This window comes from Vibrio sp. 10N.222.55.B11, assembly GCF_041473705.1.
In the GTDB taxonomy this organism is placed as follows: domain Bacteria; phylum Pseudomonadota; class Gammaproteobacteria; order Enterobacterales; family Vibrionaceae; genus Vibrio; species Vibrio crassostreae_C.
Genome location: NZ_JBFRST010000044.1, coordinates 85,401 through 193,246, shown reverse-complemented (window position 1 = coordinate 193,246; position 107,846 = coordinate 85,401). Strand labels below are relative to the sequence as shown.

Genomic DNA, 107,846 nt, shown 5'->3' with positions numbered 1-107,846 from the left:
GAATCCAGGTAGCCCAGCCATTACAACGTTACTTAGACAAACCATAAGTCTTCTTAACTATACTCTTCGCTAGAGTAAAAGCTTTGCTGCGGTCGTGGCGGAATTGGTAGACGCACCAGATTTAGGTTCTGGCGCCGAGAGGTGTGAGAGTTCAAGTCTCTCCGACCGCACCATTATTTCTCTTTCATTAGAGAACAAATAGTGAATCTATTAGATTTATTATGGCTACTTAGCTCAGTTGGTTAGAGCACATCACTCATAATGATGGGGTCGCAGGTTCAAATCCCGCAGTAGCCACCACTTATACAACGTCTTATTGAAGCACCAATATTCGATATGACTATAAAGATTTGCTGCGGTCGTGGCGGAATTGGTAGACGCACCAGATTTAGGTTCTGGCGCCGAGAGGTGTGAGAGTTCAAGTCTCTCCGACCGCACCATCATTAAATAGAACCCAGCTTTTTAGCTGGGTTTTGTTTTATCTGGAATATGCAAATCTGCTAGCCAAGTCACCAAGTATTCTCTTCTATAACCTCACTTTTAATACGATTTTATAAGACAATGTCAGCTCCATTTTCTAATTGAGTATGACTAGCCTATGAAACCCCTCCCCTTAACGATCGGTTGCTACACAGATACACCAAGTAAAAGCCGAGGTGTTTATCAAACTCAGTTAGATCTAGAAACAGGAAAACTATTACCTCTAGAGCTGATCATCAAATGTACTAACCCCTCTTTTATTACTGTAACAAAGACTGGGATCTATACTGCATCGGAAGTGGACCAGCAAAAACAGCCCCAGCTCATTCATATACCTAATGTTGATTCACAGCTAACACACAATACAAGCCTCATCTCGGGAGATCACCCTTGTCACGTCGCGATAGATCCACACAATAAGTTTGCTATCACGTCGCAATACTCATCAGGCACATTCGATATTTTTAGCTTAAGTATCAACGGCAGCATCGATAAACGACTCAAAACAATCCAGATGGTTGGTTCCGGGCCAAACAAAGAGAGACAAACTAGCCCACACGCCCATCAATGCCTGTTCTTACAAAACTCACCACAGTTTGTGACTGTCGATCTCGGCACCGATCGCATCAACTTCTATTGCTTTGATGAAGAGCAAGAAGAGTTCCTTGATGAGCCAATGCAGTCTATTAAGGTGCCCGCCGGCAATGGACCTCGCCATTTAATCTTTAACAAAGCTGAAGACAGAGCCTATGTGGTCTGTGAACTCTCTGAAACGTTGCTGACTTTGAAAAAGGTTTTAGGCATTTGGAATGTAGTGGAAGAGATTAATGCATTGCCTAATATGGCGAAGGGAGAAGCCGCAGCTGCGATTAAGCTATCGCCTGATGAGCAATTCCTTTATGTGTCATGTCGACACCAATCAAGAATCAGTAGCTTCAAAATCGACTCTGAGACTCAAAGGCTGACTTTCATTGATAGCTACGACACTGAAGGCAAATTCCCAAGAGACTTCCATATAACGAACGATGGGAAATGGCTTATCGCCGCCAACCAGCACTCCAACAACATCACCTCATTCAAGCGAGATAATGAAGATGGGTCTTTGGTTTATACAGGGTACTCTTTAGAGATCGATGCACCGGTTTGTGTGACGCAACAGCGATAGTAGTCATCTGATACAAAAAAGGAGAGCATTCGCTCTCCTTCTTTTCATAAGCAGTCTTAAACGCTCAATTAGAGACCCAAAGCGTATTTCAATACTTGAGCTTTAATCGGGCCTGAATTTTCAGCTAGTTTTAGAGCAGCATTACGTACAAATTTCAGTGGGCCAATGTCGTTGCTGAATGTCTTGTAGAAGAAATCCATGCCACTTTGCATCATTAGATTGTCGCCTCTTCTTATCACTTCATAGCGTCTTGCTACAGACTGGTTCAATTCACCCTTTTCTTTGGTGACATCCAGCAGTACTGATACATCTTTGAAGCCTAAGTTAACACCCTGCCCAGCCAAAGGGTTGATGGTATGCGCAGAGTCTCCGACCAAAATACAGTTATTCTTCGAGTATGATTGAGCATGACGTCGTGTCAGAGGAAAAGAACCCGAATTCAAGACTTTGATATCACCTAACTCTTTAGGAAAGTGAGTAAGTACTTCGTTACGTAGTTTTTCAGGGGCCATTGCTGACAGTTGCTTAATACGCAGTGGAGAATCATACCAAACTAACGAGCCCAGCCCGACTTCTTGACCGTCAGAGGTTAGAGAACACAAAGGCAAAAATGAACGAGGGCCACTTGGTAGAAATTGCTGCCAAGTAATATCTTGCTGAGGTTGTTCTGTTTCTACATTGATAAGCATACAGTGTTGTCGATAATCCCAAGCCGTGATGCCAATTCCAGCTTGTTGGCGAACGGCTGAATTCGCACCATCAGCACCAACCACCCACTTCGCAGACAACTCAGCCCCTGATTGAAGCTTTACGATATTGATTTCACCAAACTCAATCACATCGAGCTTTTCTGGGCATAACAGTTCGAGATTGTCGTAGGCATCAAATTGAGACCATAAACCTAATTGAATGAGTCTGTTCTCAACGATATAGCCCAAACGAGGAAGGTCTAGTGAGGCAGCATCAAATCGAGTACGACACTCTGGGTGCTCCCACGTCTCTAAACGTTTATAAGAACACACTCGCATTGCTGCAATACTTTGCCATGCACCAAGATCTTCAAGCAAATCGACCGATGCTTGAGAAATCGCTGACACACGAATGTCCATCGCTTGCGATTCATCAAAAGCTTGTGGGGCAAAACCTTCGATCACCGCAACACTCAGACCTTGCTTTGCAAAACCGATTGCTGTTGCTGCGCCAACCATGCCGCCACCGACTACTACAATATCGTAACTGTTCATATTTCGTACTTATCAGTTTGATTCTTTGACTGTTTTTGATTGTACTTTTTCATAACTAACTTGTAACCAAAAACCTTATTCGAAAAAAGGGTTATCCCTTATGGCATATGGCATATGGCGTTAACGATAATAAAAACCACTACATAAGAGATTTGTTCAGACTACTAGTCAGTCGGTTTTGAAACCAGTACAATACGCCGCTTGCCGCTAGAGCCTGTCATAAAATTGAATACCGAATTATGACAAACGGGGCTAGCGGATGAATAATGGGCGATTTGCTCCCTTAAATTAAACTAACGATCGAGCGAACATATAATGAGTAAGAAACTGCTAATTAAAACTTGGGGCTGTCAGATGAATGAATATGATTCATCAAAAATGGCCGACCTGCTTAACGCTGCAAATGGCTATGAGCTAACTGAAGTACCTGAGGAAGCAGACGTACTACTATTGAATACTTGTTCTATCCGCGAAAAAGCGCAAGAAAAAGTATTCCACCAGCTTGGTCGTTGGAAAACGCTTAAAGATAAAAAAGAAGGTGTGGTGATCGGTGTGGGTGGCTGTGTAGCGACTCAAGAAGGTGATCACATTCGTCAACGTGCACCTTACGTAGACGTTATCTTTGGCCCACAAACATTACACCGTTTGCCAGAGATGATTAAATCATCACTGTCTAACGAAAAGCCAGTAATGGATATCTCTTTCCCAGAGATCGAAAAGTTCGATAACCTGCCAGAGCCAAAAGCTGAAGGCGCGACGGCGTTCGTTTCTATCATGGAAGGTTGTTCTAAATACTGTACTTACTGCGTTGTACCATACACACGTGGCGAAGAAGTTAGCCGTCCAATGGATGATGTACTTTTCGAAGTTGCTCAACTTGCAGAGCAAGGCGTACGTGAAGTTAACCTGCTAGGTCAAAACGTAAACGCATACCGCGGTCCAACACACGAAGGCGATATCTGTTCATTCGCAGAACTGCTTCGTCTTGTTGCTTCTATCGACGGTATCGACCGTATTCGTTTCACAACAAGCCACCCGCTTGAGTTTGGTGACGACATCATTGAAGTTTACAAAGACACACCAGAGCTAGTGAGCTTCCTTCACCTACCAGTACAAAGTGGTAGTGACCGTATTCTTACGATGATGAAGCGCCCACATACGGCTATCGAGTACAAATCTATTATCCGTAAACTGCGTAAAGCTCGCCCTGACATTCAAATCAGCTCTGACTTTATTGTTGGTTTCCCTGGTGAGTCTAAGCAAGACTTCCAAGATACAATGAAGCTAATTAAAGACGTTGATTTCGATATGAGCTTCAGCTTTGTTTTCTCTCCACGTCCAGGTACGCCAGCGGCAGATTACCCATGTGATGTACCAGCACAAGAGAAGAAAGATCGTCTGTACGAACTGCAGCAAACGGTAAACACACAAGCTATGCGTTTCTCTCGTCTAATGTTAGGCACAGAGCAACGTATCCTTGTTGAAGGCCCATCAAGAAAGAACCTAATGGAACTTCGCGGCCGTACAGAAAACAGCCGTGTTGTGAACTTCGAAGGTTCTGCAGACCTAATCGGTCAATTCGTAGATGTGAAGATCACTGAGGTTTACACCAACTCACTACGTGGTGAGCTAGTTCGCACAGAAAAAGACATGGGTCTACGCGTTGTTATGACTCCAGCAGAAATGATGGAAAAAACAAAACGTGAAGACGAGCTAGGTGTAGCGACATTTACGCCATAGGCAATACAACTGTTTGAACACAAAGCGCAAACACAAAGCTTGAAATTACCTAACTAAGTGACCATCTTAGAAATAGGGATATCACCATCAGAAGCCCGGTCTAAATCGGGCTTTTTGCTCTTTGTTTTATTTAAGAGTGAGTGGCACAAAATGAGAGGCTAATTTGAGCAATAAAATCGTTACCTTAGAGATAAATCTAGAACCAGCAGACAACAAGCGCTTGGCAAGTTTATGCGGACCATTTGACGACAACATCAAGCATCTTGAGCGTCGTCTGGGCGTTGAGATTAATTACCGTAGCAACTTTTTCACCATTGTCGGTAAGCCTCACACTACAGCCGCAGCTTTAGACATCATCAAACACCTCTATGTTGAAACGGCTCCAGTTAAAGGCAACATAATCGATATCGAACCAGAGCAAATACATCTGGCGATCACCGAGTCAGGCATTTTGGAGCAACACGTCGAGTCTGAAATTGACTACGGCAAAGAAGTGACCATTAAGACTAAAAAAGGCGTCATCAAACCTCGAACGCCAAACCAAGCACAGTACCTAATGAACATGGTGACTCATGACATCACCTTTGGTATTGGGCCAGCAGGTACAGGTAAAACCTACTTAGCCGTTGCTGCAGCAGTTGATGCACTTGAACGCCAAGAGGTTCGCCGAATCCTACTGACTCGTCCTGCTGTTGAAGCCGGTGAGAAGCTTGGTTTCCTACCGGGTGATTTAAGCCAAAAAGTAGACCCATATTTACGTCCACTTTACGATGCGCTGTTTGAGATGCTTGGCTTTGAGCGAGTTGAGAAGCTGATTGAACGTAACGTAATTGAAGTTGCGCCACTGGCTTACATGCGTGGTCGTACATTGAATGATGCGTTTATCATTCTTGATGAGAGCCAAAACACCACGGTAGAACAGATGAAGATGTTCTTAACCCGTATCGGTTTTAACTCACGCGCTGTGATCACAGGTGATATTACGCAAATCGATTTACCTCGTGGTGCAAAATCAGGCTTACGCCATGCGACTGAAGTGCTCAATGAAGTCGACGACATTAGCTTTAACTTCTTCATGTCTGAAGACGTCGTTCGTCACCCTGTAGTTGCTCGTATCGTCAACGCATACGAGAAGTGGGAAGCAAAAGACCAGAAAGAGCGCAAAGAGTTTGAAAAGCGTAAACGTGAAGAGCGTGAAGCCAAACTTCTTGAGGCTCAGCAGGTAGTTACGACACAATTAGCAACACAAAATAGCTCTGTAATTGCAGAACAAGGTGATAAATAGATGTCTATTGAACTAGACCTGCAATTAGCGGTCGAAAATGAGCAAGGTCTTCCAACTGAGCAAGATATTCAGCTTTGGTTGGACAAGACAATTCCTCAGTTTCAAGAGAACGCTGAGTTGACGGTTCGTATCGTTGATACACAAGAAAGCCACCAGCTCAATCATGAATATCGTGGCAAAGATAAGCCAACTAACGTGTTGTCTTTTCCATTCGAGGCTCCTCCAGGGATCGAGTTAGATCTACTGGGCGACCTCATTATCTGCCGCCAAGTTGTCGAAAAAGAAGCAGAAGAGCAAAGTAAGCCTCTGCTAGCACACTGGGCTCATATGGTTGTACATGGCAGTCTGCATCTGCTAGGTTATGATCATATCGAAGATGATGAAGCTGAAGAGATGGAGTCACTCGAGACAGAAATCATGCAATCTATGGGGTTTGAAGACCCTTACATTCTAGAAAAGTAAATTGATTCTAGTAAAGTAGGTTGCAGAGAAACAATAACTCATCGAACCTGTGATTTTCACAGGAATCTGAGTTGTAACGTGTGCTATCACACTTCTGATAGCGTTATTTTTTGAGAAATCATGAACGAAGGTAACCCCCCCACTTCTGAGGGAAGTAAAAAATCTGAAGGTCCGAGTAGAAAGTCCTTCTTTGAACGCCTAGGCCAACTATTTCAAGGTGAAGTAAAAGATCGCCAAGAGCTCGTAGATGTAATCCGCGACTCAGAAATTAATGACCTAATTGACCACGACACACGCGACATGCTCGAGGGTGTTATGGAAATTTCAGAGATGCGAGTACGCGATATCATGCTGCCTCGCTCTCAAATGGTTACAGTTGAACGCACAGATGATCTAGATACATTGATTGCGCTCATTACTGATGCTCAACACTCTCGCTACCCAGTGATCAGTGAAGATAAAGACCATGTTGAAGGCATTCTATTAGCGAAGGACCTACTTAAGTATTTGGGTTCAGAAAGTGCTCCATTTGATATCGAACAAGTGATTCGCCCTGTCGTGGTTGTTCCTGAAAGTAAGCGAGTTGATCGCCTGCTTAAGGAGTTCCAAGAAGAGCGTTACCACATGTCTATCGTTGTCGATGAGTTTGGTGGAGTTTCTGGCCTGGTAACCATTGAAGATATCCTCGAAGAAATCGTTGGTGAAATTGAAGACGAGTTCGACGATGAAGAAGAGCTAGATATTCGTAAGCTGAGTAAGCATACCTTCTCTGTAAAAGCTTTAACCACTATTGAAGAGTTCAACGATACGTTTAACACTGCCTTTAGTGACGACGAAGTGGATACGGTAGGCGGCATGGTTATGACAGCACTCGGCCACCTGCCGGTTCGTGGCGAAATTGTAGAAATCGAAAACTACCATTTCAAAATAACATCAGCAGATAACCGTCGTGTGATTCAGCTACAGGTAACCATTCCTGACGAACAGCCTCTTCCGACTATCGAAGAATAACAACTTCTCTCTAAAGAGATGACAGAAATTAGATGACTAATACCTTTATTCATCGCCTATTACGGCCGCTTGCGGCCGTTTTTGTTGGCGCTATAACCACCCTTTCATTCGCTCCATACTCTATATGGCCTCTTGCTATTCTCAGCCCAGCTTTGTTGCTGTTACTGATCCACAACCGCTCTCCTAAAAGTGCGCTTTGGATTGGCTACGCATGGGGTTTAGGTCAATTCACCACAGGTATCAGCTGGGTATACGTCAGCATTGATGGTTTTGGCGGCATGCCACTGGCAGCCAACCTATTTTTGATGGCATTGCTTGTTGGCTACCTAGCCGTTTATTCAGGGCTATTTACCTGGGGTTTGAATAAATTCTTCCCTGCCAATAACCTAAGCCGCTTTTTCCTTGCAGCTCCTGCATTCTGGCTAGTCTGTGATTGGCTGCGTGGCTGGGTAATGACGGGCTTCCCTTGGCTTTGGTTAGGCTACAGCCAAATCGATTCGCCATTGGGTTCATTTGCACCGATTGGCGGCGTAGAGCTAGTAACTTTAGCGATCATTGTTTCAGCCTCTGCATTCACTTATGCGATTGTTAACCGGGCTTGGAGCATCGCTCTCATTCCCGCCGTCGTATTTAGTGCAGGCTTTGGTATTCGCAACATCGACTGGGTCACGCCGAACCCTGAAAAAACCACGTCAGTCGTCTTGATACAAGGCAACGTCGATCAAGACAGTAAATGGCTACCGAGTCATCGCTGGCCAACCATGATGAAGTACACCGACCTAAGCAGAGAAAACTGGGGAGCGGATATCATCATCTGGCCTGAAGCGGCTATTCCAGCATTCGAAGTTGAGATCCCATCTTTCCTACGTAACTTGGATAGCGCAGCGAAGATGAACAACAGTTCGATCATTACCGGTGTGCTGAATCAGTCTGAAGATAAGAAATACTACAACAGTGTTCTTTCTCTCGGTGTGAATCCATACGGTGAGTACAGCTACGATCCAGACGAACGCTACCATAAACACCACCTGTTACCATTTGGTGAGTTTGTGCCGTTTGAAGATATCTTGCGTCCATTAGCACCTTTCTTTAACTTGCCAATGTCATCATTTAGCCGTGGCGACTTTGTTCAACCAAACATAGTGGCAAATGGTCGTCACTTAGCGCCGGCACTGTGTTATGAGATCATCTTTAATGATCAAGTTAGACAGAACGTAACCGACGAGACTGACTTTATTTTAACGCTCTCTAACGATGCGTGGTTTGGTCGTTCGATTGGCCCTCTGCAACATATGGAAATTGCACAGATGCGTGCTCTGGAGCTTGGTAAGCCGGTTATTCGCTCGACCAACAACGGTGTGACGGCAGTTACTGATTACAAAGGCAATATAATCAAGCAAGTGCCTCAGTTTGAAACGGCAGTGTTAAAAGCTGAACTCATTTCAACGGATGGTCAAACGCCTTATCACACAGTAGGTACTTGGCCACTGTATATCTGGGCGATGCTCAGCTTGGTGATTGGTTGGGTAATTAGAAAGCCAAAAAGCTAGATTCGACGAAAAGTGATTTGAGGGTTGACTGATCGGGTCAACCCTTTTTCATTGCTGTGGTTTTGCGTTGATACGCTATGGTTCAGAAGCTTACGGTTTAAGGGCTTTACGACTAAACCCTTTAGAACCACATTTAATGCAGGGAATGATATTGGTTGGGTGGTTATATTCGGTTTGGTGACCACACTCGTCACATACTAAGGTTCCCAAGCCAATGACTTCACCCGCTTGATACAAGCCTTGGTGTTCTAAGTCTTGGAACAGTTCAACCCATTCCACCTTAGTACGATCAGTAATATCCAACAGCCCTTGCCAAATAGAGTCCGCAATCATCAAATAGAATGGACCGCTTTTACTCTCTTCATAGCTTTCGGAAAACTCTTTTAAGTCCGACTTCACGTAGGCAGAGATCAATGAAAGCTCATCTTTAGTCATATCATTAGCTGCTTTCGCAAACTTGCCCGACGTTTCGATTTTGTTGTTGAGCTCTTCAGGGCTATGCTTCAGCGTTTCAATCACCTCTTCGACGACTTCTTCATAGAGCGCTTTTTTCTTCGGCATAACAACCTCCTTAAGATAACCAACTTTTACGCGTGCAAACGGATGTGTCGCAATGCACTCCCGCTCACAAACAAATGCAATTCATACTCTTAAGTATAGTTGCCCAGCGAAATTCAGTGAAAATTACGCCATCTACTAGGCAGCAACTGCAAGTATGAAGGGTATAACTATTGTTGTACTAGGCTCCTTTAGGTATTCTATGACGATCTGTAAGATTCTGTTCTAACCGAACTCACAAATTCCAAGATAACCGGATACCATCGATGCAAGAACAATATAACCCGCAAGAGATTGAACAAAAGGTTCAACAACACTGGGATAACAGCGAGACTTTCGTTGTAAGTGAAGACCCAAACAAAGAAAAATTCTACTGTCTTTCTATGTTCCCTTACCCAAGTGGCCGACTGCACATGGGTCACGTGCGTAACTACACCATCGGTGATGTGGTATCTCGTTTCCAACGCCTACAAGGTAAAAACGTAATGCAGCCAATTGGTTGGGATGCATTCGGCCTACCAGCAGAAAACGCAGCGGTTAAAAACAACACAGCGCCTGCACCTTGGACTTACGAAAACATTGAGTACATGAAAAACCAGCTGAAGCTTTTAGGCTTTGGTTACGACTGGAACCGTGAATTCGCAACGTGTACACCTGAGTACTACCGTTGGGAGCAAGAGTTCTTCACTAAGCTTTACGAAAAAGGCCTAGTGTACAAGAAGACGTCTTCTGTGAACTGGTGTCCAAACGACCAAACGGTACTGGCAAACGAGCAAGTAGAAGATGGTTGCTGCTGGCGTTGTGACACTCCAGTAGAGCAAAAGAAAATTCCACAGTGGTTTATTAAAATCACTGAGTACGCTCAAGAGCTACTAGACGATCTAGACAACCTTGAAGGTTGGCCTGAAATGGTTAAGACCATGCAGCGCAACTGGATCGGCCGCTCTGAAGGTGTTGAGCTATCTTTCGCTGTTAACGGCGAAGAAGCACCATTAGAAGTGTACACAACACGTCCAGATACACTAATGGGTGTTTCTTACGTTGGTATCGCTGCAGGTCACCCTCTTGCAGAGAAAGCATCGAAGAACAACCCAGAGCTTGCTGCATTCGTTGAAGAGTGTCGTAACACTAAAGTTGCTGAAGCTGAACTCGCAACGATGGAAAAGAAAGGTATGGATACTGGCCTAACGGCTATCCACCCTCTTAACGGTCGTGTTGTTCCTGTATACGTAGCAAACTTCGTACTTATGGATTACGGCACAGGTGCGGTAATGGCGGTTCCTGCTCACGATCAACGTGACTACGAGTTCGCAACTAAGTACGGCATCGATATCATCCCAGTAATCAAACCTGAAGATGGTTCTGAACTAGACGTGTCTGAAGCGGCTTACACTGAAAAAGGTGTACTGTTTGATTCTGGTGAATTCGATGGTCTTGCGTTCCAAGAAGCATTCGATGCAATTGCTGCGAAGCTTGAAGCTGAAGGCAAAGGTAAGAAGACAGTAAACTTCCGTCTACGTGACTGGGGTGTATCTCGTCAACGTTACTGGGGCGCTCCAATCCCAATGGTAACCACTGAAGACGGTGAAGTTCACCCAGTACCAGCAGACCAACTGCCAGTCATTCTTCCTGAAGATGTAGTAATGGATGGCGTAACGAGCCCAATCAAGGCTGACAAGTCTTGGGCTGAAACAACATTCAACGGCGAACCTGCGCTGCGTGAAACTGATACGTTTGATACTTTCATGGAATCTTCATGGTACTACGCACGTTACTGTTCACCACAAGCTGACGACATTCTAGATCCAGAAAAAGCAAACTACTGGCTACCGGTTGACCAATACGTTGGTGGTATCGAGCATGCTTGTATGCACCTGCTTTACTCTCGTTTCTTCCACAAGCTTCTACGTGATGCTGGTTACGTGACATCTGATGAACCGTTCAAGCAACTTCTATGTCAAGGCATGGTTCTGGCTGACGCGTTCTATCACGAAAACGAAAAAGGCACCAAAGAGTGGATTGCACCGACTGACGTAACGGTTGAACGTGACGGTAAAGGTCGCATCGAAAAAGCAGTCGACGATCAAGGTCGTGAAGTTGAACACTCAGGCATGATCAAAATGTCTAAGTCTAAGAACAACGGTATCGACCCACAAGAGATGGTAGACAAGTACGGCGCTGATACAGTACGTCTATTCATGATGTTTGCATCACCTGCAGACATGACGCTTGAGTGGCAAGAGTCTGGCGTTGAAGGGGCTAACCGCTTCCTTAAACGTGTTTGGAAATTGGTTCACGCTCACTCTTCTAAGGGTGCTGCTGAATCTGTTGATGCTTCTGCGCTATCTGGCGACCAAAAAGCACTTCGTCGTGATATCCATAAAACTATCGCGAAAGTAACGGACGATATTGGCCGTCGCCAAACGTTCAACACGGCAATCGCTGCAATCATGGAACTGATGAACAAGCTGGCGAAAGCACCTCAAGAATCTGCACAAGACCGTGCAATCCTTGACGAAGCGCTAAAAGCGGTAGTACGCATGCTTTACCCAATGACTCCACACATCTCTTACGAAATGTGGATTGCACTTGGTGAATCAAACGTAGACTCAGCAACATGGCCAACTTTCGATGAGAAAGCGCTAGTTGAAGACGAGAAAACTATCGTTGTTATGATCAACGGTAAGCTACGTGCGAAACTAACCGTTGCTGCTGATGCAACAGAAGAGCAAGTTCGTGAGCTTGGTCTAAACGATGAGAACGCTAAGAAGTTCCTAGATGGCTTAACTATCCGTAAAGTTATCTTCGTACCAGGTAAGCTTCTAAACATCGTTGCTAACTAATTTCGTTAGCACAATGCAATTGCTAAAGAATTAACGAACTTAATTCATCAAAAGCAGTCTGTAGACAGGGTAGCTAATTGCCCTGTCTACTTATTTAAGCGCTTTAGACTTGAGCCTAACCACTCAAATGAACTAAAGCCTTTAAATAAGTATTCTACCTTCATGAGAGCCATCAAATAATGCGCCTGATTTCACTATCTTCATTGAAAGTTACTGTTGTTGTTTTAACCGTCAGCCTATTAAGTGCGTGTGGTTTCCACCTACGTGGTGATTACTCCGTACCAGAAGAACTCAACAAGATCTCCGTAACCAGTTACGACCAATACAGTACGTTTACACGTATGATGAAAGGTCAACTGCGTATGAATGATGTAGAAATTGTGCCACCGGCTGAGAATACACCTAACCTGCATATTATTAGTGAGAGCGTAGGTGAGCGAACTCTGTCTCTATACCAAAACACTCGTGCAGCAGAGAAAGAACTGACATTCCGCGCTTCATACCGCGTAACTGTCCCGGATCTAGGCTCAAAGACGTTCTCAACCAGCGTAACCCGTAGTTACCTAGATAACCCGCTAACTGCACTTGCGAAGTCGGTTGAACGAGACATGATCGAAGATGAGATGCGTAAGTTGGCAACAAGCCAAATCCTTCGTCAGATGGCTCGACTAAAAGCGAACATTGCAGCTGATAGCATGGACCTAGATGCACTAGAGCACGTTCAAGTGAAAGAACTCGAAAAGCAATACAACATCAAGAATGTTGAGATCGTACCAGCTTCAGAAGAACAACCAACACTTAGCGATTCGGCTGAGTAATAGGTTTATTTGATGCGTATTTTTGCTGACCGCTTATCAGAGCAACTTATTAAACAGTTGAGTAATGTTTACCTAATTTTTGGTAACGAACCGCTACTGTTGCAAGAGAGCCGAGAAGCGATTCAAAAGGCTGCAAAACAGCAAGGCTTTGAAGAACGTCACCGCTTTGCGATTGATAGCAGTCTCGACTGGAATCAAGTCTACGACTGCACTCAAGCACTGAGCCTATTCTCTAGCCGTCAGGTCATCGAGCTTGAACTGCCAGAGTCAGGCGTCAATGCCGCAATAGCGAAAGAGCTACTCGCAATCTCCGAGCATATCCACAGTGATATCTTGTTAATCTTGGTGGGCACTAAGCTCACCAAAGCTCAAGAAAGCGCTAAGTGGTTTAAGGCTCTTTCGAATCAGGGTCACTGGGTCAGTTGCCTAACGCCAGATGTCAGTCGGTTACCTCAGTTTGTCCAAGCGCGTTGCCGTCAAATCGGTTTAACGCCAGACCCTGAAGCGATTCAAATGCTGGCGCAATGGCATGAGGGTAATCTATTTGCTCTCACCCAAAGCCTAGAAAAACTGGCTCTCCAATACCCAGATGGAAAACTCACGTTAGTACGCTTAGAAGAATCGCTGAGTCGACACAACCACTTCACTCCATTCCATTGGAGTGATGCCCTATTGGCAGGGAAAGGAAATCGAGCACAACGAATCCTGCGTCAGCTAGAAGCTGAAGGTGTCGAACCCGTCATTTTATTACGTAGCATACAACGAGAGCTTGCTCTGCTATTACAAATGCAGCAACAAATGAAACAGATGCCGATTGGTCAGGTCTTCGAAAAACACCGTATCTGGCAATCTAAAAAGCCTCTTTATAACGCCGCGCTAACAAGAGTTTCGATTTCTCAATTACACTCTTTGTTCGCGTTGCTCACTCAAGCTGAATTGATGACAAAAACTCAATATGAGCAGTCGCCTTGGCCACTAATTCATCAGTTAAGCGTAGAGTTTTGTATCCCTTCAGCTTCAATACCATTCCACGCATAAAAGCGTGGTATATTCTAGGGTCGACAGCCCCTAAAAAGCTAAATTCAGATTAAAGGAACACCCCGTGTTACGTGAAGAACTAAAAGATTTTCTTGCAGACAAAGCCGACGACATGAAAGCAGAATCGATTGTGACTATCGATGTAGAAGGCAAATCAAGCGTTACTGATTACATGATTGTTTGTACAGGTACCTCTAAGCGCCATGTTGCTTCTATTGCACAGCATGTTGCTGATGAAGTACGTAAAGCAGGTATGCAGCCACTAGGCATGGACGGCCAGCAAGAAGGTGAATGGGTTGTTCTAGATATGGGGACAAGCATGCTTCACGTTATGCAAGAAGAACACCGTGAACTGTACCAACTAGAAAAACTTTGGGGCTAAGCTTTGAAGATCCAGTTAATCGCAGTTGGCACAAAAATGCCAAAGTGGGTTGAAGAAGGCTTTAAAGAATATAAACGCCGCTTCCCTCATGATATGCCATTAGAGCTCATTGAAATTACTGCGGGAAAGCGCGGTAAAAATGCGGATATTGCACGCATTCTTCAAAAAGAAGGCGAAGCGATGTTGGCAGCAGTTCCAAAAGGCAACCGCATTGTCACGCTTGATATCCCAGGTAAAAAGTGGGACACATCACAACTGGCAGAGCAATTGGAAAGTTGGAAGTTGGATGGACGCGACGTTTCTATCCTTATCGGCGGGCCTGAAGGATTAGCACCTGCATGTAAAGCGGCTGCAGACCAAAGTTGGTCTCTGTCTGCGCTTACTCTCCCTCACCCATTAGTACGCGTTATCATGGCTGAAAGCTTGTATCGAGCTTGGAGCATCACTGCTAACCACCCTTATCATCGAGAATAAGCGTTAATGTTACGTAAACGTAGCCAAATCCGTGATTACAAAGCAGAAGCACGACTATTTACTAATCGTGCTTTTGTTGCGTTTGCGGGGATCATAGTCATGATATCGATGTTGGTTGTTAATCTGTACAACATTCAGGTCAATCAATATCAAGACTATAAAACCCGCTCTAACGATAACCGTATCAAGGTCGTTCCAATCGCCCCTAACCGTGGTTTGATTTACGATCGTAATGGTGTACTTCTTGCCGAAAATCGCCCGGTTTTCAACCTAGAAATCACGCCAGAAAAAATCAAAGATATGGATGACACGCTCGTCCGTCTACAAGAATTAATCGAGATCCCGCCAGAGCGCATTAAACTATTTGATCGTGATCGTCGCAATTCACGACGCTTCAAGTCAGTACCTATTCTGAATCAGCTTACCGAAGAACAAGTTGCGATCTTCTCTGTAAATCAACATAAGTTCCCAGGCGTTGAAGTTACAGGTACGCTAAAACGTTTCTACCCTTATGGTGATGTGTTAACTCACGTGATTGGCTACGTATCGCGCATCAATGACCGTGATATGCAGCGCCTGGTTCGCGAAGAGAAAGACGCCAATTACCAAGCCACTCGCGACATCGGTAAACTTGGTATTGAGCGCTACTACGAAGACATGCTTCACGGTACCGCTGGCTATCAAGAAGTCGAAGTTAACAGCCGTGGACGAGTGATCCGTACTCTAAAATTTGTACCGTCGGTTCCGGGTAAAGATATCGTGCTCAACTTGGATATCAAGCTACAACTATACGTACATAAGTTACTGGATGGCCGCCGTGGCTCAGCTATCGTTCTCGACCCGAAAGACAATGGCGTGTTAGCCATGGTATCTAGCCCAAGCTACGACCCAAATGCATTCGTACATGGTATTTCGTCTAAAGGTTATAACGCCCTGCTTCAAGACAAAGACCGCCCTTTGGTTAACCGTGCCACGCTAGGTATTTACCCACCAGCATCGACGATCAAGCCATTCATTGCTGTTGCGGCTCTGCAAGAAGGTGTGATTACACCTAATACAACGCGTAATGACCCAGGTTATTGGAAGATCCCTAATTCAAAAACAAGACCATTCCGTGACTGGTTGCGTTGGGGACACGGGGTCGTTGATATAGAGAAAGCGATTGAAGAGTCAGTGGATACTTTCTTTTACCAAATTGCTTATGATCTCGGCATTGATCGCATATCCAAATGGATGATGATGTTCGGCTTTGGTGATTATACTGGCATCGATATTTATGAAGAAAGCAAAGCCAATATGCCAACTCGTGATTGGAAGATGGCAAGACACCGTGTGCCTTGGTACCAAGGTGACACCATCCCAGTTGGTATTGGCCAAGGCTACTGGACTGCAACACCCATGCAGATTGCAAAAGCCACATCAGTTTTGGTCAATGAAGGTGAAGTAACCGCACCTCACCTACTTCGTTCAACCATTGATAACGGTCGTCCATTCGATGAACAAATCATGTCGGACATTGAAACTTACCCACCGCTAACCGGGGTTAAGAAGAAGTATTGGGATATCGCTCAGGAAGGTATGAGGCTGGCTAACCACGGTAAGAAAGGTACGGCAAGACGTTCATTCCAGAAGATGTCTTACCAAACCGCTGGTAAATCGGGTACCGCACAGGTATTCGGCTTAAAAGAAGATGAAGAGTACAACGCGGATGAAATCGCAGAGCACTTACGCGATCACGCCCTCTTTACGGGTTACGCGCCTTTTGAAGATCCTGAAGCCGTCGTGACTATCGTTCTAGAGAACGCAGGTGGCGGTTCTTCTAACGGCGGCCCAGTAGTAAGAAGGATTTTAGACCACATTATCCTTGCAGAAGATTATCAAAGTGAGCCAATTAAATAATGAAACTTGATCCTTCAACTGGACGAAATAGAGCCCTATTCGAAAGGCTGCATATCGACCTGCCGCTTTTGCTTGGCATTCTGGTTTTAATGGGCTTTGCCCTGCTGATCATGTACAGCGCAAGCGGACAAAGCCTTGCGATGATGGACCGCCAGGCGATGCGCATGGCTCTATCTTTAGGTGTGATGATCTTCCTAGCGCAAATCTCACCTCGTACTTATGAAACCTTGGCACCACTGCTATTTGTAGGTGGTGTCATCTTGCTATTGGGCGTGTTGTTCTTTGGTGAAGCCTCTAAAGGCGCCCAGCGTTGGTTAAACTTCGGCTTTGTTCGATTCCAGCCCTCAGAGCTATTAAAGCTTGCAGTGCCTTTGATGCTGGCACGATTTATCGGTAAGCGTTCACTTCCACCCACCTTCCAAACATTAGCGATCTCGCTAGTGATGGTATTTGTACCGACGATTCTAATCGCAAAGCAACCCGACTTAGGTACATCTATCCTTATCGCCGCATCCGGTATCTTCGTGATATTCCTGGCAGGTATCAGTTGGAAAATCATTGCTAGTGCGGCAATCGCGTTGGGGGCGTTTATCCCAATCTTATGGTTCTTCTTGATGCGTGAATATCAAAAAGTACGTGTAAGAACCCTTTTTGACCCTGAATCAGATCCATTAGGTGCGGGTTACCACATCATTCAAAGTAAGATTGCGATAGGTTCTGGTGGTATATCAGGAAAAGGTTGGCTGCAAGGTACTCAATCTCAACTAGAGTTCATCCCAGAGCGCCACACCGACTTCATTTTTGCGGTAATTGCCGAAGAGTGGGGCATGATTGGTATCTTGTTCTTGCTTGCTATCTATTTGTTTATTATTGGACGTGGCTTAGTGCTTGCTAGCCAAGCTCAAACCGCATTCGGTCGAATGATGGGCGGCAGTATTGTACTGAGCTTCTTCGTTTATATTTTTGTAAACATTGGCATGGTAAGTGGCATTCTACCTGTGGTTGGTGTTCCTCTTCCTTTAGTCAGTTATGGTGGTACTTCAATGGTTACCCTTATGGCTGGTTTTGGTATTTTAATGTCGATCCATACACACAGAAAAGCATTCTCAAAGGCGACCTAATCGATGTCTATTACAACGTTTCCAAAAAAAGCATCCTTGGTTGATGAGCTGCCAATCAAAAAAATAGCCTCTATCTTAGGGCTAGCGATTTTAATCAATGGTTGTTCTTCAAAGCAGCCAACAGGCCGCTACGATATTGATTCAGATATTGCACCAGACGCACCTATCTCAGTAGAGCATCTCGAGGATGCTCACCCTCAGTATGAACCTTATAGTTTAGGTGGTAACACGGATTACACTTTACGTGGCGAAGACTACAAGATCGTAAAGAAGACCGAAGGGTTTACTGAGAAAGGCAAAGCCTCTTGGTACGGTAAGAAATTTCATGGTCACTTAACGTCTAACGGCGAGATCTATGACATGTATTCGATGTCTGCGGCGCACAAAACATTGCCAATTCCAAGCTATGTAAAAGTGACGAATACCGACAATAACAAAACCACGATTGTTCGTATCAATGATCGTGGTCCATTCCATGAAGGCCGAATCATTGACCTTAGTTATGCGGCCGCTTACAAGCTCGATGTATTAAGAACCGGCACTGCAAATGTTGAGATAGAAGTCATTACTGTAGCTATGCCAACCGACGCTAAGAAAAAGGCCGCTTTGCCACAATTTATTATTCAAGTTGCCACATCTCCACATGAAGATAGAACAGAGAAGTTAGCTAAAGATCTAGCCGAAAAGCTAGAAGTAGCAACGTTCTTGCAGTCAAATGATGACAACTACCGTCTGATGATTGGGCCATTTCATGACTATGCTCTGACTCAAGAAAAATTAGAACAAGTTAAGCTAATGGGTTACCCGTCAGCTTATATAAAAAAACACACCCTAACTCGCTAATTAATCTAACAGTTACTTCTGGTAATCAGCGCTCTGGTGTGACAGAGTGATTCTGTTAATATATGAATAGTTCACCAAATAATTGCATTCAAAATGATTAAATCTAATAAACTTGTTAAATCGATTTTTGCTACTTCTGTTGCTCTTTCTGCAACGATAGCTACATCGTCATTCGCCGCTCCTATTGTTGTTCCTGATGCACCTCAAATCGCCGCTAAAGGTTTTGTTCTGATGGATTACCATTCAGGCAAAGTACTAGCAGAGAAAGAGATGAATACTCAACTTTCTCCAGCAAGTTTAACCAAGATGATGACGAGCTACGTAATTGGCCAAGAGCTAGAGCGTGGCAACATCAACTTAAACGACGATGTTGTAATCAGTGAAAATGCTTGGGCTAAAAACTTCCCAGATTCATCTAAGATGTTCGTTGAAGTAGGTACAACGGTTAAAGTTGAAGAACTGAACCGCGGTATCATTGTTCAGTCAGGTAACGATGCTTGTGTTGCCATGGCTGAACACATCGCCGGCTCTGAAGATGCATTCGTTGACCTAATGAACGCATGGGCAAGCTCTATCGGTATGAAAGACACGCACTTCGCTAACGTGCACGGTCTAGACAACCCGAACCTCTACTCAACGCCTTACGATATGGCGCTACTTGGTCAGGCGCTGATTCGTGACGTTCCTGATGAGTACCGTATCTACTCGCAGAAAAAATTCACTTACAACGGCATCACCCAATACAACCGTAACGGTCTGTTATGGGATAAGAGCATGAACGTTGATGGCATCAAAACGGGCCACACAAGCAATGCAGGTTACAGCCTAGTAAGCTCAGCGACCGAAGGCAAAATGCGCCTAGTTGCTGTAGTTATGGGCACCAAGAATGCTAATGCTCGTAAAACAGAAAGCAAAAAACTGCTTAGCTACGGCTTCCGTTTCTTCGAAACAGTGGCGCCACATACAGCGGGTGAAACCTTCGTAGAAGAGAAGATCTGGATGGGTAGCAAGGACACAGTTGCACTGGGTGTCGATGAAGATACTTTCGTAACTCTACCTCGTGGCCAAGCTAAGAACCTAAAAGCAAGCTTCGTACTTGAGAAAGAGCTAGAAGCGCCAATCAGCAAAGGCGATGTAGTTGGTAAACTATTCTACCAAGTCGACGGTGAAGACGTTGCTGAATACCCACTACTAGCACTTGAAGATGTAGACCAAGGCAGCCTATTCAGCCGCCTATGGGACTACCTAGTTCTTCTGTTCAAGGGGTTATTCTAAACCAGCCAAAGGTTTGTTCTAAGTAAAACCTAAGCTTGTTGTATAGCTAACCTAATGAGTAAGTTCATGATTTACTCATTAGTGAACCAAAAGCCGCCATGTGCGGCTTTTGTTGATCTTGAGTTCGGTGATATTTACACGTAATATTCCGCCTTATTACTCGTGTCTGTTGACCGAACACGCTTTTTATCGACATTTCGCCAATTTGCGAGAGTCTAGCCTTTTGGAGCTAATCATGAACATCAATTCTGATGCAAAACTAAAAGACCTCTTAGAGTTCCCTTGTTCATTCACTTACAAAGTAATGGGCCACGCTAAGCCAGAACTGACTGAGCTAGTACTAGAAGTGATCCAGCGTCATGCTCCTGGTGACTACAGCCCAACGCTAAAACCAAGTGCGAAAGGTAACTACCACTCTGTTTCTATCAATATTACTGCGACTTCAATTGAGCAAGTAGAAACTCTTTATAAAGAACTGGGCGAGATCGAAATCGTTCGTATGGTTCTGTAATCTCCGATTACACATGAAAAACAGCGGCTTATTGCCGCTGTTTTTGTTTAAAGCACCCTATCTAGCTCAAATTCATTCAACTTAATTTTCAATAAATACAAAGAAAGTTGAAAAACCTTGCAGTCCGTCTGTAGTTAGAATCATGTTTCGCGTTTATAATGCGTTCACTTTATTAATCCTTGAGGGAGTGCAGCTTTGCAAAATAAGCTAATCGTAAAAAAATTAGGCCGTCAGGATTACGAACCTGTATGGAAAGCCATGCATAAGTTCACAGACGAACGCACGGAAGAAGACGTAGACCAAGTTTGGTTGGTTGAACACAACCCTGTCTTCACTCAAGGACAAGCAGGCAAAGCTGAGCATGTATTAAATGCTGGTGATATCCCTGTAATACAAAGCGATCGCGGTGGCCAAGTGACTTATCACGGCCCAGGCCAATTAGTGGCTTACTTTCTGATTAACATCCGCCGCAAGAAATTCGGAGTACGTGATTTGGTTACTCATATCGAGAACCTCGTAATCAATACTCTGAAAGCTTACAATATAGATTCAGCTGCCCGACCTGACGCTCCTGGTGTTTATGTCGATGGCAAGAAAATCTGTTCACTCGGATTACGTATTCGACGTGGCTGCTCGTTCCACGGGTTAGCACTCAACGTCGATATGGACCTGTCTCCATTCCTACGTATTAACCCATGTGGTTACCAAGGTATGGAAATGGCGCAGGTAAGCCAACTCGGCGGACCAAGTGAACTAGAAAACGTTGAGCAACAGTTAATACAAGAGCTCGTAGAGCTACTCGGCTATGACCAAGTAGACATTCAAGCCACCAGTAACATTACAGCAGAAGCATAAAATCATGAGCAAACCAATCCAAATGGAAAAAGGCGTTAAATATCGTGACGCTGACAAAATGGCATTAATTCCCGTAAAGAATATGCCTGCTGAACAGAAAGAAGTTCTACGTAAGCCTGAATGGATGAAGATTAAACTTCCTTCAGACAGCCATCGTATTCAAGAAATCAAATCAGCAATGCGTAAAAACAACCTGCACTCAGTTTGTGAAGAAGCGTCTTGCCCTAACCTAGCCGAGTGTTTCAACCACGGTACGGCAACGTTTATGATTCTTGGCGCTATCTGTACTCGTCGCTGCCCGTTCTGTGATGTTGCCCATGGTCGTCCTGTTGCTCCTGAAGCTGAAGAGCCGAAGAAACTGGCTAAAACAATTCAAGACATGAAACTGAAGTACGTTGTAATCACTTCAGTTGACCGTGATGACTTGCGTGACGGCGGTGCTCAGCACTTTGCTGACTGTAACCGTGAGATTCGCGAACTCAACCCAAATATTCGTATCGAAACACTGGTTCCAGACTTCCGCGGTCGTATGGACGTTGCGCTTGACCTAATGAAAGACAACCCGCCAGATGTTTTCAACCACAACCTAGAGACAGCGCCACGTCTATACCGTAAAGCGCGTCCAGGTGCGAACTACAAGTGGTCTCTTGATCTACTGAAGAAATTCAAAGAGCAGCACCCTGATATCCCAACAAAATCAGGTGTGATGATGGGTCTTGGCGAGACAAAAGAAGAGATCGTTCAAGTACTGAAAGACCTTCGCGAACATGGTGTGACTATGCTGACACTAGGTCAATACCTAGCACCAAGCCGTCACCACTTACCAGTAGAACGCTACGTGCCGCCTTCTGAGTTCGATGAGCTGAAAGAGATTGCTCTAGAGCTAGGCTTTACTCACGCAGCGTGTGGCCCGTTTGTACGTTCTTCTTACCATGCGGACTTGCAAGCTCAAGGTATGGAAATTAAGTAATCACGATTGCTTAACGAACAATGCAAAGGCGCTGAATATTATGTTCAGCGCCTTTTTTCTATCTTGTTCGTGCCGCTATAGCTTTATATTTCGTGCCACTAAGCTTTATATAAAAACAACAAAGCCACTCTTTATGAGTGGCTTTGTGCTTAATATTTCAAGTTCAGAGGAGGTAATTTCAAAAAGCCCAGATAGGGTTCTGCATTAACCGAAAGAAGCCCAGATAACCGTTGCAACCAAGATTGGGCACACAAACTTCACATACATTGGCCAAACCTTACCAAACCAACCCAATTGGAAATCAGGACAACCTTGTTCAAGCTCTTTCACTTTTGAAGCTCGGCTCCATACCCAACCACCAAACACACAGAACATCAATGCAGCGACCGGTTGAAGGTACTGAGTTGCAATCATCGCTACCATGCCAAACATCGCAGCAAAGTTGTAAACAATCACCACACTAAACAGCGCGATAGCACCACCAATTACCCAGCTTGTTGGCGTTCGTCTGGTATTGAAACGCTCACTCACTAGCGCAACCGGGCCTTCAAGCATCGAAATCGAAGAAGTCAGTGCTGCAATCGTTAGTAGTAAGAAGAACACAATCGCAAAGATCTGACCAAGCACACCTAAACTATCAAACATCAACGGCAAAACCGTGAATACTAGCGTGTCAGAGCTTAATAGTGAGCCGTCTTCCGCATAGATTTGTACGCCTTTTTGCATCGCAACAAACATGGCTGGCATCACCACTAGGCCAGCAATAAAAGCGACAGCAGTATCCACCAAAGTTACGTTCATCGCCATTTTGGGTAGGTTCTCTTTCTTGCTTAAGTAAGAGCCATAAACCAACATCGAGCAACCGCCAATAGTGAGCGAGAAGAAGCCCTGTCCCATTGCCGCCAGAATCAATTTTCTATCCCACACTTTCTCAAAGTCTGGAACAAGGTAATGTTTTAAGCCTTCCATCGCGCCAGATTGCGTCATGATGTAAACAAACAATAAGCCAAATAAAACAAACAGCGCAGGCATCAAACGAGTCGACCACTTCTCGATGCCTTGCTTAACACCGCCCTGCACAATCAAGATAGTCAGTACATAGAACGCGACGGTACCAAATACGTTGCGCTCAACACTGAAGCCTTTAAACCAATCAGCAATCGCTTCTAGGCCGATAAGATCCGCGACCGCACCAATTAGGAAACAGATCAACCAGCCACCAACAATACTGTAAAACGCCAACACTGCGCTTGGTACACTCAGTCCAACCCAACCGACAAACTCACCGACTTTCTTACCCAAAGGGTTTGTCGTCAAAGATCGCATGCTATCAACTGGGTTTGCTTGGCCGTGACGGCCTATAGCCATCTCAACCACCAGCATAGGGAAAGCAACCACGAAGATCATGATCAAATAGACCAAAAGGAAAGCACCGCCACCGTTGCTGGCAACTTGAGTCGGGAAACCCCAAATATTACCCAAGCCAACCGCTGCACCAGCCGCTGCTAAAATAAAACCTAAACGAGAGCTAAAGTGCTCTCTTGAAGAGGAAGATTGTTGGTCCATATCGCCCGCATTAAAAATCAGTGAACTAGTTGAGAAGTACAGTAATAAAAAGCAATGATAGGCACAACCAATAAATGAACAATTCTCTGATTTTTACAATCAATGCGCTATTTAGAACAACAAAATTAACAAAAAACCAGTCTTATCGTTCAATTATAAGCAACAAAGCGAAGCGGTAGGCTTAAGAAGGAAATGGATTGAATTGAGATAAATACTCGCCGTGTGGTTCCATTTATACAAACAAAAAGAGCACCGACCGGTGCTCTTACTATTCATCACTAGACTCGAATTAAATTGTGAAGACTTGGTAATCTTTTAAGTTCGGAATGATTTCATGCAGTTCTTGCTCTTGTTCTGCCATCTCATCAAGTGAATCACAGAACTCATTCGCTTCCTCCTGTACTTGTTGAGAGTGTTCTTTCATTCGCTCTTCAACTTTCAGCTTTAATTCAGCCATACTGTCAGCCAGTTCAGTCAGGTTTAGGCCACCGTCTTGTTTCATTTTTTCTGACATCGCATTAAAAGCGCTAGAGATAAATTCTTGGTTAAAGATTTCTTTCGCCTTCTCGAAATCTTCAGACCAACCATTGGCCATCGACTCAAAGCTGTCTGCAGGCAAAACCAGCTCGCCATCTTTGTAGTAACGGGCTTCTAGGTCTGCGAAAAACGTTTTCATCGACTCTTTTACGTTATCAAACGATTCTGGAGAGTCTAAACTAACAGCAATATCATCAATCACATCATTGGCTAATGCGAGACTTTCGCTTGCCATCTGCTTAGCTCGTGGTATGTACTCACTCATACTCTCACGATATTTTTCAATCGCCGCTTGTTGGTCAGCATCAAGCTCAACTTTCTCGCCATGAATATAGAGATCGTTATTATCATCGAACACGGCGGTATCACCATTTACCTGATGAATTTCGACTTTTTGGTCATCGATTCGCAACTCATTCTTCAAATCAACTCGACATTGAGCCGCAAATGTTGGCAGGCTCACAACAGAGATCGCCGCTGTTAACGATGCAATTAATACACTGTTTTTCATAAATACATTGCTTTTCATAACATCCTCTCATCAATCTGACAGATTACTATACCCTTGGTATATGCTCCTTTGTCAGAGAAACGTTTTATTTCTATTAGTCAGTTAGTTAGTCGATAGAGATAACTTCGTAGCAAAACTGTTTATCTGCGACCTTAAACTCAATCTCATCACCAACTTCTTTACCCATTAGAGCCTGGCCAAAAGGTGCATTTGCCGTCACGATGGCAATCTCATTCTCATTCCACGTGACAGAAAGTCCGCCGACTCTCGGCCCCATAAAAAAGTGTTTATATTGATCATGCTCGTCAATGACCACAACGTAACTGCTCACCGTAACCTTCTCACTATCACGCAACACTAAGTTACGATAACACTGAATATCGTCTTCACACTCTTGTACCCTCACCGCTTGACCATGGGCGAGATACGAAGCTTCTAATGCCAATGTATCGTACTTATGTTCAGGCACTGTCTCTTCATCTGTCGCAGCATCAATAGCGCGTTGAGTAGCAGATTGTGCGATACGTAATCGGGATTCAAGTTGCTCTATGATTATTTGGCGAAGCTCAGACTTATTCATACTATTGGGGTGCTTTTCTATAGGAGCTACAGAATAGAATTAGGTACAATCAGGTGCAAGACATTTGATTCATCAAGCGACGCTATCATGAATGGGCGCCCGCTTTAGCATCAATACGACACTTAATAACTCAGGTAGAACATAAATGATTGAGCAGAAGCTAAAACAAGTATTCGGATTCGACTCACTGCGCAATGGGCAAAAGCAAGTCATTGATAACGTTCTATCTGGTCACTCGACTGCCGCGATATTCCCGACAGGCTCAGGTAAATCGCTGTGCTATCAATTACCAGCATTAGAGTTACCGCACTTAACCTTGGTGATATCGCCACTGTTAGCCTTGATGAAAGACCAACTCGCTTTCCTGCACAGTAAAGGCATTAGCGCAGCGGCAATCGAATCAAGCCAAGACCGACAAACCACACAACAGGTTATGCAGTCAGTGCGTAACTGTGACACCAAGATCCTCATGATCTCCGTCGAGCGCTTGAAGAACGAACGCTTTCGTCAGTTTATCTCCCAAGTGTCGATCTCACTGCTTGTGGTCGATGAAGCGCACTGTATTTCAGAATGGGGACACAACTTCAGACCCGACTACCTGAAGCTTCCTCAATACCAAAAACAGCTCAATATTCCTCAGGTTCTACTACTGACAGCCACTGCGACTACAGCGGTTATCCAAGATATGAAGTCAAAGTTTGAAATTGATGAGGAGCGCGTTGTGGTTACGGGTTTCTATCGTCAAAATCTCGATCTGTCGATTCAACCTTGTGAACAAACCAGTAAGCTAGAAACCTTGTGCAATGTGGTTAACCAAGCTTCTCTCGCTCCGACTATTGTTTATGTCACCCTTCAACAAACGGCAGAGATGGTGGCTCAGCAGCTTCGCAATGCTGGCGTTAATGCAGTGGCTTACCATGCGGGTCTTAAACCTGAAAATAGAGATGCTATTCAACACCAATTCATGAATGATGACGTGAGCTGTATCGTCGCAACTATCGCGTTTGGTATGGGCGTGGATAAGTCCAACATTCGCCGAGTGATTCACTTTGACTTACCAAAATCGATCGAAAACTACTCACAAGAGATCGGCAGAGCTGGTCGAGATGGGCAAGCGTCTGAATGTATTTTACTGGCTAACAAACACGGTTTAAGCACACTCGAGAACTTCGTTTTTGGTGATACGCCAGACAACATATCGATCCAAGCGGTATTAAAAGAGATCTACGAAAATCAAAACATTGGCGCTTCTGGCTCGAATCAATGGGAGATCATGCTTAATCAACTATCACGTGAATCCAACATTCGTCAGTTACCGCTAAAAACACTACTGGTGTATCTCGAAATTGAAGGTGTGATTGAGCCCAAGTACAGCTACTTCGCAGACTACAAATTTAAGTTCATTCGTCCGAAACAGCAGATCACAGAGCAATTTCAAAGTGAACGTCGTCAATTTGTCGAAGCGATTTTCCAATGCTCTCCTCAAGCAAGAGTGTGGTGCCAAGTCGACTTCGATGCGCTTTGGACACACTTCCAAGCCGATCGTCAGCGTGTGATTGCGGCTATCGACTACTTCAATGAACAAGGTTGGATTGAACTAGAAAGCAAGCAGATCACCGATGTCTACGCGATCCACAATACTTCTGAAGATATGATGCAACTGTCAGAGCGTCTAACTGAGTTGTTTAAAGCAAAAGAAAACAGCGAGATAAACCGCCTTAACCAAATGCTGAATTTCTTTGAGGCGGATACTTGCCTAAGCTCACGCCTTGCGAGTTATTTTGCCGATGATAAAGCACCAACAAACTGCGGTCACTGCTCTGTATGTCGAGGAGAAGTAGCAATCTTACCAACCGTTGATGTTGAACCTATCGATGATGAGACGGTGATGACATGGATACATGAGTTTATTTCGGCTAGCCAACAACTGATTACCGACGAGGCAATTACTCGCTTCTTATGTGGAATCGCCACCCCGCTTTCAACCAAACTCAAAGCCAGTAAAATGGTCGGTTACGGCAAGCTAGAGCAGCAACCATTCAGTGATACCTTAGCGCGAGTAAAGCAACTTCCTAGGTAAGCTAGTTTCCATACTTAGGTAAAAACCGGCTAGGTTATCAAACCTAGTCGGTATTCAAACACCAACATTTCCAGTAACACCTCTAAGACTAACTCTCAGTGCCTTTCCCTAAAAGAAACTCAACTGACGCATTTGGTCTTTGGGTTGCAGCATTACGCTTAAACCAAGCAGGCGTATTTCTCGCCCCTGTTGTCTTTTCAGTATTTCACTTAGCAGTTCTTTGAAGTGTTCACGATCGAGAGAGGCGTGGATGTGCTCAATCGTGGTTTGTTGAAAGTCAGCGAACTTGAGCTTAATGCCCTGCTTGATGATCGCTTTACTTGGGCTGGCTTTTTCTAAGCGAGTTTCGAGTTCAGGAAACAACTTGTCTTCGATTACCTGCCAGCATTCGGCGTAGGTTGAAATATTTTGAGTGAAGGTGCGCTCTACGCCTACCGATTTTCGCTCTCGCTCGATGATAACTTCTCGGTCATCAATGCCATGACTGCGCTTCCAGAGTGATGCGCCTTGACGGCCAAACTTGAGTAGCAGGTCTCGATAGTCAGACTCTTTGATATCCTTACAAGTAAAGAAACCCGCTTGATGCAGCTTTTCAATGCTCACCTTGCCGACACCAGGAATCTTTTCAAGTGGCAGCTCATCAATCACTGATTGAACGTCCTGTGGAGGTATAACAAACTGACCATTGGGCTTATTCAGATCCGAGGCCACTTTCGCCAAGAATTTAATCGGTGCAATACCAGCAGAAGCTGTCAGGTTCAGTTCGTTCCAAATATCACGGCGAATAGACTCGGCAATAAGTGTTGCTGAACCGTGACACCGCTTAGAATCGGTGACATCAAGGAAAGCTTCATCCAAGGAAAGTGGTTCAATGATTGATGTGTATCGAGAGAAGATTTCACGGATCTTTTTAGATATCTCGACATAGACCGACATTCTTCCCGGCACAACCAATAGATTAGGACAAAGCTGTAGGGCCTTTCCGGTAGGCATTGCAGAGCGAACACCAAACTTGCGGGCTTCATAATTACAGGTGCTCAAAACGCCGCGTTGCTTTTCATGCCCACCAACAGCTAACGGGCGATTTCGGTAAGCAGGGTTATCACGCATTTCTACAGCCGCGTAAAAACAATCCATATCGACATGGATTATTTTTCTGACTTTCTCTTGGTCCGAACTGCACATTTGGAAATAACTCAACCTTACAACTGTATCTATGAACAGTATAATCAATTATTCTCAGATTTAAAATGATCTGGAGTCCAGCTCAACAGGTTTCACTTCATTCGCCGCCCACTATTCTGATAGTATTGTTAGGAGTATTTAGTCTATAAGTAGGGATAGCTTTTGAGTGAAAAAATACTAGTGGTAGAGGATAGTCGCGCATTCAGAAACTATCTTTACCAACAATTTAAGAACGATGGCTATGAAGTTGCGTTGGCGGAATCTGTAGAAGAAGCCAAAGCGATCTTAGAGCAAGAAACGGATTTCTTGTGTGCAGTCCTCGACTACTGTTTACCTGACGGCCAAGACGGCGAGATCATTGATCTCGTCTTAGGCTATCAACAGAAAATCATTGTCCTGACCGGGATGTTCGACAATCAACTGCGAGAGCAAGTCCTAGCCAAAGGCGTTATCGATTACATACTTAAAGACAGTATGTCATCAGTAAGCTACCTACTTCCCCTGGTTCAAAGAATTTCGAATAATCGCCATCACAAAGCATTGGTTGTCGATGATTCAGCGGTCGTTCGCCGTTACATAGCTCAACTTCTAGAACACCAATATATCCAAACTATCCAAGCCGAAGATGGCGAACAAGCATTAAAGCTCCTTCATAACGATCCCGATATTACGTTCGTTGTTACAGACCATGATATGCCGAAGAAAGACGGTATAACGATGATCCGTGAGATACGACGCGATCACGACAGAAACCAGTTGGCTATTCTAGGGTTATCAGGCAGCGATGATCGCACCATGACAGCTCGATTCCTTAAAGCGGGGGCTAACGACTTCCTTTACAAGCCTTTTAACCAAGAAGAATTTTTTTGCCGTATCCATCAACTGCTTGATATGAAAGAAGCGGCCAACGATCTATTTCGACATGCCAACGAGGATGCTCTTACTGGCTTATGGAACCGTCGTTACCTGTTCAATCAAACATGTAAAGGTTGTGAGCAGCGCAGTATAGCCATGATGGATATCGACTTCTTCAAGAAAGTGAACGACACCTACGGTCACGATGGTGGTGATGCAGTCCTCGTGGAAGTCGGCAAGATCATCAAAGACCATTTTAAAGATGATGTTGCTGTACGCTTCGGTGGCGAAGAATTTTGTATTCAGTCGTGTGGTTCGTTTGAGAGCTTTGTTGACAACTTAGAGTCCATGAGAGAAGCCATTGAAAGCCATGTTGTTGAGCATGACTCTCAAAGAATCAAGGTCAGTATCAGTATCGGCGTAACCGATTTAGACGCGAAGCTAGATGAGCAGATCAAAGCCGCTGATGAGCTTCTTTATACGGCAAAAGAGCAAGGTAGAAACCAACTAGTGTTTGCGCGTAACAGCATGCAAATCGAACAATAGTCATTCGCCTCTGTTTCCATTTTTGGTATTCCAAGATTAATTGCTAGACCTCAAAACTAAAAAAGCTCAAGACGATAATCTTGAGCTTTTCAATTTGAGGGCATAGATAGCTCTATCCCCTATGACTGTCACCAATTAAGCGATACGGTCTTTACTCCAAGCCGCTTCTTTTTGTTGACGCTCAGCCAGCTTCTCTTCACGGTAAGCTTCACGTGCTTCACGCTTCTTACGCGCGTCACAAGGTTCAGGGCAGTTACATACTTTATCAATACCAACAGCACCCAAACCGCCACAGCTACCTTTCACAACTTTCTTTTGGATAATGTAGCCAATTGACATCGCTGCGATTACTGCAAGAAAAACACCAAATGTAATCAGAAATGTATTCATAATTATCTCGCTTACCTTATTTACCTAAGTATGGCTTAAATGCTTCAGAAGCAATTTCTTTAAAGCCATCTGCTGTTTTTACCACCATGAACACTGGGATGTTATGTTGGTTTGCGACTTCCATTCCTTTTTCCTCACCTAAGACCATAAGGCCCGTAGATAAGCCGTCTGCAGTCATTGAAGACGGGTTTAAAACAGTCACAGAAACCACTTTATGGTGAAGAGGCTTTCCTGTTTCAGGGTTGATGATGTGTGAGTAACGAACACCATCACGTTCAAAATAGTTACGGTAATCACCAGAGGTTGCGATAGCCATATCACCCGGCTCGATGATCTCTTGGATATTACGCTCATCAACGCTTGGTTTCTCAATCGCGATACGCCAGCCCACGTTCTCACGGTTTAAACCTTTCAGACGAATTTCGCCACCGACTTCAACCATGTAGTTGTGAATACCGATAGAATCAAGGTAGTCAGCGACGACGTCAACACCCCAACCTTTTGCAATCGTGGATAGATCGACATACAGGTTAGGTAGGTCTTTCTTCAACATGTTGCCTTCAACACTAAGATGATGGATACCAATCTTAGCCTTGCGAGCCGCCAGCTCTTTATCTGATGGCACAACTTCAGGACGAGCTTCAGGACCAAAACCCCATAAGTTAACTAACGGACCAACCGTTACATCCAGAGCTCCTTCAGTAAGACCGTTCAAACGAATCGCTTCTTTCACAACCGTCGCTGTTTGCTCAGATACTTCGAACGCATCCGCACCTTTATGCTGGTTGAAACGGCTTAATTCGGAATCTTCACGGTAAGTCGACATCTGGTCGTTTACTTCTTCAAGTAGACGATCGATCTCTGTATGAACTTCATTAGACTCAGGAAATTCATCACCATTGATGTATTTAATATTGTAACTCGTGCCCATCGTTGGGCCACTCAAATGCACTTGCTCTCTTGACTGCTCACAGCCCGCAAGAAAAATCAAAGAAGTTAATGCAACAAGCCAAATTCTCACTTGCTTACTCCTGTCTAATGTTGAGGATTTATATAAGGAAAAATAAGAGTAAAAAATAGGTATTTTGAATGCCTTACTCTTTCTTATATAAGCCAGTATGTTGTCAAAAGCTGTCTTAGAAAAACAAATGGCTGACTCGTAGGAGTCAGCCATAATATCAATCACTTAAGTGGATTAACCACCGAAGTCATCTAGTAGGATGTTTTCATCTTCTACACCAAGATCTTTCAGCATGCCGATAACAGCAGCGTTCATCATCGGTGGACCACACATGTAGTACTCACAATCTTCAGGAGCTTCGTGATCCTTCAGGTAGTTTTCGTACAGTACATTGTGGATGAAACCAGTGTAACCGTCCCAGTTGTCCTCTGGTTGAGGATCAGACAGTGCACAGTGCCACACGAAGTTTTCGTTTGCAGCCGCTAGGCCATCGAAATCTTCAATGTAGAACATCTCACGCTTAGAACGTGCGCCATACCAGTAAGACATCTTACGAGTAGACTTAAGACGCTTAAGTTGGTCGAAGATATGAGAACGCATAGGCGCCATACCTGCACCACCACCGATGAATACCATTTCATTGTCTGTGTCTTTAGCAAAGAACTCACCAAATGGACCAGAAATAGTACATTTGTCGCCTTCTTTAAGAGACCAGATGTATGAAGACATAACACCAGGAGCTACGTCAGGGTTGTTTGGCGGCGGAGTTGCGATACGCACGTTAAGCTTGATGATGCCTTTCTCTTCTGGGTATGAAGCCATAGAGTAAGCACGGATCGAATGCTCTTTAACGATAGACTCATAACGGAACAAGTTGAACTTATCCCAGTCACCACGGTATTCCTCAGGAATATCGTAATCTGCGTATTTCACGTGATGTGGTTCAGCTTCAATCTGAATGTAACCACCCGCGCGGAACGGAACTTCTTCACCTTCAGGGATCGCTAGAGCAAGTTCTTTGATGAAAGTAGCTTCGTTGTTATTCGAGATAACAGTACATTCCCACTTTTTAACACCAAAGATATCTTCGTCTAGTTCAATCTCCATGTCAGTTTTCATAGCAACTTGACATGCAAGACGTTCGCCTTCGCGAGCTTCACCTTTTGTGATGTGATCAAGTTCAGTTGGAAGGATGTCGCCACCACCAGACTTAACTTTTACACGACACTGACCACAAGAGCCACCGCCACCACAAGCAGAAGATACGAAGATACCAGCGCCAGCCAGGGCACCAAGTAGCTTGCTACCAGGTTGAGTAACGATCGCCTTTTCAGGGTCGCCGTTTACTGAAATAGTGATGTCACCTGATGGTACTAACTTAGACTTAGCGAAAAGAATCACTAGTACTAGAGCCAGTACAATAATGGTAAACATCGCTACGCCAAGAATAATACTAAACATTTGTTATTCCTTATTACTGGGTGCTTACCCTACAGTTGAACACCAGAGAAAGACATAAAGCCTAACGCCATCAGACCAACAGTAATGAACGTGATACCAAGGCCACGAAGACCTGGAGGTACGTCAGAGTACTTCATCTTCTCACGGATACCCGCAAGAGCAACGATAGCTAACATCCAACCCACACCAGAACCGAAGCCGTAAACAACAGATTCAGCAAAGTTGTAGTCACGAGTTACCATGAAAGATACACCACCAAAGATTGCACAGTTAACTGTGATCAGTGGAAGGAAGATACCTAGTGCGTTGTACAAAGGTGGGAAGAAACGGTCTAAAACCATCTCTAGGATTTGTACAAGTGCCGCGATAACACCGATGAATGCGATGAAGTTAAGGAAACTTAAATCGACACCTTCAACAAGCGCGTTTTCTTTTAGGATGTGTGTGTAAACAAGGTTGTTTACAGGAACAGCGATTGTAAGTACTACAACTACCGCAACACCAAGACCAAAAGAAGTTTTAACTTTCTTAGATACCGCTAGGAATGTACACATACCTAGGAAGAAAGAAAGCGCCATGTTTTCGATGAAAATCGATTTAACTAGCAGACTAATATAATGTTCCATGACTACCTTACCCCTTCGCTTCTACTTGTTCTGGTTTGAACACACGAATTGCCCAAATCAAGAAACCAATTAGGAAGAATGCAGAAGGTGCTAGAAGCATCAAGCCGTTTGGCTGATACCAACCACCGTTGCTCACTAGAGGTAGTACTTCCATACCAAATAGTTTGCCAGAGCCTAGAAGCTCACGGAAGAAACCAACAGTGATAAGAACGAAACCGTAACCAAGACCGTTACCAAGACCATCGATTAGAGATGGGATTGGCGCAGACTTCATTGCGAATGCTTCAGCACGACCCATTACAATACAGTTAGTAATGATTAGGCCTACGAATACAGATAGCTGCTTAGAGATATCGTATAGGTATGCTTTAAGCACTTGGTCTACCACGATTACTAGTGATGCGATAATTGCCATCTGAACGATGATACGCACACTGTTAGGAATGTGGTTACGGATCAAAGAAACGAAGAAGTTAGACAGAGCAGTAACGAACATTACCGCGATAGTCATAACAAATGCTGTTTCTAGCTTAGTGGTTACCGCAAGAGCAGAACACACACCAAGAACCTGTAGCGCGATTGGGTTGTTGTCCAACACCGGCGCTAAGATGCTCTTTTTAATTTCTTTTGCACTAGACATTAGTTCAGACCTCCGTCACGAACTTTTGCTAGGAACGGACCAAAGCCCATATCACCTAACCAGAAGTCAAATGTATGTTGAACACCAACGCTAGTCAGTGTTGCACCAGAAAGGCCATCTACACCGTGCTCAGAACCTTGAGGAGCGCCACCTTTAACAACCTGAATAGCAGGTTTGTGGTTTTCGTCGAATAATTTCTTACCAACGAATTGAGCGCGCCAAGATGGGTTCTCAACTTCACCACCAAGTCCAGGAGTTTCACCTTGCTCGTAGTAAGTGATACCAGAAACTGTGTTGCCATCAGTTTCTACCGCAACGAATGCGTACATCATTGACCATAGACCGTTACCGTGAACAGGGATGATAACTTTAGAAGTTTCAGCGCCATCTTTCACAAGGTATACAGTACCCGTGTTAGCACGACGAAGGATCTTAGCGATGTCATCTTCAGCTGAAAGCTTGATTGACTGAGCTGGATCTTTTGCCGCTTTACGTTGGTCGTATGCAGCAGCATCGCCGTCAACGAAATCGCCAGTAGCGAAATCAACTAGACGAGGTTCAATGTTCTCTGCGTACAGTTCAGGGATATTACCCGCAAGTTCAATGCCCGCAACTTCAAGGATCTTAGTTTGCTGATCTAGAACCGCGTTAGCTTGTTGCTTAGGTTTAAGAACAACTGCAGCTGTTGAAACGATGATTGAGCACACTAGGCTCAATGCGATAACAACAAACAGCGTCTTTTTAATGCTATCGTTATTACTTGCCATAGCGCGCTAGTCTCCGCTTAATGTTCTTCTCGATTACAACGTGGTCAAACAGAGGAGCAAATAGGTTTGCGAATAGAATCGCAAGCATCATGCCTTCTGGGTATGCAGGGTTAACTACACGAATCATTACACACATTGCGCCGATTAGGATGCCGTACCACCACTTACCTTTGTTGGTAAATGAAGCTGATACTGGGTCAGTCGCCATGAAGAACATACCGAATGCGAAGCCACCTAGAACTAGGTGCCAGTGCCAAGGCATGCTGAACATTGCGTTAGTATCAGAACCGATCACGTTAAACAGCGTAGACACAGCAATCATACCGATCATTACACCAGCAATGATTCGCCATGAAGCGATACGCATGTAAACGATCATCGCAGCACCGATCATAAGTGCTAGAGTCGATACTTCACCGATAGAACCTGGGATGTTACCAATGAATGCGTCCATCCAAGTGATTGCTTCACCAGATGTTACGTTCATTAGTGCGCTACCGCCGCCTTGAGCCCATTGGCTAAGAGCAGTTGCACCAGAGAAACCATCTGCAGCAGTCCAAACTACGTCACCTGAAATCTGTGCAGGGTATGCAAAGAATAGGAACGCACGGCCAGCAAGTGCAGGGTTCAGGAAGTTACGACCCGTACCACCGAAGATCTCTTTAGCGACTACAACACCGAAGGTAATACCTAGTGCTGCTTGCCATAGAGGAAGTGTTGGCGGAACGATAAGCGCGAATAAGATAGAAGTAACAAAGAAACCTTCGTTTACTTCGTGCTTACGCACCATACAGAACAGAACTTCCCAGAAACCACCAACGATGAATACCGTTGCGTAGATAGGTAGGAAGTAAGTCGCACCAAGTAGCATCTTGCTGCCAACACCTGCATCGGCTCCTAAGGAGGCTCCAAGCATTTCGGTTAGCCAGTAGTGCCAGTTACCACTGATAACAGATGCTAGTTCAGCACCTGCATACATATGGTTAAGTGCTGCGATAGCTTGGCCACCCGCGTTGTACATACCCCAGAACATTGCTGGGAATACCGCGAACCAAACCATGATCATGATACGTTTTAAATCAACGCTATCACGAACGTGCGAGCTTTTCTTTGTAATAAGACCTGGCGTGTAGAACACTGTCGCTGCTGCTTCGTAAAGCGCAAACCACTTCTCGTGTTTACCACCTGGCTCAAAATGATGCTCGATGTCTTCAAGAAACTTTTTAAGGCCCATGAAAATTACCCTTCCTTCTCAATCGTATCTAGGCATTCACGAAGTAGTTGACCGTACTCGTACTTACCTGGACATACAAAGGTACACAATGCTACATCTTCTTCGTCTAGCTCTAGCGCACCTAGTGCTTGAGCACTATCAATGTCGCCTGCACATAGATCACGAAGCAGCAATGTAGGTTCCATATCTAGAGGCATTACGCGCTCGTAGTTACCAATTGGAACCATTGAGCGGTCACTACCGTTTGTTGTCGTTGTCATGTTGAACAACTGACCTTTAAACAGGTGACCAAGGAATGAACGAGTAACAGAGAACTTGTTCTTACCAGGCATAGCCCAGCCGAATAGCTCTTTATCACGACCTTCACGTAGAACAGAAACTTGCTGATGGTAACGACCAAGGAAAGCATGTGGACCTGTTGCTTCAGTACCCGTAAGTACAGAACCAGAAATCACACGAACTTCGCCTGGCATTAACTCGCTGTCTGTCAACTCTTCAAGGCTAGCACCAATTTGAGTACGAACTAGACGTGGGTTGTTCACCACTGGACCAGCCAGAGAAACAACACGCTCAGAGTAAATCTCACCAGTAAGGAAAAGCTTACCGAATGCGATAACATCTTGGTAGTTAATGCTCCACGCTACATTTTGTGCATTTACCGGATATAGGTAATGCATATGCGTGCCTGCAAGACCTGCAGGGTGTGGGCCATCAAAAACATGTTCTTCAACGTTAGACTGAGCTGAACGAGGTAAGCTAGTACCTTTTTTACAAACGTACACTTTACCGTTAGTCAGAGTTGAAAGAAGATCTAAACCAGCAACGAAAGCATCAGACTGCTCGTTAATGATTAATTCTGGCTCAGCTGCTAGCGGATTAGTATCCATAGCAGTAACGAAAATAGCCTGAGTTTCAGAATCAACTGCTGGAACCTTGCTGAACGGACGAGTTCGCAAAGCGGTCCATGCGCCAGACTCAACTAACTGAGCTTTAACCGTTTCACGGTCAAGGCCTACTAGTTGGTTAGCTTCATAGCTATTGAACGTGATTTGCTCATTGCCTGCTACTTCAATCACTACTGATTGAAGAACACGCTTAGCACCACGGTTCACTTCAATAACTTTACCGCTTGCTGGAGAAGTAAATACAACACCTGGGTTCTTTTTATCTGCAAAAAGAACTTGGCCTTTCTTCACTTCATCACCAACGCGAGCATGCATCGTAGGACGCATACCAACGTACTCTTCGCCAAGCAAGGCGACTTTAGTGATGGACTTACCATCATTAATCACCTGGGATGGAGTTCCTGCGATAGGAAGATCCAAACCCTTCTTTATTGTAATCATACGCACTTGCACTACTTTATCGGGAAAAAGATTCTTTTAATTGCGTAAATTCGGGACGTTTTAAAATCGCCCTTAGACACGACATTACAGTGTCCGGTTTTGGTAAATTTGAGATACCAAAATCGCAACATTACATTAATAAACTCATCACAAATATTATGTGAGATTTATCAGGTGCCGTATTCTAGCATTTTTTGACAACTTGATGCCATGACCAATAACTTGAATACGGCCTTTATTTGGTGAGATTTGAAGCATATGGACTCTCAAATATGTATAAATTTGACGAGCCGCACAGATAGATTGGCTTTTGAATCGTGTTTTAAACAAGAGATTAATACTCTGTCACAAACTAATATTTTACGAGTTATGTTGAAACACTGTTAATAAAAACATTACTCATTGTAGGTATTTTTAGTCGTTCAAATTGCCATCAGTTTGAGTGATATAACAACGAAAAACACATAGGTTTGGCGACAAAAAAGGCGGCATCACCACCTTTTGTCAATATGCTCGCTGTGTTACTTGCCACCACCCATACACATAGGGCTGTCTGGCACGTTATCGAGCTGCTTCATCCATTCATCTTTTGTATAAGTGTGAATGGACAGTGCGTGAATATTATTCGCTAGCTCTTCTGAAAGAGCTTTATTTACCGCTCGATGACGAGCAATAAGACGCAATCCTTCAAACACATCACTGACAACAATCACTTTAAAATGACTCTCAGAACCGGCCGGAACATTGTGCATATAGCTCTCATTAACCACGTTTAAATGACTTGGTGAAAACTCATTGTGCAATTTTGTTTCGATAACTTCTTGGATCATTGTGATTCCTTAATAACGTATTGGCATTATCCGTGGGATGAGTATAAACCCTAAGCGGTCGACTGTCTGAGTATTTGATAGCGAATGGCGTAGGTTTGGTTGAGTTTTTTCTATCTTGTTCAGCCTGCATTTGAGACAATATCTTTGTTATTTCTTACATAAGTATCTCAAGCAATGAAAACCGAACTTACCCTTCACGATAGAACTTTAACCTTACATCGTTTCCCGAAACGTTCAAATGAAACCCTTCAAGCTTGGGATGCGGGCGACGAATACCTGATCAGTCATGTTGAAGAGATGAACCTCGAACCTGGCAAACACATCCTGATCATGAACGACAGCTTCGGTGCCCTATCCGCTTGGTTCTCGAAAGATCATGATGTCACTATGATGAGCGACTCATTTATCTCTCACCGTGGTGCCCTGAAAAACTTGCAGCGCAATCAAAGTAACCGAGTGAACTTCTTGAACACGATGGATGATATCCCACACGGTATCGATCTTGTGATCATGCAGCTGCCAAAAACAAATCGTCACCTAATCTGGCAATTGAGTCAGCTACGCCAAGCATTGCCTGAAGGCTGCCAAGTGATCGGCGTCAACAAGGTAAAAGAGATTCACACCTCTACGCTTAACCTGTTCGAAAAATACCTAGGCGAAACCAAAACATCACTAGCGAAGAAAAAACACCGCTTAGTCTTCTCATCTCCAAACTGCCAGCCAATTCAAGCGGTAGAGCCTTTTGTTGAATGGGATGTAGACGGTGAAGATATCCGCCTGAAAAATTTACCAAATGTTTACTCAGGGGAAGCACTCGATCAAGGCGCTCGCTATATGCTAGAGCACATCCCTCAAGATCCTGAGCTACGTCATATCATCGATCTTGGTTGTGGCAACGGTGTATTGAGTGTAAAAGCAGGGCAATTGAACCCACAAGCCCGTATCACCTGTGTGGATGAAAGCTTTATGGCGGTGGAATCGGCGCGCCAAAACGTCAAAGATAACCTTGGTGAAGAAGGCAACTTCCAGTTCATCGCCAACAACTGTTTAGATGGCTTCAAGAAAAACAGCACCTACTTAGTGATGTGTAATCCTCCATTCCATCAGCAACAAGCGATTACGGATCACATTGCGTGGCAAATGTTCTGTGATGCAAAGCATGTTCTAAGCAATGGAGGCAAATTAATTGTTATTGGCAACCGACACCTCGGATACGATGTCAAACTAGCAAGACTATTTGGTGAAGCTAACGTTGAAACGCTTGAACTAAACCAAAAATTTGAGATATTACAAGCAACAAGAGAACCTGCGAATTTTAATAAATAAGCAGAAACGACTTCACAAGAATTTAAGATACCGAGCTTCTGGTGTGAATTTAGAAAGGATAAAGGAATGAAAAAACTGATTTTGGCTGCTTCTATTATGGCTTTGACAGCATGTTCAGCCCCTCAGCAAGAACAGATCAATGTAATGCCAGAAGCTTCACTAAGCTCAAGCAACCTTGTACAAGGCAAAACATACACACTAACCAGTAAAGATGTTCGTGCCGCTCAATATGTTGCATTGGTTGATAGTGGCCGTTCAAACATTCAGCCAATTCACGCTAAGCAAAACATGCGTATTTCTCTAGAAAATGCTGTTGCACAGCAGTTAGAGTCTCAAGGTTTTCGTGCGAGCGTAAACAGTGAAAACTCGATTGTTTTAGAGATTCAAGAAGCACTCGTTACCGTAGAGCACACCATTATGGAAAACAAAATGGACGGTAAAGTAACGCTTGAAGTTACCGCTGAAACGCCTGAAGGCAAACTAGTTAAAACATTCAACGGCACTGCAACACGCACTAGTGCATTGAGTGCATCTAACGACGACATCTCTATGGTTCTTAATGACGTGATCAACTTGGTTCTTACTGAGATCGCTAACGACCAAGAGCTACAAACTTACATGAAGGAACGTTTCTAATGGGTCGTATTTTATCTTCTATCGCATTAATGCTAGTGAGCGTGAGCGTTTGGGCTGGTCCTAAAGTAAACGTGGAAACAACATTAGGCGACTTCACTATTGAGCTTAACCAAGAACAAGCACCGGTTAGTGCGGAGAACTTCCTAAAATACGTTGCTGACGGCAGCTACGAAGGCACTATCTTCCACCGTGTTATTCCTGGCTTTATGGCTCAAGGTGGCGGCTTCGATCAAGAGATGAATCAACAAGCAACTTACGCTCCTATCAAGAATGAAGGCAGCAATGGCTTGAAGAACGATACAGCAACAATCGCGATGGCTCGTACTAATGCGCCAGATTCTGCAACTCGTCAGTTCTTCATTAACTTCTCTGATAATGACTTCTTGAACGCAAAAGGTGGTAACCCAGGCTACGCTGTATTTGGCAAAGTAACTGAAGGTTTTGATGTTGTTCAAAAGATGGCAACGATTCCAACCAAGCGAATGGGCCGCATGTCAGACATCCCAGTCGACCCAATCGTCATCACTAAAGTGACCCTTCTTAAGTAATCCAATGTAACGCCCTTATTTCTTAAGGGCGTTTTTCTATACAAGGACGCCCTATGTCATCAGGCACTCCCTCTCTTTCTTGGATGCAGACTTTTCGCAGCTACCTAGATAAACGTCTACTTTGGGTGTTTATGCTCGGCTGTTCGAGTGGCTTCCCATGGGTTCTTATTGGATCCAACATGTCTGGCTGGCTAAAAGATGCAGGTTTAACGCGTGCTGCCATTGGCTACTTTGGTAGTGTGTTTGCCGTGTATGCGATTAACTTTTTATGGGCACCATTGGTAGACCGAGTAAAACTGCCGGTGCTTCACGCAATACTCGGCCAGCGCCGCAGTTGGATCTTTTTCTGCCAAACCATTGTTTTAATCGGCACCTTATTCATCGCAGGCGTCAATCCCGCAGAGAATTTGGCGTTTACCTCAATGTTGGCGCTCGCTATTGCCATGGCCTCAGCCACGCAAGACATCGCGATTGATGCATTTCGTATTGATACCTTCCCAAAATCCGAAGCATCAAAACTGCCGCAAGCTTCCGCAATGGCCGTAATTGGGTGGTGGACGGGGTATTCACTACCAGGCTACCTTGCCTTTATTAATGCAGACTCAATCGGTTGGAATGGCGTGTATTACGGAATGGCAGGTGTCGTTGTTGTATTAATGCTGTTTACTCTTTTTGTCGGAGAGCCAAATACACAACGTGAAGCCCTACAAGAACAAGCACAACAGCGACACAATAAAGTGGTCGGCTCAAAGCTTGTCGCTTGGTTCAGTGTGACGGTAATTGAACCATTTTATGATTTCTTCAAAAGAAACGGAGTTCAAGTTGCCATTACTCTATTGCTGTTTGTGTTCCTATTTAAGATAGGTGAAGCCTTCCTAGGTCGCATGTCGATCACCTTCTATAAAGAGATAGGTTTCAGTAATGAACAGATCGGTCATTACTCCAAGTTAATTGGCTGGGGCGCGACGATATTCTTCACTTTGGTAGGCAGTGTCTTCAATGTGAAATTCGGTATTGTACGCGGACTGATGATCGGCGGTGTGGCAATGGCGGCCAGTAATCTAATGTTTGCGTGGATCGCTCACACTGGCCCGAGTGAAACCTTGTTCTTGGCAACCATCATTGTCGATAACTTTACAACTGCGTTTTCAACCGTAGCGTTTGTCTCTTTCTTAACACTATTAACCGGGCAGGCCTTCTCTGCAACCCAATATGCATTACTCGCATCCTTGGGTAACTTCGGTCGAACAACACTGGCTTCATTTAGTGGTGAATTGGTCGATTACCTCAATGATTGGTCAACCTTCTTTATACTGACCGCACTTATGGTGATTCCAAGTTTGATCATGCTCTACTCGTTACGCCACTTTTTCACGGATTTATTAGAGAAAGCCAAAACTAACCAAGAATAGAGTCAAAGAAAACAAATAAGAAGAGGGTAGCATTGATCTACCCTCTTCTACGTTCTGTCTTCAGATCTAGTCTGTTGTTTCACTGACAATTAGGTTAAAACCCGTACCCATCGAATCATCAATCGCCACGACTTGATACACCACACCATCAGCTAAGGTTGCGGGCGCAGAGTCGATAGCCACAACTGACGGCTGACCCGCTACAGTAATCGTCACAAAGTAAGACCCCGCCGCAACATAAATGCCATTCGCATAATCTCTGAATTTCACATCACTTAGCGCCGGAGTGCTACCAGAGATCCCCGCGTTTTCTGTTAAGTAGATATCCACCGATGCCGCAATTGGGTTAGCAGCGGCGTGGGTAATGTTTAACACCGCACTGGTCGCAACCGGACGACGGTTTTCAGGAACAACCAAAGGTTCCAAATTCAGTGGACTTACTGTCCCTACCGCATAGATGCTGTAATCCATGCCAGCAAATACCGCGACTCCATCTGCATCAATCAGTGCATTGGTTGTAGTGCCATCAGCAAAGATGTCAATGTCATAACTTCCTGCGGCTAAATCGATAAAACCGCGGATCTCTTTAAACATCAAATCAGCAAGAGGTGCAAATGCAGCTCCGTTGACAAAAACATCTACATCTGGGGCGCCATCAACGAGATGACCGACTCTTACTTCTGCAGTTTCTGCCATGTCGTAGATTAAAGATGAGCCCGAACCGTCCATTACCATCAATTTTACTGGGGAAGTGCTATTGGAGTCAGCTCTTGGCACAGCCGCGATCGTTAGCTCGCTACCGCCAGACAGAGTTATTTCTCCGGAGTCAAAAGCAATAGCATTGCCGCTCACGGTTTCTAATCTCACTCGGTATTGCCCTGCTGGAATATTGAGTACGTCAGTAAAGTCTTTATAACCGAGAGTGCCAAGCGGAGCACCCAATGGATCATTCGGCGCCGTTACGTATAAGTTCACATCTCCAACCCCTGTTGCCGCGTGAACAACTTGCACATCTAAACTTGAACTCGTTGCCGTTCCCTCAGAAGGTCGCGTCACAACTAAAGCCTCAACCGGGTTATTAGAACCGTCAGCGTCACCGACCACCATCACGGTGTAATCTAATTCACCGCTCAAATCGAATTGGCTTGGCGAAATTACAGTGGCAACTGCGTCACCTGGGAGTTGGACATCGACTTGAAGAGTTGTCTGGCCTTGATTTACTGAAGCGTACCCGGATGCCTGAGCATAATCGACACCGCTCCAACGAGCCTGGCTATTGACTAAAACGTTAGCTAAAGGCGCATCTGGCGATGCATGTACAGCTTGTAGTTGAGTTGTTGGTTCATCGTCATCATCACACCCAACAATGAAAAGGGCTGATATCGCTACAGCGAGTATAGGTGAATATTTCATCGGTCTTCTCTCCAAAAAAGTTAGACCAGTTCGTCACACAAATGATTAGTCCAATAACTAATCTTTAAAAAGTATTTCAAAATCTAGTGCAGTGAACTGTCTTTAATTCTCCGTGATTCAAAAAGTAGCTAGGTTCAAATCCCTAGGCAGTCATCACATGAGTTGTCCATCAATTGATTCCAACTCCACTACGCTGTTGGTCAAAAATAGATCAAAGACGAGATTAAGAGGTGGTTTGAATGAGTCATTTTTTAAGAGAAAACGCTTAGAAAAGAATACTGTTGATTTTGATATGCATATCACTCTAATTAGTAGAATCGTTTGCTTAGCGCAGTATTTCACCTATTTATCCACAAAATAATCGAATTTCACAAAATCAATAGAATTAGAGGTGCATCAGGATGCATTACCACCGTAAAGTTCCATTATTTAGATCATTAGTGTGATCGATCTCACTTTAATAATTGCAATTTTCACTCTGTCTCACTTTTATTTGAGAACAAAATCGCTATGATGCTCGGCATTCGGACACACAAACACGCACGGATTAGCGGGTTACTTATTTTAAACATAGAGAGTTCCATTATGCGTAAATCACTTTTAACTCTTGGCCTACTTGCAGCGACTTCTGCTCCAGTAATGGCAGCAGATTATTCTGACGGCGACATCCACAAAAACGATTACAAGTGGATGCAGTTCAACATCATGGGTGCAATCAACGAGAAAGGTCCTTACGAATCTACTCATGATTACCTAGAGATGGAATTTGGTGGTCGCTCTGGAATCTTCGACCTTTACGGCTATGTTGATGTATTTAACCTAACATCAGACTCAAGCAGCGACAAAGCAGACAAAGATGGCAAAATCTTCATGAAGTTTGCTCCTCGTATGTCTCTTGACGGCCTAACTGGTAAAGACCTTTCTTTCGGTCCAGTTGAAGAACTATACCTTTCAACTCTTTTCGAGTGGGATGGTAACAACGGTGGTGTTAACACTCAGAAAGTTGGTCTAGGTTCTGACGTAATGGTTCCATGGTTCGGTAAAATGGGTCTAAACCTTTACGGTACATACGACTCAAACCAAAAAGATTGGAACGGTTTCCAAATCTCGACTAACTGGTTCAAGCCATTCTACTTCTTCGAGAACGGTTCATTCATCTCTTACCAAGGTTACATTGATTACCAATTCGGTATGAAAGATGAGTACGCTCAAGTAAGCAACGGCGGCGCAATGTTCAACGGTATCTACTGGCACTCAGATCGTTTTGCAGTTGGTTACGGCCTGAAACTATACAGCGATGTATACGGCTTTAAAGATGGTGCAGACCTACCATGGGACGCTTCTTCACAAGCTGATTCTTCTGGCGTAGGTCACTACGTTGCAGTAACTTACAAGTTCTAATCGAACTTCTAAGAAAAGTTTCCAAAATGGCACCCTAGGGTGCCATTTTTTATTGCTTTCATTTAATGCCTAGCTATCCTTGCAGCATCACTTTCTTATCTCGGTATTGCTGTGAACATCACTATTGTTGGACCTGGAGCTATCGGCTCTTTATGGGCGATAAAACTACTTCAAGCTGGTCATAATGTCTCTTTGTTGAGTCGCTCCCCTGAAACCTCAATTGACCTAACACTTGATGAGCAAACTTCACTTTCCTTCAGCAATAACAATATCGACAAGCTATCAACGAGTGATTTGGTTATCTTCACAGTCAAGGCTTGGCAAGTAGAAGAAGCCACCACTCCGTTACTTCAATATCTCGACTCTGACACCATTCTCATGTTCATGCATAACGGAATGGGCGCGGTCGACAACATTGCCACTCAAATTAATGCTCACCCGATAGTATTGGCAACCACGACCCAAGCAGCATTCAAACCTGATCGTAATAGTGTATCTCATACAGGAATAGGACAAACCCAATTGGGTGCTTTTAACCAAACGGGTCAACAGTGCACGTTTTTGGTTGATGTATTGGATGATGCTCTCCCCACTGTGAGTTGGAACCCACAAATAGAAACCGCGCTTTGGGCTAAACTCGCCATCAATTGTGCTATCAATCCACTTACTGGGTTGGAACAAATCAAGAATGGTGAACTTGCAGACCAAAGGTTTGAGGGTATTTTAAGTTCTATCGTTGAAGAGCTCACACAAGCTATGCAGGCCGAAGAGATCGCTTGTTCATTCGACGGATTAGAAGCAAGTGTCAAGCAGGTCATCCAAGCCACGGCGCAGAACAACTCATCCATGAAGCAGGATATGTTTTACCAACGCAAGACAGAGATCGACTTCATCACTGGACACCTAATAAAAACAGCGCTTAAACATCAGATAGAAGTTCCTGTTAACCAAAAGCTGTTCAATCAGGTCAAAGAGCAAGAAAATAGCTGGAATCATCAAGATTAGTCAGCAACGGTCAACAAGTCGCGATAAAATAACAATACCGCTAAGCATAACGCTGGCACCAATTTCCAAGATTTTAGGTAAGAATAGATGCTTGATATCAATCACATCCGAGAGCAGTTTCCTGCGCTATCACAAACCATCAATCAACAACCATTGATTTACTTAGACAGCGCGGCAACGACACAAAAACCTCAGGTGGTTATTGATGCCATTAGTCAATATTACTCTAAGCAGAATGCCAATGTTCACCGCGGTAGCCACAGCTTGACCGCGCAAGCCACCAGTCAATTTGAAGCAGCAAGAGACAAAGTCGCTCAGTTTATTGGCGCTACGTCTCCAAAGGAAATTATCTGGACTCGCGGTGCCACTGAAGCACTTAACCTCATTGCTCAAACCTACGCAAGAAGTACCCTCCAACCGGGCGATGAAATCCTGGTGAGCGAAATGGAGCACCACGCCAACATTGTCCCTTGGCAAATTGTGGCAGAACAAACCGGTGCTAAGATCATCAAAATCCCAATGACATCTGACTGCGAATTCGACCTTGCTGCTTTTGATGCACTGTTGACTGAACGAACCAAGATCGTAGCTCTGGCTCAGATAACCAATGTGACGGGTTCTCGCCAACCGATTGAGCAAGTTATCGAAAAGGCACATGAGATGAATGCCGTGGTTGTCGTCGATGGCGCACAAGGCATTGTCCATGAACCAGTCGATGTTGCCACTTTGGGCGCAGATTTCTACGTATTCTCAGGACACAAACTCTACGCCCCTGCAGGGATTGGTGTACTTTACGGCAAACTAGAATTGCTTGAAGCGATGCCACCATGGCATGGCGGTGGCAAAATGGTCGAGCGCGTCTCTTTCTCTGGCACTACTTTTTCAGAACTGCCTGGCAAATTCGAAGCGGGCACGCCAAATGTGGCAGGAGCCATAGCACTAAGCACCGCAATAGAATGGTTAAGTGGTTTTGTACAACAAGATGTCGAAAATCATATCCACCAACTACAACACGAGACTTATCTTGCTCTCAGTAAACTGGATGACATTCAGATTTTAGGGTATCAACCTAACGCAAGTGTGATTACTTTTGTGATGGATGGTGTTCACCATCAAGATATAGCGACTCTACTGGATCAGCAAGGTATCGCAGTACGTGCAGGACATCATTGTGCTCACCCATTAATGGATGCACTTAATGTGAAAGGAACGGTTCGAATTTCATTTGGTATTTACAACAACATGGATGATGTTGAAAAGCTCGTAGCGGCGATAGAAAAAGCCGTTGATATGCTTTAGGGAGTAGCGAAATTACTTAGGGTTGGCGTTTAACGTCAACCCTTTTTGCTTCTGTGTATCAAGGAGATATTAAGCACTTAGCTCTTGGATTTGAGCAACAATCGCTTTTAATCCATTACCGCGAGATGGGCTAAGGTGGGTAATTAGACCGATTTGTTCAAAGTAACCATCAATATCGAACGCTTGAACCTGCTCTGATGTTTTTCCATCATACGCAGCCATCACTAATGCAATCAGACCGCGCACAATACGAGCATCAGAATCAGCACAAAAGTGCCAAACACCGTCGATATTTTGAGAAACCAACCACACTTGGCTTTCACAGCCAGAGACAATCACCTGCTCACTTTTCAGTTCATCAGGCATCGTTGGCAGTTTCTTACCCCATTGAATCACTTGGCGATAACGGTCTTCCCAGCCGCTGAATGTCTGCATCTTCGCGACGATATCATCACTGGTAATTTCAGTGCCGAATGGAGAGCTTGGGAATGTGGTCATTTTAATATCCAGTCGATTGTTAATTGAGTAAAAGACGTTACTTAGCGTGCTTTTGAATCAGCTTTTCAACGATACGCGAAACAGCTACAAAACCAAACGTCGCCGTTACAACTGTTGCCGCACCAAAACCCGTCGCACAATCCATACGTTTTGGACCTTCTGCTGTCGCTTTCGCAGCACAGACACTGCCGTCAGCTTGAGGGTATTTCAGCTGTTCAGTTGAGAACACACAATCGATACCAAACTTACGTGCTGGATTCTTAGGGAAATTATGATGACGACGAAGGGTATCTTTTAGCTTCTTCGCGAGCGGATCTTGAATCGTCTTCGTCAGATCAGCCACTTTGATTTGAGTCGGATCGATTTGACCACCCGCACCACCAGTGGTGATCACCTTAATTTTGTTGCTACGACAATATGCCAACAGTGAAGCCTTAGCTTTCATGCTGTCAATCGCATCTAATACAAAGTCGAACTCTTTCGACAGGTATTCAGCCTGATTGTCTGGGCCGATGAAGTCGTCAATCAGGTTAACTTTACACTCAGGGTTAATCAGCTTAACGCGCTCTGCCATCACTTCAATTTTGCTTTTACCAACGGTACCCGACATTGCGTGGATCTGACGGTTGATGTTGGTCACACACACATCATCCATATCGATCAAAGTCAGCTCACCTAAACCAGTACGAGCAAGCGCTTCAACCGCCCATGAACCTACACCGCCAATACCGATCACACACACGTGTGCTGCTCTAAGTATGTCGACTTCACTATTACCATATAGGCGACGGGTGCCACCAAATCGTTGGTCATAGTTTTCTGAAGCTGGAGTGGTCAATTCACGCATTGTTGCCGCCAATTTATTTCTGAGAAAAAGAAAAGAGTGCGTTTTATACGCACTCTTGAATAAAAAGTCTAGGGGATTAGCGATTCGCTTTCAATGCCCTATTTTATTGTAGCTTACTCAACCTTTTCAGGAGGCAAAGCCCAAGGCGCTTCAGTTGCGCTGCCATCTAAACCGAGCTTCCACACACGACCAAAATGCTTGTAATGGCCCGCTTCTGTACCCGCTCGAGGGCCCATGCCGTGGTAAAGGTCCAAATGGTTTTGCTTAACCGCGCCGCCCGTATCCAAAACCAATAGCAGTCTTAGTTGATGAGCGCCGCTCCAAGTACCATCAGCATTCAGTAGTGGAACCTCAGCAAGAATCGGTGTTCCCATAGGTAAGATAGAGCGATCGCCCGCTACCGCCGCCATCGGTAATAGAGGAATGCCCGCGCTGCCCATTACCGATAGGTCGTCTCTCGCTTCAAAGAAAACGAAAGAAGGGTTTTGCTCAAGCAGCTCTTTCACTACTTCAGGATCGTTTGCCAATACCCACTCTTTGATTGCTTTTAGCGACATTTTTTCGCGTGGAACTAAGCCTCGTTCAATCAGAACACGGCCAATGCTCACATAAGCTTTATTGTTCTTACCCGCGTAGGCGAAATACTGCAGCGTGTCATCATCACCGAAGTGTACAAATCCACTGCCCTGTACTTCCATCATAAATGGGTCGATACGGTTTGCTGAGTAACCTAACTCAAGGCCCTGACCTTCTAGTGCGCCGTTGTAAATCTCTTGGCGTGTTGGACACTCTTTACCACACTCAGGAAGCCCGTAAACAGGGTAACGATATTCTTCATTCGCTTCGTGGCGTAGCTCCATTACAGGAGAAAAGTACCCAGTGAACAAAACGTTGCCTTGCTTATCACCACCACCCAATTGAGCAGTTTGAACGCCAAAGTTAGCGAGCTCGCTTGGATCTCCACTTTGCATCGCCCACTCATTGAGTTGCTGATAAAGCGGCTCATAGATTTTAGCCATCGAAGGGGATTTAGAAACCACCATCTCAGCTTGTTCTGCAAATGCGGTGTAGTCTCTTGGTTTATTGGATTCAACCTGATCGACCTTATTCAAGGTGCGAGGAAATTCGTCATCAAGGTGTTGCTGAGCAAGATCAGTGGGTTGAGCACAGCCAAATAACAAAGAGGCAGCGACAAGGGGAAGCCATTTTTTAATCACAAGAGTCATCCTAAAAATTCTATGCATCGAGGATGACAAAAACAGTCAGATAACACAATCTTAGATTGTAAGAGTTTACAAGAAGATAACCTATCGGACGGAGTTATCGATATGGCCCTTAAGGCGGAAGATGGGATTGTAGTGACTGTCAGAATCGAGCACCATTTCTGTATTGTCAGAATTGGTCATGCGGAAGCGATAGGTTTTATCACCCGCCTTGTATTCAAAGTAGTTTCCATCAAAGTCAAAGCTCGTCGAAACAACAGACCCACGAACTGACACACCATTAGCATTCAGAACAAACTCATCGGTCGCATAATGTGCAACATCTTGCTCTATCCAAGTGCCGTATATCAGATTGTCGGGCGTCGCCGCATTTTGCACTCGGGAAAGCACATCGCCGAACAAAGAAACCACCGCAAACGAACCCACTAAGGCTAGAACCATTAAACAACGTTCAATGATCTTACGCTTCAACTTAGATTGATTGCGCTGATCAGCTTCGCTGTAGAGACCTTTGGTTATCTCATCGATTTTGTTCTTTGTTGCTGGAGCTTGTTGCATTCGGTGACTACTCATAAGGATGCTATGCGCATTCTACACTGAGACAGTTTATATATTGAAGCCTAGATAAGATTAGTTTGCGCTTTATTCCAAAAAGGTGTTGTTTACATTTGAATTTAAATGCTAAATTATCGAATGAATAAACAAAATGGACTTGTTCTGTGAAATTAAGAAGTACAGCGCTAGTAAAAGGTTTCAGACAATCAACCCCTTACGTAAATGCTCACCGTGGCAAAACCATGGTCATTATGCTGGGAGGCGAAGCCGTTGCCGACAGGAACTTTGGTAACATTATTAGTGATATAGCCTTGCTCCACAGCCTTGGAGTAAAGATTGTTCTCGTTCACGGGGCAAGACCGCAGATCAACCAATTGCTCGCCAAGCAAGATTGCCATACGCCTTATCACAAGAATATTAGGGTCACTGATGAATATTCTTTGGGCGTCGCTATGCAGGCTGCTGGACAGCTTCAACTTGCCATCACCGCACGCCTCTCAATGAGCTTAAACAACACGCCGATGGCAGGCACTCAACTCAATGTTATGAGTGGTAACTTCATTACGGCTCAACCGCTTGGCGTGGATGACGGTACGGATTATTGCCATAGCGGGCGTATTCGTCGAATCGATATCGAAGGGATCAATCGCACGCTTGACCAAGGTTCAATTGTACTGCTTGGCCCTATTGCCAGCTCCGTGACAGGCGAAAGCTTTAACCTACTTTCTGAAGAGGTCGCTACCCAAGTTGCTATTCGTCTAAAGGCCGACAAGCTGATTGGCTTCTGCTCCGAACAAGGGGTAACAGATGAACGCGGTAACGTGCTCGCCGAACTCTTCCCTAAAGATGCCAAGCAAATTCTAGAACGATTAACGGAATCTCAAAATCCTGCCGAAGACATGAGCACAGGAACACTGCGCTTCTTGAAAGGAGCGATCTCCGCTTGTCGAGCTGGTGTGCCTCGTTGTCATCTAATCAGCTACAAGGTAGATGGCGCATTAATCCAAGAGTTGTTCTCTTTTGACGGTATTGGAACCCAAGTGGTCATGGCTAGTGCCGAGCAAGTAAGACAAGCTCAGATCGACGATATTGGTGGCATATTTGACCTTATTCGTCCTTTGGAAGAACAAGGCATTCTCGTTCGTCGCTCAAGAGAACAATTGGAACAAGAGATTCACCGCTTTACGATTATCGAAAAAGACGGACTGATTATTGGTTGCGCTGCACTATATGCGTATCCGGAAGATCACATGGCAGAGATGGCGTGTGTGGCGATTCACCCTGACTATCGCGATGGAAACCGTGGGCAATTGTTGCTGGATTACATGCGTCACCAATCAAAATCTCGTGATATCGACCAGATTTTTGTCCTTACTACGCACAGCCTTCACTGGTTCCGTGAACAGGGTTTTTACGAGATAGCGGTTGATGAATTACCGATGGAAAAACAAGGGTTATACAACTATCAGAGAAACTCAAAGATCTTGGCGCTCAACGTATAAATAAAGTTTTGGAGCACAATCTCACTTCGACAGAAAAATAATTGCAAATGTAATCGTTTTCTATATGAGATTTATTAACTATGCACTTTCACTCACACGTATAATTGTATAGAATTTAGACGTTTTAATAATCTTAACAAATGTTTTTATTGGAATTGCCATCTCGATAGTCATGTCGAACTCATTGAGGTGGTCACTGCACGGATTGCTATACCCGTTGACGGCCAGCACGCTAACATTAGCTCTGCTCGTTAATATAAACAGCAAAAAGAGCAATATTGATATGAGAACCATTGTTTGTAACTCGCTGCAAAGTTTTTGGGATATGGCTGATAACCAATTCTTAGAAGGGCTAGACGTACACTGCGTGTTCCCTGTTAGCGAGAATCTAAAAGAGTTTATTTTGAATTGCCAAGCAAAGTACAAGATAAACCACATATCGTTTACTCGAGCGTTTTTAGGCTCTGATTCCTAATAACGCTCAAAGCAACCAAGGATGGTTGCTTTGTGTTTATCTAGCCCTAAGTTCAAAACCTTCTCTAGCCGTCCATAACGACTAATTCGTTAAGCGACTGCCTAAACCACTCACTCGCTCTGTTTTCACCTTAATCCCACGCTTCAACACATTTGTATCGCTGAACATCATCAGTCGTTTCTTCGCACGTGTAATACCTGTATAGATAAGCTCCCGCGTTAAAATAGGGCTGAAATCTGGCGGCAAGATCATTAAGGTCAGATCAAATTCACTACCCTGAGATTTGTGTATTGTCATTGCATAAGCCGTTTCATGATCGGGCACTCGGCTTGGTAGCACAGCTTTTACGCTGCCATCGGGCAACTCAAAATAGACCTTCAAACGAGGGGTTAAGTCAGGTTGACTAGAACCCGCCTCAAGCATACAGATACCAATATCACCATTGTACAAACCCAAGCCATGATCATTTCGCGTCACCATAACAGGACGTCCGTGATACCACAGCTCATCATTATGAGGGCTCACCAAACGCCTTGCGGCCAGTGCTCTTTCAATTCTGTGGTTGAGGCCTTTAACACCAAAATCCCCTTCACGAATGGAACACAACAGTCGGCATTGGCTGAACAAATCGAGTACCGATTTCGCTCTCGCTTCTTGAGTTTCTAACTCTTCCAACGGCACATTCATTCTATTGAGGTACGCACCATACTCGTTAACCAAAGTACGCAGCATCAGGTTATAGCTGTCACTCGACAGAGGGTGGTTTTCGATATCGCCAAAACCTTTGGCAAACACTTGGTCTACTTGATTCGCAGAACCATTATTGATTGCTTTTGCCAGCTGACCGATACCGGAGCGCGCATCGAAACGATAACTCTTCTGCAGCATACACAAGCTATCCGCAATCGCAGGCGGATTCACCGCTCCAGCTTTGTCTTGTCTTGGTTTAGCTATCGCATCAAAACCTGTCATCTCTGCAATCAAATTGCCTTGCGCTGTGCTGTACCCTGCAGAGTTGAATGAACAGATATCACCGAGCACAGCACCTGCCTCTACTGAAGCGAGTTGGTCTTTATCACCCAATAAGATGAGCCTTGCGTGCTCAGGAAGTGCATCCACCAGCTTATACATCATCGACAGATCAACCATTGAAGCTTCATCCACTACCAAGATATCAAGGTGGAGTGGATTGCGTCGGTTATGTCTAAACTCAGCACGGTTAGGAATCGCGCCGAGTAATCGATGTAACGTGCTCGATTCAGTTGGTATGTTGGCCTTCACTTCAGGCGCTAATGGCAGCTGCTCAATCGCTTTACCAATCGACTCGGTTAAACGCGCCGCCGCTTTACCTGTCGGTGCCACCAGCTTAATCGTTGGCGTTTTACCTTGGCTGAGCGATTGCTCGATCATCGCCGACAGTAATTTGGTTACTGTGGTCGTTTTACCGGTACCCGGCCCACCGGAAATCACCGCAAAGCGACGACTCAGCGCCACCGCGGCTGCCACTTTTTGCCAGTTCAAACATGCCGATAACGGCACCAAGTCGTCCAACACATCTAAGCCCGTTACCTGCTTAGCTTGTACAATCGCTTGGTCGATTGATCCCCAATCTAAAGCCTGCTCATTCACAATATCAAGATGGTCACACACCAATTGTTGGCGTAATACCTGAGACGTTTGTTGGCTTGCTTCAGCCTTGGCTAAGGCGTTAAACAGAAAATGATAGCTACGTGCAAAAAGCAGATTGAGCGTTTCAGTCAGCGCTTTTTTCTGCTCAGTATTGAACTCTACCGGCTTACTTAAACGGTTTAAGGTCTCAGCCAACACAACTTCGTAGTTCCAATAACGCTGTAAATAGACACGCTGCCCATCGAACATTAGAGGCTTAACACAATCGTTGGTCGTTCCCACTAAGTTTGATGATTGAAGCACAGCCACCCAATCAATACCCAACAGTTTTTGGTTCAATTGCAGTGCAGTTTCACCGTATAACCCAAGTAACTGAGCAAGATCTGCCGCTAGTTCAGGGCCTGTCGTATGCTGCTGTATAAGCTGAGTACAAATGTGTCCTTTGCCTAATTCATGGCTCACTACCCCCGCGAGAAAGCCGATCTCTTGAGGGTAGCTCGTGGCTTGCTGAGCAAGAAAACGGGCAAATTGATGATCCAACTGACGAATAGAACCCTTATCCGCAAGAAACTGGAGTACATCCATCAGTTGCTCAGGAATAAGTGAAACTGGCTTTGCTGTATTCGCAGTATCTATGCCGGTATTAGTTGTCGTTGTTGTCATTATAAAAGCCCCATCTGTCCAGTTTCATCGTCATTCAATTGTGCCGAACGTCTGTCTATCACTTTACCGTCAATCAATTGATCCATTTCATCAAGTAAAGCCAGTGTTGGTTTGGCCGAGAAAATACCTTGCTGAGATTGGCCGTCCATTCCTCGTAAGAACAAGTAGTACACGCCACCAAAATGTTGTTCGTAGCTGTAATTGGCAACGCGGCTGCGTAAGAAACGGTGCAACGCCAATGCATAGATTTGATATTGCAAATCATAGCGATGGTCGGCCATCGCCGATTTCAATGCCTCGCCATGGTAGACAGCAACATCATCTCCTAAGTGATTCGATTTCCAGTCGAGTACATAGTATTTACCTTGGTGCTCAAACACCAAATCGATGAAGCCTTTCAACATACCTTGCACGGTTTGGAAACCTAGATCGCCCGCTTTGGCTGACAATGGATCGTGATATTGAATGGTTTGATTCAGTTCAGATGCAGCCAATACTTCGATCGGCAGTAAGAATTCCATCTCAACTAAACGTTGCGTCGAGTCTTTCTCGCTTAGCTTTAAGTTCTTGCCGTCTAATGCGGTGTTCAGCACTGTATCGACCAGTTGCTGAAGCACAGGTAGCCACTCTAATTCATATTGCTCTGATTCTAATAAGTGAGTGATTACTTGCGTGTTATGTTCACTGGTTGCTGGCTCGGTAAATTCAACCTCCTCAAACAAGGTGTGTAAGAAAGTACCTGGGCGAGCACCACGAGGGAACGTAAAGATAGAGCGTTCAGGCTCAATCAACTCAGACTCATCCTGCTCATCAGCCGAGTCAATATCAAAACCAGACACCTCAATGGTCGCGTCATGGCTCGCGCCGTGACTGCCTTGCTTTACAAGCCCCGAGTAACTGGTGATACGCCAAGCTCGGTCGATTGAAGCCTTGAGTTCATTAGCATGTAAGTCGTCACTCACTTGCTCTGTTTGTACAAATACCTGTTCATGAGCGGTTGGTGTTTCGGCTAACAGCACACTTGAATTTTTGCCTTCAATTGCCGTTAGAGCTTGATGCAATTCGGCAATACCCTGCTCTTGTCCGTTTTGAACCAAGTAGCCCATCGCACTCAAATGCACGCCTGTCGGTTCTTTGGTTGAACGCCCTTTACGCAGTGGCGCTATACCAATAAAACAGCCATAAACCGCACGAGTCAGCGCTACATAAACCAGGCGCAAATCTTCCGCTAGTCGTTCTTTATCGGCTTGCGCTAAGGCACTGTCGCTGCCAGTAATATCGAGTACTGTGGTGTCTGAATCATGGTCGTAGAATTTGCCTTCGCTCGCTTCTCGGTAACTCGCGACAAATGGGAGGAATACAAGGTCATATTCCAAACCTTTCGATTTGTGAATAGTAACGATTTGAACCAAGTTTCTCTCTGACTCAAGACGTTGAATGTCATCTTCACTGCCGCCTAAACCATTTTGTGCATCTGATATCGCTTCTGCCAACCAACGCAACAAGCCATAGTCACTGTCGAGCTCCTGCCTAGCTTGTTGCAACAATTCGCCAATGTGCATTAAATCAGTGAGTGAGCGCTCACCATTTTCTTCTTCCAGTAAGCGTTCCGCGAGATGTCGTTTACTGATCACGCTGCGAAGCATTGGCAACACGCCGCGCTGAAGCCACAACTTACGATATTCTCTAAACTCGTTAACGACGTTTTCCCACACCACTTCATCGTTGTTGAGTTCATCCAATGATGCGGCATCCAGAGCAAACAACTCCGACGCTAAACTGGCGCGTAATGCTCGGTCATTTTCAGGTGTCAGCACCGCCTGCAACAAACGTTGAATATCTTGTGCGACCAAGCTGGTGAACACACTGTCTCGGTTGGATAAATACACGCTCGCAATGCCTTGTTCCGACAACGCGTTCTTAATCAGGCGACCTTCACTGCCGGTTCGAACCAAGACAGCAATATCACCCGCATTCACGGCATGTTGTTTTTTGCCGTTATCAAAATAGGCTTGCTGGTTTTGAGAAGCGGTCAGAATGGTTTGAATTTGACTCGCCGTCGCCTCTGCCATTGCCTTGTGATATTCACCTTTCGGCAATGGCTTGTCTTCAGCCTCTTGCAGCCAAAAGGTCAGTGCATGTTGAGTCTGGCCATTCATCACCCATTGGCGCTTGTCAGCAGATGGACTGGCAGCAACGGGCAAAAATGGAATGTCTTGATCGTAGATAAACGGGCTATCCGAATTCATAAACACTTGGTTTACTGCGCTGACCATATCAGCACTCGAACGCCAGTTAGTGCCTAAGGTGTAGTGAGCACTAACTTGGTTTCTCGCCTTGATATAGGTAAAGATATCTGCGCCACGGAAACCGTAGATAGCCTGCTTCGGGTCACCGATCATAAACAGACCACACTGCGGATTATCGAGGTAGATTCGGCTAAAAATACTGTATTGCAGCGGATCGGTATCTTGGAATTCATCGATCATCGCCACCGGGTATAAGGTACGGATTCTTTCCACCAGCAATGACTGCTCATCGACATCGATCGACGCAGATAACTGAGTCAGTAGATCATCAAATGATAACCACTGCTTCTGCTGTTTTGCCTTGGCTAGCATAGTTCGACAATGAGTAATCGCATGCGCCAATAACGGAGCTTTCAAATCAGCTGGGTGATTTAAGAAATCCTCAATCGCTCCGAAAACTGCATGCTGAGGCGCGGTGCCTTTTGGTGTTTTTTCAATTAACGTTGCTTGTGAGAACTTCTCTAGTTTATCTGGAAACTGGTAATCATGAGTGTCGCTCTGCGCCCATGCTGTCACAGCTTCTAACCATGTCGGCAGAGATTTCTTAGTGTAGCTACGCTTGTTCACATCCGAAGCAGAGATCAAAGCCAAAAAGTCCGCTTCGGATTCACACCACAGCGCTTTAAGTTGCTTCACTTTATCTAGGTTTTGGTTGTGCAGAGTTTGCAAGTCGCCCGACATCGCATCTACCGTCAATTTCAGCGGAGATCCTGTCAGATAACGATTTACGTCTGCTAATAACGCAGCAGGTGAACCCCAGATATTACGAACCTCACCAGCCAGTTGAATGGGCAGCGGGTAAAACTGTTTACGCCAATAGTCAGCAACTACTTGTGCTTTTAGGTGGCTTTCATCGGTCACAAATTCGTTATCAAAGCGGCTTCCAGACTCAAAAGCATTTTGAGTCAACATTCGCTGACAGAAACCGTGAATGGTGTATACCGCAGCCTCATCCATTTGTCTTTCAGCGTTAAGCAGAGTTTTAGCCGCGCCAGCATGATCATCGATGGCTTGTAACAAAGGAGCAATCACTGGGTCGTCACTTTGCCCACGTGCAAACGCAATCCGTGCATCATGGATTCGAGCACGGATACGATCTCGCAGCTCAGCGGTAGCCGCTTCGGTAAAGGTCACCACTAGAATTTGGTCTACGGTTAGCGGCTCATGATGTCGAGTAGCTTCAGTCAGATCGCCTAGCGGCGCAGCAGTGCCGTGCCCGAGCAGTAAGCGCAAATACAAGCCAGCAATAGTAAATGTTTTACCAGTACCCGCCGATGCTTCAATTAAACGCGCGCCATGAAGTGGAAACGTCATGGTATTGAGTGTCTGTGGAGCGATTACCTGAACACTGCTTGTGGTCGTCATGCCTTACTGCCTTCTGATAAATATGTTGTTACAAATGTGACCTAGCGTGGAAAACGTCATTCAATTTACGTCCTACGCTGATTTGTTAATAGTTAGTGCGATCTCTCTCACGGATCAATTCGGATCGCCTCGCTACTATGCGCCCACGAGTTCAGGAGCGCGTACGAGTTTTGTACTTTATGGCGTTACTTTGAACCACAGAATAATGGTCCCTCTGACCTGTGGCCGTACAGCGAACGCCCTACACTAATAATGATTTACTGGCGGCCACTTTATTTCCTGTACCTTGCTTCTCTTCGCCTTGATTCCCTTCACCAGGAAAGCAAGCATCCCAAATGCTGACCAGCGACTCTCTTTCATCATTAAATAATTCAGCGCAAACGCTACTGATCTTGTCGATCACTGCCACTTACTCCTGATCTTCCAGATCAGCCGCCGCCAACCTTGCCGCCTGTAACACAAGCGTTGAATACATACGCGACTCAGCAGCCAGCTCATCGTCCCATTTAGGCCAAATACGCGAGATGTAGGTATCTCGCCCCTCGCCAGTGAAAGCGAAGCTGTCATTAAAAGTATCGGCCATTTTCTTAAGTGACTTCTCTTCATCATCGACCCATTTACCACGGCTAAAGCCCGCTTCAACGCCAGCCAATGCGGTTTTCGGGAAGTAAGGCAGTGGTGCAGTCATACCTTGATAGAACAGTCGTACTAACTCCGCCAACAAACTCTTCGCCTGCTGCGCATCGCCAATAGGCTGTAGCGTTTGGTGAACCACGCCTTCTTTTCTGTCATAGCCAATAATATGAGTCGTTTTGCCGTGGCCCATCACTGCGCAACACAAGTGATCGATCCACGCGGCCAAGTAATCTTGAGAGCGTATTTTGCCACTACGAAAACGCACTAAACCCGATTGATAGTTTTGAGTTAACCACCCCATCAAGCGAACAGGCTTACCTTCGCCTAACACGTCAAACTCGATATTCACTTCGAGATCTTGCTGCGGTGATCCGCTCACAAATCTAATCTCTTTGGCTAAGTCTTCCGCTTGAACACGGTTGGTTTCAAATTCGATGTCACCAAAGGCGCCGACCGGTAATCGACCTTGGGCTTTTTGCTCAGAGACAAACAGTCGCACCGCTTCGTCTGCACCTTCTGGGTGGTCCAGCAACACTTGCAGCAGCGCATCTTTAAGCTGGAAGCTCTCTAGTCCATTGAGTACGAATGGCTCATCGTCTTCCATTACAGGAAGTGGCGGTTCAAACACCACTTTGAGACGGCGATTAAAGAAGTACTGCACTGGCAAACGCCAAAAACGCTGTAACTCAACCAGGTCCAATTCCAACGGGTACGTTGCCCCCAACAAATAGTCATCCAATGCACGATTGAATTCACCACTGCGCTCACCAGAACGATTTGCCGCAGGAAGCCATTCTTTGGCGTAGCTCAATACATGACCTGCATCACCTTGCGTAAAGGCTGCTGGGCTAAATGGTGTCATGGTGTGTTCAAAGCTGATTGCTTGAGTCAGTTTGATACCAGAATCATCACTTGGTAACGCTTGATCTGCACTTAGGCAGTAGTTCTGGTGGCAGTACTCAATCAACTCAGAAACCAATACCGACGGTACTCGCTCAGTATTATCTTGAATCGAACGGCCGACATAGCTGATGTATAAACACTCTTGTGCTGACAGCATTGCTTCTAGGAATAGATAACGGTCATCATCACGACGAGAACGATCACCAGGTCGAGTGCGCCCGTTCATCAGGTCAAAACCTTCTGGCGGCATTGAGCGAGGGTAAACCCCATCATTCATGCCTAACAAACAGACGGTTTTGAACGGAATAGAACGCATCGGCATCAAGGTACAAAAGTTAACTTGTCCCGCTAAGAAACGCTGACTGATACGGGCGCCCGACAGTTTATTATTTAAGTACTGATAGATGATACTCGGCGACAACTCTTGCTCATACAAGGCATCATCAAGCTGTTCATTCAGTTGTGAAAGTGCATCACGAATCGACTTAAGCACCACCTCACCTTCCAGCTCAACCGCAAAAAAATCATCAATCATTTGCAGCAAGGTTTCACGCCACATATCGATTGATTGGGTTTCAGTTAGTCGTTGGCGGTAATGAGCGATACGGTCAATAAAGTGCGCTAACTTACCCGCAAGTTCGGCGTTAATACCCTGAACTTCGTTATAAGCCGCAATCGGAGAATGTTCAGTTTCAAACAAGCCCGCAGAGTCTGACATCGCATAGCCCAGTAACATACGCTGAATACCAAATAGCCAGGTATTTTGCTCAGTCGCAGGTAGATCAAATTCTGTTGCAGTTGAAGCATCAACCCCCCAACGAATGCCCGCCTCTTCAACCCATTGCTTGGCTTGCTCGAATTGAAACTCGTCAATACCAAAGCGTGCCATCATCGCAGGAATTTCTAACAGCTCTAGCAACTCAGAGGCTAAACAGCGCGTGTTCGGTAGCGCGACCAATTGCATGAAAGCGGTCAGAATTGGGCTTTCTTGGTCTGCAGTTCTATCAGAGATCGAGTAAGGGATATAACGCTCACCCGGAGCATTACCAAATACCGCCTGAATCGCTGGGCTATAAGCATTAATGTCAGACACCATCACGATGATATCGCGTGGTTTCAGGGTCGGGTCGGCATCAAACATCGCCAATAGCTGGTCATGAAGAACTTCCACCTCACGCATTGGGCTGTGACACGCATGTACAGTCAGTGAACGATCGCCAAGCTCAACCACCTGTTTATGATTGCTGGAATCTAAGATGTGATCAACTTGATGTTCTTCTAGCTGGAGAATATCGGCTTGCAATTGATGGAGCAGGCTGTCTCTCTCTACATCAATAAAGAACTCGTGCTCTTCACTGTCTGATTGAGATAGCAAAAACAGGTTATCTCTGCCCAATTTACCCATAGACGCCAACAAGCTATTACCGACAGCTTGGCTAGTATGCAGTTCATCTTCAACGTTGGCTTCAATGCCATCTTTTAATGGTGAGACTTCGCCTTCTAGCTGAGGTAAACCATCAACCAAAGCAAACTGCTTACGACGCTGCGCTTCCACTCTCGCCAAGTATTTACGGTCACGAATATCGCCCCAGTAATGTTGGCAAGGGTTGGTAAACATAAGGTGGACATCAATCTGTTCTCCAAGCGCTTTCAAGGCATCCATGTAGCGAGGAGGCAGTGACGAAATACCAAACACAAATAAGCGTTTAGGTAGGTGCTGCAGTTGACCTTGTTGATTTGCTAGCGCTTCAATGAAGTCGTGGTACAAATTGCCACGGTGGTATTTTGATTGGCCTTGAGACAAGGTTTGCTCATAGAGTGCTTGCCACAAGATCGGTTGCCAAGGGTGCTCTTGCTGCCCTTCATCATCGACCAATTCAGCAACGGGCTCTCCCGCTTCCCACATCGCCATCCATTCAGGCCGATACACCAAGTAACCATCGAAGATATCGGCAATTTTCTCGGCTAATTGATACAACTTAGAGCCGTCTTCGTCATTTTCAAGATAGCGTTGCAGAGGTAAGAAATCAGGGTGGCCAAGTTTAGCCGGTAGCAAACTCATCAACTTCCACGTCATCGCTTCTTTGTTAAAAGCACTGCGTTTAGGCACATCAGGAAGCACTTGGGTAAACATATCCCAAATGAAGGTTGCTGGAAGAGGAAAGTCTATATTTGCTGCTACACCAAACTCTTTGGCGAGTTCCATCTTAAGCCATTGAGACATACCCGGGCTCTGAACCAAGATCTGCTCTTTTTCGAAAGGATTGGCTAAAGGGTCACTTTTGATCAAGTGAACGAGAAGAATTTTTAAAGTATCGACTTTATTGGAATGGTAAACAGTAAACAAAGTGCACTCACGCTAATCTTGCCACAATATAAAGCCAGATTAGCATAAGTGCCGAGTTTGGATGAGCAATATAAGCTTATGAAATGCCGAAAACTTACTATCTATTGTTCGCTCAAGCTAAATCCTGTTAACTGCTTACTGTTATGCCGCTAAGTTGGATTTTATTTAAGCACAGAAACCCAACATCAGTAGCTGCAATTAGCAATTACCACTCTTTGTCTAGGTCAGCATAAAGCTGATAATCGCCCTTTATGTCATCCCAATGATGCAATTGATGCAATAACTCAGCTTTAGTTAGCTTGAACCTAAAGTGCTCTTTGTAAGGCTTCTCTATCGGCGTATTCAATATGATAGGCTCATCAGTAAACTCAAAAAACCAGTATAGGCCATCTTGTTGACTATCTTTACCCGTAAACTGTTGGCTTATTTTACTTCGTGGTAGCAACTTCACATTAGCTACACGATATAGATACTTTGAAAATTGACTATTATCAGTAACCTTATTACGAACAGTAATCAATAAATAACGGACTTCACGAACAATGTTACGGTGCACATTTTGGCGGTTGGTCGCTAATAGTTGTGTATGATACCCCTTAAGCTTGCCACTCCGAGCTAGATTCAAGTAAGTATCATCACGACCTATTTCATTCAATGGCGCTACCATCGTCAGATCTTGATAACGAGCACTGCAGCTTCCATAAGGTGAAATACGAGCTGAATCTTCGATGAAATAGTAGTCATTACTTAACCTAGAGCGACTTGCAATACTCGCTCCTAATTTTTGCTGTAAGTAGTTTTTCAGCCACAAGTTATGACCCAATTGATTAGCACTTGGTAACAGAGCAAACGCACCAATACCTATTTGTTCAATCGCATCTTGGTAAGGGTTTTGAGTCGCCTCTTGATCGCAAAAACCAGGATATAAGGCAAAGGCCCCCATAACAGGCCGGCTCTTAATCGGGTTTTCATTATCTAGTTTTTGTTGATGAATGATTGCATCACGATAGCGATGCATCTGATTAATCGCATCTTCAGGGACAGCATCGAATTTATCACTATTCACTTTTATTTGGTAATTATCAATTCTGTATTTAGCATCAAATAAAATAAAGAAGGACTCCTCATTTTCAAGGGTCACTTGTAGCACGATGTCAGGTCGCTGATTTGCTATCCAAGTGCGTTCTTTCACACCTTTAGGCGAAAAGGTCGGTTCATGAGCTAATTTGATTACAACACCGTCATCTCGTCTAAACTCAAATGCAGCAGCCATTCCATCTTTACTAAATTGCTTTTCAAACTGCACTTGTTTTAACTTAACTAACTCTCGCTTTATCTCTTTAAAACCAAGGCTTTTAATAACAGCCATAATTTCAACAAAACACCAAATTTCGTATAGCTCAGCGACCGACTTAACCGACATATCCGTCTGATTGTTAGTGTTATTTAAATAATATTTTAACTGCTGCCATACTTTATAGGCTTTTGCATAGCCAGTACCCTGTTGTAATACCTTCGACTCACCACCTTGCCCTTTGAAGGTACCAACTTCACGCCAAAGCTGATGCTTGCACATTTTGTTAAACGTATACTGCCACGTTTGCACCTTTTGAATAAAAGAGCCTGACAATTGAGATTTTTCGGTGCGGATAATAGTAGAAATTAAACGATGTAAATTATTAGCGACTTTATTAATAACCATTTTAATAAAACGATTTTCAGGCGTATCAATATAGAGTTTTTTAAAGCTAATAGGGAGTCTTGGGGTAGCCACTCCGCTTTGAATTAAATGTTGAGACTTTTCCGCCTGCTTTGGGTTCAATCGTTTATTAACCCGATCTAACTTTTGACACTTAGAAAAAGACTGCAGTCGATTATGAGGGGAGTTAATGACTTGCTTTACACCATTTTGCAGGTCTTCAACCAAACGCTGAAACTGAGCAAGCCAAAACAGTTCAAACTTTTCAGTACTGCGCTGTGATTGACTCACATGCTGACTTGTTTTGCTACTTAAGCTATAGCGCCAAAGAGGATAAATATCATCAATGGTACGATTAATTAAAGGAAGGTCTTGATCAATCACCATCTTTGTAGCAAAGATATTAAAGTTAACTTCAGCACTACAAAGCTTATCTCCCAATTGATACTCAATATTAAAACGGCAGTTACCGACATCATTACCAAAATTAATAGCAGCTTGTAGCCCATCACCATTTCGTGTTAGATGAAAAGCATCTTCGATTAGACGATGCTTATGATTAACTGTTGCAGTATTCTTAATTACTGGCCTTTCAAATTCAATATCAAACCAATACTGGCGATTTTCAAAAAAGTAAGGGGTAGTGATAGACGATGCACACTCATCATCAAATGTAGCCACTACTCCCCCCACACTAATCAATACAACATCACCGGAAGGCAATGCCTGATCACGTTGTCTGTAAGTGTGCTCTAATTTACTTAAGGGGCTATTGAGATCATCACATGTAACATAAATAGTAAAATGTTCATGCTTAGCTTTGATGGTCACACGCTTTTGCTTCGCCATTCCTTACTGCTTCCCTATCACCATTATTATGGCCAAAAAGAGGTGAAGCCTGACTGCAACTTCGACTGCATATACTCAAGCTTAATCTTTGAGCGGCAGCTTACCTTGATTGATGTGTCTTTATCTTCAATATTCTGACGCAATAAATCTGCACGTTCACCATCCCAAATAGCTTTTAAGGTGCTTTGATTTGATAGAACTTCTACTAACTTTTCTAATAGTGCACCGCCATCTTCCGTCGTCAACTTATCTTCATCACCTTCAACACGAGGTAATATCTTACACATTAAAAAATCATCAAAAACAGCCGCTAATTCATCTTCATCCTTAGGAGAAAAGCTAATGACTGATAAGCAAAGCTCGTTAAATGCGCGGTAAGCCAATTCAAATGCGGTACCTTTTAACACGGCATTTACTGATAAAAAGAACTCTTTCGTTTTCTCAGCAGTAGAATCAGCCTCAACTTGAGAGAACAGATCCAGCTTAGCTTGGCTATATATTGGATAACCTAAGGTTAATGGTTGTTTCTTCGCTTCAAAAAATTCATCTATGTCATTAGGAAAAAATTCTCCAAAATCGATACTCAATGCGCGGTCAATAACTTTACGAGAAAAGCCATGGGTCGTTTCATCCATATTAACCGTTCCGGCTACAATCAAGTTAAATGGAATCCCCAGACCGTACTGACAGAACAACTGCCATAGTTCATCATATTTATCATCATCAAAGCCTAAGCTTGAACGCAGCTTTCTATCGTAAACTTCATCTGTATCACCGTTCTCATCAGCTAACCCTAACGCTAATGGCTTCAGCAATGGATCGCTAGAGTAGGTAAATTGGTCGTTGTCCCAACTCCAACTTCTTGTCTCTAGTACTGATAAATAATCTGCAAAGTACTGTTCAACAGGTGCAAGGTTCATTTCATCTAAACAGAGCCAATAAGGTCGTACTTTTTGTTGAGTTTGACTATCACCAGTGACCACCAAACATTCTCCACGCTGTTCATTAGAGTGAACCTGAACACTTAAACCACTATCAAAGATTCCACGCCAAGCTTTTGCGATGAACTGCAACACATCAGTGGTGATGTATTCCGCTTGACCATCTTTTGATAAGCGTGAGACATACCCCAATAAGTCGCTTGGTTCATGCCAATCAGGACGCACGGAAGTTAGGCAATAGGTTTCATTCAATGAACCTGTCGCTTCTACTTGTTTACGAACAAAGCGAGTCTTACCCGTTCCTGAAATACCGGCTAAAAGAAGGAATGGTTTAGATAAGCATTGCCGCTCTACGAAAACTGTAGGTTCTACAGGCTCATTACGTGTATTAATACCTGCATATAGTTCTAAAAGCTCTTTGATGTCAGATATTAAAGCATCATTATCTGGCATCTGGTCTGTCGGATAAAACTTAGCACCGGCAGAAGCCCACTCATAAGACTGACCCAATGTAGTATTCGATCGTAACTCAACTGTCTGATCCCATTGCATAAGCTGTTGGTTTGAGGTACGTATTCTATCTCGCATCTCTTTTGCTTTTTGCTTCGCTAAGGTTGTCCCATATTTGCTTTTTAACTCTGTGGTTCCGAAACCTAACGACAAGTAAACCCCAGAACCATCTGAGCGAAACAAATAAACAGGATATACACCTGATTGTGTTGAAGTTGTAATTTTTGAGTCGAGGATGGATAACCAAGCGACATCGGCCCAATTACCGGCTCCGGCACTCGCTTTCATCAGAAATCGTTCATCAAGATCCAATTCAGCCTTTAAACATGAAGTTAGATCTTTCCTTAGTAACTTAGCAATAGGGTGACTAGAAAATGGCTCTGTCTTTGCTTGCACCCAGTTACTTGCTATTTCTGATAATAGAGCCCTTAACTTCATAAATTCACCTTCATTTGACAACTCGAAGCTTATCGATTAAATCTTAGCTATTAATTCATGTACACTCTTTGAATTATACTTTTCAAACCATCTAATTGATATTAAAAACAAAGTAGACTAATCGTCTATTTCATCGACAAACGCATTGAAAACAGTATGGTTTTGACAGGTCGATAGAAAGCTAAATACCTGATCACAACATAGCTCACCACCAATGTTGCGACCACCAGTTCCAGTACTGCAAGAGCATGGACTTGAGTTATGTATTGGCTTGCAATGTCGACACTTTCCATCCAAGCCGCCAATTTAAACAGTGCCGTCGCACCAATCACGATTGGGAAGGTAAACGCTGCATAACCAGGGCTAAATGGAAGACGAAGTAGTTTGAAAAACGCCATATAGATAATGAACGTCATCAACACTGCAATACCAAATAGTAAACCAATGATCACAGGTGAAGGGTTAGCAGTAACGGTTAAGTAACCCGCCAAAGATAGGCTTGCCGGTGCTGCCATAATCGCAATCGTTGGTTTTGCAGCATCTGGCACTTCGTGAGAGAAGATCAAACGGTAAACCATGATTGGTAGCATTACTGCGTAAACCAATAAGCCGAATACCAAAGTCGCGTTAGCTACTGGCTCTAAAACTGGATTACCTGAGAAAGAGACGTCAGCGACGATAATACCGATCGGTGGCACAAACCAGCTTGGCACCATGTGGTGAATCTCAAAGTTTTTAGCTCTGTGGTACAAAAAGCTCATTAGAAACACAACATGCAAAGCCACAGAAGCCAACCACATAGCTTCTTGTAAGAATTGAGAGATTGGCGCCAAAGACGCTGACACCACCATGCACCCCATTGCAAATGTTGGTACCACACTGCCGACAACAGGGTGAGCAAGATCTTCACGCAATAGGTGACCATGAATCAAAAATTTCACAGCTAAAACAAGAAGTAATACCGCCGCAATGCCAGCACTGATCCACTGCACCAAACCCGGTGTGTGTAAGATACCTTGTGCGACTAGAACACCATCCCAACACCAGCCTAAGCTTGCAATTGCGAGTGCTAACCCTGCCATGGGTGTTGGAGCTCCTGTTAATCTATATTTAATACGTTGAATCATGTCAGCCTCTCTTAAACCTAATTCACTAAACTTGTGAACTCATCAGCTTGTTGAAGCCATAATACGCTTGCGCTTCGTTAAACAATATCCAATTATATATAACAAGTGTTCATCAATACTGAACAGAATCCATTTTCACCAGCAGAGTAAAACTAGGAATCTGATGGCTAATATTTCAATAAAACAGCTCAAAGTGTTCGTCACTATTACTCAGCACTCGACATTGACTGCTGCCTCTGAGGCTCTGTTTCTGTCTAAAGCTGCGGTCAGCATGGCACTAGGCGAAATGGAGAAACAACTCGGCCACTCTCTATTTGACCGGGTCAACAACCGATTAATTCTCAACCAAGAGGGACATAAGTTACTTCCATTGGCGGATGAAATATTACATCGTGCTGCTGGTATTGATGTTTTGTTCCGTGATGATCAGCCTTTAAGTGGCAATCTAAAGGTCGGCGCGAGTGACACGATTGGTAATCAGGTCGCACCGTTTATTTTGTCAGGCTTTCGCGAACGAACTCAACATCAGGATCAAAGCTTGTTCATTTCAAACAGTGCACTGATCTGCCAAAAGTTGGTGGATTATGAACTTGATATCGCGCTAATTGAAGGAAAAACATTACACCCTGAACTCATTTCGAGTCAGTTTAGCAGCGATGAAATGTGCATTATTGTTAGTAATCAACATCCTCTCGTTGCCAAAGAAAAAGTGATTTTAAGCGATTTAGAAGACAGCCATTGGATTTTACGTGAATCAGGCTCAGGGACTCGCGAGTTTTTCCTTCGTGCCGTCGCACCGCGCATCGAACATTGGTATGAATCTTTTGAACTCAACACCACAGAAGCAATCATCAACTCTGTTTCTGCCGGTCTTGGCTTTGCCTGTTTGTCTCGTTTAGCTGCTCAGCGAGCGATCGATTCAGGCCGAGTAAAAGCGCTTAATGTGCCACTTGATATGAAACGCCGATTCTGGATGCTGGTCCATAAAGACAAATATCAAAGCCCACTGCTGAAATCTTTCATGAGTTATTGTGAAGACTGGGCGGCACATCAAGATTGAGGCCGCATAGTACGGGCTCCAACTGGACTTTTAACATCAGAAACTGTATAAAAAGCCAGTAAAATTTATCAAACTTAGAGGATTAACCATGGCTGTTATCGTCAAGTACGTGGTGGAACGCAACGGAGAAGAGAAAATGACTTTTACCTCTAAAGCCGAAGCTGACGCATACGACAAAATGCTGGATATGGCTGATGAGCTTTTTGAACTGTTAGGCAAAAGCGATTTAGTTGAAGATGAAGGCAAGCAAGAAGAACTTGCAATGTACCTAGCGAAGAACAAAGAAGAAGTTCTTTACGCATTAGGTGCTAAGCGTAAGCCAGCTCCGAAAAAAGCTAAGAAGCTTGAAGCTGTTGAAGACGCAGAAGAAGATGCAGCTTAACTAGCTGATACCTTTCTAAAAAACGTCAATGACGCCTCTAATCAGAGTTCGTTATTGGCGTTTTTTTATACTTATCGAAATATAATGAAGCTTGTTTATAGTCGAAATCGCTCTAAACATTCGCTTGCATGAAAGTGTGAGGAAGATCTAATCTATAGCCATCAGGTGATGGGGTTCCACCTAAGCTTTTGCTTCAACCGCCCGTTCTTTCCCAACAGTGCTAATGACTCCTACAGAATCGAAAACAGGTAATACTGTTGGACGTATCGCTATTCCTCCATTTTGAAATGGACTTAGTCTATTAAGACCAAGTTCCATGACACCTTTGGATTATCGATACTCAAGATCTGTAGTGAATTAGCCGCACCTCTTCCAACACGTCCTGTTTTCTCAACGCCCTAGGCCTTAAATGGCTCTATAAGTGAGAAAACATTATGCACTACTCTTCAGAAATTCAATCAATGTGCCCTATTCAAAGGGGTGATCTTCACAATTCAGCTCCAATTCCAGTTGAAGGCGCAATGGTTAGCCCAAAAGATGTCATCGCTATTTCTGGCTTAAGCCACGGTGTTGGCACTTGTGCACCACAACAAGGTGCTGCAAAACTGACTCTTAACGTAAAAAACGGCATCATCGAAGAAGCATTAATCGAAACGATTGGTTGTTCAGGTATGACTCAATCTGCCGCGATGGCTGCGGAAATCCTCACCGGAAAAACCATTCTAGAAGCGCTGAATACTGACTTAGTATGTGACGCGATCAACGTAGCGATGCGCGAAATCTTCCTGCAGTTTGTTTACGGTCGAACTCAGTCGGCTTTCTCTGAAGGTGGCCTAGAGATCGGCGCAGCACTAGAAGACTTAGGTCAAACACAGCGCAGCCAAGTTGGCACCAGCTACTCAACCGCAGCAAAAGGCGTTCGTTACCTAGAGCTTGCAGAAGGTTACGTAACTAAGCTTGCACTTGATGATCACAGCGAAGTGATTGGCTATGAATATCTCAACCTCGGCAAAATGATGAAGGCGATTAACCAAGGCGTACCAGCGAACGAAGCTGCTGACCTTGCGACAGGGACTTATGGTCGCTTCGACGAAGCCGTGACCACCATTAACCCACGCCAACAATAATTTTTGCCAATAAAAGAGGAAAGATATGATGAACACTCAATTTAATGAATCAGTAACTCGCGTATTGGCAGAAATGAACTTCGACTCTTTAGAGCAAGCAAACCAATACTGTTTATCACACAATGTCGATCCAAAAGCATTAGTGATGGACACTCAACCTATCGCATTTGAAAGCGCAGCTGACGCTTACACTCTTGGTGCAGCATTGGCTCTGTTCCGTAAAGCGAACAACGCAGAACAAGCAGCGAATATCATTGGTGAAGGCCTTCAAGCATTCACAAAACCCGGCAGTGTTGCGGAGCAACGCCAAGTCGGTATCGGCCATGGCGCACTGGCTGCTCGCCTTCTCAATGAAGAGAGCCACTGCTTTGCTTTCCTTGCAGGCCATGAGTCTTTTGCTGCAGCAGAAGGTGCGATCAAAATCGCACTAAACGTCAACAAATCACGTCAAAACCCATTGAAAGTGATCTTAAATGGCCTAGGTAAAGATGCCGCTTATCTTATCTCACGCATCAACGGCTTCACTTACGTGCGCACTCAATACGATTACCAAACAGGTGAACTTGTTGAAACAGAACGTCGCCGTTTCTCACAAGGCCCTCGCGGCGACATCTTGTGTTACGGCGCTGATGATGTTCGTGAAGGTGTGGCTATCATGCACAGAGAAGAGGTGGATGTCAGTATTACGGGTAACTCAACCAACCCTACTCGCTTCCAACACCCAGTAGCGGGTATCTACAAAGCAGAACGCACTCGCCAAGGTTTGCCATACTTCTCAGTTGCTTCAGGCGGCGGTACAGGTCGAACATTGCACCCAGATAACGTAGCAGCAGGCCCAGCGTCTTACGGCATGACCGATACCATGGGCAGAATGCACGCTGATGCTCAGTTCGCAGGTAGCTCTTCAGTTCCTGCTCACGTGGCGATGATGGGCTTCATCGGCATGGGCAACAACCCAATGGTCGGAGCGACGGTTGCATTGGCTGTGGCAGTGAGTGAATCTCAACACGCATAACGACAAAGTGAGTCCCACAATCTGCCTGTTATGTAGAGTCTGTTAGTTGAGAATCAAGCAATAACGGACGACTAAAACTCTACACCTATCACTAAAACCAAACAGCCAGCCTTATGCTGGCTGTTTTTTATTCACACTTGCTATACTATCTATTTCTAATAATTATTTGTATCTAAGATTAAATACATTCTGCTGTCGTATTTAACTACATATTTTCAAAGGAATAATATGAAAGAGCTCATCATTCATACCATTACCGTGTTCATGGGCTTTTTTGCCATCATGAACCCTATCGCCAACACACCGATCTTTCTTTGATTAACAGGTGATAATGATAGGGAAACGGTCAAGTCTATCGCTTTCCGCTCAGTGTTCATCGCCTTCATCATCGTCAGCACCTTTGCTGTCTCGGGTAAACTCATCTTCGACCTCTTTGGTATCACGCTTTACGCGCTTCGTATCACCGGCGGGATCCTCGTGTTCTTGATTGGCTTTCATATGCTGCAAGGTGACTCAACACACTCTAAAGCAAAAGAGAAGGTCAACTCAGACGCTCAACAAGATGCGGCGCTCAGTATCGCCGTCTCGCCACTGGCAATGCCAATATTAGCCGGACCGGGCACCATTGCCACCGCGATGAACTTTGCCAGCACCGAAGGCATCTACGAAACCATCGTCGCCTTTGGCCTACTATGCGCCTTAACCTACGTATTGTTTGTATTTGGCGAGCGCTTCGTTAAAGCCGTTGGACCAAGTGCATTGAATGTAATTACCCGAATGATGGGTTTGATACTCGCCGTTATTGGTATGCAGATGCTGATTGAAGGGATTGAACAAGCTCATAAGGCGCTGTTTGTTTAAGCTCAGAACAACAAATTTCTGATACAAAAATAGCCAGCGATTCGCTGGCTATTTTCTTTGGCGCTTTTGTTTACGAATTATAAATTAGTTCGCAGGGCAGCCTTTTACTTCTAAACCTTTACTCATGTAGATTAGATCACCATCCGCTGGTGCGTAATTCGCTGCAGTGACATCAGGGTTCTTAACAAAGAATTCGCGCAGTACCGAGGCATCCGTTAACTGTGTCGATTCAACGTCAATTACTGGGTAGTCATCACCACCAGCCGCACTGAAACTGATCACGGAGAACGTGTAAGTGTCTGCTAAATCAAAACCTTTGCCATTGATGTCTCGAATGGTCACATCACTCAAATCGCAGTCAACCGTTAAGCTGATATTGTCGAGTTGGGCATAAGCGCCGGATCCTGCAGTCTTCGTCGCAACAACGTCCAAATACGCTTTTACTTCAGCACCTGTCATCGTTGCTTTAGTCACGAAGTTCCCGAAAGGTTGAACCGTCAGTACATCACGATAAGCAATGTCTCCTGCCGCAATTGAGTCACGGACACCACCAGAGTTCATTACACCAAAGTCAGCATTCACCAATTCATAAGTGCGGTATGCTTCTCCTAACAAGTGACCAAGATTAGTTTGTTCTGAACGAACAACATCACGATCACCTTCCAGTTTTGCATCTGTCTTTGAGATGATGACATCGAGGAGATCTTGCCCTTGTTGTTGATATGGGTAGAGAGTAGCTTTTACAGCTGCATCAGGCTTTATTTCAGATTGAATAAACTGATAATCACCGTTTTCATCCTTCTCTTTTAGGTTCACAGGAACCAGATCGTACTTCGCTAAATGCAGTTTGCCGTCATAAAACTCAAAGTCAGCTCTGCCTACATACTTACCCCACTCGTGAGCTTGCATGATGTAGGTACCATTTTGCTGATCAGGTTTGCAGTCATCCCCTGGGTTGAAGTCGGCGTATTCATTGCCTTCCATACAAACAGGGTTTTGAGAGTGTCCACCAATAATTGCATCTAGCTGACCTTCTTCTAGAGAGCGAGCAAGCAATACATCGCCAGGCGCTTCACTACCATGCTGACCATCTGCGTAATGCCCCATATGCGTGGTAGCAAAAATCAGGTCAACCGTTTCATTGGCCTCTATTTCTTTTATGGCTTTTTTGATTTCAACTTGTGGGTCGGCAAAGTGAATTGTCGCGACGTTGTCAGGATTAACTAATTTAGCCGTATCTTTGGTTGTCAGGCCAATAACAGCAATCTTTAAACCATTAATGGTGAATACTTTATATGGAGAGAAAAGGCGTTCATCAGTAACTGTGTCTCCATCTTTGATATAAATATTCGCCGCAAGCATCGGGAAGTCAGCTAGCTCAGATTGCATCTCAAGCACATCCAAGGTGTTGTCGAATTCATGGTTACCTAATGCCATCGCATCGTAACCAAGAAGGTTCATGCCAACAAAATCTGGTATCGCATCCTGCATATCAGACTCTGGAACACCAGTATTAATGTCACCACCGGACAGTAGGATCGTCTCACCACCGTTTTGAGTCACTTCCGCACGAATACTATCAATCAACGTCTTACGAGCCGCCATTCCATACTCACCCTTACTATTTTCCCAGAAGCGACCATGGTTATCGTTGGTATGTAAAACAGTAAACTTGGTACAAGAAGCGGCAGTGTCACATGTCACTGCGATATCGTCACTGTCCGAGCCACAACCAACCATCGCTACGCCGATAGATAACACCAGTAAAGACTTAGTAAAATTCATAGAAGATCCTTTATTAATCGTTTTAATGTCGTTATGGCAGGCAATATACTGACATCTTGCAGGGTTTTAGTGATCGTTCTCTTAATTACATGTCTGGAAAGTTGAGTATTTACCCTAACTGTAGGCACAAGCGATTAATCAACAGAAGTCGAATAATTCTGATAATAAACATGAATTTATAAAGAAAGTGTGACTCACTCTATTGATACGGCTAACAAGAGGATGGACTAAAGATAAGTGTCAGGCATGGAAATGAAATGGCACCGCGCTACTTAAGTAAGAACGCCCATATTTAAGAGCGAGGTATAATATCCGGATAATGAAAACTATCTCTCAAAAGACAAGCAATATCATTTTACAGACTTTATCCCGATACGCCCTTTCATAACGAGGGCGCTCTCTTTATGATGAACGCAATTAAATTAACTTTGCTAACGGCAGCGCTTGTTATTCGAGCCGTTGTTTTGGAATAGCAAAATCAAGACTCAACACATGGAGATTCAACATGGCTTATTTTTCACTAGCCTTCGGTACGGCAACCAAAAATCGCGACAATAAAATCATTGAAGCGTTCTTCCCTAACCCACTTCTAAACCCAAGCGACGCTCTTGTAGCGGCTGTGGCAGAAGTATCAGGTTACTCTGAAGGCAACCAAGCTATCGAAATCTCTGCTGCACAAAGCGCAGAACTGGCGAAGGCATTCGCAGCAAACGATGATGCAGCTAACGCATCTTTAGCAGAAAAAGCGGCAGCGTCTGAACAGCCACTTGTTCTTGTTGTTCTTGCTACTGACGAGAAGCCAGCATCAGTTGCTGAAGGCTTCCTAAAGCTACAACTTATCTCTAACCGCCTAGTACAACCACACGGTACGGTACTGGACGGCATCTTCGGTCTACTGCACAACATCGCATGGACAAACGAAGGCCCTATCGACCTACCTGAGCTGGCTGAGCGTCAAATCGAAGCTCGCCTTGCAGGTCGTGCTCTGTCTGTAGATTGCGTAGACAAGTTCCCTAAAATGGTGGACTACGTAGTACCAACAGGTATTCGTATTGCTGACACTTCTCGTGTTCGTCTTGGCGCACACGTAGGCGAAGGCACAACAGTAATGCACGAAGGTTTCATCAACTTCAATGCTGGTACAACTGGCGTGAGCATGGTTGAAGGTCGTATCTCTGCGGGTGTTGTTGTAGGTAACGGTTCAGACATCGGCGGCGGCGCTTCTATCATGGGTACTCTGTCTGGTGGCGGTACGATGGTTATCTCTATCGGCGAAAACTGCCTACTAGGCGCAAACGCTGGTCTTGGCTTCCCTATGGGCGACCGTTGTACGGTTGAGTCTGGTCTTTACGTGACTGCGGGTACTAAGGTTCGCATGTTAGATAAAGAAGGCAACGAAGTAGAGATCATTAAAGCTCGCGATCTAGCTGGCGTTTCTGATCTTCTGTTCCGTCGTAACTCAATCACTGGCCAAATTGAATGTCTTGCGAACAAGTCTGCTGTTGAGCTAAACAGCGAACTACACAGCAACAACTAATCTAAGCGCTAGATGCTAGATGCTAGATGCTAGATGCTAGAAAATAATAAGCCGCTGGGGTTCAATCCAGCGGCTTTTTTGTATGTTCTGGGAATCATTATTGCCCCATTACCAGTCAGAGTTAACAGAATGTTAACATGTATTTGCCCTACTAAAAGTAATCCCTTGTCTGTTGGATATTTGCAAGGCAAACTGCTGGGCAAAAGTTCGAAAACACTCTGAATGTCTAAAAATCGCCATATTTTTCGAAACTAGGGATTTTATATCATTGGCTTTTCGGTTTCGGTGGCTGAAAGTTTGGGATAATTTGAAAACCATTTGGACATAGCTATGCCTGTACTCTTACCAGAGTACTAGCGGCAGAAGTTTCATAATTTCTGTTGCGCTGCGCTTACAAACCGATAAGAACATAAATCGATATCTACTTAGCCATCTTTACATACCTTTACATCACATGACGTTATCTTACTTACATTAGTATATTCTTAAGTAGTGAAACAAAGAGAAGGAAAACGTCATGAAAATCAAAAGCACGATAATCGCGTTACTCGGTATCGTTATTGCCTTCGGAGCAATGGCTGGTGGAATGAATAAAGGCATGAATAACAATATGTCACGCCCAGTATTTTCACAGTTTGATCTCGATGGTGATGGCAAGATAACCGAAGCCGAGTTCAATCAAGCACGCTCAGAACGTATTGCCCAGCGAGCAGAAGAGGGACGTACGTTGAAAAATATCAATCAAAGCCACAGTTTTGCTTCGTTAGATAGCAACGCGGATCGCGCTATCTCTCAACAAGAGTTTAATGCTCATCAAGGCATGGTGAACCCCAAAAATACCATGGGCAAAGGCAAAAACAATCAGTAGCTCAATTCAATCAGGCCTCCATTTGTGAGGCCTGACTTATTTTGAGATCAAGGAAGCAAATCCGCTTATGTTGGTGTGCTACCTTTTGCTTAAGGAAAAGCTAATATATAGTAAGGGAATCGCTATGACTAGGTATAGCTGGTTACAAAGGGCTCTGTTTGTTCCTCCTGTTTTGTTGGGCATCGCGTTATTGGTGATCGCACCAGGGATGAAGGCTGAACCGCCTAATGCGAGTAATACGGCTGCTAAAAAGGTGGTTCGGGTGTTGGAAGTCGAGCCGCGAAATATCCAACCTTCTGCCATCGGATATGGACATACCGAGTCTGTTCAAGACTGGCAGGCACAGTCTGAACTTGACGGCGCGGTTGTGTGGGTTTCTGAGCAATACAAAACGGGCGCTATTATCCGCAAAGACAGCGAACTCCTTAGAATTGACCCCACCGCTTATCAACTTACTATTGCCCGTTTGCAAGCTGAGCTTGAAGTGCTAATGCTAACGAATCAGACCATTATCGATTCGCTCAAGATTGCAGAGAAAGAGTTTGAGGTACAACAGTCAGAATATGCCCGCTCAATCAAATTGAGTGAAACCGGGCATATCTCCAAAACAGAGAAAGACCGCGCGACCAAAGACTTGCTCAGCAGCCAGCAACAGCTCCAGACACAGAAAAACCAACTGGCAATTAATCAAGCGCAGCAAAAGGTTTTGCAAACGGAACTAGCACTTGCAAACCGAGATCTCGAACAAACCGTAATTAAAGCCCCATTTGATATTCGCATTGTCGAAACCTTGGTTGGACTCGCCGAGTATGTCAACAAGGGGGAATTGCTGCTCAAAGCGGATGACATCGATGCCGTTGAGGTTCGCGCGCAGTTTCCGCTTGGTAAAATGCGTCCGCTAAGAAATTCCAATCGCTTTGACTCGCTTGACGAAGATGTTCATAGCAACTTGAGCGCGACAGTCGAGCTCCAAGCAGGCGATAAAGTAATTACTTGGCCTGCCGAGATCAGCCGCTCCGGCGGTGAAATCGATGCTCAGACTCAAAGCCAAAGCCTGGTTGCACAAGTAAATCAGCCCTATCAGCAAGCCATTCCCGGGGAGAAGCCACCACTTATTCGTGGGACTTTCGTTAAAGTCACGATTAAAGCACCAATGATGGAGCAACAAGTCTTGCTACCGATAAACGCCATCCATGATGGTAAAGTTTACACTGTCTCTGAAGGTAAACTGAAAAGCAAACCTGTCAGGATAGATTTCGTCCAAGGGCAGGTTGCGGTGATCAAATCTGGCGTGGAATTCGGTGATGTGGTTGTGCTAAGTAAACTTTCACCCGCCGTTGAGGGGATGGCTTTACAACCGCAACCGGATGAGAAAATCGGCCTTTGGTTGGATACGCAGAGCGGATTTAAAGCCCTAAACGCGATTCAGAAAGAGGGCAAATTATGATCGCTTTTTTTGCTCGGCACACCACTGGCGCCAATGTCCTGATGATGGCGGTACTACTGTTAGGGGCTTTTGCCTTGCCCAAACTGCAGAAAGACACTTTTCCGTTGACGCCGACCAAAAATATTGAGGTTCGGATCGTTTATCCGGGCGCGTCACCTTTTGAGATGATGGAAGAAGTGTGTTACCCGTTGGAAGATTCTCTCGATAAGCTGAGTGGAATTAAAGAGTTAAGCTGTGATGCCCGAGAGAGTTTGGTCATCGCCAATGTGGAAATCGGCGATGATGAAGACATTGACACTTTAACCAGCGATATTCAACAGCAGGTTAACGCCATCAGTGATTTTCCGGATCGAGTTGAGCAGATCACGGTGTCGAAACTGGACCGAGTGGCAACGGTGGCCAGTGTCGCGATTACCGGCAATATGTCAGATAGGGACTTATATCTCTATGCCCAACAAATTAAGCACAAGTTAAAAGAGAGCCCATTGATCGCTCAGGTGACCGTGAGCGGTTTTGCGGATCAAGAAATAGAAATTCGCGTATCGCAGTGGAAGTTGCAGCAGTACGGCCTGAGTGTGTCCGACTTGTCCAATCTAGTACAACAGCAAAGTATCAGCACTCCTGCTGGCGTATTTAGTAATGACTTGGAAGAGATCAGCGTCCGCTTCGACCACTTAGGCAGCAACGTCAGAGACTTCGAAAATATCGTGATTAAATCCAGTGAGACGGGGACTCAGGTTCGCCTCGGTGATGTTGCCGTTATTCAGCAGAAGTTCACTAGCGATGAAAATCAAATCCTGTTCAATGGTCAGCGTGCCGCTTTGCTTCAGGTGTCCAAAACGCAATTTCAAGATACCTTAACGGTCAAAGATGCGATCGTCAGCATCGTTGAAAAAGAACAAGCGAGAGCCCCTGAAGGCGTCGCTTTAACCATCACCCAAGATTCCAGCACCAATATTATTGAGCGTCTGAGAATCCTCACCAGCAATGGCGCACAGGGATTAGCACTGGCATTTTTGATGTTGTGGGCGTTTTTTAATATTCGCTTTAGCTTTTGGGTCACCATGGGGCTGCCGGTTTCATTCCTTGGCGCCATTTTTGCGATACAACTTCTCGGTTATACCCTGAATATGATGACGCTGGTCGGGCTGATTGTCGCGATTGGTCTGCTAATGGACGACTCGTTGATCATTGCAGAAAACATCGCTGCCAAGAGGCAACAAGGGCTACCCGCGTTTGACGCTGCAGTTGAAGGTACCAAACAAGTCTTCCCAGGTGTGATTGCATCGTTTGCTACCACCATCATGGTGATAGGGCCGCTGATGTTTCTCACAGGCAAGATGGGCGAAGTACTACGCTATATTCCCATCGTGTTATTGATTACCTTGCTTGTTAGTCTGATAGAAGCTTTCTTGATCTTGCCGTCTCATTTGGCACATAGCCATACTGAATCTCGCTCTAATCCTATACGGGACAAGTTCATTGCCGGTTTTGAAAACATCAGAGACAGATTCTTTGTGCCATTGAGTGTCAAGGCGATGAATGCACCTTATCTTTCAGTAGGGATATTGGTGATGGTGGTGATGATTTCAACCGCTTCCATTTCGTCAGGTTGGCTGAAATTCAAAGCCATGCCTGCCTTGGAAAGTGATGTGCTGCAGGCGCGTATCTTGCTCCCTCAAGGCAGTTTACTGAGCCAGACAGAGGCGGTGGTGGAGAAGGTTTCAAACGCGCTTGATGAACTCAACCAAGAATACGCAGAGAAATACCCAAGCTCAAAACCTTTGGTCGCGAGCACCACGATCATGTTCAACTCAAATGCTGATGCTAATGAGTCGGGGCCGCATATGGCAACCGTCAGTGCCGATCTATTGCCAGCGCAATTTAGGCAGCAGAGCATTAAAGATCTGATCCAAGATTGGAAACAAAAAGTAGGCCCTACGGCGGATGTGGTTTCACTCAAGTTTACCGATAAAGAACGGGGCATTGCTGGCAATGGCATTGATATTCGGGTTCAGGGTGAGTCGTTACAAGAGCTCAATCAAGTCAGCCGCTCGCTGGTGAAATGGTTGAAGGGATTTGACGGTGTCTATAACCTCTCCACCGATCTGCGTGAGGGCAGAACCGAATTTCACGTTAACCTTAAAGATGAAGCTAGCGTGATGGGAGTTAATGCTTCCAACATTGCTCAAACGCTGCGCAGCGCGGTAAAAGGCAGTACTGATCTGACGGTTTTCCAACAAGGCGAGCTGGTGGATATTAGTGTGAGACTGGATGAGTTTACGCACCAAGCTAGCCTGTATGAGTTGAATAACTTGATGGTGACGGCAGGCAATGGAACCCTAGTTCCATTATCAAGTGTTGCGACGTTTGACAGAAAACAAGCCTTCTCGCGAATTCACCGCATTAATGGGATGAACACTGTGGTTGTGCAAGGCAATATCGATACGCGGGTTGCCAATGCGCGTGAAATCATGCTGCAGTTCAATAGCGAATTTGTCTCGCAAACTCAACACAAATTCCCAGACATCACCTTCACCTCGCAAGGTCAGGATAAAGAAAGCTCAGATACGGGCTCCTCGCTGGCGACCTTCTTTGCTCTTGGCGTGGTGGGGATTTATCTTATTTTAGTGTTCCTGTTACAAAGCTACACTCAACCGATTGCTGTGCTGCTGGCAATCCCTATGGGCTGGATTGGTGTGGTATGGGGGCACTTGGGCATGGGGTTCGATTTGACTATTCCAAGCTTAGTTGGCTTTGCTACCTTAGCGGGTATCGTCGTTAACGATAACATTCTGTTGGTCAATTTTATTAAGAAGAATATCGCCCAAGGCGAGCGCTTGATAGACGCTTGTCGAGAGGCGGTACGTGACCGATTTAGAGCGATATTTATCACCTCGTTAACCACATTTTCAGGATTGCTTCCACTGTTAACCGAAACCAGTACGCAAGCGCAATTTCTGATCCCGTTAATTGCCAGTATTGCGTTTGGCTTAGTCTCGGCTACGTTACTAGCGTCAATTGTTGTGCCTTGCGTGCTGCTTATTTTGGACGATTTAAAGCTGACCAAATGGGCAGAAGGTGCTCAATCTTCCCTTTGAGGCCCTTGGGAGTGCATGCTGAACCATGTCATTTAGCCCGGCATGAAAATGGTAGTTTGCGTAGAATTTATTTGGCGATTAAACCCTATCACTGACTGCTGTTTTTTTGCGTACAAAAAACAATAGGGTCAGGTCTTGCCTTTTGCTCTTTGGTGGCAGTTTTTCTATCAGGTTTAGTTATTTGTCATACCTGAAGTTATTAGTCATTTGCTAATGTTTGATTTTCCAAAACTCATTTCTGTCCAAAAGTTTGTTATACACACATCCACTATACGGTGATCCCTACACCACACTCACCACCAAAAAAAGCGCAGACCTTTCGATCTGCGCTTGTGGTTATTGTCCCGATAACACTGTTTAAATCGTTTTCAATTAACCCACGTTCTTACGTGCGTTTTGGAACATACGCATCCAAGCGCCATTCTCGCCCCAACCTTCCGGAGACCAAGAGTTTGCAACCGTACGGAATACACGCTCTGGGTGAGGCATCATAATTGTCACGCGGCCGTCAGTCGTTGTTAAACCTGTGATAGCGTTTGGCGAACCATTCGGGTTATTCGGGTATTGCTGCGTTTGGTTACCGTTGTTATCAACGTAACGTAGAGCAACCGTACCTGAGTTTTCAATCGCGTTTAGGTGGTCGTTATCACGTACTTCTACGCGGCCTTCACCGTGAGAAACAGCGATTGGCATACGAGAACCTTCCATGCCGTTGAAGAATACAGAATCTGACTTCTGAACTTCTACTAGGCTGAAACGTGCTTCAAAGCGCTCAGATTCGTTGCGAACGAAACGTGGCCAGTACTCCGCACCTGGGATAAGTTCACGTAGATTCGACAGCATCTGACAACCGTTACACACACCTAGAGAGAAGGTATCTTCACGCTTGAAGAAGTTTTCAAACTGGTCACGAGTCGAGTCATTAAACAAAACCGACTTCGCCCAACCTTCACCAGCACCTAGTACATCACCGTAAGAGAAGCCACCACATGCCACAAGGCCGTTGTATTCTTCTAGTACCGCTTGACCTGTTAGGATGTCGCTCATGTGAATATCAGTTGCTTCGAAGCCTGCACGGTCGAATGCTGCTGCCATTTCAACGTGAGAGTTAACACCCTGCTCACGTAGAATCGCCATCTTAGGCTTAGCACCTGTGTTGATGAACGGTGCTGCGATGTCTTCGTTTACGTCAAAGCTCAGTTTCACGTTCAGACCTGGGTCCGAGTTGTCTTTCTTCGCTTCGTGTTCTTGGTCAGCACATACTGGGTTATCACGCAGACCTTGCATCTTGTGCGTTGTCTCAGCCCAGATAGTACGTAGTTCAGTACGGTTACGTTCAATCACTACAGACTCGCCAGACTTAATCACTAGTTCATCTGATGCTTCCCCTTCACCAACAACGCTGCCAATCACATGAGAACATGCTTCTAGACCGTTAGCTGCAAGAGTAGAAAGTACTGCGTCTAGGTCGTCGTTACGGACTTGGATTACTGCACCTAGCTCTTCGTTGAACAGTGCTGCTAGCGTGTCTTCACCTAGAGCAGCAATATCAGCATTAACACCACAGTGACCTGCGAATGCCATTTCTGCTAGCGTTACGAATAGACCACCATCGCCTTTATCGTGGTAAGCGACAACTTGGTCGTTCGCTACAAGTGCTTGAACGCCTTCGTAGAAACCTTTTAGTTGCGCTGCGTTGTCTACGTCTGCTGGCTTGTCACCAAGCTGCTTGTAAACCTGTGCAAGTGCTGTTGCACCCATACGGTTTTTGCCGTTACCTAGGTCGATAAGAACTAGGCTTGTATTACCTTTGTCAGTGCGAAGCTGAGGAGTAATCGTCTTACGAACATCTTCAACACGTGCAAACGCAGTGATAACAAGAGATAGCGGAGACGTTACTTCTTTCTGCTCGCCATTCTCTTCCCACTTAGTCTTCATCGACATTGAGTCTTTACCCACTGGGATAGTTAGACCCAGAGCTGGACATAGTTCTTCACCAACCGCTTTAACCGCTTCGTAAAGACCTGCATCTTCACCTGGGTGACCTGCTGGAGACATCCAGTTAGCCGACAGTTTAATGTGTTTGATATCGCCGATGTTGGTCGCTGCGATGTTAGTAATTGCTTCACCAACCGCTAGACGAGCCGATGCGCCGAAGTCTAGAAGTGCCACTGGCGTGCGCTCACCAAGAGACATAGCCTCACCGTGGTAAGAGTCGTAGCTTGCCGCTGTTACAGCACAGTTAGCAACAGGAACCTGCCAAGGTCCAACCATTTGGTCACGAGCTACAAGGCCAGTTACCGAGCGGTCACCGATAGTGATAAGGAATGTTTTCTCAGCAACTGTTGGCAAGCGAAGAACACGGTCAACCGCTTCGTTCATCTCGATACCAGAACGGTCAATCGCTGGGTTGTTCGCTTTTAGAGTTTTCGCGTCACGGTGCATCTTAGGTGTTTTACCTAATAGGATGTCCATTGGCATGTCGATTGGCGTGTTGTCGAAGTGTGAATCTTCTAATTTCAGATCACGTTCTTCAGTTGCTTTACCAACCACTGCGTACGGTGCACGTTCACGCTTACAAATCGCGTCGAACGTTGCCATGTCTTTATCAGCAACCGCCATTACATAACGCTCTTGAGATTCGTTACACCAGATCTCAAGTGGGCTCATGCCCGGCTCATCGTTTGGCACGTCACGTAGATTAAAGATACCGCCACGCTCGCCATCGTCGACTAGCTCAGGAAGAGCATTCGAGATACCGCCCGCGCCCACATCGTGGATAAATGCGATTGGGTTCGCATCACCAAGCTGCCAACAACGGTCGATAACTTCCTGACAACGACGCTCCATCTCTGGGTTTTCACGTTGTACAGAAGCGAAATCAAGATCTTCAGAAGAAGAACCAGAATCCATTGAAGATGCCGCACCGCCGCCAAGGCCGATGTTCATCGCAGGACCACCTAGAACGATTAGGCTTGCACCTACCGGGATCTCTTTCTTCTGAACGTGCTCATCACGGATGTTGCCAAGACCACCAGCTAGCATGATTGGTTTGTGGTAACCACGCACTTCTTCACCTGCGTGAGAGTTTACTTTCTCTTCGTAAGTACGGAAGTAGCCAAGTAGGTTTGGACGACCAAATTCGTTGTTGAATGCCGCGCCACCAAGAGGACCTTCAAGCATGATATCCAGAGCAGTAACGATACGGCTTGGCTTACCAAAGTCAGTTTCCCAAGGTTGAACGAAGTTCGGGATCTTAAGGTTAGATACAGAGAAAGCAACAAGACCCGCTTTTGGCTTACCACCAATACCGGTTGCGCCTTCATCACGGATTTCACCGCCTGAACCTGTCGATGCGCCTGGCCACGGTGAGATTGCCGTTGGGTGGTTGTGCGTTTCAACCTTCATCAAGATGTGTGTTTTCTCTTGGTGGTAGTTGTACTGGCGAGTTTCTGGATCTGGGAAGAAGCGACCAACTTCAGAACCTGTCATTACCGCTGCGTTATCTTTATAAGCAGACAGAACATGTTCTGGTGTCGTTTCAAAGGTGTTCTTAATCATCTTGAACAATGATTTTTCTTGCTTAACGCCATCGATAGTCCAATCAGCGTTAAAGATCTTATGACGACAGTGCTCTGAGTTCGCTTGTGCAAACATCATTAGCTCGATGTCCGTCGGGTTACGACCTAGCTTCTCAGTGAAGCTTTCAAGAAGGTAATCAATCTCATCTTCTGCAAGTGCAAGACCTAGGGTAACGTTTGCTTTTTCAAGCGCTTTACGTCCACCAGTTAGTAGGTCAACTTCCGCATAAGGAGCAGGCTCAGCAACGGTAAATAGTGCCGCCGCTGATTCGAAGTCAGTGAAAACCACTTCCATCATACGGTCGTGCAGGATTGCTTTCAGCTCAACAAGTTGAAGTTCAGAAAGTTCAGCAGAGGTTTCAATGTAGAAAGCAGTACCGCGCTCTAGACGTGACACTTTAGCCAGTCCGCAGTTGTGTGCGATATCTGTTGATTTTGAAGACCAAGGCGAGATAGTGCCTGGGCGTGGCGTTGCAAGCAGCAGTAAACCTTCAGGTTCATGCTCTTCAATCGTTGGACCGTAAGTCAGTAGCTTTTCTAGCTTCTCAACTTCAGACTCATCTAGGTCTGCCGTTAGATCAGCAAAGTGGGCAAACTCAGCGTAAATACCTGTTACAGGTAAGCTTAATTCACGACAAAGCTCTAAAAGCTTGTTAACACGAAACTCAGATAGAGCTGGGGAGCCACGCAAAATTCTCATGTGCTTACGTCTCTTATGCAGTTGATTAAGGTAGTATTGGAATAAATTCAGTGGGTTAAAGGAAAAACCTAACTGTTTTCTTCGAAGCTATTCCCGAAGGTTTAAAAACCTATGCCGATCCCACCTCTTCAATGCGAGCGCATTATAAAGCATTTCTTTTTGTGACGTAACACCAAAAGCAACCGTTTGCGTGATTTTTTTTATCTTTCTGCGTAAATGGTACTTTTGCTGCATTTATCACCACTTTTACAACTGTTTAATTAAACCTGCTTTGCCAGCCTTGCGGGGTTTGGTATAAAGGAGCTTCCACTTTTCGAGATTTCATTTTGATGCCTAAATTTACGCTCATCTTTTCGTCTAAGTTCCTTCTGCTCGCCATCGCCCTATTTGGGTTGGCAGGATGCCAGATTGAATCTGAACCTAAAAGTGTCCTTGAGCAGATACGAGATCGTGGCGTTCTTCGTGTCGGCACCCTAAATAACCAACTCTCTTATTACATCGGTCCTGATGGTCCTGCTGGCTTGGATTACGAATTAGCTCGTGAATTTGCGCAGGAGCTTGGTGTAAAGCTTGAGGTTAAACCCGCTTACCGTTTGTCTGGCTTGTTCCCTGCACTGCAGAAAGGCGAAATCGATCTTATCGCGACCGGCTTAACGCAAAACAACAAACTGACACGAGCTTATCGCGCCGCACCTGCTTATTACTACGTAAGCCAACAGGTCGTATACAAAAAAGGCCAGTGGCGACCGAGAAACCTTGAACAACTGATCAATTTCGAGAATGAGCGTCAGGTTGACTTTGTTAAAGCACAAACTGAATCAGAAGAGGCGGCGTCTACTGACACATTAACGCCATCTTTGGTTGTGGTGAAAGACTCACACTTTGAGCCAACACTAAAGCAGCTGCAGAAAACACACGATGACTTTATCTATGATGCGGTCGGCAATGCTGATATCAACGACCTGCTCAAAGAAGTATCGACTGGCGAGCGCTTATTTACGGTTGCGGACTCAATTGAGCTGTCACTGGCACAACGTTTATACCCAGACGTAGCTTTGGCTTTTGAACTGACAGAAGACCAACCTATCTCTTGGTATTTGCAGAAGTCTGAAGATGAAAGCCTTTATGCTCTGTTGATTGAGTTCTTCGGTAACCTAAAACAGTCTGGTGAACTGGCTTCACTAGAAGAGAAATACATCGGCCACATCGGCACTTTTGACTACGTTGATACTCGTGCCTTTATCCGCGCACTGGACAGCAAGTTGCCAAAATGGTCGCCGCTATTTCAAAGGTACTCTCAAGAATTTGATTGGCGCTTGATTGCCGCTTTGGCCTACCAAGAATCACACTGGAACCCTGTTGCGCGCTCACCAACGGGTGTTCGTGGCATGATGATGTTGACACTGCCCACCGCGAAGAGTGTTGGGGTAACCAACCGTCTCGACCCGAACCAGTCGGTACAAGGCGGTGTTGAGTACCTGCGTCGTATCGTGAACCGAGTACCAGATTCAATCACTCAACACGAAAAGATCTGGTTTGCACTTGCTTCATACAATGTCGGTTACGGGCACATGATGGACGCGCGTCGCCTCACGAAGGCACAAGGTGGCGATCCCGATGCTTGGGGCGATGTGAAAGACAGACTGCCTCTGTTAAGACAGAAGAAGTACTACAGCCAAACTCGCTACGGCTATGCGCGTGGTGATGAAGCTAGAAATTACGTTGAGAACATTCGCCGTTATTACCAAAGCATCATCGGCCATGTAAATAAGCGCAATAAAGAACAAGAAGCGACCCTTGAAGGTTTGGTGGTGATCCCACCTTTAGAAACCTCAGGTGCTGAATCGAGTATCAGCGCAGCTCAGTCGACAGTAAGCAGTTCTGAGCCTTCACAGTAAAACCCAAAAGAGCAATGCCATCTAGCATTGCTCTTTTTTATTGTCTTTTTTCGACTCTTCTTTCGTCACTAAGGGATAAGGGAAGCAGGCAAGAAAATGATGATGAGATCTAGAGTGTCATATTGCAGTAACAATCGAACCTTATAACGGCACACCACAATCAAGATTATGCTCTGTTGCACTGCAATGCTGGCTTTAGACTAGAACTGCTCTTCTATTTAAGCCAAGCGTGCGACAGGCCAAACAAACGAATAACACTATAATTAAATCGTTAGTCCAAACTAAAAAGTCAGACGACAAATAGGAAATCATTGAAATGATGAAGAAACTGAAATCGAAGCGCCTTGATAAGACCGTTGCTGCAAACCGTCGTAAGCGTATGCTTTCAAATAATAAGAAGAAGATCATTTGGCGCAATCGCGCTTTCATGCAGATGATTGCTGAGTAAATGTAGTTACTCAGTCAGTTTGCTTGGCACTCTTGCGATAGAGAGTGCCGAAAGTACGCTGCTATTTCTTATTGCCAGCCTTCATCTCTGCTTCTAAACGCTGCTCTTCCAACAGACGTTCTTGCTTTCGCTTCTCTTTTATCTCTTTTCTACGACGCTTGAAAAACGCTTGTAATTGCTCACGGCACTCTTCCTCTAACAAACCATGTTCAACGTCGGCATAGTGGTATGAGGCCTGGCTTTCAAACAAATTCAACACTGTACCTGCAGCGCCTGCTTTTAAGTCTGGAGCACCAAACACAATGCGCTTTACTCGGCTGTGTAGCAAGGCACCTGCGCACATTGGGCAAGGCTCTAGCGTAACGTATAAAGTGGTATCGAGTAGCCGATAGTTTTCTAAGGTTTGACCGGCTTTACGCAAGGTTTCAATTTCTGCGTGTGCCGTAGCATCGTGGCTGCCAATCGAACGGTTCCATCCTTCAGAGATAATCTCCCCATCTTTTACTAATACTGCACCAACAGGAACCTCTCCCTCGCTCTCTGCTTGCTTAGCTACCTCAATGGCGCGTCGCATGAAGATTTCATCTTGAGGGGTGAATTGATGGTCTGACAAAGGGAACTCCAGAAACAAAGGATAAAAACGAAAATAGGTATGCGGTGAAGCATACCTAATCTTAGAGATAATGAACAATAAAGAGGTAATAGACAACAACAGACAATGAACCATTGCCGCTTGCTGGTTGGTCGAACTGTTAGCTATTAGCGTCTTCTATGTCATCGGCTATTGGCGTCGCTTTGATACTCACAATGCGATTGTTCTCAACAGAGATAATTTCAAACTGCCACTGCTGGTATTGAACAACTTCGCCTGCATCCGGTAAGCGCCCTATTAACCATGTCACAAGGCCATTAAGCGTTTGGAAGCTCTCGCTTTCGCCCTCAAAATCCGATAGCTCTAAACGGTTTTTCAGTTCACTGATAGGAATCAATCCATCCACCAACAAACCGTCTTCCACTTGCTCGGTCCAAAGATCGTTCGGATTATTCGATAGCTCGCCAGCAATCGCCTCAAGAATATCGTAATGAGTCACAAGACCTTGAACATCGCCATACTCGTCGACAATGAATGCCATCTCGGTGCCCGACTCTTTAAAGTAGCCAAGTAGACGCAGAGCTTTCATCGATTCTGGAACATAGATCGGCGAGCGAGACAGCCCCATGATCACTTGAATGCTTAGATTGCCCGCCTGATTCAGCAAGGCTTTGGCTGACACTGTACCCACCACTTTATTGAGGTGATCTTGGCACAATGGAAACACACTGTGTTTTGATGAACGCAGTTTCTTTAATATCTGCTCAACGGGTTGGTCGACATCCAGAAAGTCGATGTCTCGACGCGGAGTCATCAATGAGCTCACAAGACGATCATCAAGCTGCAAGATATTACGAATCATCTCTTGTTCGCCGCGTTCAATCACACCCGATTCTGAGCCCTCTTTCACAAGTGCATGGATATCATCTTCGGTAACGCTATCTTCTTCACCGCCTCGGCCCATCAACTTAAGAATACCTTCCGTTGAAGCCGACAACGCAAACACAAACGGCGTCGCGATTTTAGATAACCAGAAGATTGGCAGCGCGACTAACACAGCAATGTTTTCAGCTTGAGACTGAGCAAAACGCTTTGGTACCAACTCACCGACAACGATGGCGAAATAAGTAATACCCACCACCACAACCGCAGTAGACAAGATATTTGCTTGTGTTGGGTCTAATCCCCACAGTTCAAGTTGAACGGCCAGTGGAGCCGATAGCGTCGCCTCACCCACAATACCGCTGAGTAGGCCGATTACCGTGATACCGATTTGGATTGTAGAGAGGAAGCGGGTTGGGTTTTCTTTGAGATCAAGAGCAACCTGAGCGGAGCGGTGTTTTTCGGCTAAGCGTTTCAGCCGACTATTTTTTGCTGCTACCAATGCAATCTCAGACATGGCAAACAGACCATTTAAAACAATTAACCCTACTAAAAGCAGAATTTTCATGTGGCTTGGATTTCCTAAATTTACCGGCCAACAATTAGCCGTAATCCGGAGTATAAGCTGAGTGCCTTTATTTTTAATATAAAAAGTTTTGGATATAGAAAGTTTTGGATATAGAAAGTTTTGGATATAAAAACCTTGGATATAAAAAACGGAAAAAATAGCGAAAAAAAGCCCGCACATTTCGGTGCGGGCTTAGCAATGAATAAAGCTTAGTTTTGCTTAGTTCAATCTTACATTGTGTAAGTGTAAGGTGCTTGGATACCTAGTGGGATACCAAGAGCCCAGTAAGCTAGCAAGAAGATAGACCAACCGATTAACATCGCAATCGAGAATGGCATCATTAGAGAAGCTAGAGTACCGATACCTGTCGACTTAACGTAGCGCTGACAGTAAACAACAACCAGTGGGAAGAACACCATTAGTGGAGAGATGATGTTAGACACTGAGTCACCTACACGGTAAGCCGCTTGAGATAGCTCAGGAGAGATACCCACAACCATTAGCATTGGAACTAGGATAGGACCAATCAGTGCCCACTTAGCTGAAGCAGAACCAACAAGAAGGTTAACTGCAGCCGTTAGTAGAATCATACCAACAACCGTTGCTTCACCTGGAAGGTCCATCGCTTTCAAGCCTTCAGCACCGTAAAGTGCAAGCATAGTACCGATGTTTGATTGAGCGAATGCAGATAGGAACTGAGCACAGAAGAACGACATTACAATGTATGCGCCCATCGTTGCCATCGTCTCAGACATTGCTTTGATAACATCATTACTATTCTTGAATGTACCCGCTACACGGCCGTAGACGATACCCGGAATAATAAACAGGATGAAGATCAGAGGAACGATAGACTTCATTACTGGTGCTGAGAACGCCGTTAATTCGCCTTCAGGTGAACGAAGTGCTGAGTTTTCAGGCATTAGAGCCGCGATAAGCAGACCAATACCGGCAACCATTGCCCAACCAGCGAATTTGAATGCTTTAGATTCAATGGCTGTGAACGTACCTAGATCAGGTGCTTGTTCTGCATCTTCATCTACAGGCGTATTAGCAAGACGAGGCTCGATAATTTTCTCTGTAACGTACCAACCAATTGCCACAATTAGAATTGAAGACAAACCAGTAAAGAAGATGTTCGCTAGAGGGTTGATCACATATGCAGGGTCAAGAACGTTTGCCGCTGTTTGAGTGAAACCAGCTAGTAGCGGATCAATACCTGAAGGGATAAAGTTCGCTGAGAAACCACCTGATACACCAGCAAACGCTGCTGCAATACCCGCTAGAGGGTGACGACCCGCAGCGTGGAAGATGATACCGCCAAGAGGGATTACTAGAACGTAACCTGCATCAGCTGCTGTGTGAGACACGATAGCAACCAAGATTAGCATCGGCGTTAGTAGCTTAGCTGGCGTGAAGTTAAGCATCTTCTTAAGGCCAGTCGTAATGAAGCCTGAAGAGTCTGCAACGCCAACACCTAGCATAGCAACAAGTACGATGCCTAGAGGTGCGAAGCCTGTGAACGTGGTAACCATATTCGCTAGGAAGCTAGCAAGCGCTTCACCAGTTAGTAGGTTGTTTACTTCAAGAGCAGCACCCGTTTGAGGGTTGATTAAGTCGAATGAAAGATTCGATAAAAGTGCAGATGCTACCCATACAATAACTAGAGCCCAGAAGAACAGGATTGCTGGATCTGGAATTTTGTTGCCGGCGCGTTCAATGAAGTTTAGAAAGCGGTCCATACCACTGATCTTCTCAGTCGATGGTGCTTTTTTTACGGCTTGGTTACTCATTGTAACTCCATATGTGATGTTGTTTTGTTTAGGCCTAATATAAGTTTTGACCACGGCCTATTGGTACAGCACATATTCTATTAAAGTCGTTGTTAAAAAGCACAAGATTCCACCTAATTTTCCATAAATGGAGACATATTTTGCAAAAATACCATACAACAGCAACAATATAAAAACACAAAACACACCATTCCATATACAGAGTTTTAACTGGCACATAAAGAATGTCCGAGAAGAGCAAACTATCACGACATTGAAGTTATAAACCCAATCAATCGAACTCGCTGTATTTAGAAATCATGGTATGTAATTCGATCTCTTGATTATTACCAAACCGGTCTTCCCATGAGCTTGTTATCTGAACGGTCTTCAGCGCTCCGGATAAACTGTTCGTCACTGTCCAATCAAGTTGATATTTAAAATGCGAGTGATCCATGCCATCAACAATATCCGTAGCAAAATCCGCAGGCGTTATACTCGATAAAGCGGCAGATGCGCCTCGAGTTCTAAACCATTCCAGCTTATTTTCAACCAAATTCAAAGCTTCTACACTATGAATAGCAAAGTCAGACTTTTGCTCAACATATGTTTGTAACTTAATTAGCCCTAGCGAACCGACTCCTATAAATAAAAATGAAATGAGTACTTCAATTAGGCTAAAACCTTTTTGCTTATAAATCATTCCATGAACCTTTTTGCCATCTTGGCTTAGGTGAAAATTCGAACTCATCAATAACATCTGAATTGAATGAAAAATTCAGAGAGTTATTAAATAGCGCCATTTGCCCTTCTGTATCAAAAAATTGTCCCCCCGTGAAACTGAATGCGCCAGCTTGCGCATAGGTTGCATGATATGGCGTAAGAGTACTTGAAGAACCATACATAGTATTAATTAGGTCACTAAATACTGAATTTACAAAAGGTTTCACTTCCGTCATCGAGTCCCATTGAGAAGGAGTGGGAGAGTAAGTATTATTAAAATGAAAAAATACACCGCTAATATCGCCAGAACCAGTGACCCCAAAAACACCGTCATGAACAAGTAAAAACAAATCGGTTCCCGGGTGTGCAGCCTGTAAATTTACAATATTCGTCACATCAACTGGCGCTAGTTGGCAAGAGCCATCAATCCAAACTTTATTGGGCTGTCCATTCACTATTGAATCAGAAAATTGGCTATAGCAATCAACACTACTAGAAGGCATTGAAACTTTAATAAATTCGTTATCTACATCATCACGAACCTCTTGCCACTTACTTTTATCGACTCCGAAAAAATCTTTAAAAGGGTCGATAGTGTCATCTCGCTGAATATCTAACCCAACATTATGAGAACTTATCACTCCAAAGGAGTTCTCCCATATCCCTGATTTAACAGCTGTCGATGTCTTATGAGAAGGCTTACAATCCTTAGTGGGATCATGCCCGACTCCTGGAGATTCAATAGAACTACTTACGCCATGATTGGTAATACCAGTCGCAATAAACCTATATTTAACCACTGCCCCGATACACTCATAAGCTTCAGCAGCCGAGTCAAATTCACCAGGGTCTGGTGGTGAAAAAAGTGCTGAGCCAAAAGAAATAACATCAGAAGTCGACTTCATAGCTCCATAACCAACTGAAGATGAAAAGATTATTTTTTTATTAACACTGCTATGACCAACTTGAGAAAGCAAAATTTCAGGGTTTGTAAAGTCAGCATTTAAGGAAGAAAAACTATACGAGTTACAAACTGTCGCTAAATTATTGGGTATTGATTGCAATTTTTGATTAACAATATATGTAAAACCACACTCTAGACCTCCCTCTGCTTCCCAATGTTGCTTGCGCGCTTCTACTTCATTCTGAGATCTTTTTATTTGATAAAAAACAGAGCGATAACTACCAAAAGTCAACATTAACGCAGTAACTAGTAATACACTTGTTGTAAGTAAAACAACCGCACCTTGTTGATTTTTATTCATCGCCAATTCCTATTTTTTACAATCACACTTGATGAATAATTAACGGACGTATCTCCTACTAATTCAGCAGAAATCATAATGGTTGTAATACCTGAACTAACCCCTTGAGATTCAATACTTGACTGATTCGCATGAAAATCAACGACTCTAATTTGATTCGGCTCAAAGATAGAAGAGCACCCACTAATCGCCGCTGATACTGTTTTTACGATACTGGAGGGGCTATCACACACCTTGACCAAACCTGAATCAAATACAAAAGCGACATTTCGAATCTCTGATTGATGAGTGTAAGCATATGCAACCGTTTTTGAATCAGGAGAAATATATAAAGTATCGGTGGAGCCTGATAATTTTAGAGATACACCTGTCCCTCCATCGTAGCCCGCACGCTGGATATCTTCTTTAAAGTATTGAAGAGCTCCTGAAACTTGTTGTAATAGTAATAATTCTTTACTTCTCTCGGATGCGATGTTTTGTCCGGATATAAATACCGACCCCACACTTCCAATAACGACAATTCCCAAAATGGAAGAGATCATAAATTCGACTAATGTTGCACCGAACTGCTGCCTCCTAAGTGCAGATCTGATAACCATAAAAGTCTCCTTCTACACCACAAATTCTCATTCTTCCTGAAGTACGATATGTTATAAGCTTTAAAGGCTTAGAGTTCATATCAAATAAGAGATGGCCATCTTTAGCTTTACCGTTTACTCCACTAAATTTAATTTGTTCAGAACTGTAGTTAACGGTGAAATCTACGTTTCGAAATGAAGCACCTTCCAGTGTAAGAATTGTCGTACCAGTATTCGGAATATCGAATTCGGTCAATTCAATTTTCCAATCACCGGTGTCATTTGAATTACCATTCATTAAAAAATGAGCCCAAAGATCAGTATTTCTCATAACTGCCTCAGATTTTGCCTGCATCATAAAACCATTCAACTCAGTAGCTAACCGTTGCATCTTCACTGTTTCCGAGACAGAACTAAAACTTGGAGCGGCAACAGCCAATAATATAGAGAGCACTGATATGGTTATGAGTAGCTCTAAGAAGGTAAACCCGCGAGACATTTCCCAAATTCCTATGTAAACCGATACGTAACCGTATTTAATCTTGCAAGGATGCTACCACCGAAGAAAAATAGGCTGAATATAGAGAAGGAACTACTCGTGATGATTCGAAAAAATAAATGCAACAACAACAACTTAAGTTGCAAAGGGATGACATTGATCGAACTATTGGTCGCAGTGGCTATTATTGGAGTGCTAACCGCTATCGCCTACCCAAGCTATACCGAACATGTCATTAAATCGCATAGAACAGCAGCATTAGCTGATATGGCAAAAATACAACTCACACTTGAGCAGTCATACAACGGTGTCTATAACTGGGGCAGTATTATTTCAGGAGGGGCTTGTGCTATATGTGAATCACCAAGTGATCGCTATGTATTTTCTGTCGCAAGTTCAAGCAGCATGGCATATACAATAACCGCCACGGCACAGTCAACTAAGGGGCAAAGTGGTGACTCTTGCCTAGGCACTCCCAAAACAATGACGCTCAAATCTTCAGGTGAAGAATCCCCTGTAAATTGCTGGAACTAATAGAAGTTAATATCCTTGGTATGAGTAAAGAATGACTAGGCATATACATAGCTGCATTTTTTAACTAAACGAGAAGATCAAAAAAGCCTGCACATAGGCAGGCTTTAAAATTTTCAAACCACGATCTAATTACTTAGTAAGGTCATCGAAGAAGTTTTTAACACCGCTGAAGAAACCTTCAGATTTTGGCTTATGTTTGCTTGCTGCTTCGCCACAGCATGTTTCTTCGAACTCACGCAGTAGTTCTTTTTGACGAGAGCTTAGCTTAACCGGTGTTTCAACCACTAGCTTAACGATTAGATCACCCACACCGCCGCCACGAACGCCTTTAACGCCTTTGCCACGCATACGGAACATACGGCCCGTTTGTGTCTCTTCTGGCACCTTAAGGTTTACACGGCCATCCAATGTCGGAACTTCAACTTCACCACCTAATGCTGCCATGGTGAAACTAACTGGTACTTCGCAGTAAAGGTTGTTGCCGTCACGCTCAAAGATGTTGTGCTCTTTTACGTGAACTTGTACGTACAAGTCGCCAGCTGGAGCGCCCTGCTCTCCCGCTTCACCTTCGCCAGATAGACGAATACGGTCGCCAGTATCAACACCAGCAGGGATCTTAACGTTAAGCGTTTTAGTCTTCTGTTTGCGACCTTGACCATGACATGAGTTACATGGGTCTTTGATGATCTTGCCTTTACCGTTACAAGTAGGACAAGTCTGTTGAACCGCAAAGAAACCTTGGCGCATTTGTACTTGGCCGTGGCCATGACAAGTGCCACACGTTTGTGCAGAAGAACCCGCTTTCGCGCCGCTGCCGTCACAAGTATCACACTCTACAAGTGTTGGTACTTCGATTTCTTTAGAAACACCACGAACCGCTTCTTCTAGAGAAAGTTCCATGTTGTAACGTAGATCTGAACCACGTTGTGCACGCTGTTGACCGCCACCACGACGACCGCCGCCGAAGATGTCGCCAAATACGTCACCGAAGATATCGCCGAAGTCACCTTGGCCACCGCCGCCGAAACCGCCGCCGCCGCCCATACCGCCTTGTTCAAAAGCGGCATGACCGTATTGGTCATAAGCTGCTTTCTTTTGTGGATCGGTCAGGATCTCGTACGCTACTTTTACTTCTTTAAACTTCTCTGGCGCAGTATCGTCACCTTGGTTACGATCCGGGTGAAACTTCATCGCTAAGCGTTTGTACGCTTTTTTAATATCGCGCTCTGATGCATCGCGGCTTACGCCTAATACTTCGTAAAAATCACGTTTTGACATGTTCTAGGTCACCAAAATAATTGCTACTACCGAATGATCACTTCAGTAGTCTGTGTATCAATCTAGATAAAAGTTCTGTCGGCTGAAATACCGAATAAAGCTATTATCTAGATAGACAAGTCTAAATACAAATTTACGGGCGTGAGAGTTACCTCTGACGCCCGTATATTTAGAAATCGAAAAACGACTTTTTCTAAGCTAAAACACGTCAGTTCAAGGAGAAGGCACGGACTTTCTTAACCAACCAAAAGGTAAGTGTAAGTGAGTACCTTCGACGCAGAAATCACGTGTTATAGCGACGAAAAATTATTTTTTGTCGTCTTTAACTTCTTCAAACTCCGCGTCAACAACATCGTCGTCTTGCTTAGATTGTTCACCAGCGTCAGCACCTGCTTGTTCAGCTTGAGCTTTCTGTTGAGCAATTTCCATTAGCTTTTGAGCAGCTTGCATAAGTTCTTGAACTTTAGCGTCGATAGCTTCTTTGTCGTTACCAGACTTAACTTCTTCTAGTGCCGTGATAGCCGCTTCGATCTTCTCTTTCTCGTCAGCAGGTAGAGCTTCACCAGCTTCTTCTACTTGCTTCTTAGTGCCGTGGATCATTTGGTCAGCTTGGTTACGTGTAGTAACTAACTCTTCGAACTTTTTGTCCGCTTCTTTGTTAGCTTCTGCTTCTTGTACCATCGCTTCGATCTCTTCCTCAGACAAACCGCCTGATGCTTGGATAGTGATCTTTTGCTCTTTACCTGTTGCTTTATCTTTAGCAGATACGTTCAGGATACCATCAGCATCTAGGTCGAATGTTACTTCGATTTGTGGCATGCCACGTGGTGCTGGTTGGATACCTTCTAGGTTGAACTGACCAAGAGACTTGTTGTAAGTCGCTTGTTTACGCTCACCTTGAAGAACGTGAATAGTTACTGCGTTTTGGTTGTCTTCAGCTGTAGAGAACACTTGATCCGCTTTAGTAGGGATAGTTGTGTTTTTCTCGATAAGCTTAGTCATTACGCCACCCATCGTTTCGATACCGAAAGATAGAGGAGTAACGTCTAGTAGTAGAACGTCTTTAACGTCACCAGCTAGTACACCACCTTGAACAGCAGCACCCATTGCAACAGCTTCGTCAGGGTTCACGTCTTTACGTGGCTCTTTACCGAAGAATTCAGTTACTTTAGCTTGAACCATAGGCATACGAGTTTGACCACCAACTAGGATAACGTCAGTGATTTCGCCTACAGATAGGTCAGCATCCGCTAGAGCAACTTTTAGTGGCTCAAGAGAACGTTGAACTAGGTCTTCAACTAGAGACTCAAGCTTCGCACGAGTCACTTTGATGTTCATGTGCTTAGGACCAGTCGCATCAGCAGTAACGTAAGGTAGGTTTACGTCAGTTTGAGTAGTAGAAGAAAGCTCGATTTTCGCTTTTTCTGCTGCTTCTTTAACACGCTGCATTGCTAGTGGATCAGCTTTAAGGTCGATACCTTGCTCTTTCTTGAACTCATCTACTAGGTAGTTGATCATGCGGTTATCGAAATCTTCACCACCAAGGTGAGTGTCACCGTTAGTTGAAAGAACTTCGAAAGTCTTCTCGCCTTCTACTTCATCGATTTCGATGATAGAGATATCGAATGTACCACCACCAAGGTCGTATACAGCGATAGTGCGATCACCACCTTGCTTGTCTAGGCCGTAAGCTAGAGCAGCAGCAGTTGGTTCGTTGATGATACGTTTAACATCTAGACCAGCGATACGGCCAGCATCTTTCGTTGCTTGACGTTGAGCATCGTTGAAGTAAGCAGGAACAGTTACTACTGCGCCAGTTACTTCTTCGCCTAGGAAGTCTTCAGCTGTTTTCTTCATTTTCTTAAGAACTTCAGCAGATACTTGAGGAGCAGCCATTTTTTGGCCTTGCGCTTCTACCCATGCATCACCGTTGTCAGCCTTAACAATGTTGAAAGGCATGATTTCGATATCGCGTTGAACTTCTTCATCTTCAAAACGACGACCGATTAGACGCTTGATAGCGAACAGTGTGTTTTGAGGGTTAGTAACAGCTTGACGTTTTGCAGGTTGACCAACTAGCGTTTCGCCTTCTGTGTATGCGATTACTGATGCTGTTGTGCGTTCGCCTTCAGCATTTTCAATTACGCGTGGTTTGTCGCCGTCAAGAACAGCAACACAAGAGTTAGTAGTACCTAAATCAATACCAATGATTTTACCCATCAGGCCATCTCCGAATATATATTATTTAGTTTTTTGCTATACCCACATATGTGGGGGTGGTAATCAGGGAATCAACCCTAATACACAAAATTAAAGTGCAAATGTAATTTGCTTTCGTATGCACCATAGATAAGGGCTGCAAACTGGTTTTCAAGGGAAAAAGTAAAAAAAATCTGATTTTTTCCCTATCTTTCTGCTTAAGAAGAAAAAGTAGCTCATCCCTTACGGTTTAAGGCGCCAAAGTTGACACATTCATGCGTTCACCTTCAGCAATAAAATAGTCGCCCTATTCTATTTCACATAAAAAAAGACCTTCACTAGGAAGGTCTTTTTCAAATAACGCTTGTTCAGTTAGTTAAGGATTCGCAATATTATTGATTGAGAATTAACTGGTAGAAGCTCGCTTGTGTGTAGTCACCCGCTTCCATACCACGCCACTCACATGCCGAACTCGACTTCTTAGTGTTACATTGATTGTATGCACCCGCTTTGAAGTACATCCAATCTTGACCATAGCCAAGATCAACGTCGTGTCCTTGATATTTACCTTTCGCCAGATCAACATCATATGTCTTCACAATTGGATCCGACGAGTTTGGATTCTTAGTAAACGTCAAGTGCATGATGTTATCTTTAATATTTACATCATATGAAAAAACTTCACCTAACTTAATGCCATCGCTAGGGTCAGAACTGCCCTTTTTCAAATTGTATTGACCAAATACATCATGGCGAATGTCTTTACGAAGTTTCTTTCCATTTTCATCTTTCGCGTTTTTCAATTCTTTCGGCGGGTTGAGCTCGTAGTTCCATGTTAATGAACCATGCTCATGCTCTGGTAGTTTACGGTAAACAATTTTAAGAGGTTCATTGTCCGAGCCGTGAATTTGCCCGATGACGACTGAAAATGCGCCTGTTTTATTGTAGTTACCACTGGTACTCACCTGATCAACAGAAAGTGTTGCCGTCATCTGGCCACCGATAGAGCCAAACTCTTCCGCGTTCTTATGGCTTGAAATCGCGAAGTTGTTGCTCGGCGCAGAGTAGCTATCCGCTAGCATCGCTCTTAGCTCACTACGCGTGTTTTTACTGTTTGGCGTCGTTGGAGCTGTATTCGGAGCCACAAACACCATCGCACCAGACTCGGCATCCGTGTAGAACCATTTAGGGTGAACGTAAGGCGTGTCTACATTCGACAGTTCCTTTTTACCAATCTCCAGCGTTTTACCTTTTCTAGACCCTTCAGTCGTCAGCTCCGGTAAGTTAATTTTCCATTTAGATAAATCGAAGTTTTGTGCTGGTGCTTTTGCAGGGTCAAGATTGAACTGTTGACCAATATCGTGATTAGAAGCAAGAGCGGGAGCGGCTAAAAGGCTGGCAGTCAGTAGGCTAAGGTAAGACAGCTTCATTATTGGGTTTCCTTTATGTCGTCATAATGTAGGTTGTCAGAACAATAAAATAATATTGTATTATTATATGTGATCTATATTAAAGATTGAAAACTGATGGCCAATTCGGCACGAGTAAAAAGAAAAAATGAGACTTAACACCAATCAAAGATCTTTTTAGCTAAGTTATCAGATAGCCCAAAGCACTTATCATCAGAAACAAAAAAGCCCCGCTCTCATTGAGCGGGGCTTCTAATTATCGAATCTTAATTAAGAATTATGCTTCTGCTTTCTTTAGCTCAGCTTCTTCGTTAGCTTCAACGCCGATTTCGTTTTCAGATTTCGCTACGATAGTGTTAACCGCAGTATCACCAACAACGTTAGAAGAAGTACAGAACATGTCACAGATACGGTCAACAGCAGCAACAATCGCTAGACCTTCTGGTGGCAAACCTAGTTGGTGCAATAGAACACCGACCATAACCACACCACCACCAGGAACACCACCAGCACCGATAGAAAGTAGCAAGATAGTTAGACCTAGAGTAAAGATATCAGCAGTGTTGATTGGCTGACCGAATGCGTTTGCTACGAACATAGTTGCTAGTGCGATGTAGATAGATACACCAGACATGTTCATTGTTGCACCTAGTGGTACACCGAAACCTGCCACTGACTTAGATACGTTTAGTTTGTCCGTCAGAGTACGCATTGTTACTGGAATCGTCGCGTTCGAGCTTGCAGTCGATAGTGAGAAAAGGATTTGCTCACGAGTTGCACGTAGGAACTGCTTTGGAGAAATACCAGTGAATGAACCAACCATCATTGGGTAGAAGAAGAAGATCCAGAACACAAGCATCGCTACAACAAGCGCTACATAGCCAGCAACTGACATTAACGTGTTTGCATCAAGTGTTGCACCTAGTTGAATCATCAGAGCAAATACACCGTATGGCGCAAGGCTCATTACTAGGCCGATAAGCTTCATCATGATCTCGTTAGCCATCTTGAATGTCTTGATAGCTGGGCCACCACGAGAATCAAGCGCTTGAATAGCAAGACCTGTCAAAATTGCCATGAAGATGATTTGTAGCATGTCTCCACTTGCAAATGCTTCTACAGGGTTGCTAGGAACGATATTAACAACAAGAGAGAAGATATCTGGCGTTTCAGTTGTTGTAAGCGCAATTGTCTCAGAAACTGTACCCGCTAGATTCGCACCAGCACCCGGTTGGAAAATAAGACCAATCGTTAGCGCTGCAGAAATCGCGATGATGGTGTTAATAATGTAAAGACCAAAGGTTTTACCACCAAGACGACCAAATGAACGAATATCTTTTAGCTCAACGATACCGCAAACAATAGATACGTAAACAAGAGGAACTACAAGCAATTTGATAAGTGATACGAACATACCACCAGCACCTTCGGCAGCGCCAAGTAGATACGTATCAAAAATAGCAATACCGCTGAATAGGTACTGAATAGCAGTACCAATAAGTAGACCGGCGAACAAGCCTACAAAAATTTTACTTGAGAGCGATTTATCCATCGTTCTTCTCCAGTTTGTTGTGTTTGAAATTTGTACTTTTATAGTTATATATGCGACCAAAATCGCCATATGGCAGTGGATTTTACATACAAAGATAACAATTAAAAGTATTTATTTACAAAAACATCACAAATGTGACATCAAAACATTTACTCAATCACAACAAGTTTCATAACACAAAACTCTAAATCGCTGATCTGAATGAAATAAAAAGAACGACATTCTTAATGCGGTTTTGATGCTTATTTACGTGGACTCTCAAGTTATAGGCACAAAAAAAGAGAGGCCTATACCTCTCTTTTTATTTTACGCAAACCAGTGATTTATTTTGTCGCTGCGACTAACTCAGTCAATGCACCAGTCAATCACTTGGCAACGTAATTCGTCATTACTTAGCAACCATAACCATCGCTGGGCGAACCACACGACCGTTTAGTTCGTAGCCTTTTTGCATCACAAACATAACCGTGTTCGATTCGTGATCTGGGCTTTCTTGAATAGACATCGCTTGGTGGAATTCAGGGTTGAACGCTTCACCTTCAGGGTTGATCTCTTTAAGACCAAACTTAGCAACTGTGTCTACGAACGTTTTGTGCGTTAGCTCAACACCTTCATACAGTGGCTTAACCACTTCGTTTTCAGCGTCTGCTGCTTGCATTGCACGCTCTAGGTTGTCGATTACAGGAAGCAGACCTTCAGCAAACTTGTTCAAAGCGAATTTACGCGCTTTATCAATTTCTTGTTCGCTACGGCGACGCATGTTTTCAACTTCAGCTTTCGCGCGAAGAACAGAATCTTGCTGCTCTTTCACTTTAGATTCACTAGAAAGCAGTGCAGCTTCCAGTTGAGCGATTTTTGCTTCCTGCTCATCAGCAGCGTCTTCATTCAGTTCAGCTTCTTCAACTTTCTCAGCTTCAGCGATGATCTGATCTAGCTCTGCTTCGGTTACTTTGTTTTCTTCGTTGCTCATGATATCTCCAGAATTCGTTTTCAATGCAAGTGACAGGCGTGTTTGCGCCCCAAATTGATATAAAACACTCGCATAGACGTTCAACTTGCCTTTATTATGGGGATGAAGAATTTTGATTCAAGCCTAATTCGTTTGGAAACGTTATGAAAAAGCCATTTGAAGTCATCGCCATTATCGGTAAACCTCGAGATCAGCAAGCAATTCAGACTCATAGAGAGCTCTATCAGTGGTTAAGTGCTGAGGGTTATCAAGTGTTTGTTGATGACAGACTCGCCACTATTTTGGACGACATCCCAAAAGAACATTTTTCTAGCCTGATTGAATTAGGTAAACGCGCCGATCTCGCTATTGTGGTCGGTGGTGACGGAAATATGCTCGGTGCCGCTAGAATCTTGTCACGTTTCGACATTTCAGTGATTGGTGTTAACCGAGGCAATCTTGGTTTCCTAACCGATCTCAACCCTGAAAACTTCCAGAGCGCGTTGACTGATGTACTCAAAGGCGAGTTCATGGAAGAAGAGCGCTTCTTACTTGAAACGGAAATTCATCGTCACGGCCAGATAAAAAGCCACAATGCAGCCCTTAATGAGGCTGTACTGCACCCCGGCCAAGTTGCTCACATGATCGAGTTCGAAGTATATATCGATGACAGCTTCGCCTTCTCACAGCGCTCTGATGGCTTAATCGTCTCAACACCGACAGGTTCTACCGCCTACTCGCTTTCTGGCGGCGGCCCTATCCTGTCATCAAGCCTAAATGCTATCTCACTCGTGCCAATGTTCCCGCACACCCTTTCAAGCCGCCCACTTGTGGTGGATGGCAAGCGTCGTATTAAGCTTATCGTATCGCCTGATAACCGTGGAACTCAGGAGGTGAGCTGCGATGGTCAAATCTCACTGCCTGTTTCTCCTGGTGATGAGATCCACATTTACCAAAGCCCGAATGTACTTAAGTTGATCCATCCTAAAGACTACAACTACTACCATGTTCTACGTAACAAACTAGGTTGGTCGAGTAAGCTGTTCTAAAAGAATAAACGCTCCAGTGGTAACCGAAAATTTGAAAGGCTGACGACATTCGTCAGCCTTTTTATTGCCAGTAAAAGCCCGTCGGCTCTAGTTTCTCTGCAGTTCCTTATACCTCCACTCCCAAGAGGGAGGAACGACTGAGTTGGGAATCTATAGCGGTTTCAGTGATCTACGAACAACCTCAATTCTGATAACGGTCGCAAAAAATTTTCACCTGTCGACTTTACTGTATAAAGAAACAGTATATACTGAACTTATATACAGTATTGTTCAGTTATACAGGTAAATAAAAATGCTGGCTCATTTAAGTGTTAATAATTTCGCTATTGTTAAGTCTTTACAGCTAGAACTATCTAAAGGCATGACAACAATCACCGGGGAAACTGGTGCGGGTAAATCTATCGCTATCGATGCTTTAGGCTTATGTCTTGGGGGAAGATCCGATGCAGGAATGGTTCGACAAGGTGAAGAAAAAACTGAAGTCAGTGCCGCTTTTTTACTTGAGAACAATCTGCATGCAACCCGCTGGTTAGAAGACAACGAATTGCTTGATGGCAGTGAGTGCATCCTGCGCAGAACCATCTCAAAAGAAGGTCGTTCTCGTGCATTCATCAACGGTAGCCCTGTCCCTCTTTCGCAATTGAAATCACTTGGACAACTGTTGATCAACATCCATGGTCAACACGCGCATCACCAGTTGATGAAAAGCGATTATCAAATGGCCATGCTTGATCAATACGCAGGCCACTTGAACCTATTGAAATCGACACGTAATGCTTACCAAGCATGGCGACAAGCGGATAACCACTTAAAAGAGTTACGTGAGAATAACCAGCAAAACCAAGCTCAAAAACAACTTCTTGAATACCAAATCAAAGAGTTAAATGAGCTGTCTATTGGGGAGGAAGAATATGAAGACCTCGAACAAGAGCATAAGCGCCTCTCCAATAGCGGAGAACTGGCCACAACCTGTCAGCAAGCTATCGAGCTTATTTATGAAGGCGAAGAAGTTAATGCGCTTGGTATTCTGCAATCGGCCAATAACTCCTTAATTCAGCTAGCTGAGCTAGATGAAAGATTAGCCGAGTTACCAAACTTGCTTTCCGAAGCCATTATTCAGATTGAAGAAACCAACAACGAGTTAAGAACATACCTAGACAGCATTGATGTTGATCCCGGTCGTATGGCTTACGTTGAGGAGCGTTTCTCTAAAGTGATGTCGATGTCTCGTAAACACCACGTGTTACCTGAAGAGCTGTATAAGCACCATCAAGACTTACTACAACAAGTTGAAGCGCTTGATTGCTCTGATGAAAAATTGGAAGAACTGGCCAACGAGGTAGAAAACCAATACCAATCGTTCGTTGCTAAATCAGAGAAGCTTCATAAATCTCGAACTCGTTACGCAAAAGAGCTCAACAAGCTGATCACGCAAAGCATGCACGAACTGAGCATGGAAAAAGCGCAGTTTGCCATTGAAGTGAACAACACCAACACACACCCTTCTCCATTGGGTATGGATAACGTGACCTTCATTGTTTCGACCAACCCAGGCCAACCAATGCAGCCGATTGCGAAAGTGGCCTCTGGTGGTGAGTTATCACGAATCTCACTGGCGATTCAGGTGATCACCGCACAAAAAGTGGATACACCAAGCCTGATTTTCGATGAAGTCGATGTGGGTATCAGTGGGCCAACCGCTGCGGTTGTCGGAAAAATGCTACGTAAGCTGGGCGAATCTACGCAGGTGATGTGTGTGACTCACTTACCTCAAGTTGCCGGTTGCGGTCACCAACAGCTGTTTGTTGCGAAGAACACGAAATCAGGTAAAACCGAGACTCAAATGCACACGCTTGATGAACAACAACGCGTTTCAGAGCTTGCTCGACTGCTTGGTGGCAGCCAAATTACCGAATCGACACTTGCCAATGCAAAAGAGTTATTAATCGCAGCTTAGGTTACATATTCGGCAACTTTCTGATAATTTACCGAAAATTCTTGGCAATTTTGCAACTTAATTCAAAATTGCCAGTCATAACAAGCTCAAAGCGCAAGGAGCTTTTTACTTCTTGCTGGAGCTTGTTTATTATCAGGCAGTATTTTAGCGAAGAAAGATCTCAAACTATGCGAATTAAAAAGTGGTTAGTTGCAGTTCCACTTGCACTAACAATGTTGACCGGTTGCTCTCTACTAGAGAAGTTGGTTTATCGAATTGACATCAATCAGGGTAACTATGTTGAACAAGAAGCTGTCGATCAGCTCAAGTTTGGCATGACAAAAACACAAGTTCGTTACGTTATGGGCTCACCAATGCTTATCGAAAACGGCTACCCAGATACGTGGTATTACATTTACCACCACCAAAAAGGCCATGAAGACCCTATTCAGAAAAACCTAGTCGTTAACTTTGATGCCACAGGCACTCTAGTAACGATCAACGGTGATTTTGAAGCCAGTGATGAGTTCTTCGAAAGCCTTCGCTAGCTTTCAACCAACAAAGCTTTCCAGTCAATAAAGCTCTTAGCCGATAAAGCTATCAGTCGACAAAGTATGAATCGCAAAAGCCTGCTCACATGAGCAGGCTTTTTAATATCTGCTAACAAATTAGCTGCGTTGTCTAACCAGCAAGCACAAAAAAGCTCGCCAATATAGCGAGCTCTCTTCTTAGTCAAACTGGTTTAGCATTACGATTTAGCCGCTGCTGCTTTCGCTTGCTCAGCACGCTTACGGCGAATCTCTTTTGGATCGGCTAACAGTGCACGGTAGATTTCGATACGGTCTTTATCACGAACCGTCGCATCTAGCTTAACGTTACGGCTGAACACGCCAACCTTATTTTTCGCTAAGTCGATTTCTGGATACAGTTCCAAAACACCAGACTGCGCAATAATCTCTTCCACAGTCGCGTTTTTGTTCACCACCAAGGTAAACACACGCTGTTCGTGCGGAAGCGCAAACACAACCTCTACGTGGATCATATCTGATTCAATAGTCATGGCTTAGTAAACCTGTTTCGCGCGTTGAGTAAAAGCACTGACCATATTGCTCGTCAGCTCATTGAAAACCTTACCAAATGCCATTTCAATCATTCGGCTAGAGAACTCAAACTCTAGCTTAAGTTCAACCTTACAAGCTTGCTCGTCGAGCGGAGTAAAGTACCAACCACCCTGCAGCTTTTTGAACGGGCCGTCCACCAGCTCCATCAAGATCTCAGCGCCATCCGCTAAGCGGTTCGATGTGGTAAATGTTTTGCTGATACCAGCTTTAGAGACATCAACCGAAGCCACCATAGTTGAATCTGAAGATTCGATCACACGTGAACCAGAACACCCTGGCAAAAACTCGTGATAACGAGCAACATCATTGACCAAGCTGAACATCTGGTCGGCACTAAACGACACTAATGCTGAACGAGTAACCTTTGGCATATAGACTCCTGTTAAAGACAGCGTTACATTAACACAAACTGCAATTTTAATTGTATTGGGCCAGAGCGCAAATAAAAAGGATTCCCCATCTAGGGCGCATTCCGTATAATGAGGCCATTATGGCAAAGAATAAATCAAAATCAAAAGCCGGTAGTAATACCATTGCGCTTAACAAGAAAGCTCGCCACGAATATTTCATCGATGATGAGATAGAAGCGGGGCTTGAGCTACAAGGCTGGGAAGTAAAATCCCTACGTGAAGGCAAAACCAATATCGCAGAAAGCTACGTTTACATCCGAGATGGCGAAGCATTCATCAGTGGTATGACGATTACTCCGCTAACTCAAGCGAGTACTCATATCGTGGCGAACCCAACACGTATTCGTAAACTCCTTATGTCGAGAAAAGAACTCGACAACCTTATCGGTCGTATTAACCGTGAAGGCATGACACTTGTCGCAACCGCACTTTACTGGTCTCGCTCTTGGGCGAAGATTAAAGTTGGCGTTGCGAAAGGTAAAAAGCTGCACGATAAACGTACTGATATGAAAGAAAAAGATTGGG

Annotated in this window: 86 protein-coding genes, 3 tRNA genes, 2 pseudogenes and 1 riboswitch (1 of these 92 only partly in view); of the genes and pseudogenes, 48 read left to right on the top strand and 43 right to left on the bottom strand. The window is 44.5% G+C overall.

Features of this window, described 5'->3' with window-relative positions:
• The first annotated feature begins 88 nt into the window (after positions 1–88).
• From AB4503_RS16505 to AB4503_RS16490, 4 genes are all read left to right on the top strand, one after another.
• Positions 89–173 (top strand) — tRNA-Leu (locus tag AB4503_RS16505).
• 50 nt (positions 174–223) lie between these two features.
• Positions 224–300, top strand: a tRNA-Met gene (locus AB4503_RS16500).
• A gap of 55 nt (positions 301–355) precedes the next feature.
• Positions 356–440 (top strand) — tRNA-Leu (locus tag AB4503_RS16495).
• A 158-nt stretch (positions 441–598) separates the two neighbouring features.
• The gene (locus AB4503_RS16490) at positions 599–1,645 is read left to right on the top strand and encodes a lactonase family protein (RefSeq protein WP_372115404.1); all 1,047 of its coding nucleotides are present in this window, start codon (positions 599–601) and stop codon (positions 1,643–1,645) included.
• Positions 1,646–1,713: 68 nt separating this feature from the next.
• Here AB4503_RS16490 and AB4503_RS16485 read toward each other — a convergent pair whose 3' ends face one another.
• Positions 1,714–2,889: a 2-octaprenyl-3-methyl-6-methoxy-1,4-benzoquinol hydroxylase gene (locus AB4503_RS16485; protein ID WP_017064167.1), complete on the bottom strand. Its 1,176-nt coding sequence runs from the start codon at positions 2,887–2,889 to the stop codon at positions 1,714–1,716.
• A gap of 315 nt (positions 2,890–3,204) precedes the next feature.
• Between AB4503_RS16485 and miaB the strand changes: the two genes are divergently transcribed.
• The 5 genes from miaB to lnt all read left to right on the top strand — a co-directional run bounded on the left by miaB (position 3,205) and on the right by lnt (position 8,937).
• A complete protein-coding gene (miaB, locus tag AB4503_RS16480; protein WP_065584439.1) occupies positions 3,205–4,629 on the top strand; it encodes a tRNA (N6-isopentenyl adenosine(37)-C2)-methylthiotransferase MiaB in 1,425 nt (474 codons plus the stop codon).
• Between the two features lie 163 nt (positions 4,630–4,792).
• Complete coding sequence (locus AB4503_RS16475) at positions 4,793–5,914, top strand: PhoH family protein (RefSeq protein ID WP_017064169.1); 1,122 nt, start codon at positions 4,793–4,795, stop codon at positions 5,912–5,914.
• Positions 5,915–6,376, top strand: coding sequence for an rRNA maturation RNase YbeY (gene ybeY, locus AB4503_RS16470; protein ID WP_012603383.1), 462 nt, complete (start codon positions 5,915–5,917; stop codon positions 6,374–6,376).
• A 120-nt stretch (positions 6,377–6,496) separates the two neighbouring features.
• Complete coding sequence (corC, locus tag AB4503_RS16465) at positions 6,497–7,387, top strand: CNNM family magnesium/cobalt transport protein CorC (RefSeq protein WP_012603382.1); 891 nt, start codon at positions 6,497–6,499, stop codon at positions 7,385–7,387.
• A gap of 32 nt (positions 7,388–7,419) precedes the next feature.
• On the top strand, positions 7,420–8,937 hold the full coding sequence (gene lnt / locus AB4503_RS16460; protein ID WP_017064170.1) for an apolipoprotein N-acyltransferase: 1,518 nt from the start codon (positions 7,420–7,422) through the stop codon (positions 8,935–8,937).
• 90 nt (positions 8,938–9,027) lie between these two features.
• Here lnt and AB4503_RS16455 read toward each other — a convergent pair whose 3' ends face one another.
• On the bottom strand, positions 9,028–9,498 hold the full coding sequence (locus tag AB4503_RS16455; RefSeq protein ID WP_017062329.1) for a zinc ribbon-containing protein: 471 nt from the start codon (positions 9,496–9,498) through the stop codon (positions 9,028–9,030).
• 263 nt (positions 9,499–9,761) lie between these two features.
• Between AB4503_RS16455 and leuS the strand changes: the two genes are divergently transcribed.
• The 12 genes from leuS (at position 9,762) to lipA (ending at position 22,524) form a co-directional block, all read left to right on the top strand.
• Positions 9,762–12,338, top strand: coding sequence for a leucine--tRNA ligase (gene leuS, locus AB4503_RS16450; RefSeq protein ID WP_048614215.1), 2,577 nt, complete (start codon positions 9,762–9,764; stop codon positions 12,336–12,338).
• 179 nt (positions 12,339–12,517) lie between these two features.
• Complete coding sequence (lptE, locus tag AB4503_RS16445) at positions 12,518–13,156, top strand: LPS assembly lipoprotein LptE (protein WP_017068504.1); 639 nt, start codon at positions 12,518–12,520, stop codon at positions 13,154–13,156.
• A 12-nt stretch (positions 13,157–13,168) separates the two neighbouring features.
• Positions 13,169–14,194 carry a DNA polymerase III subunit delta gene (holA, locus tag AB4503_RS16440; protein ID WP_017068505.1) on the top strand — a complete coding sequence of 342 codons (1,026 nt, stop codon included), beginning with the start codon at positions 13,169–13,171 and terminating at the stop codon, positions 14,192–14,194.
• Positions 14,195–14,258: 64 nt separating this feature from the next.
• Complete coding sequence (gene rsfS / locus AB4503_RS16435; RefSeq protein WP_004735247.1) at positions 14,259–14,576, top strand: ribosome silencing factor; 318 nt, start codon at positions 14,259–14,261, stop codon at positions 14,574–14,576.
• Positions 14,577–14,579: 3 nt separating this feature from the next.
• Positions 14,580–15,050: a 23S rRNA (pseudouridine(1915)-N(3))-methyltransferase RlmH gene (gene rlmH / locus AB4503_RS16430; protein WP_065584443.1), complete on the top strand. Its 471-nt coding sequence runs from the start codon at positions 14,580–14,582 to the stop codon at positions 15,048–15,050.
• Between the two features lie 6 nt (positions 15,051–15,056).
• Positions 15,057–16,949: a penicillin-binding protein 2 gene (mrdA, locus tag AB4503_RS16425; protein ID WP_372115403.1), complete on the top strand. Its 1,893-nt coding sequence runs from the start codon at positions 15,057–15,059 to the stop codon at positions 16,947–16,949.
• Positions 16,949–18,070 (top strand): rod shape-determining protein RodA, encoded by a 1,122-nt coding sequence (rodA, locus tag AB4503_RS16420; RefSeq protein ID WP_017062334.1) that lies wholly within the window; start codon positions 16,949–16,951, stop codon positions 18,068–18,070. The genes mrdA and rodA overlap by 1 nt, the downstream gene beginning before the upstream one ends.
• Before the next feature lie 3 nt (positions 18,071–18,073).
• Positions 18,074–18,913: a septal ring lytic transglycosylase RlpA family protein gene (locus tag AB4503_RS16415; protein ID WP_017067141.1), complete on the top strand. Its 840-nt coding sequence runs from the start codon at positions 18,074–18,076 to the stop codon at positions 18,911–18,913.
• A gap of 93 nt (positions 18,914–19,006) precedes the next feature.
• A complete protein-coding gene (locus AB4503_RS16410) occupies positions 19,007–20,188 on the top strand; it encodes a serine hydrolase (protein ID WP_017067140.1) in 1,182 nt (393 codons plus the stop codon).
• Positions 20,189–20,420: 232 nt separating this feature from the next.
• Positions 20,421–20,699 (top strand): DUF493 family protein YbeD, encoded by a 279-nt coding sequence (ybeD, locus tag AB4503_RS16405; RefSeq protein WP_026084358.1) that lies wholly within the window; start codon positions 20,421–20,423, stop codon positions 20,697–20,699.
• Positions 20,700–20,894: 195 nt separating this feature from the next.
• Positions 20,895–21,554 (top strand): lipoyl(octanoyl) transferase LipB, encoded by a 660-nt coding sequence (gene lipB, locus AB4503_RS16400; RefSeq protein WP_004737632.1) that lies wholly within the window; start codon positions 20,895–20,897, stop codon positions 21,552–21,554.
• Between the two features lie 4 nt (positions 21,555–21,558).
• Entirely contained in the window at positions 21,559–22,524 is a 966-nt protein-coding gene (lipA, locus tag AB4503_RS16395) for a lipoyl synthase (RefSeq protein ID WP_017064177.1), read from the top strand.
• A gap of 204 nt (positions 22,525–22,728) precedes the next feature.
• Here lipA and AB4503_RS16390 read toward each other — a convergent pair whose 3' ends face one another.
• From AB4503_RS16390 to AB4503_RS16380, 3 genes are all read right to left on the bottom strand, one after another.
• On the bottom strand, positions 22,729–24,090 hold the full coding sequence (locus tag AB4503_RS16390; protein WP_248384693.1) for a sodium-dependent transporter: 1,362 nt from the start codon (positions 24,088–24,090) through the stop codon (positions 22,729–22,731).
• 289 nt (positions 24,091–24,379) lie between these two features.
• Positions 24,380–25,156 (bottom strand): YggN family protein, encoded by a 777-nt coding sequence (locus tag AB4503_RS16385; protein WP_372110109.1) that lies wholly within the window; start codon positions 25,154–25,156, stop codon positions 24,380–24,382.
• Between the two features lie 88 nt (positions 25,157–25,244).
• Positions 25,245–25,718, bottom strand: a complete 474-nt coding sequence (locus tag AB4503_RS16380) for a GreA/GreB family elongation factor (protein WP_017059917.1) — start codon at positions 25,716–25,718, stop codon at positions 25,245–25,247.
• A gap of 145 nt (positions 25,719–25,863) precedes the next feature.
• Here AB4503_RS16380 and AB4503_RS16375 point away from each other — a divergent pair, with 145 nt between their 5' ends.
• The gene (locus AB4503_RS16375; protein ID WP_372115402.1) at positions 25,864–27,798 is read left to right on the top strand and encodes an ATP-dependent DNA helicase RecQ; all 1,935 of its coding nucleotides are present in this window, start codon (positions 25,864–25,866) and stop codon (positions 27,796–27,798) included.
• A gap of 108 nt (positions 27,799–27,906) precedes the next feature.
• Here the strand turns inward: AB4503_RS16375 and dinB are convergent, their stop codons facing one another.
• Positions 27,907–28,983, bottom strand: a complete 1,077-nt coding sequence (gene dinB, locus AB4503_RS16370; RefSeq protein ID WP_029236421.1) for a DNA polymerase IV — start codon at positions 28,981–28,983, stop codon at positions 27,907–27,909.
• Between the two features lie 162 nt (positions 28,984–29,145).
• Here dinB and AB4503_RS16365 point away from each other — a divergent pair, with 162 nt between their 5' ends.
• Entirely contained in the window at positions 29,146–30,384 is a 1,239-nt protein-coding gene (locus AB4503_RS16365; RefSeq protein WP_372115401.1) for a response regulator, read from the top strand.
• 135 nt (positions 30,385–30,519) lie between these two features.
• Here AB4503_RS16365 and nqrM read toward each other — a convergent pair whose 3' ends face one another.
• The 9 genes from nqrM to bolA all read right to left on the bottom strand — a co-directional run bounded on the left by nqrM (position 30,520) and on the right by bolA (position 38,639).
• Positions 30,520–30,774: a (Na+)-NQR maturation NqrM gene (gene nqrM, locus AB4503_RS16360; RefSeq protein ID WP_009848378.1), complete on the bottom strand. Its 255-nt coding sequence runs from the start codon at positions 30,772–30,774 to the stop codon at positions 30,520–30,522.
• Positions 30,775–30,790: 16 nt separating this feature from the next.
• Positions 30,791–31,795 (bottom strand): FAD:protein FMN transferase, encoded by a 1,005-nt coding sequence (locus tag AB4503_RS16355; protein ID WP_372115400.1) that lies wholly within the window; start codon positions 31,793–31,795, stop codon positions 30,791–30,793.
• 174 nt (positions 31,796–31,969) lie between these two features.
• Positions 31,970–33,196: an NADH:ubiquinone reductase (Na(+)-transporting) subunit F gene (gene nqrF / locus AB4503_RS16350; protein WP_017059912.1), complete on the bottom strand. Its 1,227-nt coding sequence runs from the start codon at positions 33,194–33,196 to the stop codon at positions 31,970–31,972.
• 29 nt (positions 33,197–33,225) lie between these two features.
• On the bottom strand, positions 33,226–33,822 hold the full coding sequence (gene nqrE / locus AB4503_RS16345) for an NADH:ubiquinone reductase (Na(+)-transporting) subunit E (RefSeq protein ID WP_009848375.1): 597 nt from the start codon (positions 33,820–33,822) through the stop codon (positions 33,226–33,228).
• Positions 33,823–33,829: 7 nt separating this feature from the next.
• Positions 33,830–34,462, bottom strand: coding sequence for an NADH:ubiquinone reductase (Na(+)-transporting) subunit D (locus tag AB4503_RS16340; RefSeq protein WP_008223083.1), 633 nt, complete (start codon positions 34,460–34,462; stop codon positions 33,830–33,832).
• Positions 34,462–35,229, bottom strand: a complete 768-nt coding sequence (locus AB4503_RS16335) for a Na(+)-translocating NADH-quinone reductase subunit C (RefSeq protein ID WP_017059911.1) — start codon at positions 35,227–35,229, stop codon at positions 34,462–34,464. The genes AB4503_RS16340 and AB4503_RS16335 overlap by 1 nt, the downstream gene beginning before the upstream one ends.
• The gene (locus tag AB4503_RS16330) at positions 35,219–36,463 is read right to left on the bottom strand and encodes an NADH:ubiquinone reductase (Na(+)-transporting) subunit B (protein ID WP_017067139.1); all 1,245 of its coding nucleotides are present in this window, start codon (positions 36,461–36,463) and stop codon (positions 35,219–35,221) included. Before AB4503_RS16330 ends, AB4503_RS16335 begins: the two co-directional genes overlap by 11 nt.
• A 5-nt stretch (positions 36,464–36,468) precedes the next feature.
• A complete protein-coding gene (locus AB4503_RS16325) occupies positions 36,469–37,809 on the bottom strand; it encodes a Na(+)-translocating NADH-quinone reductase subunit A (protein WP_019823845.1) in 1,341 nt (446 codons plus the stop codon).
• A 521-nt stretch (positions 37,810–38,330) separates the two neighbouring features.
• Positions 38,331–38,639, bottom strand: a complete 309-nt coding sequence (gene bolA / locus AB4503_RS16320; protein WP_017064186.1) for a transcriptional regulator BolA — start codon at positions 38,637–38,639, stop codon at positions 38,331–38,333.
• A gap of 174 nt (positions 38,640–38,813) precedes the next feature.
• Here bolA and AB4503_RS16315 point away from each other — a divergent pair, with 174 nt between their 5' ends.
• The 4 genes from AB4503_RS16315 (at position 38,814) to AB4503_RS16300 (ending at position 42,561) form a co-directional block, all read left to right on the top strand.
• A complete protein-coding gene (locus AB4503_RS16315) occupies positions 38,814–39,965 on the top strand; it encodes a methyltransferase (protein WP_372115399.1) in 1,152 nt (383 codons plus the stop codon).
• Between the two features lie 66 nt (positions 39,966–40,031).
• Positions 40,032–40,601, top strand: a complete 570-nt coding sequence (locus tag AB4503_RS16310; RefSeq protein WP_372115398.1) for a YajG family lipoprotein — start codon at positions 40,032–40,034, stop codon at positions 40,599–40,601.
• Positions 40,601–41,149 (top strand): peptidylprolyl isomerase, encoded by a 549-nt coding sequence (locus AB4503_RS16305; protein ID WP_019823852.1) that lies wholly within the window; start codon positions 40,601–40,603, stop codon positions 41,147–41,149. Before AB4503_RS16310 ends, AB4503_RS16305 begins: the two co-directional genes overlap by 1 nt.
• A gap of 53 nt (positions 41,150–41,202) precedes the next feature.
• Positions 41,203–42,561, top strand: a complete 1,359-nt coding sequence (locus AB4503_RS16300; RefSeq protein WP_372115397.1) for an AmpG family muropeptide MFS transporter — start codon at positions 41,203–41,205, stop codon at positions 42,559–42,561.
• A gap of 66 nt (positions 42,562–42,627) precedes the next feature.
• On the opposite strand, the gene AB4503_RS16295 is transcribed toward AB4503_RS16300, so the two are convergent.
• Positions 42,628–43,974 carry a DUF4397 domain-containing protein gene (locus AB4503_RS16295; RefSeq protein ID WP_372115396.1) on the bottom strand — a complete coding sequence of 449 codons (1,347 nt, stop codon included), beginning with the start codon at positions 43,972–43,974 and terminating at the stop codon, positions 42,628–42,630.
• Positions 43,975–44,559: 585 nt separating this feature from the next.
• Here AB4503_RS16295 and AB4503_RS16290 point away from each other — a divergent pair.
• From AB4503_RS16290 to csdA, 3 genes are all read left to right on the top strand, one after another.
• On the top strand, positions 44,560–45,375 hold the full coding sequence (locus tag AB4503_RS16290) for an outer membrane protein OmpK (RefSeq protein ID WP_102320250.1): 816 nt from the start codon (positions 44,560–44,562) through the stop codon (positions 45,373–45,375).
• A gap of 111 nt (positions 45,376–45,486) precedes the next feature.
• Positions 45,487–46,380, top strand: a complete 894-nt coding sequence (gene panE, locus AB4503_RS16285; RefSeq protein ID WP_372115395.1) for a 2-dehydropantoate 2-reductase — start codon at positions 45,487–45,489, stop codon at positions 46,378–46,380.
• Positions 46,381–46,467: 87 nt separating this feature from the next.
• Entirely contained in the window at positions 46,468–47,679 is a 1,212-nt protein-coding gene (csdA, locus tag AB4503_RS16280; protein WP_372115394.1) for a cysteine desulfurase CsdA, read from the top strand.
• A gap of 69 nt (positions 47,680–47,748) precedes the next feature.
• Here csdA and csdE read toward each other — a convergent pair whose 3' ends face one another.
• The 4 genes from csdE to AB4503_RS16260 form a co-directional block, all read right to left on the bottom strand.
• Complete coding sequence (csdE, locus tag AB4503_RS16275) at positions 47,749–48,177, bottom strand: cysteine desulfurase sulfur acceptor subunit CsdE (protein WP_017059900.1); 429 nt, start codon at positions 48,175–48,177, stop codon at positions 47,749–47,751.
• Positions 48,178–48,214: 37 nt separating this feature from the next.
• Entirely contained in the window at positions 48,215–49,024 is an 810-nt protein-coding gene (gene tcdA / locus AB4503_RS16270) for a tRNA cyclic N6-threonylcarbamoyladenosine(37) synthase TcdA (RefSeq protein ID WP_017059899.1), read from the bottom strand.
• Positions 49,025–49,137: 113 nt separating this feature from the next.
• Positions 49,138–50,250, bottom strand: a complete 1,113-nt coding sequence (mltA, locus tag AB4503_RS16265) for a murein transglycosylase A (protein WP_372115393.1) — start codon at positions 50,248–50,250, stop codon at positions 49,138–49,140.
• Positions 50,251–50,331: 81 nt separating this feature from the next.
• Positions 50,332–50,805, bottom strand: coding sequence for a DUF2850 domain-containing protein (locus AB4503_RS16260; protein WP_017064193.1), 474 nt, complete (start codon positions 50,803–50,805; stop codon positions 50,332–50,334).
• A 161-nt stretch (positions 50,806–50,966) separates the two neighbouring features.
• Between AB4503_RS16260 and argA the strand changes: the two genes are divergently transcribed.
• The gene (gene argA / locus AB4503_RS16255; protein WP_017065782.1) at positions 50,967–52,304 is read left to right on the top strand and encodes an amino-acid N-acetyltransferase; all 1,338 of its coding nucleotides are present in this window, start codon (positions 50,967–50,969) and stop codon (positions 52,302–52,304) included.
• Positions 52,305–52,587: 283 nt separating this feature from the next.
• Entirely contained in the window at positions 52,588–52,779 is a 192-nt protein-coding gene (locus AB4503_RS16250) for a hypothetical protein (RefSeq protein ID WP_046224581.1), read from the top strand.
• Positions 52,780–52,860: 81 nt separating this feature from the next.
• Here AB4503_RS16250 and recD read toward each other — a convergent pair whose 3' ends face one another.
• The 7 genes from recD to AB4503_RS16215 all read right to left on the bottom strand — a co-directional run bounded on the left by recD (position 52,861) and on the right by AB4503_RS16215 (position 68,150).
• Positions 52,861–55,071 carry an exodeoxyribonuclease V subunit alpha gene (recD, locus tag AB4503_RS16245; RefSeq protein WP_372115392.1) on the bottom strand — a complete coding sequence of 737 codons (2,211 nt, stop codon included), beginning with the start codon at positions 55,069–55,071 and terminating at the stop codon, positions 52,861–52,863.
• The gene (gene recB / locus AB4503_RS16240) at positions 55,071–58,745 is read right to left on the bottom strand and encodes an exodeoxyribonuclease V subunit beta (protein WP_372115391.1); all 3,675 of its coding nucleotides are present in this window, start codon (positions 58,743–58,745) and stop codon (positions 55,071–55,073) included. Before recB ends, recD begins: the two co-directional genes overlap by 1 nt.
• Before the next feature lie 241 nt (positions 58,746–58,986).
• Entirely contained in the window at positions 58,987–59,148 is a 162-nt protein-coding gene (locus AB4503_RS16235) for a hypothetical protein (RefSeq protein WP_372115406.1), read from the bottom strand.
• Positions 59,149–59,154: 6 nt separating this feature from the next.
• The gene (gene recC, locus AB4503_RS16230; RefSeq protein WP_372115390.1) at positions 59,155–62,631 is read right to left on the bottom strand and encodes an exodeoxyribonuclease V subunit gamma; all 3,477 of its coding nucleotides are present in this window, start codon (positions 62,629–62,631) and stop codon (positions 59,155–59,157) included.
• 205 nt (positions 62,632–62,836) lie between these two features.
• Positions 62,837–65,179, bottom strand: coding sequence for a DUF2357 domain-containing protein (locus tag AB4503_RS16225; protein ID WP_372115389.1), 2,343 nt, complete (start codon positions 65,177–65,179; stop codon positions 62,837–62,839).
• 26 nt (positions 65,180–65,205) lie between these two features.
• Positions 65,206–67,089, bottom strand: a complete 1,884-nt coding sequence (locus AB4503_RS16220; protein ID WP_372115388.1) for an MrcB family domain-containing protein — start codon at positions 67,087–67,089, stop codon at positions 65,206–65,208.
• Positions 67,090–67,193: 104 nt separating this feature from the next.
• Positions 67,194–68,150 carry a TDT family transporter gene (locus AB4503_RS16215; protein ID WP_102394077.1) on the bottom strand — a complete coding sequence of 319 codons (957 nt, stop codon included), beginning with the start codon at positions 68,148–68,150 and terminating at the stop codon, positions 67,194–67,196.
• Positions 68,151–68,358: 208 nt separating this feature from the next.
• Here AB4503_RS16215 and AB4503_RS16210 point away from each other — a divergent pair, with 208 nt between their 5' ends.
• The 5 genes and pseudogenes from AB4503_RS16210 (at position 68,359) to AB4503_RS16190 (ending at position 72,640) form a co-directional block, all read left to right on the top strand.
• On the top strand, positions 68,359–69,255 hold the full coding sequence (locus AB4503_RS16210) for a LysR family transcriptional regulator (protein WP_017059889.1): 897 nt from the start codon (positions 68,359–68,361) through the stop codon (positions 69,253–69,255).
• Positions 69,256–69,343: 88 nt separating this feature from the next.
• The gene (locus tag AB4503_RS16205; RefSeq protein WP_008223840.1) at positions 69,344–69,637 is read left to right on the top strand and encodes a YebG family protein; all 294 of its coding nucleotides are present in this window, start codon (positions 69,344–69,346) and stop codon (positions 69,635–69,637) included.
• Between the two features lie 155 nt (positions 69,638–69,792).
• Positions 69,793–69,877: riboswitch (Fluoride riboswitch) on the top strand.
• 194 nt (positions 69,878–70,071) lie between these two features.
• The gene (locus AB4503_RS16200; RefSeq protein WP_017071044.1) at positions 70,072–70,764 is read left to right on the top strand and encodes an iron-sulfur cluster assembly scaffold protein; all 693 of its coding nucleotides are present in this window, start codon (positions 70,072–70,074) and stop codon (positions 70,762–70,764) included.
• 25 nt (positions 70,765–70,789) lie between these two features.
• Positions 70,790–71,779, top strand: coding sequence for a GGGtGRT protein (locus tag AB4503_RS16195; protein WP_372115387.1), 990 nt, complete (start codon positions 70,790–70,792; stop codon positions 71,777–71,779).
• Between the two features lie 228 nt (positions 71,780–72,007).
• Positions 72,008–72,640, top strand: a pseudogene (locus AB4503_RS16190) (MarC family protein).
• A gap of 84 nt (positions 72,641–72,724) precedes the next feature.
• On the opposite strand, the gene ushA reads toward AB4503_RS16190, so the two are convergent.
• Complete coding sequence (gene ushA, locus AB4503_RS16185) at positions 72,725–74,425, bottom strand: bifunctional UDP-sugar hydrolase/5'-nucleotidase UshA (protein WP_017064205.1); 1,701 nt, start codon at positions 74,423–74,425, stop codon at positions 72,725–72,727.
• Positions 74,426–74,930: 505 nt separating this feature from the next.
• Here ushA and dapD point away from each other — a divergent pair.
• The 4 genes from dapD to AB4503_RS16165 all read left to right on the top strand — a co-directional run bounded on the left by dapD (position 74,931) and on the right by AB4503_RS16165 (position 81,378).
• Positions 74,931–75,962, top strand: a complete 1,032-nt coding sequence (gene dapD / locus AB4503_RS16180) for a 2,3,4,5-tetrahydropyridine-2,6-dicarboxylate N-succinyltransferase (protein ID WP_371725094.1) — start codon at positions 74,931–74,933, stop codon at positions 75,960–75,962.
• A 517-nt stretch (positions 75,963–76,479) separates the two neighbouring features.
• Positions 76,480–76,830 carry an EF-hand domain-containing protein gene (locus tag AB4503_RS16175; RefSeq protein WP_017059884.1) on the top strand — a complete coding sequence of 117 codons (351 nt, stop codon included), beginning with the start codon at positions 76,480–76,482 and terminating at the stop codon, positions 76,828–76,830.
• Between the two features lie 124 nt (positions 76,831–76,954).
• Positions 76,955–78,277 carry an efflux RND transporter periplasmic adaptor subunit gene (locus tag AB4503_RS16170; RefSeq protein WP_372115386.1) on the top strand — a complete coding sequence of 441 codons (1,323 nt, stop codon included), beginning with the start codon at positions 76,955–76,957 and terminating at the stop codon, positions 78,275–78,277.
• Positions 78,274–81,378 (top strand): efflux RND transporter permease subunit, encoded by a 3,105-nt coding sequence (locus AB4503_RS16165; protein WP_372115385.1) that lies wholly within the window; start codon positions 78,274–78,276, stop codon positions 81,376–81,378. The genes AB4503_RS16170 and AB4503_RS16165 overlap by 4 nt, the downstream gene beginning before the upstream one ends.
• Before the next feature lie 372 nt (positions 81,379–81,750).
• On the opposite strand, the gene purL is transcribed toward AB4503_RS16165, so the two are convergent.
• A complete protein-coding gene (gene purL / locus AB4503_RS16160) occupies positions 81,751–85,659 on the bottom strand; it encodes a phosphoribosylformylglycinamidine synthase (protein ID WP_372115384.1) in 3,909 nt (1,302 codons plus the stop codon).
• Between the two features lie 329 nt (positions 85,660–85,988).
• Here purL and mltF point away from each other — a divergent pair, with 329 nt between their 5' ends.
• A complete protein-coding gene (mltF, locus tag AB4503_RS16155) occupies positions 85,989–87,557 on the top strand; it encodes a membrane-bound lytic murein transglycosylase MltF (RefSeq protein WP_065584391.1) in 1,569 nt (522 codons plus the stop codon).
• 316 nt (positions 87,558–87,873) lie between these two features.
• Positions 87,874–88,005 (top strand): hypothetical protein, encoded by a 132-nt coding sequence (locus tag AB4503_RS16150; RefSeq protein WP_017059878.1) that lies wholly within the window; start codon positions 87,874–87,876, stop codon positions 88,003–88,005.
• Positions 88,006–88,066: 61 nt separating this feature from the next.
• On the opposite strand, the pseudogene tadA reads toward AB4503_RS16150, so the two are convergent.
• The 7 genes and pseudogenes from tadA to AB4503_RS16115 form a co-directional block, all read right to left on the bottom strand.
• A pseudogene (gene tadA, locus AB4503_RS16145) lies at positions 88,067–88,671 on the bottom strand (tRNA adenosine(34) deaminase TadA).
• A gap of 86 nt (positions 88,672–88,757) precedes the next feature.
• Positions 88,758–90,047, bottom strand: a complete 1,290-nt coding sequence (locus AB4503_RS16140; RefSeq protein WP_017067641.1) for a hemolysin family protein — start codon at positions 90,045–90,047, stop codon at positions 88,758–88,760.
• A gap of 230 nt (positions 90,048–90,277) precedes the next feature.
• A complete protein-coding gene (locus tag AB4503_RS16135) occupies positions 90,278–91,840 on the bottom strand; it encodes an AbgT family transporter (RefSeq protein ID WP_017059875.1) in 1,563 nt (520 codons plus the stop codon).
• Positions 91,841–92,111: 271 nt separating this feature from the next.
• Entirely contained in the window at positions 92,112–92,522 is a 411-nt protein-coding gene (locus AB4503_RS16130; RefSeq protein ID WP_372115383.1) for a prepilin-type N-terminal cleavage/methylation domain-containing protein, read from the bottom strand.
• Complete coding sequence (locus AB4503_RS16125) at positions 92,512–93,807, bottom strand: hypothetical protein (RefSeq protein WP_372115382.1); 1,296 nt, start codon at positions 93,805–93,807, stop codon at positions 92,512–92,514. Before AB4503_RS16125 ends, AB4503_RS16130 begins: the two co-directional genes overlap by 11 nt.
• Positions 93,804–94,406 (bottom strand): PilW family protein, encoded by a 603-nt coding sequence (locus AB4503_RS16120; protein ID WP_010438939.1) that lies wholly within the window; start codon positions 94,404–94,406, stop codon positions 93,804–93,806. Before AB4503_RS16120 ends, AB4503_RS16125 begins: the two co-directional genes overlap by 4 nt.
• The gene (locus tag AB4503_RS16115; RefSeq protein ID WP_010438937.1) at positions 94,384–94,884 is read right to left on the bottom strand and encodes a GspH/FimT family pseudopilin; all 501 of its coding nucleotides are present in this window, start codon (positions 94,882–94,884) and stop codon (positions 94,384–94,386) included. Before AB4503_RS16115 ends, AB4503_RS16120 begins: the two co-directional genes overlap by 23 nt.
• Positions 94,885–94,986: 102 nt before the next feature.
• On the opposite strand from AB4503_RS16115, the gene AB4503_RS16110 reads away from it, so the two are divergent.
• Positions 94,987–95,418, top strand: coding sequence for a type IV pilin protein (locus AB4503_RS16110; protein ID WP_010438935.1), 432 nt, complete (start codon positions 94,987–94,989; stop codon positions 95,416–95,418).
• A 129-nt stretch (positions 95,419–95,547) separates the two neighbouring features.
• On the opposite strand, the gene dnaJ is transcribed toward AB4503_RS16110, so the two are convergent.
• The 5 genes from dnaJ to grpE form a co-directional block, all read right to left on the bottom strand.
• Positions 95,548–96,696 (bottom strand): molecular chaperone DnaJ, encoded by a 1,149-nt coding sequence (gene dnaJ / locus AB4503_RS16105; RefSeq protein WP_372115381.1) that lies wholly within the window; start codon positions 96,694–96,696, stop codon positions 95,548–95,550.
• Between the two features lie 306 nt (positions 96,697–97,002).
• A complete protein-coding gene (gene dnaK, locus AB4503_RS16100; protein ID WP_017062789.1) occupies positions 97,003–98,916 on the bottom strand; it encodes a molecular chaperone DnaK in 1,914 nt (637 codons plus the stop codon).
• Between the two features lie 371 nt (positions 98,917–99,287).
• Positions 99,288–100,325 (bottom strand): polysaccharide lyase family 7 protein, encoded by a 1,038-nt coding sequence (locus tag AB4503_RS16095; RefSeq protein WP_017062790.1) that lies wholly within the window; start codon positions 100,323–100,325, stop codon positions 99,288–99,290.
• A gap of 256 nt (positions 100,326–100,581) precedes the next feature.
• Complete coding sequence (locus tag AB4503_RS16090; protein ID WP_102333754.1) at positions 100,582–101,856, bottom strand: dicarboxylate/amino acid:cation symporter; 1,275 nt, start codon at positions 101,854–101,856, stop codon at positions 100,582–100,584.
• Positions 101,857–102,244: 388 nt separating this feature from the next.
• Complete coding sequence (gene grpE, locus AB4503_RS16085) at positions 102,245–102,826, bottom strand: nucleotide exchange factor GrpE (RefSeq protein WP_017069543.1); 582 nt, start codon at positions 102,824–102,826, stop codon at positions 102,245–102,247.
• Positions 102,827–102,969: 143 nt separating this feature from the next.
• Here grpE and nadK point away from each other — a divergent pair, with 143 nt between their 5' ends.
• The 3 genes from nadK to bamE all read left to right on the top strand — a co-directional run bounded on the left by nadK (position 102,970) and on the right by bamE (position 106,338).
• Positions 102,970–103,854 (top strand): NAD(+) kinase, encoded by an 885-nt coding sequence (gene nadK / locus AB4503_RS16080; RefSeq protein ID WP_017066747.1) that lies wholly within the window; start codon positions 102,970–102,972, stop codon positions 103,852–103,854.
• Between the two features lie 292 nt (positions 103,855–104,146).
• The gene (gene recN / locus AB4503_RS16075; protein WP_372115380.1) at positions 104,147–105,811 is read left to right on the top strand and encodes a DNA repair protein RecN; all 1,665 of its coding nucleotides are present in this window, start codon (positions 104,147–104,149) and stop codon (positions 105,809–105,811) included.
• 167 nt (positions 105,812–105,978) lie between these two features.
• Complete coding sequence (bamE, locus tag AB4503_RS16070; protein WP_004735159.1) at positions 105,979–106,338, top strand: outer membrane protein assembly factor BamE; 360 nt, start codon at positions 105,979–105,981, stop codon at positions 106,336–106,338.
• 200 nt (positions 106,339–106,538) lie between these two features.
• On the opposite strand, the gene AB4503_RS16065 is transcribed toward bamE, so the two are convergent.
• Together AB4503_RS16065 and AB4503_RS16060 are read right to left on the bottom strand one after the other, a co-directional pair.
• Positions 106,539–106,850 carry an RnfH family protein gene (locus AB4503_RS16065; protein ID WP_004735158.1) on the bottom strand — a complete coding sequence of 104 codons (312 nt, stop codon included), beginning with the start codon at positions 106,848–106,850 and terminating at the stop codon, positions 106,539–106,541.
• Positions 106,851–106,853: 3 nt separating this feature from the next.
• Complete coding sequence (locus tag AB4503_RS16060) at positions 106,854–107,282, bottom strand: SRPBCC family protein (RefSeq protein WP_004735157.1); 429 nt, start codon at positions 107,280–107,282, stop codon at positions 106,854–106,856.
• A 119-nt stretch (positions 107,283–107,401) separates the two neighbouring features.
• Here AB4503_RS16060 and smpB point away from each other — a divergent pair, with 119 nt between their 5' ends.
• Positions 107,402–107,846, top strand: partial view of an SsrA-binding protein SmpB gene (smpB, locus tag AB4503_RS16055; protein ID WP_004735156.1) — the 5' portion only. The gene runs 41 nt beyond the window's last position; only the first 445 of its 486 coding nucleotides appear in the window; it begins with the start codon at positions 107,402–107,404; its stop codon lies beyond the right edge, outside the window.

Bases quoted from the DNA above. Each gene is read 5' to 3' on its own strand.
- AB4503_RS16490 (WP_372115404.1), top strand. From the start codon at position 599: ATGAAACCCCTCCCCTTAACGATCGGTTGCTACACAGATACACCAAGT.
- AB4503_RS16485 (WP_017064167.1), bottom strand. From the start codon at position 2,889: ATGAACAGTTACGATATTGTAGTAGTCGGTGGCGGCATGGTTGGCGCA.
- miaB (WP_065584439.1), top strand. From the start codon at position 3,205: ATGAGTAAGAAACTGCTAATTAAAACTTGGGGCTGTCAGATGAATGAA.
- ybeY (WP_012603383.1), top strand. From the start codon at position 5,915: ATGTCTATTGAACTAGACCTGCAATTAGCGGTCGAAAATGAGCAAGGT.
- corC (WP_012603382.1), top strand. From the start codon at position 6,497: ATGAACGAAGGTAACCCCCCCACTTCTGAGGGAAGTAAAAAATCTGAA.
- lnt (WP_017064170.1), top strand. From the start codon at position 7,420: ATGACTAATACCTTTATTCATCGCCTATTACGGCCGCTTGCGGCCGTT.
- AB4503_RS16455 (WP_017062329.1), bottom strand. From the start codon at position 9,498: ATGCCGAAGAAAAAAGCGCTCTATGAAGAAGTCGTCGAAGAGGTGATT.
- leuS (WP_048614215.1), top strand. From the start codon at position 9,762: ATGCAAGAACAATATAACCCGCAAGAGATTGAACAAAAGGTTCAACAA.
- lptE (WP_017068504.1), top strand. From the start codon at position 12,518: ATGCGCCTGATTTCACTATCTTCATTGAAAGTTACTGTTGTTGTTTTA.
- holA (WP_017068505.1), top strand. From the start codon at position 13,169: ATGCGTATTTTTGCTGACCGCTTATCAGAGCAACTTATTAAACAGTTG.
- mrdA (WP_372115403.1), top strand. From the start codon at position 15,057: ATGTTACGTAAACGTAGCCAAATCCGTGATTACAAAGCAGAAGCACGA.
- rodA (WP_017062334.1), top strand. From the start codon at position 16,949: ATGAAACTTGATCCTTCAACTGGACGAAATAGAGCCCTATTCGAAAGG.
- AB4503_RS16415 (WP_017067141.1), top strand. From the start codon at position 18,074: ATGTCTATTACAACGTTTCCAAAAAAAGCATCCTTGGTTGATGAGCTG.
- AB4503_RS16410 (WP_017067140.1), top strand. From the start codon at position 19,007: ATGATTAAATCTAATAAACTTGTTAAATCGATTTTTGCTACTTCTGTT.
- lipA (WP_017064177.1), top strand. From the start codon at position 21,559: ATGAGCAAACCAATCCAAATGGAAAAAGGCGTTAAATATCGTGACGCT.
- AB4503_RS16390 (WP_248384693.1), bottom strand. From the start codon at position 24,090: ATGGACCAACAATCTTCCTCTTCAAGAGAGCACTTTAGCTCTCGTTTA.
- AB4503_RS16385 (WP_372110109.1), bottom strand. From the start codon at position 25,156: ATGAAAAGCAATGTATTTATGAAAAACAGTGTATTAATTGCATCGTTA.
- AB4503_RS16380 (WP_017059917.1), bottom strand. From the start codon at position 25,718: ATGAATAAGTCTGAGCTTCGCCAAATAATCATAGAGCAACTTGAATCC.
- AB4503_RS16375 (WP_372115402.1), top strand. From the start codon at position 25,864: ATGATTGAGCAGAAGCTAAAACAAGTATTCGGATTCGACTCACTGCGC.
- dinB (WP_029236421.1), bottom strand. From the start codon at position 28,983: ATGTGCAGTTCGGACCAAGAGAAAGTCAGAAAAATAATCCATGTCGAT.
- nqrM (WP_009848378.1), bottom strand. From the start codon at position 30,774: ATGAATACATTTCTGATTACATTTGGTGTTTTTCTTGCAGTAATCGCA.
- nqrF (WP_017059912.1), bottom strand. From the start codon at position 33,196: ATGTTTAGTATTATTCTTGGCGTAGCGATGTTTACCATTATTGTACTG.
- nqrE (WP_009848375.1), bottom strand. From the start codon at position 33,822: ATGGAACATTATATTAGTCTGCTAGTTAAATCGATTTTCATCGAAAAC.
- AB4503_RS16340 (WP_008223083.1), bottom strand. From the start codon at position 34,462: ATGTCTAGTGCAAAAGAAATTAAAAAGAGCATCTTAGCGCCGGTGTTG.
- AB4503_RS16335 (WP_017059911.1), bottom strand. From the start codon at position 35,229: ATGGCAAGTAATAACGATAGCATTAAAAAGACGCTGTTTGTTGTTATC.
- AB4503_RS16330 (WP_017067139.1), bottom strand. From the start codon at position 36,463: ATGGGCCTTAAAAAGTTTCTTGAAGACATCGAGCATCATTTTGAGCCA.
- AB4503_RS16325 (WP_019823845.1), bottom strand. From the start codon at position 37,809: ATGATTACAATAAAGAAGGGTTTGGATCTTCCTATCGCAGGAACTCCA.
- bolA (WP_017064186.1), bottom strand. From the start codon at position 38,639: ATGATCCAAGAAGTTATCGAAACAAAATTGCACAATGAGTTTTCACCA.
- AB4503_RS16315 (WP_372115399.1), top strand. From the start codon at position 38,814: ATGAAAACCGAACTTACCCTTCACGATAGAACTTTAACCTTACATCGT.
- AB4503_RS16310 (WP_372115398.1), top strand. From the start codon at position 40,032: ATGAAAAAACTGATTTTGGCTGCTTCTATTATGGCTTTGACAGCATGT.
- AB4503_RS16305 (WP_019823852.1), top strand. From the start codon at position 40,601: ATGGGTCGTATTTTATCTTCTATCGCATTAATGCTAGTGAGCGTGAGC.
- AB4503_RS16300 (WP_372115397.1), top strand. From the start codon at position 41,203: ATGTCATCAGGCACTCCCTCTCTTTCTTGGATGCAGACTTTTCGCAGC.
- AB4503_RS16295 (WP_372115396.1), bottom strand. From the start codon at position 43,974: ATGAAATATTCACCTATACTCGCTGTAGCGATATCAGCCCTTTTCATT.
- AB4503_RS16290 (WP_102320250.1), top strand. From the start codon at position 44,560: ATGCGTAAATCACTTTTAACTCTTGGCCTACTTGCAGCGACTTCTGCT.
- csdA (WP_372115394.1), top strand. From the start codon at position 46,468: ATGCTTGATATCAATCACATCCGAGAGCAGTTTCCTGCGCTATCACAA.
- csdE (WP_017059900.1), bottom strand. From the start codon at position 48,177: ATGACCACATTCCCAAGCTCTCCATTCGGCACTGAAATTACCAGTGAT.
- tcdA (WP_017059899.1), bottom strand. From the start codon at position 49,024: ATGCGTGAATTGACCACTCCAGCTTCAGAAAACTATGACCAACGATTT.
- mltA (WP_372115393.1), bottom strand. From the start codon at position 50,250: ATGACTCTTGTGATTAAAAAATGGCTTCCCCTTGTCGCTGCCTCTTTG.
- AB4503_RS16260 (WP_017064193.1), bottom strand. From the start codon at position 50,805: ATGCAACAAGCTCCAGCAACAAAGAACAAAATCGATGAGATAACCAAA.
- AB4503_RS16250 (WP_046224581.1), top strand. From the start codon at position 52,588: ATGAGAACCATTGTTTGTAACTCGCTGCAAAGTTTTTGGGATATGGCT.
- recD (WP_372115392.1), bottom strand. From the start codon at position 55,071: ATGACAACAACGACAACTAATACCGGCATAGATACTGCGAATACAGCA.
- recB (WP_372115391.1), bottom strand. From the start codon at position 58,745: ATGACGACCACAAGCAGTGTTCAGGTAATCGCTCCACAGACACTCAAT.
- AB4503_RS16225 (WP_372115389.1), bottom strand. From the start codon at position 65,179: ATGGCGAAGCAAAAGCGTGTGACCATCAAAGCTAAGCATGAACATTTT.
- AB4503_RS16215 (WP_102394077.1), bottom strand. From the start codon at position 68,150: ATGGCAGGGTTAGCACTCGCAATTGCAAGCTTAGGCTGGTGTTGGGAT.
- AB4503_RS16210 (WP_017059889.1), top strand. From the start codon at position 68,359: ATGGCTAATATTTCAATAAAACAGCTCAAAGTGTTCGTCACTATTACT.
- AB4503_RS16205 (WP_008223840.1), top strand. From the start codon at position 69,344: ATGGCTGTTATCGTCAAGTACGTGGTGGAACGCAACGGAGAAGAGAAA.
- AB4503_RS16200 (WP_017071044.1), top strand. From the start codon at position 70,072: ATGCACTACTCTTCAGAAATTCAATCAATGTGCCCTATTCAAAGGGGT.
- AB4503_RS16195 (WP_372115387.1), top strand. From the start codon at position 70,790: ATGATGAACACTCAATTTAATGAATCAGTAACTCGCGTATTGGCAGAA.
- ushA (WP_017064205.1), bottom strand. From the start codon at position 74,425: ATGAATTTTACTAAGTCTTTACTGGTGTTATCTATCGGCGTAGCGATG.
- dapD (WP_371725094.1), top strand. From the start codon at position 74,931: ATGGCTTATTTTTCACTAGCCTTCGGTACGGCAACCAAAAATCGCGAC.
- AB4503_RS16175 (WP_017059884.1), top strand. From the start codon at position 76,480: ATGAAAATCAAAAGCACGATAATCGCGTTACTCGGTATCGTTATTGCC.
- AB4503_RS16170 (WP_372115386.1), top strand. From the start codon at position 76,955: ATGACTAGGTATAGCTGGTTACAAAGGGCTCTGTTTGTTCCTCCTGTT.
- AB4503_RS16165 (WP_372115385.1), top strand. From the start codon at position 78,274: ATGATCGCTTTTTTTGCTCGGCACACCACTGGCGCCAATGTCCTGATG.
- purL (WP_372115384.1), bottom strand. From the start codon at position 85,659: ATGAGAATTTTGCGTGGCTCCCCAGCTCTATCTGAGTTTCGTGTTAAC.
- mltF (WP_065584391.1), top strand. From the start codon at position 85,989: ATGCCTAAATTTACGCTCATCTTTTCGTCTAAGTTCCTTCTGCTCGCC.
- AB4503_RS16150 (WP_017059878.1), top strand. From the start codon at position 87,874: ATGATGAAGAAACTGAAATCGAAGCGCCTTGATAAGACCGTTGCTGCA.
- AB4503_RS16140 (WP_017067641.1), bottom strand. From the start codon at position 90,047: ATGAAAATTCTGCTTTTAGTAGGGTTAATTGTTTTAAATGGTCTGTTT.
- AB4503_RS16135 (WP_017059875.1), bottom strand. From the start codon at position 91,840: ATGAGTAACCAAGCCGTAAAAAAAGCACCATCGACTGAGAAGATCAGT.
- AB4503_RS16130 (WP_372115383.1), bottom strand. From the start codon at position 92,522: ATGATTTATAAGCAAAAAGGTTTTAGCCTAATTGAAGTACTCATTTCA.
- AB4503_RS16125 (WP_372115382.1), bottom strand. From the start codon at position 93,807: ATGAATAAAAATCAACAAGGTGCGGTTGTTTTACTTACAACAAGTGTA.
- AB4503_RS16120 (WP_010438939.1), bottom strand. From the start codon at position 94,406: ATGGTTATCAGATCTGCACTTAGGAGGCAGCAGTTCGGTGCAACATTA.
- AB4503_RS16115 (WP_010438937.1), bottom strand. From the start codon at position 94,884: ATGTCTCGCGGGTTTACCTTCTTAGAGCTACTCATAACCATATCAGTG.
- AB4503_RS16110 (WP_010438935.1), top strand. From the start codon at position 94,987: ATGATTCGAAAAAATAAATGCAACAACAACAACTTAAGTTGCAAAGGG.
- dnaJ (WP_372115381.1), bottom strand. From the start codon at position 96,696: ATGTCAAAACGTGATTTTTACGAAGTATTAGGCGTAAGCCGCGATGCA.
- dnaK (WP_017062789.1), bottom strand. From the start codon at position 98,916: ATGGGTAAAATCATTGGTATTGATTTAGGTACTACTAACTCTTGTGTT.
- AB4503_RS16095 (WP_017062790.1), bottom strand. From the start codon at position 100,325: ATGAAGCTGTCTTACCTTAGCCTACTGACTGCCAGCCTTTTAGCCGCT.
- AB4503_RS16090 (WP_102333754.1), bottom strand. From the start codon at position 101,856: ATGGATAAATCGCTCTCAAGTAAAATTTTTGTAGGCTTGTTCGCCGGT.
- grpE (WP_017069543.1), bottom strand. From the start codon at position 102,826: ATGAGCAACGAAGAAAACAAAGTAACCGAAGCAGAGCTAGATCAGATC.
- nadK (WP_017066747.1), top strand. From the start codon at position 102,970: ATGAAAAAGCCATTTGAAGTCATCGCCATTATCGGTAAACCTCGAGAT.
- recN (WP_372115380.1), top strand. From the start codon at position 104,147: ATGCTGGCTCATTTAAGTGTTAATAATTTCGCTATTGTTAAGTCTTTA.
- bamE (WP_004735159.1), top strand. From the start codon at position 105,979: ATGCGAATTAAAAAGTGGTTAGTTGCAGTTCCACTTGCACTAACAATG.
- AB4503_RS16065 (WP_004735158.1), bottom strand. From the start codon at position 106,850: ATGACTATTGAATCAGATATGATCCACGTAGAGGTTGTGTTTGCGCTT.
- AB4503_RS16060 (WP_004735157.1), bottom strand. From the start codon at position 107,282: ATGCCAAAGGTTACTCGTTCAGCATTAGTGTCGTTTAGTGCCGACCAG.